Raw genomic sequence first — 115,343 nt, forward strand, 5'->3', positions numbered from 1 at the left:
AGATAAAGCCTTACTGAAAAGTGGCGGGAAGTTAGAAAGTATTATTTTTATTAAAGGGACTGATGATAAGTATTATACCGGCATATATAAACGCTTTGTGCTGTTAGATGAGAATGAACCTCAACTTATTGGTGTATTTAATGATATTTCTTTATTGAAAGATAAAGAAATGAACCTTGAAAGTACTTTGTTAGAGTTTCAAAAATTAATCGATTATGCGCCCGATATTTTGATTATTGTCGATAATAAATTGAAAATATTGAGGGTTAACAAGTTAGCTATGCAAGTCTCAGGGTATCAAGAACATGAGTTGCTAGGACATTTAATTACCACATTCATTCCGAAGATTGACGGTATCATTGGTGTTAACTCACTCGTCATTTTTGATAATGAAAATTGTAACCATCAGGAGTCTGAGGCTGAACAACAATTTTTTCAAACAAAGCTTGGACAAGATATACCGATTGAAATTAATCTTAGTCTAATTAATTATCAAGGTAAGGACATTTACCTGCTATCAATAAGGGATATCACTCAAAGGTTAGCCAATGAATCCGCTTTGCTAAAGGCAAAGTTGCAAGTAAATTTCGCTCAACAAAGTAAAAGTAATTTTTTAGCAAATATGAGTCATGAGATTAGAACGCCGATGAATGCAATCCTTGGATTTTCTAGTTTGGCTAATGAATTATCAACCGAAGGTACATTAACTAATTATCTGAATAAAATAGATACATCAGCAAAGTCGTTGTTAAAAATCATTAATGATATTTTGGATCTTTCCAAAATTGATGCAAGAAATCTTAGCATAGATATTTTGCCCTTTAATTTAGCAACTGAAGTTTTAGAAAAAGCATTGCGGGAAAATATCACCAAGGCAGAAGATAAACAACTTGAATTTTTGTGTGATTGCGATGTTAATTTACCTACTATGCTATTGGGTGATGCCTGCCGGATAAATCAGGTGCTTTATAATTTAATTTCGAATGCTATCAAGTTTACCGAAGCAGGTAATATTATTGTAGGCGTTTCTATCACTACACAAGATGAAAAAAGTGTCTCTGTGTTGTTTGAGGTTTCTGATACCGGCATCGGTATATCTGATAAAGATACTAAGAAATTATTCCAGGCGTTTGAACAAGTTGATACTTCTGCTACACGTGAGTTCGGTGGTGCTGGGCTTGGACTTGCGATTTGTAAACAGCTAGTAGATTTAATGGGCGGGGATATTGGTGTTTCATCAATGGAGGGACAAGGCAGCACATTTTGGTTTCAGCTGATCTTCCCTTTAAGTGAAAATGAGCCGTCGGAACATTTTAAACTACTCGATAATAGTAAAAAATCAGTGTTGATTCTAGATGCATCATCGGCAAATATGTCGTTAGTTTCACGTTATATCCGGGCATTTTCGGTTAATGAGGTGGTATCAACAACGACAGTAAAATATGCCAAGCAGTTAATTTTTCAAGATCAGAAACGTTTTGATCTAATTATTTTAGATGGTGATTCAAACAATTATCAAGACTTTGAATTGATAAATTTATTATCTTGGCTAAAACAAAATGGTGATATGAAGGTAGTAGCTATGCTGAATCACTCACAATTTAAAGGCATAGCACGCGAAGAATGTAGTGAGTTTTTATACAGCACCATCGAAAAGCCAATAACACCTCATCGTATAGCTTCTGCATGCCAAGGGCTATTAACACTTGATGAAATTGTCATTACCACTGACGTATTACTTGATAGCAGCCAATTCGATTTTAGCGGTGTTTCTTTATTATTGGTTGAAGACAATGAGCTTAACCAAGAGTTAGCGATTGCGGTATTTGAAAAGATTGGTGTGCACGTGACTTTAGCTAAAAATGGTAAAGAAGCGGTTAGCTATATAACCCAAAGTGGTGGCCATTTTGATATTGTTTTTATGGATATCCAAATGCCCGTCGTTGATGGCTTAAAGGCGACACAATTAATTAGAAAGTTTTCGATATACGATCAACTGCCAATAATAGCTATGACAGCACATGCGTTAAAAGGTGATAGAGAAAAATCATTAGCGGCTGGTATGAACGACCACATTACTAAGCCCATTCACACAAAAGAAGTCTACCAAAAGATAATCAGTTGGTTAAACTTGCAGCCAAAAGAAAATAAAACTGAAGATGTTAGTAAAATATCTAGCGGAATAGCACCTAACGAGTGGCCACAGTTAAGCAAAATCCCAATGTTAAAGTTAGCGAAAGTATTGCTTAGGCTTGATGATGATAAAGCTATAATTATTAAAATGCTCTATCGTTATTTTACCCAACAACCACAACAAGAAAAACGCCTAATTAGCGCACTGAAAAATTGCGAAGAGCAAGCTCAAATCGAATTACATACTTTTAAAAGTATTAATCAAAGTATTGGTTTCGATAGTGCTGCGGAACTTTGTCTTCAATTAGAAGCTAATTTCAAAAAATTTGGCTGTTACGAACCTGAAGTTATTGAGTTATTACATAACGATTTTGAGCAACTAATAAAGCAGTTAGCCTTGATAACATGGCAGTCACCTGTATTACCAGAGACTGTAACGGATAAAGAGTTAGAGCATTCACTGCTTGTGATTCAAGCATTATTAAATGAAAGAGATACTCAAGCTGTTGATGAATTGGAGAAACTTTTAGGTAAAGATAATCATCAACATAAAATCATACGAAAGTGTTATGACTTTGCCTCTGTATACCAGTTTGAAAAAGCAGCTGAAGTATTGAGTAAAATTCAGAGCAACTAGGGAGAAATGTTTTGAAACAGAGTAATACTGAAACGGTACTTGTCGTCGATGACCTACCTGAAAATGTAAATATTTTAACTAATATACTTAAAGCCGATTATCGAATAAAGGCTGCCATCGATGGTGAGTCAGCCATTAAAATAGCGAAAAAGGATCCCCCTGATCTGATTTTACTCGATATTATGATGCCGCGTATGGATGGATATCAAGTGTGCAAAGCTTTAAAAGCCGATCCTTTAACTCATAATATTCCGATAATCTTTGTTTCGGCTAGAAGTGAAGTCGAAGATGAAACGATAGGTTTTGAGTGTGGTGCGGTTGATTATATAACTAAACCTGTCAATGGTTCCTTAGTGCGTAAAAGGGTTCGAGCTCATATAAATTTGTATAACCAAACACGGCATTTACAAAGTGAAGTTAAACTACGGACAGTGGAGTTGGAAACGTCTCAATTAGATTTGGTTAATCGGTTAGGGCGGGCCGCGGAATTTAAAGATAATGAAACGGGTATGCATGTCAAAAGGATGAGCAAGTATTCAGCAATTATTGCCCTTGAAATGGGGCTGAATGAAAGTGACGCAACACTGATAGAGCAAGCTTCACCAATGCATGATATTGGTAAAATTGGCATTCCAGATCATATTTTATTAAAACCGGGTAAGTTTGAAGCTGACGAATGGGAAATAATGAAAACACATGTTGATATAGGCGTACAGATTTTAAAAAGTGGTAAGTCTTTATTATTAGATTGGGCCTGTATTATTGCACAAAATCACCATGAAAAATGGGATGGCAGTGGTTACCCACAAAGCCTTAAAGGTGAAGCTATTCCCTTGATTGGCAGAATTGTCGCTATTGCCGATGTTTTCGATGCTCTAACGTCAATTAGACCTTATAAAAAAGCTTGGCTCATTGATGATGCTGTTGAATTTATTAAACGAGAAAGTGGTAAGCATTTTGATCCGAACGTTGTTGATGCCTTTATTCGGTCATTAGCTAAAATCTTAATTGTTAAAGACCGTTACCAAGAGTCTCACCTTTTATAACTATTTAATATTTTTTGAGTTTTTAGTTGTCTTTGCTTATTTATTATCATTTCATGTTTGGATTTTTTATCTTCTAACCAAGCAATATAGATAAACACGAAGCAGATAATTGAGGTGATCATAAACATGGTTACACTCATAGCTCCTGACAGTGAACCTATTAGCAAGAAAAGTAGTACCATTGATATTGTAGATTTCATATTTAGAACTTTATATTTACTGTGTATTTTGATGGCAGAATGATAAAAGAGCATACGCGGGTTTATTTTTTTCAGTGTGCTATTAAGAACACTGAAAAATTTTAGACCACGAGAAACATAGTTAACTTCCAATCGGCATTAGAAAAATCACTCAACAAGGAATAGTTCATTCAAATTCTTGGGTTGGCTAAAATAGTAACCCTGATAATATTGAGGGTTTAACGTTTTGACCTGCTTAAATACTTCTTCATCACAAATGTACTCAGCGACAACTTGTATTTTCAAGCGATGGCATAGGTTAATAATTGATTCCACGAGTATGCAGTGTTTTTTGTTTTTACTTATGCTTTTTATCAAAGAGCCATCTATTTTTAAAATGTCTATCGGTAGTGCTAACAAATAATCAAAATTTGAATAACCGCTGCCAAAATCATCAATTGCTATTTTACAGCCTAATTCCTTTAATTGATGAATAAAGGTAAGGAAGCGGTTATTGTTAATATTGCATAATTCAGACTCTACCAGTTCAATAGTCATTAAATGACCCACTTGATATTCATTAATGAGTTGTACTAGTAGCCGTCGAGTTTGGCTATTATTAATATCGTCAGCAGATAGATTGATACTAAAATACTTTTTGTTGGCACTGAAATGTCGGATCGATTTTATAATGACCTGCTGTGATAGTTGGTGGTACAAGTTTGCTTGCTTTGCTATGTCCAGAAAATGATAAGGCGAGATATATTCTTGTTTTTCAGCATCAAAAATTCGCATTAAAACTTCGGTATATTTGATTCTTCCGGTTTCATCAACGATATCTTGGCCAAAAATACAAACATTGTTGGTATTGAGCGCCATTTTTATTTTTCGCCCCCACTCAATTGCATTGAGTATTTTTTCATAAACAAGATTTTCTTTTTTGTATGTAGATAAGCTTTTACCTTGCTCTAAACTATAAGACAAAGCCATCTTTGCATTGATTAGTGTATTATCTTCAGGAGTTGCTTTGGCTAAACCAATAACAATCGAGAATTTAAAGCTTGTTGAGTCTATGGTGATCTTTTGCTCTTCAAATAAAAATTGCAGTAAGTAGCAACAACTTTTTAAATCATCAAAAGAGCTATTACTTGGGCTAACGATAGCGAACATATTCTCTGCCAATCGATAAAACTCATATTGTTGGTGTACTTGAGTTCTAATAAAGTCAGCAACAGCTTTGAGCAGGTTATGATAAAACTCAATGGTGTAGGCGCTTTGAATTTTGTCCAATTCAGGAATTGTTAAAATGGCAACGTGGCTGTTTGTTAATCTTTCACTGTCATCAAGCAGTTTTATGCTATTGGGTAGTTGAGTTACTTTATCGGTAAATTGATTTGTGATGGTACTTTGCTGTTCATAAACCTGAGTAATGTCGAATCGAATACAGATATATTCAGTAATGTCTCCTCCTTGATTTAACACCGGCACTATCGAACAACGTGTGATAAATTCTTTTTGACATTTAGTGATGTTTTTTAGCACCCCTTGCCATATCTGACCTGAACTTACGGTTTTCCATAACTCTTCATGAATAGCTATTGGGGTTTGCGGATGCTTGATAAAAGCATGATTTTTTCCTAATAATTCTTCTTTTCTATACCCAGAAATACGACAAAAATTATCATTAACATAGGTTATATCACCATTGAGGTCAGCAATGGATACAATTGCACTGGCATCAAGTGCTTGGCCATATGCGGCAAGCTTTTGTGGATTAGCTATATCATGAAAAGGGCTAACCTTCTGGTAGTCATCAACCAGAGGGGATAGTAACTGTGTTGCTTGCATATAAACTCTCTTGGTAAAACAAGGTATTTAAAAGGGTAAATTTCATCCTACTTCAATATTAGCTAGCGTTCTGCATAACTGATTTAACGCTTATCATCGAAGCTTGTATTTACAGCATACAACGATAGCGAGTTGGTAAGTGTCGCCTTAAGAACATAGCTTTAATTATCGCAGTGCAAGTTTCTTAAAAATCTTGGCTGTTAAACTGTGTCAACGAGAATAAGCACACATTGGGGTAAATAATCACACATAATTAAAGCAAAATATTACCTATAATCGTCTTATAGTCTTTTGACATTGTTGCTATTTGGAGGGGATAAAATTGTTAATAACAGAATTAATACAGTGGCCTTGTGAGCTATCTACACAAACTAAACAGCAGTTGTTATCTATAGCAACAATGTCCAACAATATTCATAAGCTTGGTGTGCCTCCTGTTTCTTCACAGTTTGAAGGGGTAGCTTTTATTATTAAAGGTGTCGGTTATTTAACCATGTTGAGCCATGATTTTAAAAGCTCGCAAGGGATCATTGTTGGCCAAGGTGATTGGTTAGGGGCGGTAAGTGTTGGTGATTTTGATACGTCTATGATAAAAGCTGAAGAAATTGAGCCCATCCAACTTATCTATTTTGATCGGCAAAAAGTTGAGAGACTCGCACTTGATAATAACGAAATCTATAAATGGCTATTTGCTATTGCTAAGGCATTTAGTAAAAAATGGGCCAACCATTTCTCTTATCAAAGTTGTAATCGTTCTCTAAAGGTTCTTTACACCTTAACAGAGCTAGCTTCTTATTCGCTGTTGGTTGATAAGGAGGATCCTTGTATTAGAGCCACTCAGTATCAAATTGGTGAAATTAGCGGTGTTTCAAGATCTAGAGTATCTGAAATAATACAAAGCTATAAGCAATTGAATATTTTAAAAACAAGCCGAGAGTGCATTCATGTTAATCAGTACCAACACTTATATACTAAAGCAAAAGCATGTGGTTATAAGCCTATTTGTTAGTTATTGAGAGACCACTTTATTTCGGCCACTATTTTTAGCTTTATAAAGCATTTCATCTGAGCGTTTTATCGCATCATCAATGGACTCGTTAAGCTTTCGCTCCGCGACACCAATAGATAAGGTGTAGCCATTAGGTAGTATATCGATAGTTTCTGTCTGAATTTCAACCGCATGGCGAATGCGTTCAGCAAATATATGTAAAGATTGAAGGGTCTCTCCTGCAGTTAGAATGATGAATTCTTCACCACCAAAACGGTACACTAAATCAGTAACACGACTGGTTTCCATCATCAGTTTAGCCAGTGTTATCAATATCTCATCACCAACGCCATGGCCATAGTTATCATTAATTAATTTAAACTTATCGATATCCAAGGATAAAACCCCTAAATGGGTTATTTTTTGTCGGTCATGCAAATGAACTAAAGCACTGATGGTTTGTTTAAAGTGCGCTCTATTTAGTAAGTTAGTGAGAGGGTCATGATGAACGAGTGCTTGTATTTTATAATGATATTGGAGCAGTTTAGTTAGAATTATCATCAACCCCATGAGCACTAATATTGTTAGAGCAAATTCTTGTACTTCTTCATCAATTCCTTCCTTAATATTTTTTGCATCATAAAATAACAGCAGCTTTAAACCGGTACCTTCAATGGCATGAACACTATAAAAGAAATACTTGTTAGGTATGGTACTTAGGACTGTTAAGTCGACATCATTGATTTTCACTTGGCTTACTTTGACAGTGTTGATAGGTTTCATACCGACTTTATTTTCTATGTAATTTGTATCGGTAATTAGGTCAGGGAAGGCATCAAATTCTATGATTATTGGCGTAGGTTTATCATCATGTAAGGTAAAGGCAATGTTGTGTTCGCCAACAATAAACAATTTATCTGCTAATTTATCAAGTTGATGAGCTTCAATTCTTATTTTAAATTTAATAATAACGACAATATTTTGTAAACTATCACTATTAACACGATTTATTGTATAAAAATCAATGTCATTATTATTCGAATTGATTATCAATTCTCGTTTATAGTTAGAGTCACCAAGCTCAGCTAACCAATCGTAAAAATGCTTTTCTATACCAGTTGATGGTGATGAAATGAATTTCCCTTTGCCGTTTAGCACTATACCATTTTGGTCGGTGACCAAAACAATTTCTACTCCATACTGTTTGAATTGGCCCTGATTTAAGTTAATGAGCCAAGGCGATGTTATTATTTTGGCTTCTTCCCTATTGCTGAAACTAGGTACGTAATGGCTTAATAAATTCGAAAGTTGTTTAATCCGATTTGCCTCGAAAGTAGCACTTTTGGTTATTTTAATGGCAGCCTTACTGGCAATATTATCTAATACATTTACCTGTTTATTTATTTCGTTTCTGTATTCATCCACAAAATTTGCAGAGAAATAGATAAAAACGAAAATAACAAAGCTAAACCAGAGTAGATAACCTTGTTTGTTGGTCAATTTTGGCATTGCCAATGATGCTCCATTTTAGTGATGATTTATTCGCTATGATGTATATCCGTTATCATTCAAGATGCAGGTTCCAGAGTGCTTGAACGATTTCAATTCAAGGCGCTGTGATGGGTTTAAAATGACTTTAAGCGGCGTTTAATAATCAAAGTATAGAATAACTATGCTTGAATTATTTTCCTTGCCTAAAGTCCTTTTAATTCCTACTGAAATCTAGCACTTTGAATGGCAACGGGTATATAGACCTTTGAAAGAATAACCAATTAAAATATAGATCAATTTGTCGATAAAAACTTATGATCAAAGCTCATTAGCGGTAATTTCAGAAATCGGAGGGTATCAATATAGAAAAGGAAAATCATTATTACTTTTAATAATTGACCTGCTATAGATTGTCGGCGTGAGAGGAGCAATTTTCCATTCGGGTATCAGGAAGAAACTTGCCAATAACGGCTGGTGAAATATGGACTTGACTACCTTCACTGACAGTTTGTAATCCAGTGAATACAGTAACTCAAATTTAGCAGATGAAAAGTATCTTTTATGTGAGTGACGCTTGTAAATAAGTGATATATGAGAAGCTATCACTTATTTAAAAGGTCTCTTGAATACCAGCATATCCAGTAATTAAAACATGTTCAAGAAGTTGCTTTCAGAACCTGCAATGAGCAATAGCAGTCCCCAGACCCACAAATAAATAGTATTTATATTTTTTTTAATAGTATGCATAATTTCATTCCATATTGGTTGTTCGTTATTATGGAGTAATTGTATTAGTGATAAGCGAGTTAATATGTGTTAAATGGCCAACTGAATGTGTACTATTTTAACAATAGTAGCTAAGTGCCTTACGGCCTAACAACTCGTAGAATTGATGGTTAAGTGAAAAAATAATGATTCTATTTTCGACTAAGCCTTTACGAAATATAACAATAACCATTCAGCTATGTTAAATTACGCATTGGCAGCAATGATCATTTCCCACCAAGGCTTGACATGAATCTTAAAAAAATCTTCCATTACAGTACTTATTTGTTGGCATATCTTATCCTAGTTTTAGGTGCCGTAGTTTTAGTCGGTTGGTATACTCACAATGCGAATTTAATTCAAATAAGCCCTGCTTTTGTGCCAATGCAATACAATACCGCGTTAGGTTTTTTTCTCTCAGGACTGGCGTTAATTGCTTTGTGTCAGCAAAAGAAAGCTTGGCAACAGGGCATAGGATTAGCAGTTCTATGTATCGGATTTTTTACCTTAATTGAATATGTTTTCAAGCTTGATATAGGCATTGACCAAGTGTTTATGGCGCATTATATTGACCTGAATACCTCACAGCCCGGTAGAATGGCACCGAATACCGCAATTTGCTTTGCGCTAACGGGCTTCACTCTATTAATGTCATGTTTTGGTTGGCAAGATAGAAGATATGTTGCTTTAGTCGGTACCTTGGGCGCAGTTATTAGCTCTCTAGGGGTGGTAGCCTTTGGCGGTTATTTAATTGGCATTGACACGGCATACGGTTGGGGCGAGCTGACCAAAATGGCCGTACATACTGCCCTGGGTTTTATAGTGATAGGCTTATGCTTTTTTTGTTATTCCTTGGCACAGCATTTAATTTATTTTCAGAAAAAAATCCCACCTAACTGGTTATCTTGGACCTTAGCCATTTTTGGTTTAACCTTGTCACTGATGATTTGGCAAGCTATGTCTAGTTTCGAAGCACAGCAATTAGCAACTTTAGGTGATTCACATGGCCGCTCAGTTGCTGATAGTTTATTGGTATTTGGAATTTTTTCAACTTTAGCGGGGGTATTGGCCTTACGTACCAGCATTTTGAATAACTATTCCGAACTGAATGAGCAAGAACAATTTTCGCCGCATTTGGCACCTTGGACTGTGATTGTTTTAGGCATAATATTGGCCAGTTCAGTGCATCAACTATTACAAAATAATTTTAAGATAAATACCCGGTTAAAATTTGATGCCAGTGCGCAACAGTTTAGTCAAACCATTAGCCAAGGCTTAGCGTTATATGAAGATACCTTAACCAATATGCGCATCATTTACCGGGCGTCTGATGTTATTAATTATGATGAATTTAATGTTATTGCCGAGCATTATTTAGAAAAATCACCCGGCATACTATCGATGCAATGGTTACCCTATATTGATCGAAACGCCCGAACTGAATTTGAACGACAAGCCAGTGTTTTATATCAGCATGAAGTCTTCATTAAGTCGTTAGATAAACAAGGGCAACAACAACGCTCTAGCGAGCAAGATTACTACTTTCCTGTTTACTATTTACAACCCTATAGCCTTAATCAAGCAGCGTTGGCTTTGGATGTTGCCAGCAGCATGAGCGAACGGTCAGCTTTAATACGCGCAGTACAAACTGGCAATGTGAGTGCGACCAAACGTCTTGATTTAGTACAAAATCAAGATGGTGGTTTTGGCACTATATTAGCCGTGCCTATTCTGTTGTCAGGTACTAAACCGGGACAAAATCATGATATAACTCAGGTGCGTGGTTTTATCCTGCTGGTGCTTAATATTGCCCCCATGATGGAGGATTTAATTAAATTTTATCAAGGGCATGTCGGTTTGAATTTTTCTGTACAGGATAACTCAGCGCCGGTAAACGAGCGATTTTTATATCAATATAACGAAGTTGATTTAACGCCAGAACAACAGCAACAAGCTTTAACTCAGTCATATACTTTGTCATTTGCTGATCGTGACTGGCAAATTAACATTACCGCTGCCGACAGTAAACGATACCCTAATAGCTCGTTAGCGTCTTCCATTCCGCCTTTTACCATTATGATTGTTGCGCTTAGCTTAGCCATTATTTTGCGCCATGCCAGTAAACGTGAAAGTGAACGTAAAACAGCGTCGAAGGCTTTAGCTTTGGCTAAAGATACGGCAGAGCAGGCCACCCAGGCGAAGTCTGACTTTTTAGCTAATATGTCTCATGAAATACGCACACCGATGAATGCCATTATTGGTATGTCCCATTTGGCGATGCAAACGGGTTTAAATAACAAGCAACGCAACTACATTGACAAGGTGCATCGCTCGGCGGCGTCTTTATTAGGCATAATAAATGACATTTTAGATTTTTCAAAAATAGAGGCGGGCGAATTAACCACTGAAAATATAGACTTTCGTTTAGAAGATGTTTTTGATGATTTGGCTAATTTAGTCGGCTTAAAGGCAGAAGAAAAAGGCTTGGAATTAATGTATGACCTACCGCTAAATTTACCACGAGCTTTGGTTGGCGACCCTTTACGTTTAGGGCAAATATTGATTAATCTGGGTAATAATGCAGTTAAATTTACCGAAAAAGGCGAAGTAGTTATTGCGGTAAAAGTACTACAGCAAGATGACAAGATGTTAACGTTACAATTTACCGTCCGAGATACGGGTATCGGTATAGCCACTGAACATCAAGCCAGTTTATTTAAATCTTTTAGCCAGGCGGATTCTTCAACTTCAAGGAGATATGGCGGCTCTGGTTTAGGTTTAGCCATCAGCAAGAAATTGTCTGAGCTGATGGGTGGAGAAATATGGTTTAACAGTACCGAAGGTGTTGGCAGCGAGTTTCATTTTACCATTAAGTTAGGTATACAGTCAGCCGAACGGGAACAAAGTAGCCCATATTTTAGTGCCTTAGCAAAAAATACTGACAAATTAAAAACTATGCGCGCTTTGTTAGTGGATGATAATGCCAGCGCCCGGGAAATATTGTCTAACATTATCACAGGGTTTGGCTTGCAAGTGGAGCAAACTGATAATGGCGTAGATGCTTTAACTATGTTGCAACAAGCGGATAATACTCGGCCATTTGACTTAGTCTTTATGGACTGGAAAATGCCGACCTTAGATGGAGTTGCTACTATTAGCCAAATGCAAGAAAACACCAGTTTACAACATTTACCTACCGTGATTATGGTCACTGCGTTTGGTAAAGAGCAACTGAGCCAAGCGGCCAAAAACATTAACATCAGTAGTTATTTAACTAAACCTGTCACACCTTCAAATTTATTTAATGCTATTTTGAAGGCGACGGGGCAAGAGTTAGCAATAGAATCACGGCTAGCAAGTAAAAGTGAAAGTATTGAAGCCGCTATCAAGACACTGCAAGGTGCAAAAATATTGTTAGTAGAAGATAATGAAATTAACCAAGAATTGGCTAGTGAATTATTAAATAGCAATGGTATTGCCACGCGAGTAGCCAACAATGGTGCCGAAGCTCTACTGTGGCTGGAACAAGAGCACTTTGATGGCGTATTAATGGACTGCCAAATGCCAGTTATGGATGGTTATCAGGCGACAATAAAAATACGGGCTATGGAAAAATGGCAAAACTTACCTATTCTAGCCATGACCGCCAATGCCATGGCCGGCGATAGAGATAAAGTTCTGGCCGCGGGCATGAATGATCATATTGCTAAGCCGATAGAGGTGCATAAACTCTTTAGCACCATGGCACGTTGGATAACTCCGGCCCAGTTAGTTGACAGTCAAATTGCAGCCACTACTCAACATCAAGCAGTAAAACATCCTGAGTTAATCGGTATAAATGTTGAGGCTGGCTTGCGTACCTGTCAGGGCAATAGGTCGCTCTTTAAAAAATTATTGATTAAATTTTATCAACGAGAACAGCATTTTGTTGAAAATTTTCAGCAAGCCTTAGTCAGTGATGATAACAAGGCCGCTTCTCGTTATGCCCACACCTTAAAAGGTGTCGCTGGTAGTTTAGGTGCGGGTCAAGTGCAGTCTGCGGCAGCAACTTTAGAAATCGCCTGTCAAACATCTAATGAAATGACGGATGTGAATGTAGAGGTTGAGCACGTTGCTCAAGCGTTATCTCAGGTGTTAACAAGCATTGTTACTCTGCTTGAAAATGACACTGTTACTGAAGTTACTGCGGAAAATCATGCTAAGACACCCGCGAAAATTAAATTATCGTCAGCCGATATTGCTGTCAAAATTAAGCAATTAAATAGTCTATTAATGGATTGCGATACCGAAGCTTTAGACTTAGTAACCGAGTTGCAGCAATATGACTTGCCTGAAGACTTAGTCAAGGTCTTGTTAGGGGTTGCTAGCTACGTAGATGAATTTGATTTTGAGCAAGCGCAAATATTATTGGCTAAGCCAGTATAAGCCAACAGCACAGTAAAAATTAGCCCGCGTATTGACTTGAAACTCTGTAACGCAAACAAGGAAATAGTTATGAACCATCAAGAAGCGAAAGATTTATTGTTAACCCTCTTGCCCGAAGAACAATTAAACTTGATTAAAATTGAAGTGTTTCGGCTTTCTTGGCAGGGTAAGGGCTACAACATAATTGCTGAAGAAAGTGGTTATGATCATGATTATGTTAGAAAATCTGGTTCTAGTTTGTGGAAAGCATTAAGTGATACTTTAGCGACCAATGTGACAAAGCGTAATTTCAGACCCTTATTAGAAACACGGTTAACGGAAAGTTCTTTGCAACGACCGTATGCGCTAGAATACCCCGGTGGTGCTTTAGCTTTTAGCTCACCATTTTATCTCGAGCGTAGCGGCGAAGAAGCGCGGGCTTATAATGAAATTAAACAACCAGGCAGTGTGTTACGCATTAAAGGCCCCCGTAAAATGGGTAAAAGTTCATTAATGCTTAGGGTATTAGATCAAGCCGAAAGCGAAGATTACCAGGTAGTTAAAATTGATTTATTACAAGCTGACAGGAAAATATTGTCTGACTTAGACTTATTACTGCAATGGTTGTGTTTGCAAATGAGTACGCAGCTTAATATTGCCCCCGCTATGGACGATTATTGGAACCCATTGATGGGCAGTAAACTCAGTTGTAGTAATTATTTACAACAGCATATTTTAGCGCAACTGGACCGGCCATTAGTATTAGTTATTAATGAGTTAAATTTGCTTTTTGATCATCAAGAAGTGAGTCAAGATTTCCTGCCTTTATTACGTTCTTGGTTTGAGGAAGCGAAACACAACGTATTGATGCAAAAATTGCGGCAGGTATTAGTGTATTCCACCGAAGTGTACGTGCAACTTGACTTAAACTTATCACCTTTTAATGTTGGCTTAGCCATAGAGTTACAGGCCTTTGAAGATCAACAAATCGCCCAATTGGCAAAAAGTTATGGTTTTAACTGGCAGGCCGATGGTATGGCTGCAAATCCGGTCACCTATTTGCGTAGCACAGTTGCGGGTCACCCCTATTTAACACAACTCGCCTTATATACACTGGCCAGCAGTCAGGGCTTTATGGAGAGTCCGATGAATTCTCTGAAAGATATTATTAAGACCGCTGCCGAGCCAAAAGGCATTTATAATGAATTTCTACATCAACTATTGGCTGACTTAACGGCTAATTTGACCGCGGTAAGTGGCTTTAGAAAATTGCATGGCAGTAAGGGTGATGTCTTAAGCAGTATTGAAAGTTATCAATTAGAGCGCTTAGGTTTAGCCACCATAGTTAATGGTAAAACCTTAGCTTGCAATCAACTGGCGGCGAAATTTTTACTGAAGCAACTTTAGGCTATCTTTACCCCATGACAGTAACAAGCAATTATCAAGTAGGTGGCAGTATAGCGGCCGATTCTACCCGCTATATTCAACGAGAAGCGGATATAGCCTTGTTGTCTGCCCTGAAAAACAGAGAATTATGTTATGTCTTTAATTCTCGACAAATGGGTAAATCATCATTGTTGCTGAAAATAAAATCACAACTTCAGCAAGAAAATTATCGCTGCTGTTTTGTCGATATGAGTCGTATCGGTAGTGTTCATATCACGCTAGAGCAATGGTATGGCGGTATAGTAGCTGAGATCTGGCGTGGTTTTTCTTATGCCCCAGGTAATGCTGTTTTTCAATGGTGGAGCACATTAGGCGATATTTCAGCGGCGCAAAAACTGGCGGCGTTGCTCGATAAAATCATTGACGATAGTGAAGTAGGGCAAGAGTTTGTCATCTTTTTTGATGAAGTTGACAGCGTGTTAAGTTTACCTTTTTCTGCCGATGATTTTTTCTCGGTGATTCGTGCTTGTTATAATCAGCGCGCCAACCAAGCCAAAATGAAGCGCTTGCAGTTTGCGCTTTTTGGCGTGGCTTTACCCTCAGATTTAATGTCTGACCCACAGCGTTCACCCTTTAATATTGGCCGGGCCATTGCCTTACAAGGATTTAAATTTGAAAAGTCGCTAGCGCTCGCTACAGGGTTAAATGTTGACCATCTTGATAATAAGAAACTGTTAGCACAAGTTTTAGCGTGGAGCTTTGGTCAGCCGTTTTTAACACAGAAAATATGCCAGCTGATTGCCGACAATAAAGACAATAGGTTAAGGCTTAATGAGCAAGACTGGCTGGCTGAGTTATTGGCGGAAAAAATTATCGATGATTGGGTGCGCAAAGATAATCCCGAGCATTTACGCACCATCCGTGATCGTTTGTTGTTAGATGATAATCAAGCGACATTTAATCTAGATATTTATCAGCAATTATTGTCCAGTGCTGATGAGTCGCTGATGGTAGATGAAAATATCGACTACAGCCGTTTGTTATTAACGGGCTTAATTAATATAGAACAAGGGAAAATTACTGTTCGCGCTAAAGTCTATCGGCAAGTATTTAATATCCGTTGGTTAGAACAGGCTATCGCCAATCGCCGTCCCTACGGCGAGAAATTAACCTTGTGGCAACTTGGGGAAGATAGCCGTTGGTTATTGGCCGGTGACGAACTCAATAGCGCGAATCACTGGGCAAAAGGTAAACACTTACCTGAACTTGACCATAGTTTTATTGCCGCTAGTCAAAGTCAGGAAAACCAACAAGTACAGGCTTGGAATCAAAAGTTACAAGCTGAAATTCAACAACGGCAACAGGTTGAAGATAAATTAAAGCAAACTTTAGTGCTGCTTGAACAAGCAAAGGCCAAAGCAGAGCAAGCAAACTTGGCTAAAACTGACTTTCTCGCCCGGGTAAGTCATGAAGTAAGAACACCGATCAATAACATTCTTGGTCTCAGTTATTTGGCTCTACAGCCAGATAACGCCAAGCAACAGCAAGATTATTTGAGCAAAATTCACCATGCCAGTACTTATATGTTGGCTGTGGTTAACGATATTGTCGATATTGGCAAACTAGAGCGTAATGAGCTGGTACTTAATCAGCAAGCCTTTTTACTCACGGATGTCTTTGATAATATTAACGACTTGCTTGGTACTAGATTACGGGATAAAAATTTACACTTGCGCAGCAACATTGCTCAAACGCATTTTCCTATGCTTATGGGCGATGCCATGAGATTACAGCAATTATTAGTAAACTTAATTACCAATGCGATTAAACATACCGAGCAAGGCACTATTACTATTGCGGTTAATGCCAGCAATTCAGATAAAGAGCAGCTTAGTTTAACTTTTGTGGTCAACGATACCGGTAATGGCATATCCAACAAAGCCGTAGCGGGGCAGGTATCACAGCATGCTGATAGTGTTATACCGGTCGGCTTAGGCTTAAGCCTGTGTTGTCAACTGGCAGAGTTAATGGCTGATGAAGCCGACAGCAGTGCGGGCCTCAAGGTAAACAGCAGCCCAACAACAGGTTGTCAATTTAGCTTTACCTGCCGCTTTACTTTGGCGGCTGATGCCAAACAATGTATTGAGAAAATGCCCAACAGTGAGCCATTATCAGCTCAAGTTATAGATACTGTCGTCGGTGCGCAGTGTGCTAACAAACGCATTTTAGTCGTTGAAGATGATGATATTAATCAGCAAATTATGCAGGAGTTACTTAGGCCGTTAGCTTTATTAGTAGAGATTGCCGTTAACGGTCAACAAGCGCTTAAAGTGCTGACTGAGCAACGTTTTGATTTGGTGTTAATGGACATAGAAATGCCAATTATGGATGGCATCACCGCGATTAAACAAATACGTAAATTTGCCAGTAAAGCGCCAGAAGTCTATGAAAATTTGGTTAACTTGCCTGTCATTGCGATGACGGCGCATGCTTTAATTGACGATCAACGGCGCTTTATCGACTTAGGTTTTAATGAATATTTAGCTAAACCTATTGATCCCATCGTCCTAACTCAGCGAGTAAGCCATTGGTTAGCTCGAGCTGAGCAATCTCATCAACATAAGCTACCAGTGGTTAAAGAACGCATTATTTTAGTGGATAAACTAGCGGATAATTTACGCTTGATGTCGGCAAATTTAAAAAGTCACTACAGTATTCTCGCGACCACGAGTATAGAAAAAGCGCTAGTTATCGCGCAAAAGTCACCATTGCCAACGGCAATATTACTAAGCGAGTCTTTTTCCAAGCAACAAGATCCCCAATCATTGGTTTTATGTCGTCAGATTATACAGCTGTCGATATCTTTAAATATTCCTCTGGTGGCTATTGTAGAACAAGCATGCACGCCATCCTTAGATACTGGTGTCGATAAGTCAGTGTCTCCAGAGCAGTTACAATTATTATTGGCAATAGCATAATCATTTAGCAACAAAACTGAGCAACGAAGTTGAAAGTACACATTCGTCAGCTTAAAACACACATACCTTAACCCGTTTACTGGCTATGATAGCGATATCAAGTAAACGAATTGCTCGCGAATTGATTTGTTAACTCTCCCTTAGTGTTTTTTTGATAACACATTTTGCCGAGTACCCTTAGGGGACTCGGCTTTTTTTATTGTGCCGCTAAAATTGCCCCTTGGTAAATGCCAAGTACTCTGTTTACACACTTTTCCTTGCTCTTTGTACACATTCAAAAGTCTTTAGTTCTCGTAAACTTGTTAGCAAGTTAAAGCTAAATATTTCAGAAAACTTGATAACCCAACAACTAAACTAAAAAAAAGAAGGAACTTCCATGAAAATCAACACCGAAAAAACACTTTTTAACAAACGATTCAAACCAACGCTATTAGCAAGCATATCTGTTGCGGCTATGACCCTATTGCCAAGCCTGAGCGCGACAGCAGCAACTAAAGCTAATTTGATTCATGATGCTGAGCAAAATATTTTGCAGGAACAGTTCGGAGAAAAATGGGCCAAACAAGATGTAGGTTTGCAAAAGAAACTCGATGCGCTGTATAAGAAACACGGTAAACGACCCAATATTATCCATATCATGTGGGACGATACTAGCTTTGGCGAAGTCGGTATTAAAGCGTTCAATAAAATTCGTGGTTTTGATACCCCCAATATAAATAAGATGGGTGAAGAAGGTATTGTTTTTACTCGCATGTATAGTGAACCTTCATGTACGCCAACACGAGCAGCAGCCTTAACGGGTCGATTAGCCGTGCGAAGTGGTATGCATACAGTGTCTTTCCCGCCAGAAGGTGGTGGTTTGCCAGCGGAAGAAGTGACCATTGCTGAGGTGCTATCTGAAGCAGGTTATAGCACCTCATTTGTCGGTAAAGGTCATATGGGCGACATCGAAGAAAGTTATCTGCACAACCAAGGCTTTGATGAAGCACAGTTTTCTATGTATAACCAGTTCCCGCCCGCGATGTGGCATGCGACAGGTCAAGCGGCTAACGCAACAATAGGTTTGTTGCCTGATATGCATGAGAAAAAATATTTGGTCGATGCTACTTGGCGTCCAGATGGTTACATTATGGATATCCAAGGTAAAAAGGGTGGCCTAGCTCGCGAAACTTTATCAGCGGGTTATGACGTGGCTTTAGGGAATTATCGTAAGCTAATTGAAATGCATCAAGAAAATGCTTTAGGTTTTATTAAGCGCAAAGCTAAAGATGACAAACCATTTTATCTGGCTTACTGGCCCAATGTTTATGACCTAATGAGAGATGGGCAAGAAATAACCACAAGCAACAGTACCCCGTTTGCACAAAATATGGAGCGCTTAGATCGCCATGTTGGTGAAATATTAGCCGAGTTGAAAAAACAAGGTATCTCTGAAAACACCATTGTAGTTGCTATGGCTGATAATGGCCCGATGGAAGAGTTAGCTGGCGCAATGTACCAGAACGTTTTTAATGGTGGTAAAGGTAGTTATAAAGAAGGTGGTATCCGTGTTACAGCTTTTGCTCAATGGCCAGGCATGATTGAAAAAGGTCAATATGTTGGTGACATGATTACTGTTCATGATTTATTTACGACATTCGCCCGCATAGGTGATGCGATGGAGTATATCCCAACAGACAGAGTAATTGATGGTATTGACCAAACTGCGGTATTTCTAGCAGGTGATGGTAACAGTCGTCGTGATTATTATCATGTTTATACAGGCACAACACATGCTGCCACGATCAAGCAACAATACAAGCGTGTATGGGTTGGTGACCGTCCAGGATTAGTTAAAAATAATTTCTTCGACTTGTATCAAGACCCTCGTGAAATGCGTGGCATGATGGCGCAATTTCTTTGGGCTTGGGGACCTTTTGATATGATGAAACATCGTCATGAGAATATGAATGCGAAATATCCATTCACTCCGACTCGTCACGGTATTCCTTTTGAAGGTATTACCAACTTAAGACCTGAAAGTAAGGTTTTTCAAGAAACAGTGAGAAAATCATTTGCTAAAGTAGAATAGCGCTATTGATTAAAACGGGAATGAAAGGCGAGTTGAATAACTCGCATTTTTTCATTTATTGAAACGCTGAATTCTAAATAATACGAGAATGTAATTAAAGAGGTGATAAGTTGTCGCCTCTTATTATTATATGCCTTGAACAAGCTAATCAGCAAAACGACTCATTATAACCATTATTTATCGCTTCATTTTAATTACAACACACATTGGTAACACTTTTGTACACATCAATAAATACAGTGTTCGCTAAACTAGTCCGTAAGTTAACACTAAGGTGTTTAATAAAACTAAACGCAACAAACAAAAAATAATTGAATTTAATTATACCTTCGGTATATATGGAGATAACGATGAAAAACTTAATGAAGAGTTCGGTATTGGCTGTAACGCTACTTGTTTCAGCTAATGTCTTAGCTGACGTTTTAGTACTAAAAGATGGTCAAACCTTAAAAGGCACTTTAGTTTCTCGCGATGCTAATAATGTAGTATTTGATATTGCCGGCCAACAGTTAAGTTTTCCATCAGCCCAAGTTAAAAGTATCAGTTTTGGCGATGAGGTCACTGTGCCAACGGCCAATGCCAGTGCGAAGGCTAGTCAGGAGCAAGTCAGTGAAGAAGTAATAGCAGGGCAGGTCACAGTGCCCGCAGGTACTCGAGTCATGGTACAAATATCAAGCTCGATTGACAGTAAAAAACACGGCACAGGTCACAGATTTACAGCTCGTTTGGAAGCCGATTTAATGGCCAATAATATTGTGGTAGCGCCTCGTGGTAGTACCATCTATGGCGTAGTCGCCGCAGCTAAGCAGTCAGGACGAGCTAGAGGCAATTCAAGCTTAGAGCTGACCTTTACCGATATCATGATCAATAACCAGATGAAACCTATTCTAACTTCTGCTGTGAAAGCAGTTACCGAGAGCACAGGTAAAGCGACCGTGGGCAGAACAGCAAGGCTTGCCGCTGTCGGTGGTTTAGCTAATGGTTCTAAGGGCGCTAAAAATGCAGCTAAAGTTGGCCTTGGCGTTTCTTTACTTACCAGCGGAAACTCTATCAATATACCCGCAGGTACTTTATTAGAATTTCAATTAGCAGCGCCTTTAGCGAGCTAATTTAACGCATGCAATTCTCCAATGAGTAATATGCTCATTGGTAATTCAGCCTGTTTTCTTAAAGTAGCTGGCAGGCTATCAATAATGATTAATTCAATGGAAAAGCAATGAAAAAATTAATTTTAGTACTATTAAGTTCTTTTACTCTCTTGGCATGTTCTGCCGTACCTAAAGATATGAATATCGCAGCAGAAACGGACCCAAAGGTTAACCTTAGCGGCTACAAGACTTTTGCCTGGTTGGGTGATGCCACCATTATCTATGATGAAATAGGTCGCTGGGAAAGCCCAGGCTTTGATGCCGATAGCGAAGCCAAATTCAACATAGATCAAGAATTAAGAGCTAAGGGTTTTACAGAAAAATCAGACAGTCCCGATATGCTAATCACTTTTATCGCCGGCGTTGATATGGACAATATTGAATTGATTATAAACGAGGAAACTCAGCTCGAAACGTTAGAAAACATCCCTAAAGGAGCCTTAGTTGTCGCCATTTTTGATGCCAGCACTGGTCAGTCTATCTGGATTGGTATGGCCGAAGCAGATTTACAACAAGATGTCGGAAGCCAAGTAGCGAAAGAAAGATTGCATTTTGCCGTCAACGAAATGTTCAAGAAAATGAAAATATAAAACGATAAGTTAACAACAGACAATTAAATAACTTATTTATTACCTTATATACAACTAGGAAGCATGATGAAAAAAATAATTTTACCTTTAGTTTTATTGAGCAGCTCAGTATTTGCCACACAGTCATCAACCGATAATCAATCCGGTGAAATCGAATTATTATTGTCCGAAGCTGCGAGTAAATTAATTTACCTTAATAATGATTGTAATAAGCCTATAGATCCGCAGAAATTTAAAGAACTGGCAAAAATTAAGGCCTTTAGTGAAGGTCATATGTCCATCGAAGGTATTAGCTGGGAGAAAACCAAACGTAAAGCTAACAAAATGTATGGTGCTCTTAAAATAGAAGCACCATTAGGTGAGTATTGTCAGGAATTTCGAGAAGATATCCGAGGTCACTATAAATTTCTTAAAGACACTAGTGTTTAGAAATTAGACCTCAAGCCGCTAATCGAAAGATTAGCGGTTTTTTATGTTCTGGAGCTTTAATTTAACCAGGTAAAAAGCTTTGCCGTACACTAGCCAAATGACTTCTTATACTTTAAATCGTAAAACAAAACGGTCAGTTTTTCCTCTCACCGATGGCTCAAATACCATTTTACTGTAATCGTTATTAGCACTTTTAAGAAAATTAGCCTCAGTATCTAATACAAAGCTGACTTCATTAAATTCATCACGTACATCTTGATAATGACTTATAACCGTAAAAAGTTATCGGAATTTTCGTTATACTGCTCAGTGTAATTCTAGGCATACGCGTACAAGAGCCAATTGCTCAATCGCTTAAATATCACGAATTTATGGATAATCGAACATTTATTTATGTACCTAAATTTCTAAAGGTTTCTGCCAACCTAGCATTTCTTATATGTTTTCCTCCATGCGAGGACTGAACAAAGGAACAATTACGGAACGATATTAAAAGGGAAGTTAATTATGGTATCGCGTTACCTAGATTATTTCTGTAAGTGCTACTGTATATAGGAAGTGGTGCAGGGTACAGGTAAAACCCCAAGTGGACAATATTATAGTAAACGCATCAAAATCGTTGGAGAAATAGCTGCGCAGGAGGTATTTAAATATGCTGAAACAGGATTCGAGCAAGGCGGTCAATTACAAAAACATCAAGCCACACCAAAATATAAAGCTAATAACTTATGTTAATAACTTATGTTAATAATAAAGAGGTTATTTTCGGGTTAGTTTCTTTGTTTTATATTGGAATAAAGGCATTGTTATTGGCAAGTGTTAATCTAAAACATTCATCACAAGTGATAGATACCAAGCTTGTGAATAACAAAAGTAGCAGATTACTTTGCTACTTTTGTTCAGGTATCTTTAATAAAGTATCTCTAATCAGCTAGCAAAGAGATAAAAAAGCTCATCTCCAAGGCTTTTTCTCTTAAGCTTTTGAAACGACCAGATGCGCCGCCATGACCTGCGTCCATATCCGTTTTAAATAACAGTAAGTTATCATCAGTTTTAAATTCTCGTATTTTTGCTACCCACTTCATTGGTTCAAAGTACTGCACTTGAGAATCATGTAATCCTGTAGTTACAAGAATATTAGGGTATTGCTGAGCGCTGATATTATCAATAGGCGAATAAGCTAAAATATCCTTGTAAGCTTCTGCTTCGTTCGGATTGCCCCATTCGTCATATTCATTTGTGGTTAGTGGTATTGTTTCATCGAGCATAGTGGTTAACACATCTAAGAAGGGCACATGTGCGCCAATACCTAAATACAACTCGGGTGCTTGGTTAACTACAGCGCCCATTAACAAACCACCAGCACTGCCACCTGAGGCGAATATTTTATCTTTAGCGCCATAACCCAGCGTAACTAATGCTTTTGTTACATCAATAAAGTCATTAAAAGTATTTTGTTTATGCGCTTTTTTACCGGTTTCATACCACTCCCGACCTAACATTTCTGAACCACGAATATGGGCGATAACGTAAACAAAACCTCGGTCAAGTAAGCTTAACGTTTGACTGGAAAAATCTGGATCTATGGTGATACCATACGCGCCATAACCGTATTGTAATAGTGGGTTAGTGCCATCTTTTTTAAAGGTATCGTTGCGATAAACAATGGATACGGGCACTTCAACGCCATCACGCGCGGTAATAAATAACCGCTCTGATTGATAATCCTCTTTGTTAAAGTCACCTAATACTTTTTGCTGTTTAAGTAACTTGCGCTCACCGGTCGCTAAGTCAAATTCAAATAACGTTCCGGGTGTAGTTAAGCTTGAATAATATAATCTTGCGGTGGTGCTTTTTGGCTCTGGGTTATCACCAAGACAAGCAAAGTAGCAGGGATCATCAAAAGATAATGGATATTGATGACCTGCATTTTCTCCTTGGGTAGTATGAACAATAAAACGAATTTGGCCATGTTCTCGTTCGGTAACCACGATAAAGTTATGAAATAACTCAATACCTTCTAGTAGCACAGCTTTTCTATGTGGGATCACTTCTTGCCAGTTACTTATATCATCAATTTTATCAACAGCGACTTTCATTAGTCGAAAGTTTTTAGCTTGATAGTTAGTGACAATATAAAAGTATTCACCCATTTTATCAGCGTGATATTCGTGTTCTTCTTGATAAGGCAGTAGCTCAACAAATTCGCCGTCTGGCTTTTCGGCACTGAGCGCTAAGTAATGGGTTGATTCAGTGGCGTGTAAACAAATATAAATTTGCGATTCATCTCTGCTCTTGTCTAAACTCATGTAAAAACTGTGATCATCTTCTTCATAAACAAGGACATCATCAGCTTGTGGCGTGCCTAATTTGTGACGATATACTTGTGTACCTAGCAGGGTCTCTAGATCTTTTTTTACATAAAATACCGTTTTATTATCATTAGCCCAAACAATCTGTCCTTCAGTTTCAAGCAGAACATCTGATAAATAAGCGTCTTTTGGTTCAGGACCTGTGCTTAACTGACTGTTTAATTGACTTAAATCTTTAAAATTAATGGTATAAATACGGCGACTGTCAGTGTCTTCAGAGATTGACATTAACTCATCGTTTGAACTTATCGACAAATCCCCTAAGTCATAAAAATCGTGGTCTTTTGCTCGGTCATTTACATCCAACAACAGCGTTTTATGGTCACCCGTAAAACTGGTGGCTCGATAATAGTTTGAATACTCTTGTTCGCCAGTGATTTCGCTGTGGTACCAATATTTACCATCTTTTGCAGGTACGGTATTATCGTCTTTTACGATACGTGCTTTAAGCTCTTCAAACAGTAATTCCTGTAGCGGTTTTTGACCTGCCAACTTAGCATCAGCATAGTTATTTTCATCATTAAGGTGTGCCAATATCTCTTTATCGCTACGTTGGTCATCACGCATCCAATAATAATTATCAACACGGTGATGATCATGCATTTCCATATTATGAGGGATTTTTTTAGCGATTGGCGCGGCAATGATTTTTTCAGACTTCAGTGAAGGCGTAGGTAAAGATATTGGCACTAAGTGCTCCTAGGTAATATTTGATACTGATAACGGGAGAAAAATCTCGATGGCCAAGTTTATCGAGGTTTGAACAATTAAGTTAGTTAAATGTATAAAAAAGATTAAGACATAACGGTTAGGGTAGGGTTATCGTTGCTGATTAGGTGCTTTTAACCATGACCCATTGTAAAAATTTATATTTACTGGTTATAAAGAAGATTATATTTAGAACAAAACAATCAAATGACTACTATATTTATATACAGTCACCCTTTGATTCCTTCTTTCTACAATAAAGCAGGAGTAAATCCGCCTTTCACACGTCAACCAGTAGGCGGTTGATTTCCAACTCATTGATCTACCGATAACAATAAAGTAGTCTCTTAATACTATAAAAATATGGACGATGATTCGTTGCTTGTAGAAACAAGGGATTTGTCCTCCTAATAAACTGTTGAACTAAACCGCTTCGCGGGGAATGCCAGCTCCTGAATTATCTCTGCATTTCAGCCAAACTTAACTTGCTACATCAATCCTTTTTGGAGGCAAGTTATGACACCACTCAGACAAGATAAGGTAAACTGGATTGATAACGTTGAGCAAAATAGAGTAAGGAAGCTATTGAAAATTCAATTTATGGATAATCACCTTCCTACTGCTGTAATGACTCAAAAAACAAAAAACATATAGACTGTGCCTGACGGCTCAGTCCAACAGGACATTTATCTCTCATGCTTCGACAAGAGATAAATGCTTAATTGTTCAAGCGGGACAAAATACAGTTGGCTGTTTTCGTTCCTCAACATTTTAGCCAATATTTACTTAGCCTGTTATTTGGGCGTTATGTGTAAGTCAGGATTATGAGTCAAATTTTAACAGTAGTAGCCGGAATAATTAGTTTATTTTTAGGTTTATTCGTTTTGATAAAATTAATTATGCAAATTAAGAAAGGTAAAATACAACTATCTTCAAATTCTACTGCTGTGTATTGGGCGAGCAATAAAGTGAGTTTCATCCGCTTAACTATTGTTAATTTCACGATCACTTTGTTTTATTTTGGTATGTTTAGCTTTTGTTTAATTCAACTAGGTTTTCTTCAAAGTGTAGTGTAATTTTACACATAACAAGCTAATTAATATGGACAAAAAATAGTTGACTGTTTTAGTTCCTCAACATTTTAGCCAACAATTTTTTGCCCATCATTAGGGCGTTATATACATGTTTATGGATTCTACCTATGAGAAATAAAATATTATTACTAACATTACTTTGCTTGATCCAAGGCTGTACAGTTCTTGGAATGGTTATAGATAGTCAATTTCCGTCTAAAGATAATAATGATAAAAGTGAAAGTTTCTCTGAAATGGGTTTTAAAGCTGATATTGAGCTAGCAAAGTCAGTTATATATGATCAACCTCTACCGGGAAATGAACCTAAGATATTAACTGGTTGTAAATCGTTAAAAGGTAACAAACAAGTTGAGTGCTATGAAGTGTCAAGTCAACTTAATAAAAGCCTACGAGAGCATGCAAAGCAATAGTATATAACAAGGTAATTAAACGAAAAATTTACAGTTGGCTGTTTTTCGTTCCTCAAACATTATAGTCAGCAGCAATTTTCCGCTTATTGCGGCGTTATATTTTTGCACTTAATAACTTGAGAGGTGGGTAATGATATTAGACTACCGAAAAGCATCGGATTCTGATTTAGATATATGCGCAGATATCCGAGGTGCTACACGAGACAATCCAATAGATAAGGCTACATTAATCAAGTTCGGTGTAACTACTGAGATATGGTCTCCCAAGATGGAAAATGGTACTTATATTGGGGTGGTGGCAGAAGATAAGGGTGAAGTCATTGCTTATTGTTATGGGAATACTCAAACTGGCGAAGTTCTCGTTTTAGCAGTATTGCCCGAATATGAAGGACACGGAGTTGGAAAAAAATTACTCTTTATGGTTGTTAAGTGCCTTTTATCTCAAAGCTTAACTGAACTTTGGCTAGCCGCGGGGGCAAACTCAACTATTAGAGCTTACGGGTTCTATAGGCATGTTGGCTGGTCACCAACAGGAACATTTGATGACAATGGTGATGAGATTTTACGATACAAAAAAATATAACAAGAATTTAAAGCGAGACTACTAACAGTTTGCTCTGTTCCGCTTCGCTTCACAATTTTAACAAACTATTAACAGCCCCTTAAATGGGCGTTAGGTGCAAAAGGAAGTCACGCATGAGAAACCCATCAACTTTATTAGTTGTTAACAACCTTCAAGAATCACTTCAGTTTTATACAAATGCTTTAGGCCTAGATTTAGTCGAAGAGCATTCTGATTGCATAAAGCTAAAAGCTGGCGACCATGAAGTAATTATGTTTCAAGGGACAATGGATTCAATTCAATATTCACATGGTTATAATGCTAATTCTACGTTATTGTTCACGGTTGATGATTTAGATAGCAAAATTAATCAACTAAAATCGCAAGGTGTAATTTTTGTTCATGAAACACCAAACCAAAACCGGTGGGGGCGTTATTCAGCCTTTAAAGATCCATCAGGTATTGTTCATGAGCTATTCGAGCTTTGCACCTAACAAGCGCTTCAAATGGGGGGAGATCATTCAAAACAATGACGCATTTTTGCAAAGACACGCAAAAAGGTCACCACAATTTTTCCCCGTTTAAGCGGGCGTTATATTTTTTCGAGGTTTTAATGAAAGAGCATGGTTCTTATAAATTAGAAACTAATAAAAACACCGTCACTTTTAAAGCTTATGATTCTTGGAATTATGAAGCAGTTGTAGAATGGGGGAATGAATTTAAAAATATTGTAATTCAAATGAGAAATGAACCTTGGGCATGCTTAGTTGATCTAACTGATTGGGAGTTAGCTACACCTGACACAAGAAGTTATTTATCTGAATTATATTTATGGTTAAACCATCAGAATTTAAAATATTTAGCGGTTGTTTTTGGTCTTTCGATTCAAAAAGATGTACTTGAAATAACCTATAGATTACTTACTAATACAGAAAAAAAATATTGCGTTGATTTAGTTGAGGCACATAATTGGTTGAACAGTGTTGGATTTTAAAAATAAAACAAGACAATTAAACGGACAAAAACGCTTGGCTGTTTTTCTCCGTTCACATAATAGCCAACTATTACTTAGCCGCTTATTTTAACTATATAGGTATTACTAATGAAGACATACTGTAGACTATTTTTTGTTGTTATTCTGATGTTATTTCAAGGATGTTCTTCACAACAAATTTTGAAGTCACATTACGATTCAGCGGAGCAATTATTGGACGATGCCGTTCAATTAGGTATCCCTGGTATTTCAGTTTGCTATGGTTCTGTTGATAACTATCAATGCCTACAAAAAGGCATGATGGAATTGGAGTCAAAAACAAAAGTAACTAGCACAACTCAATTTAGAACGGCAAGTATCACCAAAACATTTACTCAGGCTTTATTATTTAAACTTGTCGAACTGGAATTGCTAGATATAACCAAGCGCTTTACTGATTACGTTCAAACCGACATAACTAAAAATATACCTCACATCGAACAAGTTAAAATTATTGACCTTATACGGCATCAAAGTGGCATATTTAACTTCACAAATACTGATGACTTTGAACTGCAGCTATTTACCCATATGGATTTGAATAGCGAAATTCTCTCACCTGACGATCTATTATTATATGTGATTAATGGCAAAAATAGCCCAAGCTTCTTACCCGGCGAAAGTACAGAGTATTCAAATACAGGATACATTCTTTTAGGAATTCTAATCGAAGAGATCACTGGGTTATCGTATGCACAAGCCTTGTCAAAATACATACTCATTCCATCGGGTATGGCTAATTCGAGTTTAGAGGGGAGATTAACTACATCAACATTGGCTGCTAATTATACTTACGCGAATGCCTGGGAAAGACTAACTCAAAGCCAAGTTGGGATTGGCAATGGTATTTTGAAGGACAGAGACTCTTTAAACGAAGCGAACCTTTACAATGTCAGCAACGAACGGAAATTCTTTAACGCTTGGGCCTGGTCGGCTGGAGCGTTAAGCAGTAGTGCAACGGATTTGGCCAAGTTTCTAGAAATGTATTTAGATGGCAGATATCAAACCGTAAATAACCCAGAAAAGATAGCACAATATAAAACGTATGGATGGATGGGTGGCACTACGGGTATCGATGTATTAATGATGTACGATGTAAAAGAAAAAAATATTTATGTCGTTATGTTAAATGCAACTAACGCGGTTATTAACAGCAATGATATTTATATTAAATTGCGCAAACTAGTTCATCAGTAAAGTAACCTATCAGCTAAAGCCCTCCTGCCTTAGTTGCATTTCTTTTGATATATTGGCGTTATGTTTATATGAGTGTGCACCTTCGATCAGAAGTCGTCTTGCACGGCTGTTACCAAAGTAGCAATAGAGCTATTTAAAAAACAAACACAGGCAGTTGATTAAAAGTATGCCTAACAAGAAAATTAATCAGGACAAATTACAGTTGGCTGTTGTACGTACCTCACACATTTTAACCAACTATAATTTACCGCTTAAAACGGCGTTAGGGCTACTGGGTAGAGTATGGAACATCATTCAAACAATTTAATCTCTCCGTTAACCGCTATTTGGCTGGGTTTTTCAGGGATTTTAGGAAGCTTGGTTTTATTCTCAGGAGACATGCTCTTCTATTATAACGGAGCGCAAACTAATATTATTTCCAATATGTCTATTGTTTCATCAGAGCGAATTATAATAAGCGGGATCTGTGCACTTATTTCGGCATGGCTGTATACATTAGCTTCAGGTCAAATATACTTTGCTTTTCAACCAGCGAAAAAATGGATCAGGTTAACGGTATTTCTTTCTTTTTTAGCTGTGATGATCTCTTTTGGTGTAGTCCACGCTGCTTATATCGCAATTGCTACATCGGCAAGAAATGCTGCTGAATTAGGTGTTACACCATACTCGCTTACCGGGTTGGCAGTTTCTGCCAATGGTGCTCTTCGCTTTCTGGCTTATATACCTTTTGGTATCTTCAGCATATTATTTGCTACTACCGTCTGGGCGAAAAACACTTATTATCCGCGATGGCTTATTCTATTTAGCCCTGTCATTCCATTTTTGTTAAATGATATAATTGTTAGCAATTTAGAAGGGGAAGTAAAAGCAATTGTTGGTGGTGGTTACTTAAACTTAATATTACTATTGTTTTTTTGTTGCTCAACGTTTGCTTTGTGGCTCAATAAGAAGAAAGCATAATATATGCTTGCAAGCGCAGCTTTAACAAGCATTTTAAGCAGGACTGCTAACCGTTTGCTCGGTTCCGCTTTGATTAACAATTTTAGAAAACTATTATCAGCCCCTTAAATGGGCGTTAGGTTCTTAAAAGGATTTGTACATGACTAAAAAATTAAAAAGTGGTTATCTATTCATACTTAGTGGTGTGCTATTTTTAATTGGGGGTGTATTAGATGACCAAATCTCTTTTTATGGCGTTGCACTTATGTTCATTATTCTAGGTTTGGTAACTCTTTCCAAAAAAAAAGATGATACGGAAAGTAAGTAATAATAATATCAATTTTATTTATAGTACTTTCACCTAACTATAAGCCAATCAAGCAGGACTAAAAACAGTTTGCTGTTTTCGTCCCTCAACATTTTAGAAAACTATTATCAGTCCCTTAAATGGGCGTTGGTTTAGATGAGTTTGACGATGTATCGAAATTTATTAAAAACAATAGTTCTCTTATTCTTTATTCCAGGTTGCGCTGAAAGAGTAATCGATATTAGTGATAAAGAAGGAAAAATTGTGGGTGGTTGTAATGCTGGTTTTGATTGGCATTTCTACGGCCTACAAGATTCTATTGATTATGTGTTATATGAATGCGCTAAAGATTCAATTGCTAAAGGTTACACAATATCAGATAAAAGATTGCTCACTATTGATTTTACACTACCAGATCCTCCAAAAGGTCAGTCGTGGAATAAAAAATTAGCGATGAGTCAATTTCATAGCGGTAAAATTACGGAAAGAAAATTAGGTTATATTCTTGCAGCAACAGAATTTCAATATATCAGAGTTATATGGGCTGCTGAAGCTGACTTAGCTAATGGAAAGATAACCGAGGCTGAATTTAATGAAATCGACAAAAATGCCAAGCTAAAATGGCTTGGTGAATAAAACACATAACGAGCTAATTAATAAGGACAAAAAACAGTTGGCTGTTTTCATTCCTCAACATTTTAGCCAACTATTTCTTGCCCATTATTAGGGCGTTATATTACCAAGGAGTTGGTTTGTCGTTTCGAGGTAAAAGCTTTTATATAGCTAGTTTCATTATCTGTGTAGTTTTCGCAATTATTGTGAAGGTAACGAGAACTGACGTATTTGGTATCAATAATGTTTTGGATACATTTCTAGCTTCTTCTCCGAGTTTTTTCTATTTATTCGGGATCATGTCTATCATTCCTGTAGTCCAGCCAAAGATTAATATTAAAACATTCAATAAGTCAGTTTTAATCCTTACTGCCGGCGCATTAACATATGAAATGGAGCAATATTGGACTTCAATGCATTTTGACCTAGGTGACATTACCGCAACGTTACTTGCTGCAATACTAATGCTTTCTTTACATCAAAATACGCGTGAGGCAATATAACAAGAAAATAAACAAGGACACGCAACAGTTGGCCGTTTCCGCTTCGCTACACATTTTAGCCAACTAAATTTTGCCCCTTAACGAGGGCGTTATGTGCCAGTGCCAATGAGATAATTGATGAACCTGCTTGTTAAAATAGCTGTTGCTGCTTTGTTTTTCGTGGTCGGCTCTTACTATTTATATTTCTATATTACTCCTAGTGTTACAGTAATAAATGAATCTGAGAATGTTATAACAGCGGCAAGTGTTAGCTTGCCCAAAAGTAATTTGAATTTTGGCTCTATTGATCTTAGGCAAGAAAATACTATCTACTACTCACTATCTCAAAGTGATGGTAGTTATAATTACTCATTCAACATAAACAGCAAAATAATAAGCGGCTCTTGTGGTTATATAACTAGCAATGAGCTTAATAAACGGTTTGTAATTACAGTAAGTAAAAGTAAGCTGGTAGTCTGTAGCCAATAAGCACATAACAAGCTGTTAAATCAGGATAAAAATACAGTTGGCTGTGTTTCGTTCCTCAACATTTTAGCAAACAATTTTTAGCCCCTTATTGGGGCGTTAGGTGTTTCTCTAGTTTGGAGTTCAAATGGGATTTAAATTTTGGTTCGTTAGAGCGTTAAAAGTATTTATTGGTGTAGCTACCTTACTCTTTATAGTGGAGTTACTTAAACAGCATTCAGTCCAAGAGGCATTAATTTTTGCTTGTACTTGGTCTCTAATCACAACAGCAATATTTATATGTTCAAGGCTATATCAATCACGTAAAGGCGTAGAATGTGCTTTGTGCAATGATATTCCAGACAAAAGTGATAAAAACACCTAATAAGGGTTTTCAAATCGGACTCGTTACAGCTTGCTCGGTTCCATTTCGTTTCACATTTTAGCAAGCTATTACTCAACGCTTAAAACGGCGTTTGCTACCCCACATTACTTCCAATTAAGGTGTTTGGTTTTAGATATGAAAAAAATATTAATATGTTTATCTTTCATGATTCCAAGTGTTGGGTTTTGTTGCCCATCATTAGAAGGAACCTGGTCATCCTCTATAGAAAAATTTGAGACCTTTAATAAACGATGGGCAAACATAGATAACAAAGCTTGGTCATTTATGGTTCAAACCCAAGGGCAAGAAGTTATTACGTTTAAGAGTAACGAACAAATGATTATTGCTACTCCTGCATTAGAACTCAAGATGGGTGATAGAAAGATAAAGCGCCCCTCTAAAGAAGAACGTATAAATATCGATGTTTTGGGATGTACGGATAAGAGTATTGTTTTGAAGTATGAAAGAAATGGCAAAGTGAAAATTTCACAATTTCATTTTGAAAACGATGACACTTTTTGGGAATACATGGGTGTTGCAGGTAGAAGTGGTAACAGTCATATAAGAGAGTATTACACTAAAACGAGATAAACGGAGTGGACTATACAGTTTGGCAGTTGATTATCGTTGTGATCTCATTTGCAATGGTATTATTAAGTGTTTTTTGTGTCATTTTTCCGCAGAAGCTAATCCTTGGAATGCCGCACCTCGTAAACTCAAAACTGGTAAAATATAGTGATATTACAATTAGGATGTTTTTGGGGATTTCATTAGTATTGTCAGCAGAGACTGCAATATTTCCATTAATATTTACTATTTTGGGTTACCTTTCAATGGTAGCAGCATTAGCGATAACGGTTTTGAGTACAAGTAAAGTGGAATTCATAATCAAATATATAACTGATATTTTACCTGTTTGGACTGTAAGGTTAGTTTGTGCGTTTAGTGTATTTCTATTTGCTTTTCTAATTCATAATATTGGATGTATTATCCATACAAGGTAATCAAGGCGAACTCGTAACAGTTTGTTCCGCTTCGCTACAAATTCTAGTCAACCTTTTTGCCCATTATTAGGGAGTTATCCTTACACGGTTAACTATGATGGCGTTAATCTAATTAAAAAAATGGAAATGATATTTGATATGAAAGTTAATTTTAAAACTTACCTTTTTAAGTACAGCTCACTGATATTAGTTATAGTGATTAACTTGTCTTCAGTTTCTAGCGTATATGCGGACATTATAACTAAAAAGATTGAAGAAATAGAAAACAAGCTTGGTGCCCGTATTGGTGCATCTATTTATGATGTCACAGACAATAAGTTTTGGAGTTATAAGGGGGATACTCGTTTTCCTTTACTGAGCACTTTTAAAACCTTAGCCTGTGCAAAGTTGCTTGCTGATGTAGAAAAAGGACTGCAATCATTTGAAACATCAAGTGTTATTACTACAAGTTCGCTTGTTAAATGGTCACCGGTAACTAAAAATCATGTTGGTGAAAAGTTCTCCTTAAAACAGGCATGTTCCGCAGCTATGATTATGAGTGATAATACCGCTACCAATATAGTGCTAACGGGCATTAAAGGGCCAAAGGCACTAACTCATTTTATGCGTTCTATTGGTGATGATGTCACTCGATTGGATAGAATTGAACCTTATTTAAATGAAGCACTTGATGGTGATAAAAGAGATACAACCACGCCAAATGCAATGGTGAAAAGTTTACATACTTTATTATTTGGGGACGCATTATCTCAAGCTTCAAAAGCTCAACTAAAACAATGGATGATAGATAATAAAGTGACTGGGAGTTTACTTCGTTCAGTACTTCCTGAAAATTGGTCTATTGCCGATCGTTCTGGGGCTGGAGGTAATGGTTCAAGAGCTATAACAGCAGTGATTTGGTCGGATAAACGTTCACCTCTAATTATAAGTATTTACTTAACTCAGACCGATGCATCGTTTGCTCTACGTAATAAAGCAATTGCTGATATAGGTAAGGAAATGTTCACTGTTTACAGTAAGTCAGGCTAACAAGCCATTTAAGCAAAACTTTTAACCGTGGGCTCGGTTCCGCTTCGCCTGACATTTTAGCCAACTATTTTAGCCAATTAGCTTAGCCGTTTAGCTTTGCGTTAGGCGTACATTCAAGTTAGGGATAATATGAATAAATTATTGAGCGTAATATTAGTAACATTTTTATCAGGAACAATTCATGCTTCAAATGGTGATGCTCCAGGTGGAAAAGAAGTTTTAATTAAATCAAATGATTTAAATGTCTTCGGCGTTTTGTATGACGAAAGCACCAATGAGGTAAAGAAAAGACCAGCATTAATATTCTTACACGGTTGGGCACCACAAAACGTTAGAGCGGGTGAAAGAGGTACATATACAGCTAAAAAGTTTTCTAAGTCGGGTTATGTAACCTTAGCGGTTACAATGAGAGGTTGGCCTGATACCGGGGGGGATGATTTATGTGGTTGGAAGCAACCTCAGGATATATCTTTGGTCGTCGATTGGCTTAAAAAACAAGCTAATGTTGATCCTAACAGAATTGGAATTGTAGGGCATTCACAGGGAGGGCAAGTAGCCCTATTAACGTCAGCTTTAAATAAATCCATAAAGAGTGTTGTTGCGTATTATCCAGTGACAGATATATCGTTATGGTCAAAAAAAACAGACTTACCTAAAGAGGCTGTTGATAGCTATATAAATGGTGTTTGCGCATATAAAGCAAGCCAAGAAGATCGTTCCCCCGTTTTTAAAGCAGAAAGAATCAATGCAAATGTATTATTGATGCACGGTGAAGATGATCAAAGAGTGCCTATTGAGCACAGTGAAATAATGTTAACTGCATTATTAAAGTTTAATAAAAAAGCGCAATTGCATAGAATAAAAAAAGGACATCATGGTGCCTATGGTCAAGCATGGGAAGGCTCTGAATTATTTATTTTAAATTACCTTAACCAACACTTGTGATAATAGTTCACCTAACAACACGCCCTGAGGTGGACAACAAGTTTAATTTAGCCACTTATTGCAAATTTTAACCGTGGCGAACCTCTTCGCTTTAGGGCCTCTAAATATTTTGACTCATCGTATGGTGTCTTTTGCTCAAGCGCTTATTGCTTCTTCCTACTATCCATTAAACATGATAACTTATTGTAAAGTTGGTGTTTTTAACAACCAGTACCTAACAAGGCAATCAAACGGACACTGATCTTACCCCGCTTTAACGTGGGCGTTATATGCCAATGTTAGCCACAATTAGTGGAAAATTGTAGACCTATTCGAGGATGATTTCATGTCAGAAAAATATGGTAATTTTGCAGATTTTTATCCTTTTTATTTAAGCCAACACACAAATAAAACGTGTAGAAGACTTCATTTTGTCGGCTCTTGCTTTATTATTTCACTCATTATTTATGTTGCAGTATATGGTAGTTATTCATTGCTTTGGTTTGTACCTGTTATTGGCTATGGTTTCGCTTGGGTTGGTCATTTTATATTTGAAAAGAATAGACCTGCCACTTTTATTTATCCTATTTACAGTTTGATAGGTGATTGGGTAATGTTTAAAGACATGATAATTGGCAGAATTAAATTTTAATGACCATGGTCTAATGCTCTGGTGAGTAAATCGCCTATAACATGCAAATTAATCTGGACAACTAACCGTTGGTTTTTGCTTCTGCGTCACTTATTTTAACTAACTGTTATTTTCCGGTTATAACGGCGTTAGGCTTTTCTTTCATTCAGGTATAAATGGATATTATGACGAATAAAAATACTAAATTAGAAAAAGTAGGGTTTGTATTAGTTTTAGTTATGGTTTTGTTACAGGGTTTTTATGGAACTTTTGCTTTCATTGAACCCGCTATGTTTTCTACCGTAAGAGGCACTGAACTTTTTTCGGGTATGGATGCTGATTGGGTGAAAATATATGGTTCACGAACTATTTTCATTACCTTGATTTTTGGCTATCTTTTATATACTCGAAATTATATTGTTTTAATGTGGGGCGCATTATTTGGGATTGTTATGCCCATTACAGATGGGCTACTTGCATATGAAGCTCAAGCACCTTTTAAGGTTGTTGCTAAGCATATTGCCACTATTGTGTACTTGTTAATTATATTCTTTGTTTTAAAAAAGGTTGTTGCTAACAAAGCCTAATAATAACTTTAAACGGGAAAAACACCGTTGGCAGTTTTCATTTTGATCAACATTTCAGCCAACTATTATTTGCCTCCTAATGAGCCGTTATACACATGGAGAGTGTGATGAAGTATTCACTTGTAGTTATATTATTACTTTTTATTTTTCGGTCTGATGCTAAATCAAATAATTATGAATTGAGCTTATCTATAGAAGATCATGAATGGAGTTTAATACAATATGGATACCAATCCGAGAATAAATCGGAGCTGATCAGAGGTACAAGATACACACTGCAATTTGATTATAATACTTTGCAAGTTTCAGGCAGGATTGACTGTAATTCATTCAGTTCACATTTTACTATAAGCAATAATAAGATATTTATTGAAGAATTTCCTATTACTGAAATGGCTTGTGGTTTATCTAGTTTAGAATATAACCAACAAATAATCTTTATACTCTCTGCTTTAAGCAATTTAAGCATATATAAAATTTCAAACGATAAACTTTTGCTGGAAAGTGTACGTGGTAAGCAACTTGTTTTTACTACTTCAGAGTAAAATGTATATAACAAACCGTTCAAGAGGGAGAATAGCGTATGGGAACTGTAACAAATATTACCAAGGCAAAGTTTTCCGTTGGTGATTTGATTCATCATCGACTTTTTGGATATCGTGGCGTTATTACCGATGTAGATCGGAACTTTCAACTGACGGACGATTGGTATGAGCAAGTTGCGAAGTCTCGACCTCCAAAAAATAAGCCTTGGTATAATGTGCTAGTTCATGGAAGTATACATTCAACTTACGTGGCAGAACAAAATTTAATGCCTGATGATATCTTGGAACCTATCAGCAACCCACAGCTAAAGCAGTTTTTTTCAACCTTAGAAAATGGTAGGTATATTCGCAATAAACCTATGAATTAACGTGGTAGTTACTAACAAGCCATTAAAATTAGGAGGTTTTAACTCTTATAAAGAATATATCGATAATGAAATGCAGCTGGCTAAATGTCCTTGGTAATGAAAATATAACCAGTCATTCAATGGACAAAAAACGTTTTGTTTTTATCCTGCGTCGCTAATTTTAGAAAACAATTCGTCCCATTATTAGGGCGTTAGAGCTACAAGGAATGTTAAGTGTTTAAATTATCTCGTAAAGATAGCGTCATTGTTATATTTGTTTGGGGCATGGCTCTGTTTATGTTATCAACCTCCATTTATGACTTATTGCTTACATCCTTTTCCTCTGGAGAAGTAATAAGAACTATCGGACTTGCCTTGTTGTTATTTGGCGTTGGCTTAACTCCTCAATTTTTTTCTAAACCTATATCTGAAGCGTTTAAAGAACTCGATCAGCTTTCCCCTATATTATTTACCCTTAAAACTCGATTTTATATAAATAACACTGGCTTGTCTCTTTTGCTGCTAGGGTGGGTAGTAAGTTTTGTTCTGTGGTTAATGTAGCGCTAACAAGCCACTTAAAGGACACTGATGATATGAATCCAGATTACTCAAAATATACGATTCTTGAACTTGAAGACATATTAATTAATATCGATAAACGTGCTTATTCTAAAAGATACCAACAAGCAAAAAGTGAATATAATAAAAAGCTAAGTGATCCGGTACAAGTGGAATTAGAAAAACAAACTGAGTCTATACAAAGTAAGAACAACAAAATATATGCTCAATTTGCTATTTCATTAGGAATAATGGTATTTTTTACTGCACGAATAATCGATGCTTTATATAGTGGTGTTAACTTGAATAATGCATTTCATTTATCAATTGTAGTTCCTCAATTACGTTTAGCCGAAGCGTTTTATGTCAACTTTCTTGGTTGCAAAAAAGGTAGGGATACAGGTAAATGGATAGATATTATCTTTTTTGGTCATCAACTAACGCTTCATCAAGAAACAGAAAAGATTAAAGCGCAATCCATCGACCATTTTGGTGTTATTTTAGTTAAAACAGAGTGGTTATCTCTCGCAAAAAAAATTGAAGTTGTGAATTATCCTTTTATTCTTTCGCCTAATGAAAAAATCAATGATGATAATAGTGAATCAGGTAAATTCATTATTAAGGATCCTGCAAGTAACATAATAGAGTTTAAATTCTATCAAAAATCATCGGTAGACTTGCTGTCGTAAAACTCATAAAAACACATTAAACGCAAAAATACACTAGGCTGTTTTAACTCGATTCAACATTTTAGCCCACTATATTTTGAGGCTTATATAAGTGTTATCACTCTTTTGGATATCGGAATATATGAATCTCGTCGTAACTACTTCACCTAGTAAGGAAGATCTTAACGCATTAAGTATTGGTATTGGCTCTTTTAATAAAGATTATCTACCGGATGACGTTGGCTTTGAAAAAGATACCAAATTTGCCGTCATTGCTAAAGACGACAATGGAAACGTCCTAGGAGGCATTAGAGCAACTGCATTCTGGAACTACTGCACTATTGAGTTGCTCTGGTTAGCTAAAGAAACTAGAGGTTTAGGGCTCGGTAGCAATTTAATTGCAGCAGCTGAAAAGTTTGCTAGAGATAAAGGTTTTGGCTACATGCGCGCTGAAACACTTAGCTTTCAAGCAAAACCTTTTTATGAAAAGCTAGGTTACACAGTCTTTGGAGTTTTAGCTGATTACCCAAAAGGTCATACAACATATTGTTTAGTAAAAGAGTTATAACAAGAACATCAAATGGCAAAATTATAGTTTTAGTTATTTACCTTAGGAGAACATTAAAATGGATGATTTAATAAATAATTTAGTAAAACGAAGTTGCCAAAATCAGTATACAAATGCGAGTGTGTTAACGGCTTTATTAGCTATAGTCCTTGTTATTCGAGAGCCTGATTATAGCTTGGATGTAATCATTCTTAGCTGTGCGGGAGTACTGGGTATAATAGGTTTTATAAATAGTTTAAAGTAGTTACACTGCTATCCGTTGGCTCGTTTCGCTACGCTGACAATATAACCAACAATATAGCCCGCTTAATTGGGGCGTTAGGTAAAATGGAGTTTACATGAAACAACTACTCATATTATCGATGTTTGCCTCATCAGTTTTCGCATCAAAATTTGACATCGATACTTATTCTACCTCGATAGATTTTGCTCAAGTTACCCATGTTCTGGCTACTCAGGAATCAACGGGTAATTGGTGTTTTGCTACTTCCGTTCGACACAATGATCAAGGTTGGCAGCATTACGCAGATAGGTGGGAGGTTCTAGATTTAGAGGGTAATCTACTCGGATACCGTTCGCTTGGTCACCCTCACGATAATGAGCAACCATTTATCCGCAGTCGGTGTAAAATAGAAATACCATTAGATATTTCTAAGGTAATAGTGAGGGCCAAATGTAATAAACATGGGTTTGGTGGTAAACCTTTCATCGTTACCCTCAAGGCTATTTAAGCTAGTGGCTTATTCGTTTTAGTCGTTCAATTAGTGAACTTTCACCTAAAAAGCTAGGACAAAAGAAGCTTTTGTCGCTCAACATTTTAGCAAACTAAAAAATCCCCCATAGTGTGGTTGTTATTTGGCAAAGGTAGTATGGATTAAATTTTTGAATATTGTGCTTTTAACCCTTATATCCTTTTCGGAATATGCTAACACTAAAATGAATTTGCAAATGTTACGTTGGTCTTAAAAAACCAAACCAACAGCTTGGTAGTTTGTTTGTGCACAGGATTACTTAGATAATTTGCAAAGGGCCGACTATGGTAATGCAGAGTTAAAAGCAGATGTGCTCAAATATGCAACAGTGCTTTAAATTATAATGAACCAATGGTGACTCCCGCCACTTAATCGCATCGACCAATGGCTTTGAGAACTCGCGAAATGGCTTATTTAACTAAGCCTCGCAGCCCTTAAACGTGTATAGTGCTGTCAATATTTATAACTAGATAGACAAATGATATGGTCAGCTACTACCTTCATACAATAAATGCCCGACAGGCGCTAGATGCCATCGCCAAAGGACTGTCCTGCGTCCGCCTTTCCACTGATCTGAATATTTCAGAGCAGGATTTTTCCTTAAGTGACCAAGGTCTAGTGCTAGACGAAGACAATCAACTTTCTCTTGCCGAACTCAAGAAAATCGTTAAGAAGACCCAGAGAATTTACCTGTGTAGCGATGGGGATATGGTTCCGCTTGAAGACCGCAGCTCAGGCTACTATAAGCTTGTTCCCACTGCGGGTGCACCGCTGCTAGAAATTAGCGGCGTCAAAATGCATATCTCTAAGGGAACCGACCCCTTTGTTAGTGCCTCTGATATGGCTTTACAAGCAGTGCGCAAGGGGGATAATGTACTGGACTGTTGCAGCGGGCTGGGCTATGCGGCTATTGCTGCCCACCGACTAGGCGCTAGCGAGGTGCTTACCATCGAACTGAGCCGAGAGGTAATGGGGCTGCGTGCGCAGAACCCTTGGTCAAATGATTTAGGAAAAGAGGGCATTGTGCAACGTCAGGGCAGTAGCTTTGAGTTGATAAAGACAATGCCGGTGACTTCCTTCGATTCTGTCATTCACGATCCACCACGGTTTTCCCTCGCCGGTGAGCTCTATAGCGAAGAATTTTACCGACAGATCTTCCGAGTACTGCGCCGAGACGGACGCCTTTTTCATTACACCGGCAATCCACATGTGGTAAAGAAGGGCAGTAGCTTCGTCGATGGTGTTATCCGCCGCCTTAAAGCAGCCGGTTTCAAAAATGTGCAAAAGGTTGAGCATCTGATGGGCGTCAAGGCGCAAAAATAATAGCCTGAAGAGGGTGGTGACAACGAACATTGTGCTGACTCTTATTGGCTAAAAGAATTCAAGGCCAAGTCGACTAGCCGAGGTTAGTGCTTAGCGTTTTGTAAGGCATTCTTTCTTGTGAAGGCTCCTCAATAAAGGCGCTGTAATTTATCGAACCGCCGTATAAAAGGCTTGTGTACCTGTTATCGCCGTTGGCTTTTGATCTTATGGCTCAGCCTAATTTAACACTAAGGTAGCTCATGACTAAAAATTTTCGAGAAAATAGATATTTAAATGAATCAGGCTCCAAAACGGGTAACTGGTACCTCAACCGATTTGAATATTTTCAGTTTCATGAATACCCCAAGTATAAGAAACACAAAATTATAGCTTTACTCTTTGGGCTGTTTTTATTCTATTTAAGCATCAAAGTACTAAGCGTAAGCTTTGTAGGAGCTTTGCCGGTTTTTTATTTATGTTATATAAATTTGTTAACCTTTAACCTATTACGTACCAAAATCTGTCGTTATAAAGGCTATTTTCTTTATCCCAGCAAATTTGTCAATTTCTTCAGATCTATCGCGGTTGAAGTCGATTTAAATGATTTCGATTCCGTCGCAACGGTAAGTAAAAAATAGTTTTTGTTAAAAGTAATAATAAACACTTCAAACAGAAATTACGGCGCTTTTACCTCACCTCTGGTTTTTTGACGCTAGGGTCCACAACAAATAGGCCTTTCAAACTTTCATGGTAAGGATCAAGGCATCATAAATGCGGTGATGTTTTTATTTTTTACCCTTAACCATGGTATTTTCTGTAAAGGTTGGGTATAAAAGAGTGTTAAATCGACATTAAATACAATTGGTTATTGTTTAGTACCATTTATCCTAATTATATTTGTCGCTTATAAAAGGGTTCTGTATTCTCGAAAATATCAGTATATTCCTACTGGAAGCTTATAAATATCAGGAGTCATCATGAATAATAAAATTATTGGTATAGTACTTATCATTGTCGGTGTTGCTTTAGCTATGTGGGGTTATAATATTTATGATTCAGCAGGCTCTCAATTAAGTCGTACCTTAAGTGGTGATACGCCTATTAATGCGTGGCTTGGAATGGTAGGTGGTGTCATTTCTGTTTTGATAGGTATCACAAGGTTAAAATGATTTTATATATTATAATCAATCTTATACAATAAATATAAGTAAGGCTGCCAATGGTTTTGGCATGTGTTAATTACTTAGTTTAAGCAAAGTGATTTTCCACTTTAACGGGTATAATTTAAAGGAGTTATCCATTATGGATGTGAATGAAATAACAACATTATTAGGCTGGTGCACTGTATTAAATATGGGGGTGTTAGCTGTTGCCGCAACGTTTCTGTACTTGTTTAAAGGTCTTGTAATTGATATTCATAGTAAGTTAACCGGTGTCAGTATTACGGAATTACCAACACTGTATTTCTCGTTTATGGCAAACTATAAACTAGGCATACTGCTTTTTAATTTTGTACCTTACATAGCCTTAAAAATCATGGTGTAGTAACAGATTTTGCTCGATAAGAGCAGCTAATAGCTGACACGCTACTACTCTGGTTAGGCTCTGTTTCAAATCTAAGATAATTAAAGCAAAGCCAACTTTTTGACAATTTAATTTACCTACAAGGAAGTATACGTTGTGAAATATTTAATTTTTGTCGCCGCTTTTATATTATCGGGCTGCAACGCTACACCAAACCCAAACCCAAACAGCCAAGCAAAGCCTACTGATATAGTGCAACTGATTGAAAAAACAAAAAGGCGTTATCCAGAGCCGGTTAGGGGCACTTTTCAAATCCCTATCAAGGCGTCAGGTTTTATAAACGGTGTGGTCTATTTAAATTCAGATGTTGACTATCGTGATCCTAAAAACATTACCGTAGTATTATTGCCTTCGACCGTTGAATCATTTGCTAAAGCTTATCATTCACCTGCAGATGCATTTTTTATTGATAAAACCATCCAAGTCACAGGCAAGGTTGTGCGAGTAAGAAAATATCTATATATCAACAATAAACGCACTAGAAAGTATTATTATCAAACTCACATACACGTATCATCGCTAGAGCAAGTTAAATTGTTGAGCAGCGCTAAATTAAGCAAGGTAAAGCCAAGTTAACCTTAAGTTAGGTAGGGCGTAAAATGACCTAGTATCACTAGGTTAGCACCGCAAAAACACCTCTCAATGAACGGCGCTCAATTATTAAGGTATGCTTGGCATGGAAAGCTCGTTAGTATTAGAGACACTATTTATTTTGTAAATCAAATCAAAGCCTGACATGGCGTTATTTTTCGGAAGTTATTTATGAATTTAGACAAATCAACAAAACGTATCGCCAAGCGCGTTAAAAAAGGCTTTCAAGGTTACCCACAAATTTCACTGACGTATTTTGGTGAATCTGCTAATTGTGCCAATGAAGTTGTGGTTGGTTATATTGAAGAAGAAGGCGCAGCAGTGCAAGAACAAACATTTACCAGTAAGAGTGATGCCAGAACAGATGAAACTATTCAAACCACATTGTTGAAGGTTATTGAGCGAGCAGACGCCAAAACCGTGGTAGCAATTGAAGGCGTGACGATACGTAAATAAAATTAACAAATCTACCTATATAATTGTTGATATGGATAGTGAGGTGGTTAAATTTGAGGTTAGCTAGTATAAAGAGTCACTTCTGGTCTTTTGGTCTACTCATTGGGGTGATAGTCGGCATGTTTTTGACTTCCATTATCGTCATATGGGAGTGGATGGAAAACCCTAGTGGCATATTTCATGGTGTCGATGGTACAAACTGGCACTTTATTTATGACACGGCAATAAGCTGGTTTATACCCACTTTTATTTATGTTGCGCTTATTGCCGCACTTGGGCATTTACTTTTGACTACCTTTAAATGGTATCGAAAGAGGTGATAAATAATCAGCAAAATCTAAACAATCAAACATTTTTCTTTATTTTATTTACTTCAGCTTGTTCACATTCCTTTCCTATTGTGTTGATTCTAACTCTTCAATAAAAGTACATTTTGGAGCAAGGTAAACTAGGTACTCACTATCATTCATTGTATAATGTTGCTTTAAGTAAGTGAGCGCTATGCGCTTACTTCAACAGCAGATATGGTGCCTTTGGCATCGAAAGCTAATCAAATAAGAGCTAAATAACGACATGAAACCTTATATTAATACCGCTGAATTAATTGCATCGCTAGAGTCAGAAATAAAATCACTTAGCGATACGATTGCTACATTACAGCTAGAGCCACAAAGCTTCAACGAGCAAGTTATTTTTAAGTATATTGATACCGCGAGCACGGGAAAAACCAAAGATTTTGTTCGTTCGTTAGGGGTTAAGTCAGAGCGAGGCTCATTATTTTCTTCTGGTGATGTCAGTAAACTCATTAAAAGTGGCGCTGACGATATTTCACCAGCATTACTTGAAATAGCCCGTGATGTCGTCCGAATGAAAAAAAACAAACGTTAAAATAAGCACTGTTTAGTCATTTTCACGTAGTCATATCAATGTCACAAAGGTAGGAATTAACGCTTGGTCATTATTACCAAGATTACAATGCCACCGTGTTTAACAATTCAGCTACCGATAGGTTTAACTCAATGAACAAAAAAATCACCTCCTTATTATCAGGTCTGATTTTTGCTGCGTTAAGTGTAAATACCGCACACGCGCAATCAGATAATTTTTCAGCTCAACAATTAACGCAAGTAAGTGAAATAAAGCAGCAAGCCCTTGATAGCGATCTTGCTTGGGATTTAGTTGAATCGTTAACAACCGAAGTTGGCCCAAGAATGCCAGGCACTCCAGGCGATAAAGCCGCGGTCGCTTGGGCAGTAGCAAAATTTAAACACTTGGGTTTTGACAAGGTGTGGACTGAGCCAGCCACTTTCCCCAAATGGATACGCTACTCTGAATCAGCGGCGATTATTAGTCCCGCGCCACAACCTATGCACATTACGGCATTAGGTAATAGCATCAGTACACCAAAAAATGGTATTGAAGCACAAGTGATTGAATTTGATTCGCTAGCTGAGCTAGAAAATGCTCCTAACAATGCTGCACAAGGTAAAATCGTCTTTATTAACTATAAAATGGACCGTCATCGCGATGGTAATGGTTATGGCCCAGCAGTTCAGGCGCGTAGAAGTGGCGCTGTTGTTGCTGCACAAAAAGGTGCTGTTGGTTATGTGATGCGTTCCGTGAGTACGGCTTATCATCGTTTTGCTCATACTGGCGGTAGTCATTATAAAGAAGGGGTGACTAAAATTGTTTCGTCAGCTATTTCCAATGCGGATGCTGATCAGTTACATCGCTTAGTGGCGTTAGGAAAACCAGTTACTATCAATATCAATGTCCAAGCCAAATCAATGGGTGAGGGTACTTCTTATAATGTCATTGGTGAAATGACCGGCACAGAATTTCCGGACCAGTATGTACTTATTGGTGGACATTTAGACTCTTGGGATCTAGGGACTGGCGCTTTAGATGATGGCGCAGGTGTGGCTATAACCATGGCCGCAGCTAAAATAGCAACATCAAAAGGTAAACCAAAACGTAGTATCCGTGTGGTATTATTTGCTGCTGAAGAGTTTGGTTTATGGGGTTCAAAAGCTTATGTTAAAGCCAACCAACAAACTATCTCAAACATAGTTGCCGCAGCAGAGTCAGACTTTGGTGCCGATAAAATTTGGGCATTCGACTCCAATGTACACGCGAGTGCTTTACCATTGGTCAGTGAGATTGCGGCAATGATGGCATCTCTAGGTGTCGAGCATTTAGCTAAAAATAACGCGCGTGGCGGTCCAGATTTAATTCCATTTCGTCAGTTTAATATTCCGGCCTTTGGTTTATCCCAAGATGGCACAGACTACTTTGATTACCATCATACTGCTGATGATACCTTAGATAAAATTGACCCGAAAAAATTACGTCAAAACGTAGCTAGCTATGCGGTATTTGCTTATATGGCCGCTAATGCTAAAACACGAATTCTTGGTAAGTAGTTAAGCTTAATCTAAAAGTATGCCACGAAGAGTTCTTATATTATTGAAAAGCACAGGGCAATAGTTCTGTGCTTTTTCTCTGACCCTCATTATCTACTCGTTAAAGAAAAGTTCTTTGTTAAGTCCGTAGGTAGCGCAACTATAATCTCTAGTTATGAAAAATAGTGCTTAATAACCTGAAATCTGGATAAGCAGCACTTACTCAATCCCCCCATTCAATTACTTGAGTCATCGTTACTTTGGTTGTTTGGGCATGAAAATATATAGGATTTTATCAACTTGTCGCTGTATTGTAAGTTATTGATTATTAGACGATGACGGCTGGTGTCGTTCATTTGTCGTGGTAAATATCTAGTAAGTTTGTCGCTTACTGTTCCATAATAATTTCGTTGTTTGTAAGGCTCTAGAGGGAATCAATTTGTTTATTTCAACCAATAAACTTAAAACAGTACGTAGAGAAAAGGGCTGGTCGCAAGAAGTATTGGCTAAAGCTTCTGGCTTGTCAGTCAGAACTATTCAACGGATTGAGGCCAATGGTAAAGCGTCGGCTGAATCAACTTTAGCGATCGCGTCTGTTTTTGATTTATCTCCTCAAGCACTGCAAGCAACTTCTGATGAAATAGAAGTTAATTGGACGAGGAAAATGATCATGAAAAATATATTTGCTTTGTTAGTTATATCTGGTGCTATTGCCATGTTAATAATACTGGGGGCAAGTGCAAAATTCTATTTAGATGTAGCTTCTGCTATCTATTTAGTGCTCTTTTTATACGCGGCAACCATTATTACTTTTGGTACCCATGGCATGTTTAAGTCATTAACTGGGCTTAAGTACTTATTTACTGAAGAAATGGTCGGCGGCGCGCAAGCACAATACTTAGCTACCCTGTATGCTAGTCAGGTTAAATTTTTGTATGGCGGAGCTTTAATCGCTTTAATGATAGGTACAATTGCAATTCTTGGTAACATTGATACTTATGATAACGTTACCTATCAAACCGCTTTTGCAGTTAATTTAGTGGTGTTATTTTACGCGGCAGTATTAAGTGAAGGTGTCTTTAGGCCATTAAGTATTAAATTAGCCACTTGCGATATGAAAGAATAAACCTATACCCAAGCAACCTCAAGATGCTTGGGTCTAAGTAGGCGAGGGTAACTCAGTCAATCAGCTTGCTCTCGTCAACACTAGCCAGCTTTAATCAATAAATGGCAGAACTTGTCAACCTAGTGCGGCTCTGCTTTGTTTTATCTGTTATTCTATATTGTTGTTAATAACTATTATCTTTTAATCCATTGCTTAGGTCTTTCTATATATATGAATCGAACACTTCTGCCGACACTTGTCGGGGTTTTCACCAGTTTATTTGCCATTTGGGCGTTACATACTTTTTTAATCGTTGACGATTGTTTAGATAATGGTGGCTCATTTGACTACGCTAGTGCTAAGTGCTTACTTGAAAGCGGTCAAGTATATGATTCAAACCTCGCCACAATAGCAGTTGTACTTTATTTTGTTGTTGGCTTTGTTGTTTCATTTATCGTTTCAAACTTGATAAGAAAAGTTTTTAAAATAAAAGCTAAGTCATAGTCATAGTCAAAGGCAACATGACATATTTCAGGGCTTTAATGTTTACTTAATAGAAATTCATTTTAATCAATCAACAGACATAAATTATTACAATTTCAGTACTATATTTTATTACTGTTTACCTATCAAATAGAGTCCCTAACGTAAGGTTTTGAGCACAGCTCAAACGCTATAATAATTAAAGGACTCAGTAAATGTCAAAAGTCACATTAACGGCCATAGTACCACTACTTTTATTGGCCTTTATTTCACTACCCAACTACGCTAAGTCGGTGACAAATAACGAATATCAAGCCGTTGTTGATACCGCCTATAATTACTTTAATGCCGCGGCTAATGGCGACCAGCAGCTATTAGCTAAAGCATTTGACTTGGAATTTGGTCATGTAAAAATGATTACAACGAACAAAGACACTGGCGAAGAAAGTATTAGAACCCTTACGTTACAAGAGTTTGCGGGGTTCTTTAAAAAAGCCACAGAAGACACCTGGCATGGCAATATTCTATCAGTAGATATAGTCGATGATAAAATGGCTATGGTAAAGTTAGATTTTAAAACCTCTAAATCACATTACATTGACTATTTGGTTATGTATAAGCGTGATAATAACTGGCGTATTATCAACAAAACCTTTGTTGCTAAATAAAGTCGCTAAGTAAAAGCGTATTTTCATAATCTTATATCTTAGGAGATTAAATGTTCCCTATTGAGGTTTTCCTGACTTATACACTGGCATGTTTACTTTTAGTGATATCACCAGGGCCCGATAATATACTGGCGATAGGAAGAGGGCTTAGCCAGGGGAAGTTAGCGGCTTGCATCTCTGGAAGTGCATCTGGGGTGGGAATTTTATTTCACGTATTGACCGCAACTTTTGGACTAACCGTGTTAATTCAAACCTCAGCAATGGCTTTTATGGTGGTTAAACTAATAGGCGCCGCTTACCTCATTTGGTTAGGCATGAAAGTGCTCAGGTCACGTAGTTTAATAAATCTAACTCCAACCAGTAAACAGCCGCTCAAAACAATCTTCTGCACCGGTTTTTTATCCGCGGCGTTAAACCCTAAGCCAGGTATGTTTGTGCTGGCTTTTATTCCTCAGTTTGTTAATCCAGAATTAGGCTCGGTATCCACACAAATGATTGCTTATGGGTTTTGGTTTGCCCTGTTAACAGGTATAGGTTTTTCTTTAATGGGCATTTTTTCATCTAAACTTACCGCTTACTTACAAAATAAACCTAAAGTCATCAATGGTTTAAATCTTGGTGCGGGTTTAACCTTTATAACCTCGGGTTTAGCGGTTGCAGCATTAAAGCAGCGTTAGTAAGTTTACAAAATAAAATATGGCTAAAGTTACCTTACAGGGACATATTATCGTCTCAGATTCGGAGCCAACTAGGGTGAAAAAGGCACTCAGCACTCATCTATACCCAAGCTACTTTAAGATGCTCGTTTCAGGACAGCAGAGCAATTCATAATCAAAGCGCGTATTTTATTAATGGCTAATCCCTTAATTACCTACGCAAAGATGAACATAATTTTCTCAAACGTCCCCGAAGGGCGGGTTTAGAAACGTTATAGCTATCGTTATTGATTTCGACAAGGTCGCTGCATGGATGCAGCTTATTAGAGAATGCAGGAGCATATTCTCCTGAATAACCATTCTCTTCAATCAATGTCTTGCCTACAGACGTTTCTAATTCCAGCTGAATCCTGCATATTGAGGTCACTATAGGTATTAATAGCCCTAAAGCTAGCCTGTGAGTACTCCGCAGTTCCTTTGATTACCAAAGCAGACAATTTTTACAAAATATAATGAATAGATCTCGGGTCTATTAAACTAGAGCCAATTATTTTTAGGAATTTATTTTGTTACGCAGTTTTGTCATTCAAGCCTTTATTTTTTTAATTGCCTTTCAACTCATCTCTTTTTTACGTGAAACGAGCATGTTATCAACGGATACGCCGTTGGCAGAAATTGCTAAAGTTAATCAAGGCGTTGATTTAAATAACGTGCCTACCTTAATGGGCGAGACAGTCTCGTTAAATGCACAAGGTAAAACGACGATTTTGTATTTCTTCGCACCATGGTGTCAGGTTTGTCATGCGAGCATAGCTAACTTACAAGCCTTGTATCAAAAAAATGAACAGCTTGAGGTTATCGCCATTGCGATGGACTATACCAGTAACAACGAAGTCACGGCTTTTACCCGTCAACACCAATTAACTTTTCCCATTGCCTTAGGAAATGAAGCAATAAAACAATTTTTTGAAATCAGTGGTTATCCCAGTTATTACGTTTTAAATGAAGAAAATGTGATTATTGGTAAATCTATGGGATATTCTTCAGAGCTAGGGCTTTATTTACGCTCATTATAATAATCTTTTAGCGCATCTATATAGTGATCTGCCAGTTGTTTGTGTACACTGTATTACTCAATTATTCATTGGTGTTATGCCAAGTATATAAGTCAAACAAGCTAAGAAATAATTATTATGCAAATTACTGACAATTTTGACAGCGGTAACATCCGCGTTATCGATGCATCTGATGCAAGCAATATTCAATTAGAAATCAAAAAAGACAACCAGTCTGATTTTTACCAATGGTTTCACTTTAAATTGCAAACCGACTTAAGCGCTAATGGCGATCGTATAGAGCACGTTATGCATTTAAACAATGCTGGTAAATCTGCTTATACCGAAGGCTGGGAAGATTACCAAGCGGTTGCTTCTTATGATCGTGAACATTGGTTCCGCGTACCAACGCAATATGATGGTGAAAAGCTTACTATTACTTTAACGCCTGAATATGACTCCGTATATTTCGCTTATTTTGCGCCATATAGTTATGAACGTCATCAAGACTTAATCCATAACGCGCAAATGCACCTTGATTGTCAGTTACAAGTATTAGGTCAAACCGTTGATGGTCGTGACATGACGTTACTAAAAATCGGTGAAGAAGGTGAGGGCAAACGTAATATTTGGATCACTGCTCGTCAACACCCAGGCGAAACCATGGCTGAATGGTTTGTCGAAGGCATGTTAGACCGTTTACTTGATGAAGATGACGGCGTTGCCCGTGCTTTATTAAACAAAGCGGTGTTCTATATTGTGCCTAATATGAATCCAGATGGCAGTGCCCGTGGTAATTTACGTACCAATGCTGTTGGCGCCAACCTTAACCGTGAATGGTTAGAGCCAACGATGGAACGTAGCCCAGAAGTTTTCCTTGTGCGTGAAAAAATGCTGGAAGTCGGTGTTGATATGTTCCTAGACGTGCATGGCGACGAAGCCTTACCAGTAAACTTTGTCGCTGGCTGTGAAGGTGTTGTTAATTACGATGCCCGCCATAAAGCACTTGAAGATAAATTTAAAGCATTCATGGTAGCTCTCACGCCAGAGTTTCAAGATGAGCGCGGTTATGATAAAGATGAACCAGGTAAAGCATTGCCAACGGTAGGCACTAACTGGGTTGGTAATCAATTTAAGTGTTTAGCTTATACCATTGAAATGCCATTTAAAGATAATGATCTGTTACCTGATTACAGCGTAGGTTGGTCGGATGAACGCAGTAGTTTGTTAGGTCGCGATTTCTTAACAGGCGTGTACCACATGGTAGACGACTTACGTTAGTCATAAACATTTATCTTATTGCTGTATAGCCCAATTAATGCGTTTAATGTACTCATTGACATGCGTCAACTCCGTGCATTTCCTGTTAATTGAACTTTACAGCTTTAAGCTAAACGCTATTTAAAATGTTTACTATAAAAACAATAACGATAACAAAAATAAAAACAGTAGGAGTTAACTGTGCAAGAACTTGTCAATAGTATCAATGCCATCATTTGGAGCCCCGCGCTTATATACTTGTGCTTAGGTACCGGTTTATTTTTCTCAATAATCACCCGCTTTGTCCAAGTACGTCAATTTAAAGAAATGATTCGTTTGTTGCTTTCGGGTAAAAGCTCAGAGAAGGGCATTTCATCCTTTCAAGCACTAGCCGTGTCTTTATCGGGTCGTGTTGGTACCGGTAATATTGCTGGTGTTGCCGCTGCCATTGGTTTTGGTGGTCCCGGTGCGGTTTTTTGGATGTGGGTTGTGGCCTTTTTTGGTGCAGCTACCGCTTACATTGAATCAACTAACGCGCAAATTTATAAAGAAGAAGAAGACGGTGTCTACCGTGGTGGTCCAGCGTATTATATTGAAAAAGCCATGGGGCAAAAATGGTATGCGTGGATATTTGCCATTTCAACTATCGTCGCCTGTGGTGTGTTATTACCTGTTGTTCAGTCCAATGGTATTGGTGATGCATTAGTTAATGTCTTTGGCAACGGCGGTACAGTCACTTCATTTATGGGTGAGATAGCCTTAACTAAAGTGTATGCGGCGACCTTTATTGTTTTAATCCTAGGTTTTATTATTTTTGGTGGTGTTAAACGTATCGCCAACTTTACTCAAGTTGTTGTGCCCTTTATGGCGTTAGCATATATCATTATTGCTTGTGTGATTATTGGTATGCACATTGATATTTTACCGAGTGTTTTCATGTCAATAATCACCGATGCCTTCACGCCTATGGCGGGGTTTGGTGCTGCTATTGGTTGGGGCGTTAAACGTGGTGTTTATTCAAATGAAGCTGGTCAAGGTACAGGACCTCATGCTGCTGCAGCTGCAGAAGTTGAGCATCCAGCACAGCAAGGTTTAGTACAAGCCTTCTCGGTTTATATTGATACCTTATTTGTTTGTACCGCGACCGCTTTGATGATTTTAATTACTCAGTCTTACAATGTTATACCTGAAGGCAGCAGTACTTTTATCGTGCAACACCTCGCGGCCGATGTAGTAATTAGCGGCCCGGCATTCACTCAAATTGCTGTTGATAGCGTGTTAACCGGTTTCGGTAAACCTTTTATCGCCATAGCGTTATTTTTCTTTGCTTTTACTACCATACTGGCTTATTACTTTATTGCCGAAAACAATGTTTCGTACATCAACAGAACCATTAAAATCCCAGCATTAAGATTTGTGTTAAAGGTCATTCTTATGTCAGCGGTATTCTATGGCACAGTCGCACAACCAAGTGCTGCTTGGGGCATGGGTGATATTGGTGTTGGTTTGATGGCATGGCTTAATATCATTGGTATTCTTATTATCTTCTTTATGGCAAAACCTGCGATAAAAGCACTGAAAGATTATGAAGAACAACAAAAAGCCGGTGTGACCAAGTTTACTTTTGACCCTAAAAAATTAGGCATTACTAATGCTGATTTCTGGGAAGAACGCTTTGCTAAAGAGAATCCGCAAGTGAGTAAAGCGGTTAACGAAGATGCTACTACCGACAACAACGGAACTAACAAAGATACTACCGGTTAAATCATAGTGTTAATGTAAGTCGTTTGTCTAAAACGTCATACTAAAAAGCCGCTCATTTTATTGAGCGGCTTTTTTATGTTTATTGAATGATGACGTTGGTATTCGCATTCAATACTGTCAGCTTAAGGTTGTTCGGTTTAACTGAGCCGGGCCGATGACTTTAGGCAATTAGATTTTTATGAATAACGTAGGGGTAACTTTTAATTAACCTCAACTCTGGATAATGAATGTTAATTTTATTAAGTACTTATTTATTATCAATCACATAGCATAAACACCTTTGCTATAAGTTTATTTATTCGTCTCAATATTGATAGTTTTGGTGAAAACAAGGCGGTATTACGTACCAATAACTGGTTATTGGTAGGAATACCAACGCTGATATCGCCTAAAATAGCTTTTTGAGTAACTTTGCTTATCCAGAGTTGAGGTTAATTAGTAATCTTGCCCGAGTTGAGAGCGATATTCGACTGGAGAAACGCCGGTGTGTTTTTTAAAGGCACGGGCAAAAGTGCTTGGTGAACTGTAACCCAATTGGTAGGTGATTTCGGTAATTGAAGTGGTTTTTATCGCCAGTTTTTGTTTTGCTAACATTAGGCGTACTGAGGTAAGCAGCGTTAAGAATGATTGCTTCTCAACACTCAACTTGCGCTGTAAGGTGCGTTTACTCATGTGAAGCTTAAAAGCTAAAGTTTCTTCGGTTGGGCAACCTAAAGGCAGTAGTTCATTAATTATTTTGATGACTTGTGCGCTAGTGCCACCGTTTTCCAATGAGGCTAGATGCTTGTTAATAACCATTTCATTCATTTCAACCAATTCAGCATCGTGCGTAGGCAGCGTCTCGATTAGCAGTTCCTTAGAGAAGGAAATACCATTAACTGCTTGGCTGCCAAAAACGGGGCATTGAAAATACTCTTCATAGGCTTGGTTATGGTCATCAATAGCAAAAGTAAAATAAACGCCCGTAGCAGGAATGTTTTTCCCCGCCGCCAAACGAAACATTTTTAGGAAAAAACCAATGCCTAGTTCAATAGCACAATGATGGGTTTTTATTTTATCATCAGCTGACAGACGTTTTTGGTATTGTATTAACAATTCCTTGCCGTTTTCACCATCACGTTCAATTAACTCAATTTGCATGGCGGTACTGATTAGTTGACTGCTGGCAATAAAGCGTCTTAAACCCTGTTCTAAATTTGCACTGGCAAGCCAAGCCAACCCTATACTTTTTAAATAGGCTGGCTGAAATAGGGATGCAGCCACCAAACCCAATTCATTATTCTTTGTCTCTTCTACCGCCAATTTCCATAAAACGGCCATTTTCTCCATAGCAACACGGTTTTGACCATCAAGAGTGATATCAATGTCTGCTTTGCTAAAAACAGCTTCGGCATTTACATCATAAATAGCCAGTACTTGGCCGATTAGTCGAGGAATAGTGGCAAGGGTTGTTTGACTCATAAATTCTCTATGCGGTACTCAGTATTGATTTGATGGTTGGCGTTTGTTGCTTATTTTTTATCGTATTTTCTTTATTCACAGGCTATATGACTAGAATGTCCTATTTGGCACAGTAATTGGCACAATATGTATAGCTAGAGTCGCTGAATTCTATCATTATAGTGCCGCAAATAATTCATTTATCTAGGTTAGTTATGTTATTTAAAGTATACAAAAATATTCCCGCGTTTATGAGCGCTTTAGTGGCGACTTTATTGCTAAGTGGTTGTATGAATATTACCGATCAACAACAGTCTGGTTTTTTAAAAAACTATGAAGATTTTGAAGATGTTTACGATCCAGACTACACCAAGGTATATCGTAGTGAAAATTTCACTATCGACATGTTGGCAGATATGGAGAGAATTAACCTAGTCCCTTTTGAAATGTGGGTAACTCCAGGACCTGAAGCCAATTTTACCCCTGAAGATTTAGCCGAACTTTCTCAGTACTTTCATCAACAAATGAGCGATAGGTTAATTGCCAACAACTACAAAATAGTCAAGCTCATTGGCCCGCGCACTATCACCATTCAAGGTGCCTTTTCTGGCGTTAAATTTGATGACCCTGAATTAATGCCACTAGATTTTATTCCATTTCGTTTGGTCATTAACGCAGGTAACTTTGCCTATTTACAAATAACCGATAAAAGTGATGTTACCACTAAGGTTTCCGTTGAAATCGAATTTTTAAAAGGTATACGTCGAGAAAGAATTCTTGCCGCAATCAGTACCAAGTATGTTGATACAACCATTGCTAATTCAGGTGCAGATAACATGAAAGTCGTTAAAGAGCTATTGGATATGTGGGCAGAAAAATTTGTTGACCGTTTAGTAGAGATACGCGCCGATAAATATGAAAAAAATTAAAACCACTAAAGCTTCATGTTAATTCATTTTCAAAAAGTCAGTATCAGTTCACTTACTTAAAAAATATAAGCCCATAGGCCAAGGAAGTATGCGATATGAAAACCTCCCCCTCAACTCGCTTGATGTTTTGCAGTGTCATCATTGTGTTAGTTAACCTGTCTGCGTGTCAGCAAGAGCAAGTGATTGTCGATGAAGAACCCTTATTACGCCCCGTTCGCACCACCATAATAACTTCAGCGAATGTTGCCCGTTCATTGGAATTCCCTGCGGTTGTTGATGTCGTGAGTAAAGCCGACTTATCCTTTAAATTATCTGGGGAGTTAGCTAAATTTTATGTAAAGCAAGGTGATAAAGTATCAAAAGGCGATGTCTTAGTGAAACTTGATGATACCGACCTAAAACTGAGTTTAATTACCACGCAAGCTAATTTTGACAAAGCTGAAGCAGACTTTAACAGAGCAAAGAAATTAATTAAAACTAAGTTTATTTCTCAGTCCGAATTTGATCAGCTAAAAGCTAATGCCTCTGCCACTAGTGCGCAATTACAAACGGCTAAAAACAATCTGGCATATACCGAAATTAAGGCTTCATTTAATGGCATGATCGCTAAAGTCTACAAAGATCTTTATCAAGAAATTACTGCGAAAGAGCCAATCCTTCGCTTGCATGATCTTAGTAAAGTGGTACTTAAAGTAAATATTCCTGAAAGTATCATGATGCATTTAAGAAAAGATGCTGTATTAGGTAAAGTGACTGCAACGTTTAGTGCTTTACAAGGTTATGAATTTCCACTTGAATTTTCGGAAGTTTCCACCATTGCTGATGAATATACCAAAACCTATGAAGTGCTTTTCACCATGCCAGCACCGAAAGAATTTGTCATTTTGCCCGGCATGACTGCCAAGGTAAAAGCGGACATAAAAATCAATTCCCCCGTTGAACCTGATAAAGCCGTTGATTTTTACTTGCCAAGCAATACCGTATTAAGTGATAGAAATAATCATTATGTCTTTACTATTATTGCCGTTAAACCCGGTGTAGGTAAAGTGCAAAAGAAAACCATCATTATCGGAGATTTTACCCATAAAGGTATCGAAGTTTATAGTGGCTTAAAAAAGGGCGATGTCTTAGTTAACGCAGGCATGAGTAAGATAACTGACGGCATGTTAGTTAAATACTAAGGTAGCTTTTAAGGATTTTAAAATGAATATCACTCGATTAGCGATTACCAATAACCGCACAACCTTCATGCTACTGTTAGTTATTATGTTTTTTGGCGTGAATGCTTATAAAAGCATGCCAAAAGATTACGATCCTGGTTTTATCATTCGTACCGCACAAGTTATTACCCAGTTTCCCGGTGCTAGCCCTGAGCGTATAGAGTTATTAATTACCGACAAATTAGAACGTGTCATTCAAGAAATACCTGAATTAGACTACGTTAAAAGCGAATCGCGCACCGGTATTTCCATCATTAGTGTCATGATCAAAGAAAGTTATCGTGATTTACGCCCGATTTGGGACAATTTGCGCCGTAAAATTAATGCCGCGCAAAGTGAACTGCCCCCAGAAAGTTTTCCTTCTATTGTTAATGATGAATTCGGTGATGTTTATGGTATCGTGATCGGCCTGACGGCTGAAGGCTATAGCTACCGCGAGATGAAAGAAATCGCTGATCAAGCTAAAGATGCCATGCTAAGGCTGTCAGAATCGGCGAAAGTTGATGTATTTGGTGAGCAGCAAGAACATGTTTTTCTTGAGTACGATAACGCCCACCTTGCACATTTAGGTATTTCACCCAGTCAATTAAGTGAACAATTATCGAACCGAAATATTGTAATTTCGGGTGGTAGTATCATCTTAGCGGATCAAACAATATCGTTAGAGCCCAGTGGTAACTTTGAAAATATCGAAGAAATTAAAAGAGCGATTATTCAGATCCCTGGTAGCGAACGGTTATTATATTTAAGCGATTTGGTCACCGTTAAGCGCAGTTATGTTGACCCGATGAAAAGTAAAGTCAGTCTTTCTGGCCATGAAGGCTTATCGCTAGCCATTGCTATGCGCCAAGGTGGTAACAACATCTTACTTGGCCAGCAAGTGAATGAACTTATCGCTACTCTTAATAAAACCTATCCTATCGACGTTAATTTTGAGGCGGTGTCTTTTTTACCTATTGATGTAGAAAAGAAAGTCGATGATTTCTCTAATAACTTAATCCAAGCAGTCATTATCGTAACGTTAGTGATGTTATTTAGCTTAGGATTTAGAACGGGGTTAATCGTTGCCGTGTTAATACCAGTCAGTATGGTCTTTGGCATTTTAATCATGTCATTCTTTAACATAGGTATTGATCAAATATCATTAGCCGCATTGATCATTGCCTTAGGTATGCTGGTAGATAACGGTATCGTTATGTCTGAAAGCATTATGGTGTCGATGGAAAAAGGCAAAAAGGCCATTGATGCTGCGGTTGTTTCGGCCAATGAATTGAAAGTCCCTTTATTGACATCTTCTTTAACCACCGCGGCTGCTTTCTTACCGATATTTTTGGCGGAGTCTGCGACCGGTGAGTACACTGCATCACTCTTTAAAGTGGTCAGCATTACCTTAATGTGCTCGTGGGTTTTATCCATGACCTTAATACCTATGCTGTGTGTTCAATTTATGAAGGTGAAAAAGACCACCAACCTGTTTGATAGTGCTTTTTTTGTTGGCTATCGCGCTATTTTACATAACTTACTACGTTTTCGTTGGTTAACCTTATTAGTGACCTTAGGCCTTTTCATTACGGCTGTATGGGGATTGTCATTTATTCCTAAGTTATTTTTCCCACCCTCAGACCGTGCTTTTTTCAAAATGGAACTGGAGATGCCTATTGGTACTTCTTTGCTCGCGACAGAGCGGGTAACTAAGCAGGTCGAAGGATTTATTCGTGATGAGCTGCAAATTAACCAAGATAAAGACACCGGGGTAACTAACTGGGTTACTTATATTGGTAATGGCGGGCCAAGATTCTTACTAACCCATAACCCTAAACCGACTAGCAGTAATTATGCCTTGATGGTGATTAATTTAACCAGTAATGAACTACTGGATGAAGTCATGGGCAAGCTTGAACGTTATAGTTTTGATAATTTCCCCGATTTATTGGTTAAGCTGCGTAAAATTGAAAATGGCGCACCCATCGAAAACCCAGTGGAAATCAGAATCAACGGCAGTGATTCAGTAGAATTATTCAAGATTGTTGATCAAGTTAAGCAGCGTATGGCCCAAGTGAAAGGTGTAAAATCAATTAGTGATAATTGGGGTATGCCGATTAAAAAGCTGCAAGTTAATATTGACCAAACCCGTGCCCGTCGTGCCGGTGTATCGAGTAAAGATATTGCTATGTCACTACAAACAGGTCTGTCGGGTTTAGAGTTAAGCCAATATAGGGAAGGGGATATTGTTATCCCAATTACTATGCGCTCAAAAGCAGGCGATCGCCAAGATTTGCAGAAATTACAGGCACTGGCAGTATATTCTCAGGCAACAGGGGCATCAGTGCCCCTGACACAAGTTGCCGATATTAACGTGGTATGGCAGTCGGCAAAGATTCTTCGACGTGATCGTTTAAAAACGGTCACTATCGGTGGGCAAATAGATAACAGCATTACCGCTAACCAAGCTTTTACTGAATTACAGCCATGGCTTGAAGCACAGCAAAAAAACTGGCCGTTAACGTATAGCTACGAATTTGGTGGTGAATTTGAAACGTCTGGCAAAGCGAATAAGTCAATTGGTGATAAGTTACCCATTGCTGGTTTTATCATTTTGTTATTGCTTATTGCGCAGTTTAACTCAGTTAGAAAAGCTTTTATCATCTTGTTGACCATACCTCTTGGCCTTATCGGTGTTACCAGTGGTTTGTTAGTGGGTCAATCGTTCTTCGGTTTTATGACCTTACTGGGTATTATTTCGCTAGCCGGTATCGTTATTAACAACGCAATTGTCTTGTTAGAGCGCATTCAAATAGAACTTGATGCGACACCCGATGAGCCCGGTCAAGCAATTATACATGCCGCGCAACAAAGGCTAAGACCCATAGTGTTAACGACAACAACCACTATCTTTGGTTTAATTCCGTTATACCTTGGCGGTGGTGCATTCTGGGAGCCAATGGCTATTGCGATTATTGGCGGTTTATTGTTCTCCACCGTGTTTACTTTAGGCTTTATCCCGGTGGTTTATGCAGTATTGTTTTCAATTAAAACGCCGTCAAAGCCGATTCATAGTTAATACCATTCCGCATAAAGAAGTGCCCACTTAGAATGACATGGGCGACATTAGAACAAATAAAATATGTGAAGATATAGTTATTCTACATTAAACAAATTTTGTGAAGTTATCATGGTGTCCATGCATTCCCGAAGGGCGAGTTTTAAAGGCTTACATGCTACATTATTGATTTTGATAAGGGAATAACCATTCTCTGCAATCAATGCCTTGCCTCTAAGCCTTTAAATTCTCGCTAAGTGATCACTTTCTTATACGGATTGGTATAACACTGTTATTTGTGAGTGATTTACTCACACCTAGAGTGCGTTATAAACATACTCTGTGTAGTGAAATCGCAAAATAGGTCAGGTATACTAAGTAGAGTTCTGGTGAATGTCCTCAGCTTATCCTCATAATTGAAGATTCAAGCGGTAGGCATTTCCAGTTATCGTTTTATATCATTGCATGAGTAATTAAATGGCCGTTATTAATTGTCCGGGTTGTTCGAAAAAAATATCTGATAAAGCAAAAACCTGTAATCATTGTAACCTTGATTTATCTGAACTGGACTCTGAGAAGATTGCAGGTATTAACCACGTTAATTTAATTAATAAAACCCAACGTCTAATGAATTACTCTTTTATCGCCATGTTGTTATTTTGTGGCGGTTTTCTCTTTATGTTTTGGGATGATGTTCAGCCAGGCGGTTGGCAGCATACTCTAGCCATGGTCAGCACCTTTATCGGCTTTGTTATGTATATTATCATTCGCGGTATGTTGCTCTTTACCAAGCGCAAAGCTAGCTAGTCTATTACGACAAAACTACTTAATCAATTACTATTAAAACTACTTATATCTCGGAATTCTGATGGATTTACTTAACACCATAGACGCCATGTCAAACGACATGTATCTTCGCCTGAACTGTGCCGCCGAAACAGGCAAGTGGCCTGAAGGTACGGTTGTGGACAAAGCACAACGCGCTACTGCCTTACAATTAAGTATGGCTTATCAAGCAAGGCATTTTGATAATGATCAAATGCTGACCATTGGTGCAGATGGCCATATAGTCGAAAAAAACAAACGCCAACTCAAGGCGGAATTTTCTGGTGCTAAGCCGGAAGACGTAATAAAAAGTTGCACTAAACCGACCCAAGCGGATATCGCATATTTCAGTAACAACGAACTATAAATAAACGTTATTAGTCACGTGTAATACCCCCAATTGAATATAATCAAATTGAAGCCAACGACATTATGATTTTCTCAACCCTATTTAAAAAAAAAGTAAACTGGAAAAATAAAGACGTTACCTTACGCATCACGGCTATTAATACCGAATTATCACCCGATAACACTGAACAACGAGTCATTTTAACGGATATTATCAAAGATGATGTCAGTGATTTAGTCCGTCGTGCAGCCTTAATTAGAGTCGCCTCTTTTGACTGTTATCTAGCAGCCAGTCATGAAAACTCACAAAATAAAGTAAAGCAATTTGCCGCCAAACAAGTCCATGACATACTAGCTACGGATCACAAACTAGTCTTATCGGTTGAACTCAAACAAGGTTTACTTGCTAGAAACGCGCAAAACTCGATATTCGGCACCGCCTTATTAGAAGCTTGGCTAGCACATGAGCAAGACAGCGATATGATGATAGCGCTGTATCAACAAATTAGTGCCCGTAAAACCTCAACGCATTTGTTAGCACATAGTTTTAGCCAAAAGCAGCAGCCTGATTTTCAACGTTACTTACTTGACCAAGTTGTTGATGCCAAAGTTTTAGAAAAGCTGAGCAAAAAAGCGTGTAATGAAAGCATTGCTCAGCACATTCAAGAGAAACTTGTCGCTATGCAAGCAGCGATTGAAAAACCGCAAAAATTAAGCAAACAGCTGCAACTTATTTTAGCGAAATTACAAGCGCTAAAAGACGTTTCAGATTATGGCGACTATAAAAAGCGTAAAGCGATATTGATTCAACAATGGCAATCACTTGAAGCGGAATTCGAGGTGTTTAACGCTGATGAACTAACGGCTTTAAATGATAAGTACCAGAGTATAATGACTCATTTGGACAAGTTATTTATTGCCAAGGCTGAAAACTATCAACAGCAAATAATTGCCGACAAGTTAGCGCATGATAAACAACAAGATAAAAAAGAATTTACCGGGCAATTAAACTTAATCACCCAAGCATTAACAACGGCAGTATTTTCAAGTGATATTGTTGATGAAGCACACTTTAAAGGGCTGTTAGATCAGCTGACCAAAGACATTAACGCGTCAGTATTGAACGCTAATGAGCAACAGGCCTTTATCAACCAAGTTCAGCAATTAGCTCAGCGTCTAACTCAAATCCCAGTGATAGCGGAATCGGTGAGCCAGGCAACGAATTTAATCTCAAAAATTTCACAACTTACCTTGCCTAAATCATTAGTAGAGCTAAATACCCGCCAACAAACCTATAATGATTGGTTAAAAGCATGGCGTGTTATTGAACAAAAAACTTCCGGTATTCTTCCTGAATCAATTGTACAGGCGCAAAAACAAATTGTCAGTACTTGGCAAGTTGGTTTAAAGTCATTACAAAGTCAGCAAAAAGATTTGTTTTTTCAACATAAGAAAAAAATACAAGATATAAAGCGCCTTCTAAACCATGGTAAATACAAAGTTTGTTTTGGTTTATTCAAAGGTGTTAAAGACAGTATTGAGCAGTTATCGCCACATCAACAGCAACAATTGCAGCGAGACTTTGAACAAATTAGCGAAAAAATGATTGAGCTTAGTGACTGGGAACATTATATAGCCACGCCACGTAAACAAAATTTATTAAAAGCCGTGCAAGCGTTGGTCAATACTCCACTTGATAACCCTAATGAGCAAGCGGGAAAAGTTAAAGAGTACCGCAGTACGTGGAACTCTTTAGGTCATGCGGATGAAGATATTGATAAACAGTTAAACGAAGAGTTTAATCAGCTTTGTGAGCAAGCTTTTGCGCCATGTCGTTTATTCTACGCTGAGCAAGATAAAATACGTGAACAACATTTAGCGCAACGCCAACAAATATTGAAAAAAGCAGAACTTCTTGTCGTTGAATTAAGTGAGACACAGGCGAGCCAAACTGTCGATTTTAAGAAAGTAGACGGTAAGTTGAATACCTTACAACAGTTATGGAATAACGCGGGTGATGTTGACCGTAACCAGTATAAAAAATTACAACAGCAATTTAAAGATGCGATATCACCGATAAAATTGGCGATAAGTGACTTTCATGCCGCTAACGCTACAGAGAAAAAAGCACTGATAGTTACAGCGCAAACGCTACTTGTTAGTGAAGATGTGCTTGTTGCCATTGAATCAGCTAAAAAACTACAACAAACGTGGCGTTGTGTTGGCTTTGCTGGCAATCATCAAGAAAGTCAACTGTGGCAACAATTCCGTCAAGTAAACGATGAGTTATTTGCTAAAAGAAAAGCATTAAAATCAGAGCAACAAGCGGCATTATCAAATCAGCAACAGGCCTTCGAACAACAACTGACGGTAATCACTGAATCATTTAGCGTAATAAGTGAGCAAAATGATAACCAAGCACTGCAAGAAATTTTACAACAAGCAGAAGTGTTACATAACGATGTGATTGCCTGTAAACCTGTAATTAGAGCCTTGGTGGTAGGTGTTGAACAAATAATTAAACAAGTTCAGCTGTTAATGCAAAGTAACCTGCAAGTGAAAGAACAACAAGCTTGGTCAAAGTTATTTGTATTAATGTCACGTCAAGCCACTCATAGCCATGATGTTGAAGTCTTAAAAACCTCTGCTGATTTTAGTGACCTAAGCAGTTTTTGGCAAAAGCGTTTCCAAGAGCATGTGAAGTTAACGAAGCAAGCTGAAGAGTCTAGCCGTTTTGATAAGACCTTAGAAATTGAAATAGTGGCCAAAAGTGATTCGCCAGTAGAGTTAGCAGCCCAACGCATGAAGGTTCAAGTACAGTTGATGCAACAACACATGCAATCGGGCAGTGAGATAGATCTCAGTAAGCTATTGGTTGATTGGTTGATGTTAGGGTCGCTGAGCGAAGGTGACTTACCGCTAATTGAACGTTTAAAAGTAATTTATTGTTATTAGTTTTTCTGAATCATCGTAGCAAAATAAGAAATCAGTTTATCTTTAGCGAGTGAAGTAGACTGATTTTTTATTTACAATAAGGTAACAAACTGTCTATCGCTGGCAGTAATTTTTCATATTTTTACGTGTTATTATGCGAACAAGTAATTCGTTAATTTATTTATGGCTAAATACTGCCAATAAATAAGCTGTTTATCATGAGACGTGATTTGAAAAGTAAGAAGGGCTTTACCCTGATAGAGCTTGTTGTTGTTATTGTCATCTTAGGTATACTCGCGGTAACGGCTGCGCCTAAATTTATTGACTTAACTAGCGACGCGAAGGCGGCTACACTCGAAACTATCGGTGGCTCGATGGCAAGTGGCTTACAGCTAATTCATGCTCGCGCGATTATTGAAGATGAACATATTGGCACCGGCGTTATTCAAATAAATGGCGTTGATATTCCGTTATATAATGGCTATCCGGCAGTAGATGGTACGGACAGTTTTCCTGAGACTAATGCCCAACTCAAAGCTTGGTTAGAGTTGGATATCGTTGATCGAAATACCGCTAATGAAAATCGCGATGCGGCGGAATTTTTTTCAGATAAAGCAAGTACGCTAAATCAAATCTATATTTTCTATACCGAAGATTACGACCGAAAAAGCGTCCGTTTGAAATGCTTAGTTCGTTACATAAACCCTGTAACGAAAACTCCTCAAAAACCAACCATCACAGTGCTTACCGCTGTTTGCTAAAACGATGATACGTTAAGCAACAGCCATATCTGCTATTGCGTTAATCATCTATTTTTCATAGATAATACTTACCTTTTACTCACATTATCACTTGCTTCTACTCCTCTTTAATACCGGTAAGAATCACCAGCTAAAATCTATTTAAGTACTTCCTTTCTACGCGGTTAGCGCTTATTCTAAGCAATCATTTATAAAATAATAATATTTTTAGCGATGACATCTAGCCCTATATTAAGTTATTGACCACCTTAGTAAAGTCGGTACTTAACGCTAAAATTTACCCAGGGGAAATAACATGAAAATTATCACGGCATTAGCGTGTAGCTTTTTACTGTCATCATGTGTTTATTATAGCGTACAACGCGATTTTGGTGGTGACCCATCTGCGCCTTGTACTAAGGGCTCATCCAAAGAAAATGCAAAGTGTAAGGCGCAGATAAAGGCGCTCAATAAAGAAATCTACACAGGCTCAATGAATTAGCCCAGTGTTTAACACCACTCATCACTGACACCAATAGATAGGACATTTTATGAAATTTTGTTTTTCAGCGTTACTGGCATGTTTATTAGCACTACCCACTATGGTTAACGCGCAAGGAGATAAATTTAATTATCAACAATTTACCCAAGATTACTTTGCCGCATGGACCAATGTACAAAAACCTAAAGCCACACAGCAAGACTTAGACCATTATCTGTCGTTTTTAACCGATGATATTGGCTACCAACATTTACCTTATGCCAATGATGATAGCCGAACCCCTGATGGCAAGGCAATGATGCGCAAAGGCATGAGTTATTATTTAGGTATTCACACAGAATACCAAGCCAAGTTGATTAATAGCTCTTTTGCTCAAAATGTTATAACCATAGAATTTCACACCCAGGCAAAAGGTATTCACCCTGATAACGGCCAAGAAATTGTTATCGATAACACCGTCTTTGAAGTATTGGAAATAGAAAACGGTAAAATATCAGTCATTCGCCATTACATTAACTAAACCCGCTTTATCGAGAGAGCAACGAAGATGATCAGAGCAGTTCAAACAACGGATGCCGAAGCCATCTGTGCTATTTATAATTATTACATTACTGATACCGTTATTACTTTTGAAGAGGAAGTTTTAACCGTAATCGAGATGCATCAAAGGATCACTAGCGTACTTGATGCTGATTTACCTTGGCTTGTGGTTGAGGATGAAACAGGGCAAGTGGTTGGCTACGCTTATGCCGCTAAATGGCGAGAACGTTTTTCTTATCGATTCTCTGTAGAGGTTACCGCGTATTTATCGCCTGAGCGTGGCGGTAAAGGCCTTGGTACTCAGCTTTATCAACAATTATTCATTATCTTAAAAGCTCAAGGCATGCATAGCGCTATTGGGGGTATTACCTTACCTAATGCTGCCAGTGTTGCCTTGCATGAAAAATTCAATATGGAAAAGGTCGCTCACTTTAAAGACGTTGGTTTGAAGTTTAACCGTTGGTTAGACGTGGGTTACTGGCAAGTTACCCTTTAGTTAACCTCAACTGTGGATAAGCAAAGTTACCCACAAAGCTATTTTAGGCGATATCAGCGTTGGTCTTCCTACCAATAACCCGTTATTGGGTAGGTATTACCGCCTTGTTATCACCACATCTATCGCCAAAGTAAAGAGCGCGAACAAGTTCCCGCCTACTGGCAATAACCGTAGGCGGGATTTTAATCGCGCAAAAACTAAAGTTAACATTCATTCTGCAGAGCTGAGGTTAGTTAATAAAACCTATATAGGAATTTCTTGGCTTTAACCGCAATCAGTTAACAATTTATTTACAGAGGTAACAGGTTAGTAGCCTCACTGTCAGCAAAGCCATACAGTACGGCACTTTTTTGTTGATGTTATGTACCTGCCAATAGCGGGAAATCAACGTAATTCACTTACATTTTTTAGGTGTTTGTGATTTAGTACAGGTAACTATAATAAGTACTTTAAGGCCTTTCTCATCATGTCGAAAACCATGTTATCAAGCAAATTGCTACTTTCAACGGTAGCTCTCAGTGTTTTACTCGCACTGCCAAGTAGCTATAGCCAAGCAGCTGAAGCCAATAGCACAACACTAGAAACCGCCGTCGTAGCGCCAGCCAAATGGTCGGTAAATGCTCCTCAAGGTGAATTCACCACAGCAAAAATAGATGTTCGTTCTGGTACATGGATGAATGTTGATTTAAGCCCTGATGGTAAAACTATCGTCTTTGACTTATTAGGTGATATTTACACTATGCCGGCCTCTGGCGGTGAAGCTAAGGCGTTAATGACTGACATCGCTTGGCAAATGCAACCACGCTTTAGCCCTGATGGTAAATACATTGCCTTTACCTCTGATGAAGACGGTGGCGATAACTTATGGATCATGAAAGCAGACGGCACTGATGCTAAAGCGGTAACCACTGAAACTTTTCGTTTATTAAATAGCCCTGCATGGTCGCCAGATGGTAACTACCTTGTTGGCCGTAAACACTACACTGGTTCTCGTTCTTTAGGCGCGGGAGAAGTATGGATGTATCATAAGTCGGGCGGTAATGGCGTAATGCTAACCAAACGACCTAATGAACAAAAAGATTTAGGCGAGCCCGCATTCTCACATGACGGTAAGTATGTCTATTTCTCACAAGATGCAACGCCAGGCAAAACCTTTCATTATTCAAAAGACTCTGAAAAAGGCATTTATAAAATTAAACGTCTTGAACTTGAAACCGGCGAAATCAAAGTGGTTGTTTCAGGTAAGGGTGGCGCGATCAGACCAACGCTTTCACCTGACGGTAAGTTCTTAGCCTTTATCAGCCGTGATGACTTTCAATCAAATTTATATTTGTACAACCTTAAAAGTGGTGAACAAACCAAAATTTATGATGGTTTAGAGCGCGACATGCAAGAGACTTGGGCGATACATGGCGTATACCCAACAATGGCATGGACACCTGACAGTGACGGTTTAGTTTTCTGGGCCGGGGGTAAAATTAATAAGTTATCGCTAGACTCAAAAAAAACCACCGTCATTGATTTCCATGTAAAAACGGAAAAGAAAATTCAAACTGCGTTGCGCTTCTCACAAGACTTAGATTTAAAGTCGTTTGACACCAAAATGTTACGTGACGTTAAAGTATCACCAAACGGCAAAGTAGCTGTGTTTGAATCAATGGGGCACATCTACCGCAAAAGTTTACCCAATGGTAAACCTAAGCGTATCACCAAACAAAAAAGTCAATTTGAATTAAACCCAAGCTTTTCACGTGACGGTAAAAAAATTGTCTACGTAAGCTGGGATGATAAAAACTTAGGCCAAGTACGTGTTGTCTCTAGTCGAGGTGGTAAAGGTAAAGTTATTACCCGTGAGCCGGGTAAATACGTTGAACCTAGCTTCTCACCTGATGGTAAAACCGTAGTTTTTCGTAAAATCAGTGGTGGTTATATTACCGATCCGATTTGGGGCTTAAACCCAGGCATTTACAAGGTATCAGCAAAAGGTGGTAAGGCTAAACTTGTCACTGAAAGTGGGGTGCAGCCACATTTTGGTGCCCGTAACGATCGTGTTTATGTGACCCGTGACGGTAAAACACCAAACTTATCTCGCATTGATCTTGATGGTCAGCACGATACCAAATTATACCAAGGTAAATTCGCTTCAGAATACCGCGTCTCACCTGATGGTAAATCACTCGCCTTTGCCGAACGTTTTAAAGTTTTCGTTACGCCCTTTGTAGAACGAGGTGAGGTCATTGATATTGGCCCTAAATCGAAAAACTTACCGGTAGAGCAATTATCAGTACGTGCCGGTGAAGGTATAAACTGGAATGGTAAATCAAACGAGATCTACTGGAGCCTTGGTCCAAACTTATACCAAGCATCTGTAAAAGGACTGTTTGAAATTACAGGTAAAGCAGCAGAAAAGTCAGATGACAATGCCGTAATTGAAGAAGAAGGAAAAGCCGAAGTAAAATCTAAAGCAAAAGTTACAAATTTAAGTTACCAGCAAAAAGTTGACATCCCATCAGGTCGTGTTGCCTTTGTTGGTGGTACAGTTATCACCATGGAAGGCGAGCTAGTCATTGAAAATGGTGTGGTGTTAGTAGAAGGCAATAAAATCAAGGCAGTTGGCGTTAATGGACAAGTAAAAATTCCAAGTGATACTTTCATTATTGATATTACCGGGAAAACAGTTATGCCAGGTTTAATCGATGCCCATGCTCATGGCTCACAAGGCACTAGTGAAATAATTCCACAGCAAAACTGGAAAAACTACGCGGGATTATCATTAGGTGTTACCACCATTCATGATCCATCTAACGATACCACTGAATTTTTTGCCGCTAGCGAAATGCAAAAAGCCGGTAAAATAGTCGCGGCACGTTTATTCTCCACCGGTGCTATTTTATATGGCGCCACTATCCCAGGTTATACCTCACACGTTGATAGCCTTGACGATGCTAAGTTCCACGTTGAACGTTTAAAAGCAGCAGGGGCTTTTAGTGTTAAAAGTTACAACCAACCACGTCGTAATCAACGCCAACAGTTTATTCAAGCCGCACGTGAATTAGAAATGATGGTTGTGCCTGAAGGTGGCTCGTTACTGCAACATAACCTAACTATGGTAGTTGATGGTCATACAACGTTAGAGCATTCAATCGCAACTGCTAAAATTTATGATGATATCAAACAATTATGGTCACAATCTGATATGGCCTACACACCAACGATGGGCGTTTCGTATGGCGGTATCTCCGGTGAACACTATTGGTACGATACCACTAATGTTTGGGAACACCCGCGTTTAAGTAAATATGTACCAAGTGAGTTTTTAGACCCGCGCTCAATGCGCCGTACAAAAGCGCCATTACATCATTACAACCATTTTAATGTCGCGAAAGTAGCCAAGGAAATGCAAGACTTAGGTGTTGAAGTTAACGCCGGTGGTCATGGTCAACGTGAGGGTTTAGCAATGCACTGGGAAATGTGGATGATGGCGCAAGGCGGTATGACACCGCTACAAGCTATTCGTACCGCCACTATTTCACCAGCACGTACTTTAGGTTTAGACAAAGATATTGGCTCATTAACCGTTGGTAAGTTAGCGGATATCATCGTTGTTGATGGTGACGTTACTAAAGATATTCGTTTAAGTGATAAAGTAACTCATACCATGATAAATGGCCGTTTATACAACGCTGAAACCATGAATGAGATTGGTAACTACGATAACAAACGTGAAAAATTCTACTTTGAAGAGAAGTAGTTTAATTAGGTTTAGTTTAGTTATGTAGAGAGTACCGTTAATACTTCCACCTAACCGATAGAGTAAAACCAAAGCCAGTAAGTAAACCTTACTGGCTTTTTATCTTTAGTAGATACCGTTTTTTGTCTAGTTATGGCAAGATCACACACTAACAAAGAGCAAACATCAAGTAAGAAAACTTTAAAAGGAAATTAACGAATGCGAAAGAGCTTACAAGCAAAGATAATTGCCGTGTGTGATAAAAAGATTGCCCAGAAGGGCACTACTGTCGGTTTATCATTTTATGCCTTTTTTGCCAACAAAAATGATGATCCGGAGTTATTAATGGAAGCGGCAACGTGGTGGATCATGACCCATAAACTAGATCACTTTGAAAAAGCAGTTAAAATTAAAACCATGGTAATGGCTGAGTAGTAAAATTATCTACCTTAACAATTTAAAAAGATGGGGCATCTAAATGCTCATAGGATTACCGTGCAGACACTTTCTCAAATCATAAATTCCGTTGACTTTGATGGCACTATCGAAATGTCGTATTCGCTGTATCAAAGCAGCCGTAAGCGGCATTACCCGCTTATATCTGATATAAAACTTGTTGGCGATGGGCATGAAGTACGTCGTATGACCGCATGGATAAGTCAACACTTTCCAGTTATACGGCTAACCCAGGAGGTTTTCTATGATAACGCGGAAGACTATAACAGAGCGGCAATAGAAGAAAGGGGCGAAGCTGCATTATCTGCTTATGGTAAATTTCGTTACGATGAGTTTTGGCGAATTTCCAGTGCACTTTCTACAGCGGTAGGTTTTAGTAACTTGTTTGATGTTGATCATGCAAAAAGCATCAAAGAAAATGGCATTGCCGCAATTGAACCAGATAACCTGAACCTCATGCTGTTTAGAGCGAATAAGAAAAAAAGTGCTAAGTCACATCCTCGTTATTCTTGGGCACGGCAAGAAGAAGTTATTTGGTCATCAATCAAAGCGGTCACTGAACTAACCAGTGATGATGAACGTGTGGTAGAACTTTTAGTACAGCAATTAAAAAGTTTGTATTAACACTTCAACTAACCCGATATTATGCTTTATGGTGCATACCGTGACACAGGAAAAAACATGAAGATGGCAGAGAAGCTGAAATTGGTTTATCAACCAGTGAGTGTTGGTTGCTAATATAAGCTTTTCACTTTAGCTTTAACTATAGCTTTAATAGAAAGTGGTATTGTATGAGTTCTCAGCAAAATCAGTTAAATCAGCGAAGGCAGTTAAGACCATTGACGAACGAAAATACTGGTCTGATTGTCGTTGATGTGCAAGGAAATCTTGCCCATAGGGTACATGACAGTGCCAGTTTGATTGCCAATTGCGCAACGTTAATTAAAGGCGCGCAAGCACTGGGCTTACCTATTATTTGGTTAGAACAGAACCCCGAGAAACTTGGGGCAACGGTGAGTGAATTATCGACCTTGCTCAGTGCACAATCGCCAATCATAAAATTTAGCTTTAACGCTGGCGCAGAGCCGAAATTCATCTCCGCAATTAATCAGGCAGTTACTCATGCTAACACTAATGAAAATAGTGTTGCTGCTAAAGGAACGGCAAACATCGATTCCAAGATAGATAACTGGCTTATGTGTGATATCGAAGCGCATATTTGTGTCTATCAAACAGCACAGCATTTACAACAATCTGGCTTTAATGTTCAGTTAGTACAAGATTGTATTTCCTCGCGCACCCTTGCCAACAAAACCCTAGCAATAAACAAACTCTCTCAAAGTGGCGCTGAACTTACCGGTTTAGAAATGTGTTTGTACGAGCTAGTAAAAGATTGTCGAGAGCCAGCGTTTAAAGATATTTTAGCGCTCATCAGGTAGTCATTAGGCAATATGAGCAGAAGTAATGCGCAGAGAGTAAACACATAACACCATGATTAATACTTTCATCACAAGCTTATGAAGGCGTTCATCCATAATATACCCAAGCTACTTCAAGATACTCGTTTCAGGACGACTGAGCGATTCATAATCAAGGCGGGTATTCTATTAATGGTTATTCCCTTAATTTCATACGCAACGATGAATATGATTTTCTCATCCGTCCCCGTAGGGCTGGTTTAGAAACGTTTTATCCTTCGTGATTGATTTCGACAAGGGAATAACCATTCTCTTCAATCAATGCCTAGCCTAAAGACGTTTTTAATTCCAGCTGAATCCTGCATCTTGAGGTTGTTTGGGTATATAACCCCGTAACCTTGTGGTCCGCGACTAAAAGTTTATTTTTTAACTACAACAGGCCGGGCGACTATCTTGCATTAGGATATCTAGTTTTACCTGCGCTTGTTTTTGGTGTTCAATATCAATTACTTCAATCATTTCACACTCATCTCTAATCATTTCAGCAATGAGACTCGGATAATGACGGCAATCTTCCGGTCTGTCTTGATAAATGCTACAGGTATATAGGTTAGGCGCGAGTGGGGTCTTCTTGGGCGCGATTTCAAGAAACGGACAACGTTCAAGGGGTAAACCTGACTTAGGGTCGAACCATATCTGGTTATTTTTCACATAGTCGAAGATCTCCGGATTAAATATCTCCCAAAGGTCTATTTCATCTTGTGTTGCTGCAAGATCGCCACCGCCGTATTTAATACAACATTTCCCACATTGATTACAGTCTTTCATAGTATTGGCATAGCTCGCTAATTATTAAGGTCTAAGCAAACCTATTGTATCACTGATGAGAGTGAGACTGGTGAATGGGACTTATTTTGCAATAAAGTGACTTTTTATTGAGTATTTATAAAATATCTCACAGACAGCCCATTCAACAGTCGACTATTTATCACGTTACGTTATACTGCCGCGCTTAAACCAAGTATTTCATTTTAGCGGAGAACATTATGCACGATCTTTATTACAAAGGACGTATCCACACCAGACATAACCATGTAACCACAGGTTATAATAATAAGCGTGCCGTTAAGCTTGGTAGTGAAAAACATCCATTAACGTTAGTTGTTAATAGTGAAGAAAGAAAAGTAGCTGTCGCTTTGATAGTAAGCGAAAATGATTTATTTGCTGAAATCACCGTTGATAGTGCAGTTGAAGAAAATATTCTTGAACTTGATGGTTTTTTAAACAAGCCAACCACCACTCGTTTTGATAAAACGCCAAACCGTAATGATCCTTGTTCATGTGGTAGTGGTAAAAAATATAAAAAGTGTTGTGGATAGCAACGTTTTATCCGCGCTATCTAAACGAATACTGCTCACGATTTGTCAGCAGTATTCGTTAATTTTTAAAGTAATGAGAAGTAAACTTCGCATTAACTAAAAGCTTTAATCTAACTGTTTGCCATATACAGCGGGTCGGTCGACAAACCCATAAAAAAGTATCGGTGCCAAAGGAACTGCCTGATAATGGATTATTGCCCACATAGGTTAATACTTCTGCATTGGTGATGTTTTTACCAAACAGCGTAATATTCCAATTTTCACCCTCAAGTGCAATACGCATATCGACCTTGTTATAAGCGTCAATTTCATAAAGCGGATTTAAGTTAACATCAACATTTTGTTTTCCGCTGCCCAATAAGTGACGGCAATCTCCATAGTGAATTTCTCATTACCATCAATCAATGGATAGCCGCTAATATGCACAATGAACTCTGTGCTAGAAACTAACCCCAAGAACGTTGCGCAGAAAGCTATCTGAGCAGGGCACAAGTTTTACCAGCATAGTGAAAGAGCTACGTTGTAGCGCCGCTAAAAAATTAATAACCGAAACGCAATTGACAATTGAAGCGCATATTTGCGTATACCTGACGGCACTTAATCTAACAAAACCTGCCTTCGTTTAAGTACGGTTTAGTCAACTTTAGTTGCTCGCTTATTTTTTAGGTGGGCCATGCGGTGCTAAAACAAGCAACAGTGAGTAAAGTCTGTCTACTAATCGACCAATACCATGGGTTTGTTTTTTGGCTGTGAGCAGTGAGGGTCAGTAGTATTGTTATCCCAATGTATCGAAAAGCATCGTTGACACTTTTATTTCTAATTGATTAATTTTTATCATAAAAGCGTGTTTTTTAAACGTTATTGTCAAATCTGCCTTGATGTTTAAATTTGTTACATTAATTAAGTCATTAATCACGCTTAAAGGTAGCATTCTGCCTCACTTTAGATTAAATTTGCTTCCCTAAATTTACTACAGTTAACAAGAGCGCCTTATGTTAGAAAATACTCTCCCTCAACTCGAACAACTGGTTTCAGATATTATTGAAAAAAATAACCAACTTAAAAGCCAAGTAGCCGAACTAGAGCAGCAAAAATCAGTACTTATTGATGAAAATGAAACTTTGCAACTTGAAGCGCTTGACGGTGAAGAAAAACAAAAGCAGACCAACGATGTTTTAACAAACCTTTTAGGTAAGTTACAAAGCGCATAAGAGGTTGATTAATGATTACAGAAGACTCTAAAGGCATCAGCGTGGTAATTATGGGCAGGCAACATCAGTTTACTTGCTCAGCTGAACAGGCAGAGGATTTAAATCAAGCCGCTAGTAACCTCGCGGATATGTGTGAAAAAATTAAACACAGTGCCGGTAACGCTAATAGCGAACGTGCTTTGTTGGTAGCCTCAATTAACTTAAGTTATTCGTTGTTAATGGCGAATAATAAAATTGATCGTTATCACCTAGGGCAAGATGCTTTAATTTCCACATTAAAAAGCGCTTTATAAATACTTCATTATTTCAATATCGTGCTTTTTATAGGCCAACACTTATAGAAAGCGACGATACTAGTGCCTTTATGTTTGGGTACTTTATATAGACCCTATATAGAGTTACTTTAATTGATGGATGGCGCTGACAATTTTAGGGAAACCCTCTTTATGGCTTTTACTAGCATTGAATTTAAAGGGACAAGCTTTACCCTGTCTGTTTTACAGTTAAAATCAGTTAAGTTAGCCGATGTTCGTGCTGATTTAACAAAAAAGATCGCCCAAGCACCTGATTTCTTTCACCTGGTACCACTGGTGGTGAGTATCGAAAAAATTAACGATTCTCTTGATTATCAGGCGGTTAAATTGTTAGTTGAAGAACTCAATTTTACCTTCGTTGGATTTACCGGCACCGTTGATAAAGCACAACGTCAGCTTATTCGTGAGTTAGGCTTTTCATTTATTAATACTGCAAAAGCTTTAACTGGAAAAGCTTTAACTGGAAAAGCTTTAACTTCAAAAGCTAATGTCGCCAAAAATACGGGTGAAAAAAGCATGTTCACTGATAAAGCGACTGTGGCAACACAAACGCCAATAGCAGCGCCAGATAGCGGTGCACAAAAAGTTAGCACGCCGCAAGTCGCTTTATTTACCGACAAAATACACCGAGGTCCTATTCGTTCAGGTCAGCAAGTTTACGCTAAGGGTCAAAATCTAGTGGTTATTGGCTCTGTTTCTGCCGGTGCTGAAGTTATTGCCGATGGTAATATCCATGTATACGGCTCATTACGCGGCCGCGCTATTGCTGGTGCCCAAGGTCATCATCAAGCAAAAATATATTGCCAAAATCTTCAGGCTGAATTGGTCTCAATTAATGGTAACTATTGGCTGAGTGAGTCAATGGAAGAACACTGGGACTCTCCCGCCTATATTAATTTGACAGACAGCGAGTTGACGTCGTCAAAACTTATTTAATTTTTAACTTATTAAGGATATTCGGTCTATGGCACGGATAATAGTTGTAACATCAGGTAAGGGCGGAGTTGGCAAAACGACCTCAAGCGCTGCCATTGGTCTTGGTTTAGCGTTGAAAGGTAATAAAGTTGTGTTAATCGATTTTGATATCGGCTTACGAAACCTTGATTTGATCATGGGTTGTGAACGACGCGTCGTTTATGATTTTGTTAATGTAATTAATGGTGAGGCGACGTTAAATCAGGCATTGATCAAAGATAAACGCGTTAGTAGCTTATCGGTATTACCTGCGTCGCAGACTCGCGACAAAGATGCGCTAACTAAAGAAAATGTCGGTAAAGTGCTAGAAGAGCTTGGTAAAACCTTTGACTTTATTATTTGTGACTCACCTGCAGGTATTGAAGCTGGTGCGATGATGGCATTGTATTATGCTGATGAAGCGATAGTAACCACAAATCCTGAAGTTTCTTCGGTACGTGATTCTGATCGAATTCTAGGCATGTTAGCTAGTCGCTCTCGCAGAGCAGAGCTTGGCTTAGAGCCAATCAAAGAACACTTATTATTAACCCGTTATTCTCCTAAGCGCGTGGCAGATGGTGAAATGCTCAGTGTTGAGGACGTGGAAGATATACTTTCTATACCTCTGTTGGGCGTTATTCCAGAATCACAAGCGGTACTAAAAGCCTCTAATGCCGGTGAGCCGGTAATTTTAGATACCGAAAGCGATGCTGGACAGGCTTACCAAGATGTAATTGACCGTCTATTGGGCGATACTGTTGATTTTAGATTCTTACAAACCGAAAAGAAAAGTATTTTTAGTCGAATATTTGGAGGGTAACATGGCATTACTGGATTATTTTTTACGGAAGAAAGACAAGCCGGCAACGACGGCTTCAAAAGCGAAAGAACGCCTGCAAATTATCGTGGCTCATGAACGTAATAGTCGCAATAAACAGCCTGATTATCTGCCGCAATTAACTGAAGATATTCTTGCGGTTTTACGCAAGTACATTAAAGTGTCTGATGAGAGTTTTTCAATAAACCTTGATAATAAAGACGGTAATTTGAACGTCTTAGAACTCAATATTGAATTACATGATGAGCAAGGTAAAGGCTAAGCTTTATTAGAATGAATGAAGGCGATAAGTTATTGAGGTAATTTAATTCAATGACTTAGTCCGTTGCTCTATTATGAAGATGAGAGCCCCAAACTCACTAGCTTTAAAGGCTTGAGTTTGGGGTTTTCGTGTTTTGAAACAAGTAAGCTGGGGCTAGGTTAATTCGCCCCGTAAACTCACTTGCATTTGTTTGCACATCTCATCGTAGCTTAAGCCTTTACTTAATAGATAATGCAGCTTAGTTAACGTAGCCTCTAGGGTCATATCATGACCACTAATAACGCCGGCTTCACTTAAGGCATTGCCGGTAGCATAACCCGACATATTAACGGTGCCTCTAATACATTGGCTACAGTTAACAACCACTATTCCGTCTGCTCTTGCTTGTGTTAAACAAGCGAGTAGGGCTTTATCTTGCGGCGCGTTACCAACACCATAACTACGTAAAATTAGCGCTTTTACCGGTTGTTTAATCACATTTTCGATGACGTCACTACTAATGCCTGGGTATAAGTGTACTACGCCAATAGGTTGCGGCGTGATGGTTGATAATTGTAGCGGCGCAATCTCTTGCTCAGCATCAGCTAACTTACCGGCACCTAACTGTATATTAATGCCTGCTTCTAACAATACCGGCATGTTAGGCGAATCGAAGGCATTAAAACCATCGGCATAGGCTTTGATACAACGGTTACCACGAAAAAGTTTGTTATTAAAAAATAAACTTACTTCACTGATAGGGTAATTAGCGGCAATGTATAAAGCGTTAAGTACATTCACTTGTCCGTCAGAGCGAAGTTGACTTAAAGGAATTTGCGAGCCAGTAACAATAACAGGTTTGCTCAAATTCTCGAACATAAAAGATAATGCAGAGCTGGTATAGGCCATGGTATCAGTGCCGTGTAAAACAACAAACCCATCATAGTCATCATAATTTGCTTTAATATCATCAGCGATCCGTTGCCAATCACGGGGAGTCATGTTTGATGAATCAATTAAAGGCTGATATTCACTGATGGTAAATTCAGGCATTTCACTACGATGAAATTCAGGCAGGGCATTGATAGATTCAGTCAAATGACCTTTTGCAGGAATAAAGCCTTGAGTGCTTTGCATCATACCTATAGTGCCACCGGTATAGGCGACGTAAATTCTTTTTTTCGTCATGATTGTAAATGCTTTAAGTGATTAGTTATTCGAGCGATATTATATCTTAGCAAACGGTAAAATTACTAGCGGACTTAGTCGTTGATGGTGTAAATTGATGAAAAAAATTGCTTAGTGACTAATACCAAGTTGATTAAGTTCTTTCCCACTCAGCGAGAGTTAAAGGGTTTAGAGGCCAGGCATTGATTGAAGAGAATGGTTATTCCCTTGTCAAAATCAATAACGCCGCATATGAACCCTTTAAACTCGCCCTGTGGGAGCTTACTCAATGACCACTAACATCGTTAAATTTATGTGGTTTAGAATGACTAGACCTAAACAAATTTGCCTGGTTATTGAACATTAAGTACAGCTCTGAGCTGGGAAGAAATTTAATCAAATTGGTATAATAGCTCCTTGTTTCAACATAGAACCGTGGCAAGTTAACGGTGCTTTTGTCGGTGTGGCTAACAAAAGCCTAGGTTAAAAACAGACCTAGAACAGAAAAGGCACAGACAAGGCACAGACAAAAAAAGAGGCCGTTATTTGCATAACGACCTCTTTAGATTCATGCTTTCGCATGGGTTTTTACTTTAATAATTTACTCGCTTAGTTCCCGCTACAAGCAACACATAAAGTGTAACGACCTTGTGGGTCGTTGAACTGATTCATTTGGCTTAACTCAGCTTTTAGCATCGTCATTAAGGTGGATAACGGTGCATTGTTTACTGCATTGGTTGTTACATCAATGGCTATTTTCTCGTCCATTGAAGTAAATAAGCCAATCAGACTGGCTGAATTACCCAATAGTTGCTGCATGATTTTATTGCGTGAAGATTGCTCTTTTTCAATCAATAAAGTGTCATATTGTTCAAGTTTTGCCAGGCTTGCCGCGGCTACTACAGCGTCAGTTAAATTACCAAGTTCATCAACTAAACCAAGCTCTTTAGCTTTTTTACCTGACCAAACACGGCCTTGGGCGATAGCATCTACTTCCTCAACGGTCATACCACGATTGTCAGCAACCAACTGAATAAACTCTTGGTAACCTTTGTTAATTGATAACTGGAATAATTTAGCCATACCAGGCGTTAGCGCTTGGGTAGGGCCGAAACCTGCGATGTCGGTTGTACCAACGCCGTCAGTATGAATACCCATCTTACTTAATGAATCTTCAAAGGTCATCATCATACCAAAGATACCAATTGAGCCAGTGATAGTGGCAGGTGAAGCGTAAATTTTATCGGCGGGAGCTGAAATCCAGTAACCACCTGAAGCGGCATACGTGCCCATTGAAGCGACAACCGGCTTACCGGCTTTTTTCAATAATTCTACTTCTTGACGAATGATTTCCGAAGCATAAGCACTACCACCTGGGCTATCTACACGAAGTACAACGGCTTTAACATCATCATTGAAACGCGCTTTACGCAATAATTTAGCTGTGCTGTCGCCGCCAATAGTTCCAGGTTTTTGTGTGCCGTCTAAAATAGTTCCTTTAGCGACAATGATAGCCACTTTATCGCTAGCCGACTCAGTCAATTCTGCGCTGGCATCTAAAGTGGAACTGGTTGCTGTCATATAGGCTTGGTAACCAATATGGCTATAGCTATCACCTTTTTTGTTCTTACCCACTAAATCAATGAGCTCAGAACGCATTTCTTGGCGAGACTTTAATTGATCAACCCAGTTGTTGTTTAGAGCATATTTGGCAAAACTACTGCCAGATGCACTGAACTTACTGACTAGCGTATCGATGTTTTCATCAAAGTTATCTATGCCAAAACCACGACGGGCAGCAACATCTTCTTTATATTGCATCCATAAGTCATTTAACCAAAGTTTGTTGGCTTCTTTTGCTGCGTCAGACATGTCATCACGAATAAACGGTTCAACCGCAGATTTAAACGTTCCTACGCGAAAAATATGTTGATTAATGGCTAACTTATCCAAGGCAGACTTAAAGTACATTTTATAACGGCCATAACCTTCAAGTAACATAAAACCTTGTGGGTTTAACCAAATGTTGTCAGCGGTGCTTGCTAGGTAGTACTGGGTTTGTGAAAATTGATCACCAAGGGCAATAATTTGCTTGCCTGAGCTTTTAAAGTCTTCCAGTGCTGCGGCAATATCTTGTAGTTTAGTTAAACCGGCGCGTTGTAAGCCTTGCAGTTGTAAAACTAATATTTCTACCCGATCATCTTTTTTTGCTTTACCAATAACATCAATGATATCGCTCAGTAATACTTCTGGCTTATCATCACTTTGCTCCATGGCTTCACTTAAAAAAGCTTCCACCGGGTCTACTTCACGCTTTTGCTCGACCACTTCACCGACTAGGTTTAGTACTAGCGCTGTTTTATCTGGTACGTGAATTTGTTCCTCACCACTTAATAACACACCAACGAAGGCGAATAACAGCATAAAAAATACTAGGTTGACCACTATTGAGCGTGTAGCTGTTAATATCCGCCAAAGTGAAGAAAAGAACCTTTTTATAATGCCTGGATTATTGTTCATATGATTATCTTAGCTTGCTTTAATTAAAAATCTTAAGGTTATACTACCTTAATGTTTACCAAAACTTAACAATTGCCCTCGCTACTTTGTAACTTTTTATGCCAGTGTTGAATCGACAGCATATTTATCAAACAATATTGATTAAAATGAAAGTGTTTAGTCGGTATAACGTTCTTATAATTAACCCTTTATTTAAAAAGACCGCCTTCATGCGACATTTACCACATTACTACCAATGCTTTTTAGCTCAACTTAAAAATTTCGATGGTATTCCGGCTTTACTCTTAAGGCTGTACCTTGCACCGGTATTTATCATGGCGGGATTTAGCAAAACTCAATTACTCAATGAAGATGTCAGCGGATTTAGTGCCATTATGGCTGATCCCAATATTATTGCCTGGTTTGGCAACAGTGACTGGGGCTTAGGTTTTCCGTTTCCGGCTTTACTTGCCAATTTGGTTATTTTAGTTGAGTTTTTTGGTGGTTGGTTATTATTAGTGGGCGCGTTAACACGGTTAATCAGCATTCCATTGATGTTTACTATGATAGTAGCGGCTACTTCGGTTCATGCGGACAATGGCTGGTTTGCTATCACACCCACAAACAGTGATATTAGCCCGGCAAGAGTTGCCACTTGGTTAGGTGTTGAAAGTGCTAAGGCGAGTTTAGAGAACAGTGAACAAACAGCAATACGACTAGAAAAAATGAAAGAGCTGTTAAATGAGAATGGTAATACTGATTGGTTATATGAAAAGGGTAATATCGTGGTATTAAATAACGGTATCGAATTTTCGACAACGTACTTTATCATGTTACTCGCGTTATTCTTTATCGGTGCAGGGCGTTATACCAGCGTTGACCACTTTGTCGCACAACGTTTTCTGATAGAGAAAAAGCATTTCAACTAAAAAGTGTTTTTCCGGTGAAGACATAAAAAAGCTGAACAGCGTTTAAGTTGTTCAGCTTTTTTTTATTGATTGTTTATCACAACTACTCGTTGCTTTTGGTCTTTTTATTCTTGAACAGCGCTAATGAATCACCAAAGTGATAAATAGCCAAACCAAACAACACCATAAATGCGCCCGCAATCAGTTTATCATTGATCAGCTCGCCATTTAACAGTGCGCCTAAACTCAAGGCGATTACTGGGGTGACTAAGGTGATCAAGGTTACTGTGCTAGCTGATAGCTTTTGCAACACAGTAAAGTAAGCATAGAAACCAATCAATGAACCAAAGACACCTAGATAAAGTGTTGCCCAAATAGATCTGGCTTGCCACAGATCAATCGGTAGAGTGCCGTCCAACACTAACCAACTCACTAAAAACATCGGTGTGGCAAAGGTTAACGCACCTACCGTAGTGGCTAACGGGTGTATTGCTAATGTCACACTCTTTACCAATACGCCACTTAAACTAAAGAAAAACACCGCCAATAAAATATAGATGCCGCCATACATACTGTCATCAGTAAAACTGATCTTATCAGAGCAAACGACAGCCAAGCCGATAAGTGAAATCAACATAGAAAATTTACGTATGCCGCTGATATTTGGCTCGGCTAAAATGTGCTTGGCTAATAGCGCTGAAATTACTGGGGATAAGCCAAATACTAAGGAAATTATACCTGAGGTTAAATAGGGCGCAGCAAGGTATGTACATAACATACCGCCAAAAATACCAGATGCCGAGTAGCTGTATAATTTCAATGCCTGTTTGTGCCAAGGAATACTAATTTTTCGAATTTTAATCACAAGGGCTCCAAGCACTAAAGCGATAAGCATTCTTAGCAATACCGCTAAACTTGGATTAATGGACTCCGCACTCCATACGATACCTAATGGGGTGGTTGACCATATTAAAAGTACCGCCAAATAGGCAATTGACACTGACATTTTACTTTTCCTTCATTTGATTAATAACTCAAATATTGTTGAATAACTCACATGTTTATTAAGCTAAGGCAGACAGTTGCGGATTTTAAGAGTAGGGGGGATATAAACAAAAAAGCCGCAAGAGATGATTTCTGCGGCTTAAAGATGAATGAATAATTACTGATTAACTATTATTTTTTAAATGCTCCGCAGTGGGGGGCCAATTTAACAGGCGCTTTACTTGCCAAAGTCGATTGACCACAAGCAGGCTGAAAATAGCCAGAGCTTTTAGGTTTCGAATATTGGTCATGGTCAGTAAATTGTTTTGCATACTATTTCTTATAAAGAGTCTTATAGTGAATCTAATCGTTAGTACTATCGTTAATCGGGACAAGTTATCTTGTGCTGAATTTACCGTTAGTGTAATTACTTAACGATTGTGGCTTTAGCGCAAAACTAAGTCAACAAGAAATACGGTCAATTGCTATATTTAATTTATTTCGCTCATTATGGCCTTATTTAGTTAAGATAAGCGTGCACAACGATAAAATTATCGATAAACTTTAATGATACACCTTGTTAGAAGAATCTTATGAACGCCATTGAATTATTATTACAACGTCAATCTACGCCATTATTGACTGAGCCCGCGCCGAGCGAGGCAGATTTAACCACGTTACTTGCTGCAGGTATGCGAGTACCTGATCATGGTGGTTTAAAACCATGGCATTTTCATGTTATTACCGGTAATGGTTTGCAACGATTAAGTGAACTTTACGTTGAAGCGACTACCATAGAGATGGCTATTAACGCTGGCCTAATTGAAGGTACTAGCATTGATGAACACGCCTCAAATGAAAAAATGGCCAAAGTCGCTAAAATGCCATTTAGAGCACCGATGATTATTGTTATTTCTACTCACTATGTTGAACATAATAAGGTACCTGAGCAAGAGCAACTAATTGCAGCAGGTTGTGCTGCTCAAGCAATGCAAATGGCAGCATTTTCATTGGGCTATGGTGCTATGTGGCGTACTGGTAATTTAGCTTATAATGAAACGGTAAAGCAAGGCTTAGATATCACTGAGGGTAATGAAATCGCCGGATTTTTATATATAGGTACCCCGAAAAAAGAACTCAATGTAAAACCCGCAAAAGACAATCAAGACAAGGTTACCTATTGGCAGTAACTACTTGTTTGTAACTAGGTGTTAGTAATGATAGATTTAACTTATGATCAGACATAAAAAAAGCGACCTTAGGTCGCTTTTTTTGTATCTAACACACTTTTTTTAGTAACATTTACGTTTTAAATGAATCGTTAGAATGCAGCGTTATTAGGTGTTCTTGGGAATGGAATTACGTCACGAACGTTTTGCATACCTGTCGCATAAGCAACTAAACGCTCAAAACCTAAACCAAAACCTGCGTGAGGCACAGTACCATAACGACGTAAATCGCGATACCAACCGTAATCAGCAATATCTAAGCCCATCTCTTCTAAACGGCTATCTAATACGTCAAGACGTTCTTCACGTTGGCTACCACCAATGATTTCGCCAATGCCCGGTGCTAGGATATCCATTGCAGCAACCGTTTTGCCATCGTCATTTAAACGCATGTAGAAAGACTTAATATCTTTCGGGTAGTTTTGCAAAATTACCGGGCCGTTAAAATGTTCTTCAGCGAGGTAACGCTCATGTTCAGAGTTTAAATCTACGCCCCAAGCGACTGGGTTTTCAAATTTCTTACCGCAGTTTTCTAAAATAGTGATAGCGTCAGTGTAATCAAGACGAACAAAGTCAGTATTAATAACAGAATTTAAACGATCAAGAACTGTCTTATCGACACGCTGTTGAAAGAAGGCCATGTCATCGGCACGTTCGTCTAATACCGCTTTTAAGACATACTTAAGCATTTCTTCGGCTAAGTCAGCTGCATCAGACAAATTGGCAAAAGCAATTTCAGGCTCAATCATCCAAAACTCAGCTAAGTGACGGGTAGTGTTAGAGTTTTCTGCTCTAAACGTAGGTCCAAAAGTATAGACTTTTGATAACGCGTTACAATAAGTTTCTACGTTTAACTGCCCAGATACCGTTAGGAAGGTCTCTTTACCAAAGAAGTCTTGGTTGTAATCAACTTTGCCTTCATCGTTACGTGGTAAGTTTTCCATATCTAACGTACTTACACGGAACATCTCACCCGCACCTTCACAATCACTTCCGGTGATAAGTGGTGTACTGATCCAGAAGTAACCTTTGTTGTGCAAAAATCTATGGATAGCTTGAGCTAAACAGTTACGTACACGAGTTACCGCTCCGCCTATATTAGTACGGGGACGTAAATGTGCTTGTTCACGTAGAAACTCAATGCTGTGACGCTTAGCTGCCATTGGGTAAGTATCAGGGTCTTCAACAAAGCCTAATACTTCTACTTCAGTTGCTTGAATTTCGAATGCTTGTCCTTTACCAGGAGATTCAACCAAAATACCCGTTACTTTAACAGAGCAGCCAGTGGTCAATTTAAGAACTTCGCTGTCATAATTGTCGAGTTTATTAGGCACTATGGCTTGAATAGCATCAAAACATGAACCGTCATGTATTGCTAAAAATGAAATACCAGCTTTCGAATCACGACGTGTTCGAATCCAGCCGTGGACGGTAATGCTTTCATTAACAGGGAAGTTTCCTGCTAATACATCAGTAATTGCTATAACCGACATTTAATGACCTCTTATTCTTATGAAATTGATTGAAAATTGCATTAATAGCGAGTGATTAGTTTCTCATAATCCACATAAAGTGGCGGAGAATTTTAATCGCATTGCTATTATGCTAAAAATGGGGTGATATGTTACCGTGACAAGGTATAAATGCAATGCTTAATTGCACTGAATAATAACAAATAATGCTAGTTACTACGAAAAGTTGAATAAATGGATGAAAACAACACCATACACAAGCCAAAGAATGTAGAAAATGATCAACAAAGTAAAGGTGATCGAATAATGGACCGCAGAAAAACGACTGACTTTTGGAATTACACCCAGGTGATATTAGCGTTGTTAAGTTGGTTAGTATTTTTGGTTGCTTTAGTGATGTCGTATTATGCGGCGCCCGATAAAGATTATGGGGTTTTACGTTATTATGATATTGAAATTCGCCAATTCTGGCTGACTCCGTTAACCGGTTATCTCTATATATTGTTATGGCTCAGCTCACTGGGCAGCTATTTAGCGTTGATGATAGAAAAGTACCGTAGTCGCCGCCGTAGTGATAATTCAAATTTCACTTTGATTTTTTTACTCATCATTAACCTGACTTGGTTAGTTTATATATTAGTTAAGGCAGTGTAATGAGCATTAAAGCAAAATAGACAAGGGTGATAACGGCCACCTTCGATAATACTCGTCATCTTCTCTTACAGCCGTCATCTTCGAAGGGTTTTATCGACGATCCTTCAAATTGCACATTGATTACCGACCGGACACCTCAAGAATGATGACCTAAGGTTCTTGCGCGCCCGGTATCACTGAAGGTATTATTTGCTCAATACTAGGTTAGACAAAAACCAGTGAGTATTCTTAATTACTTATATTAGATGAATAGTTGCTTAAAGCGATACTATTCATCATTGTTGTACATTAAAGCTATGCATTAAAATTATTTAGAAAAACAGTTATCTTCATCTAATACCGTTGCTATCGCATTAACTAAAGCCACTAGTTGCTCGGTGGTAATGATAAGTGGTGGGATGATATATATTAATGTGCCAAAGGGTCTGATCCAAACCCCTAATTCAACAAAACGCTTTTGTATCTGAGCAACGTTAACGTTTTGTTTGCACTCGATTGCGCCAATACTGCCTAAAACACGGGCATCGACAACTCTTGAGTGGTTTTTCAAGGGGGTTAACAGTTTATTAAGGGTTGCTTCAATTCCTTGTACTTGTGCTTGCCAGTCATTTTCTAATAACAATTCAATACTAGCATTAGCAACAGCGCAGGCTAGGGCATTGCCCATAAAAGTAGGGCCATGCATAAAGCAACTTGCGACGCCCTCACTAATAGTTTCAGCAATATGCGTGGTACATAAGGTTGCAGCTAGGGTGATATAGCCCCCCGTAAGGGTTTTACCTAAACAGATAATATCTGGACTGATATCGGCCCATTCACAAGCAAATAGTTTCCCTGTTCTACCAAAACCTGTCGCTATTTCATCAACAATAAGTAAAACATCATACTCATTACACAATACCCGGCACGCTTTTAAGTATTCCGGGTGGTAAAAACGCATTCCACCGGTGCCTTGCACGATAGGCTCGATAATAAAGGCGGCAATTTCTGTATGATGATTAGCAAATAAAGCGCTGAGTTCAGTTACATCATCAGCAGACCATTGCTCACCAAATTTTATGGTAGGGGCTGGGGCAAAGTAATGCTGCATTAATACTTGCTCGAATATTTGATGCATGCCGGTAACGGGATCACAAACTGACATCGCGGCGAAAGTATCACCGTGATAACCATTCTTAACGGTGAGCAATTTAGTTTTTGTTAACCTAGTCTGCTTTTTTTCAGCAACAGCATGTTGATATTGCAGTGCCATTTTAATTGCTACTTCAACACTGACCGAGCCTGAGTCAGACAGAAACACCTTGTCTAATCCGTCGGGCGTTAAGGCAATTAGTTTTTCACATAAGTTAATCGCACTTTGATGTGTTAACCCGCCAAACATCACATGAGACATTTTACTGGCTTGCTCTTGAAGCGCGGCGTTTAGTTTAGGATGATTATAACCATGTAACACCGACCACCATGATGACATACCATCGATGAGTTGTTCGCCACTGGCTAAATTGATATGCACGCCTTGTGCACTCTCAACTAAATAGCTAGGTAATGGCTCAGACATAGACGTATATGGGTGCCAAACGTGCTCTTTATCAAAGCGCAGCAGTGAGTTTTGTTCAGATGGGGTGATGTTTGTTTGTTTTTTGTTCATTTGTTAACTAAAGGTCTTATTAATCGTTGACATCATGCATAGGGTGGCTAGACTACCCGTTAAGTTAACCAGATGCAATTGAGTTTAAATATGTCCGAAGCAGTATCCACATTAAAGGTAACACCACAAGCAGCACCACAATTACCACCTCAAACACAGTCGTTAAATTCTATTATTCGTCATAACTGGAATTTAAAAGAAGTGAATAAATTATTCGCTATGCCTTTTAGTGACTTAATGTTTAAAGCACAAACCGTGCATAGAGAAAACTTTAATCCGAATGAAGTACAAGTGAGTACCTTGTTATCGATTAAAACTGGTGCTTGTCCAGAAGATTGTAAATACTGTTCACAAAGTGCACGTAATAAAACTAACTTAGAAAAAGAGAGCTTATTAGCCGTTGAAAAAGTATTAGAAGCGGCACAACGGGCCAAAGATATGGGTTCAACACGTTTTTGTATGGGCGCTGCATGGCGTAATCCGAAAGAACGCGACATGCCTTACGTACTTGAGATGGTCAAAAGTGTTAAAGAATTAGGTATGGAAACCTGTATGACTTTAGGAATGTTATCTGTTGAGCAAGCAGACAGACTTAATGATGCCGGTTTAGATTACTACAACCATAACCTTGATACGTCTCCTGAACATTATAATCAAATTATTACCACCCGAACGTTTCAAGATAGACTTGATACTTTAAGTAATGTTCGCAGCGCCGGTATGAAAGTTTGTAGTGGTGGTATTGTTGGTTTAGGTGAAAAAGCGGTTGATCGCTCCTCACTATTAATACAACTAGCAAACCTAAGCCCACAACCAGAAAGTGTCCCAATTAACATGTTAGTGAAAGTTGAAGGTACCCCTTTAGCTGATATTGATGATTTAGATAGTTTTGATTTTATCCGTTGTATTGCGGTAGCGCGTATCATGATGCCAAAAAGTCACGTGAGATTATCTGCAGGGCGTACGGCGATGAATGAGCAAATGCAAGCGATGTGTTTCCTCGCCGGCGCTAACTCAATATTTTATGGTTGTAAGTTATTGACTGCAGAAAACCCTGAAACTAACCAAGATATTGCCTTATTCGAAAAACTTGGCATTAACACTGAAACGGTTTCTGGTGATACAGAACACGCTGACAACATAGTTAAAACAGCGATTATTGATCAACAACACAGTGATTTATTTTACAACGCATCAGCTTAATTTTATAGAAAGTTAACGAACAAAAGGTTGCAGCGCTAACGGGTAAATCTTTAGCGCTTGGCCGTCTGTTCATGGCTAAGATTTGAGCGGCTAGGTAATTATTCATTTATGACTTTTGATTTTATACGCCACGATGTTAATGAGCAGAAAGCTAAATCTCGATATCGTCAATTGGTTTGTAATAGTGTTGCAAGCCAAGGTAAACAAATCGTTATCAACGGCAAGTCGTACCTCAATTTCTCTTCTAATGATTATTTAGGCTTAAATAATCATTTTGAGATAAATAAAGCGATGCAAGAAGGGGTTGATAAATTTGGTGTTTGCGCCAGTAGCTCTAGCTTAGTTACCGGTTATCATTATGCACACCAAGCATTAGAAGATGATATTTGTCAGTGGTTAAATAAGCCGAAATGTCTGTTATTTTCTAGTGGTTTTGCCGCGAACTTAGCATTGTTTCAGGCGTTAGGTAAAAATGAACAAAGTCATTTTTATTTAGATAAACTCAGTCATGCCTCTATGATTGATGGTGCGTATCATAGTAAAGCCAAAGTTAAGCGCTTTAATCATAATAATATTGAACACCTCACTAAATTACTTAGCAACTCGGGGGAAAACGCGACATATTCTCCTAACAAACTGATTGCCTCGGAAGGGGTATTTAGTATGGATGGTTGCCAGGCTAAAGTTTCTGAGCTGGCGCAATTAGCGAAATCTGAACAGGCCTGGCTTTATTTGGATGATGCCCACAGCATTGGTGTTATTGGTGATGAAGGTCAGGGCAGTAATACCTTTGCCGACATCGATATTACCATGGCAACTTTGGGTAAAGCGATGGCCACCAGTGGTGCATTTTTAACCTGTAGTGAAGAGCTACATGAATATTTAGTCAATTTTTCTCGTCATTACATTTACTCGACCGCAATTTCTCCGGCGATAGCTTGGGCAACAAGAAAGAGCATTGAGCTGGTAAAACGGGAGCATTGGCGCCGAGAAAAAGTTACAGAATTAAGCGCTTTGTTTAGTGAGTTACTCGACCCTGAAGTCGAATTAGTTGCTACTACCTCTTCAATTCATGCCATAATAATTGGCGATGAGAAAAAGGCACTGTTGGTCAGTGACAAACTTAAAGAACAAGGTATTTGGCTAACCGCAATTAGACCACCAACCGTAGCTGTTAATAGCTCAAGGTTACGTGTTACTATCTGTGCACATCATAATACCAATGATATCAAATATTTGGCAGAAAGCATTAATAAGGCTATAGCTTAATGGCTCAAACAGAACAAGAAAATGCAAACCGCGTAAACATTGCTAAAAGTTTTGGCTCTGCGAGCAAATCTTACGATGTTTCAGCAAGATTACAGCGCTATTCAGGTAAACATTTAATGCCTTGGTTACCTAATCGTAATGATCTGACTGTGTTAGATTTAGGCTCAGGCACGGGATTTTTCACTGACTTATTAGCAAGCTCTTACCAGCAAGTTATAGGTTTAGATATTTCAACTGAGATGCTTAACTTTGCTAAAGAACACCGTAATAAGGATATTTTGTGGCTAGAAGCCGATGCACATAAAATACCGCTTAAAGATAACAGTATAGATTTCATTTATTCAAATTTAGTCATTCAATGGTTTGATCCCCTAGAGCAAGCCATTAGTGAAATGTTAAGAGTGTTAAAACCTGGTGGTTTACTTATTTTTACCACCTTAGTAGATGGCACCTTGCATGAACTGAAATCATCCTGGAAACAAGTTGATGATGATCAACATGTCATCGACTTTAAAACCGTTAGCGAATTAAATACCCTATTTGATAATGAGAACGGGAAATTGCTAGAGCAAAAGTGCCAAGATATCATTCTGGAATATCAGAACGTGATTCATTTAGCGCGGGAATTAAAAGGCTTAGGTGCAAATCACTTAGCACAGAAAAAAAACAGAGGCCTGTCCGGTAAGGATAAGTGGTTTAAAATGACCGAACATTATCAAGACTTTCTTGAGCCAAGTGGTATTTATCCGGCAACGTACCGTTTGTTTTCTGGTTTAGTGGTTAAGTTGAATAACTAACACCATATTTTATAACCGCCTTAGCCCTACTTAGACCTAGCTGTAACTTAACTTTAACTAATTTTTAAATGAGTTTATTTTAGTTCGACTTTAATTAAAATTTTTGTGAAAGTGAACGTCTAGGGGCTGATAATAATTATCGGTAGCAGAATAAGCGAAACTCAGTGCCAGTTAACAACCGCTAGGGTTTAACGAAACTCAATTCAAAATCCATGTAAGAAATATTTATGAAAGAATTTTTTATCACCGCAACAGATACAGATGCCGGTAAAACTTTTGTCAGTTGCGCATTAATTAAAGCGTTAACTCAAAACTTCACTAAAGGTTTCACTAAAGATATATGTGAAGGGTTAACGGAAGAGAAAGCTCCAGTACAAAAAGTTGCGGCGTTTAAACCTATTGCTGCCGGTTGTGAATTAGTAAATGGACAACTTATCAATGAAGATGCAAAATTACTAAGTGATTTTGCTAATTGTGGCCAAAGTATAACTGATATCAATCCCATTGCTTTTGCCGAGCCAATTGCTCCGCACATCGCGGCTAAAAAACAAAATAAACACATTACCCTTACTGAAGTTAGTGATCATTACCAACAAGTGAAATCACTTAATGCCGACTTTACTTTAGTTGAAGGTGCTGGAGGATGGCGCTTACCCCTGGGTCATACATCACTTTTACCTGCAGAAATGAAAGCTAGTTTTACCGGTAACAGCAAAGCTGTTAGCCAAAAACCAAGTTATCATTTTTTATCAGATTTTGTAAAACTCGCAGACCTAACGGTTATTTTAATTGTTAACATGAAGTTGGGTTGTTTGAATCACGCGTTATTAACGTATGAAGCCATTATAGCCGACGGCGTAAATTGCGTTGCTTGGATTGCAAATTCGGCATCAAGCGAGCAGATGAATAACTTAGCCGAAAATATTGCTGAGTTAGAGCAAATTTTACCTATAGCAAAGATTGCCCAGTTTGATTTTTTTGCAAGTATAGACGAAGAGGGTAAAGAAATTACTTTCGATGAAAAGATTAACTTAGCTGCACAGAAAATAGATTTAGCACCATTACTCGATTAACATTGTCACTGTTTTAAATAAACCAACAATTTAAATTCCTATCTCATTTAAAATTTAGCCGTTGGTTGGCTGTAAATTCAGTTTAAATAAAAAGTAAAACTTAAACTCATAGTTACGGCCAAGGTAAATTACTTTGCTTTAGCTCAGTAAGTAATTTAATAAAACAAAAAACTATTCTCTTTAGAAATACTTGTTTAACAAGCAAGGTGCAGTGTGAACTTATTCTGCAAAACCAAAACCAAAACCAAAACCAAAACCAAAACCAAAACCAAAACTATTTTTCTAATTCCGCAAAACATGCACTGGCAATAAAACCCGAACGTGTTTTGTAATCTGAAGACTGACTGACCTTATTATCAATTTGAGCAATCAATAATTCAGGTAGGGTGACATTTATTTTATGACTTTTACCAAGGTAGGGCGTTATATCAATATTTATTATTGCCCAAAATGCCTGACTAAAGGTATGTGGATTTTCCAACATATAACTTTTACGATGGCTGTCTAAACCCTTAGCATTGGGAACCTTTTCACCATACTCAGCCAAAATAGCGAGATGGGATTTTATCGATTTTGTTATATCGTCCATCCCTAAATCTATGGTTTTTGCTGCAATAGCACAGCCAGGAAGATCAGGCACCGACACCTTAAAATCCATTGTTTTATCATCTTGAGTAAATACCACAGCGTACTTCATTTTTAACTCCTAACATCACTAAAACGGGATTATAACAACTATAACTCCAATAACTCACCGTGGCAAATTTATGGTAACCCTGACAACCCTTGAATAAACACCATTACAACCCCAGTAACTCCTTATACCCTTGATAATTATAACTCCGACAACTCTAAAATCCTTTTGTATGTGACTGTTTACTATAACTGGAGGCTTTTGGATTGGCTGAACAGTATTTTGTAATTAACAAATCAAGGTAATTGTCAGTTAGTTAAGCCAAGTATTATTTTAAAATAACACCGTTATATAAAACCTATTTAACTATGTGGCTAGAGTTATATTTTGTTATGGATCATCAAGAATTTGATCTCTATAATGAAAGTCAAATACAGTTAATTTTGACAGAAATAAGAGCTAAAGTTGGCTAATCAACGTTTAGTTAAATCCCTTGCCTTCGATAGTCATAAGACAAGGTTAAGTGAGTTTTTGTTTATAGATTAGGGAATGATATGAAAGAACTTCTTAACGGCAATCCAGAATTATTAATCACCGTTGTCGGTATAGGCGGCTGCGGTTGTAATACCGTTAATATGCTCCATGAAAATAATTTATCTGGGCAAGTTAACCTTGTTGCGGTGAATACCGACCTTGCAGCACTAAATAGTATTAACGTCGAAAATAAAATTTTGATCGGTGAAAATTTAACAAAGGGCTATGGTGCTGGCTCTGATCCTGTGGTCGGCTATCAAGCCGCGCTTGAAAGTGAAGCCATGCTTCGAAGCGCGATAATAGACAGTGATATTGTTATTATTACCGCAGGATTTGGCGGTGGTACAGGTACAGGCGCAAGTCCTCTACTTGCTAAAATAGCCCGTGAGCTGAATATTAACTGTTTAGCCATTGTTACATTACCCTTTGAATCAGAAGGGCAATTGCGTATGGATTATGCCTTACAAGGCATTGCTGATATCAAAGAGCCAATTCACGCTTACATCACCCTATCAAATGATCTTCTACTGGCAGGTCTTGGTGAAAGTGTCGGTTTATTCTCTGCCTTTAATCAAAGTAATGAAGTACTGAAAAACCTATTGATTGCTTTAGTACAGATGTTGAATGAAACGGGTTATGTCAATGTCGACAAGAATGACTTCTCAACGATACTCTCTTTTGAAGGGGAGTCGATCTTAGGGGTTGGCAAAGCTAATTCAGAAGAGCAAGCTTTTGATGCCCTCGACCAAGCGTTGAATAATCCTCTGGTTTCTATCGCTAATATTGATAGCGCACAAGGTATTATTTTTCAGTTGTTTTGTAAATCAGAGCCAAAATTATCAACTTACAATGGTTTAATTGAACACATTCGAGCCAAAGTGAAAAATAAATCTGTGCTTATCGTACCTGGCGTGACCCTTGATAGTAATTTGTCTTGTGAAATTGAGATACTTATCATTGGCTCAGGAATCAGTAGTAAAAGTTCACCGCCAATTCATCAAAACGATGCAATTGAAGTAGCGGGGCAAGAATTATCCCGACAAAAATCAATGCCAACAGAGCCAGAATATATCGATGATGAGCTCAGCTTTATTAATCAAGGTGAAAGTTTGACCGATATACCGGCAATAACGCGCAAATTAATGGCAATCAATCGAGATTAACGAAACATTGCTTTACATGATAATGGTACTTATTTAACCTCAACTCTGGATAATGAATGTTAACTTTTTTAAGTACTTATTTATTATCAATCACATAGCATAAACACCTATACTATAAGTTTATTTATTCGTCTCAATATTGATAGTTTTGGTGAAAACAAGGCGGTATTACGTACCCAATAACTGGTTATTGGTAGGAATACCAACGCTGATATCGCCGTAAAATAGCTTTTTGAGTAACTTTGCTTATCCAGAGTTGAGGTTATTTACAGTTAGCGGTCCAGATATGTTGTAGGACGGCTGACTAAGAAATTATCAGCGGTAATGAATGAAAGATAAAAATTTACTCAGTGCAGAGACCTTAATTGATCTCATCGAAAATAAACGCTTTGGCGTTGAATACCAACCCATCATTAGTTGTAATAGCAACGAGACTTATGCTTATGAATCGCTGTCAAGATTTTATACAAAAGATAACCACCCCATAAAGCCAGACCTTGTTTATGAGTCACTGCATAATAGCCCATTGAGCTTGTTTCAAGTTGAATATCAACAGAAAAAACTGCAATTATCCTATGCGGTTAATGGCCATGATATTTTTGTAAATTTAGATCAAGACTCTTATTTTTCAAGCGGTATCATTGATCAAAGCAATCCTTTCTTAAAGTTGTTTAAAGAGTTTCACAAAGCTAAAGTAGTGGTTGAATTGATTGAAAATTCGGAGATTAATGATGCAATCATGAGTTTAGCTATGATCGACAACCTAGCTAAAAGCAATATTCCTACCGCTATAGACGATGTATGTAACCCACAATCTATGATATCCACGTCAGTCATTCAGCTAGTGGATTATATAAAGCTTGATAAGTTTGTGCTTAAAAATAAAAACAATCGTAATTTTATGTTGTTGGTTAACTCAATAATCGATTACGCGCACAATACCAATAAGAAAGTGATATTAGAAGGGGTAGAAACAGCTGAAGATTTACGTCTAGCTCAACAACTACATTGTGATTTTGTACAATGCTTTCATTATCGAGACTGCTTCAAGCACGTAAGTTAATGATGTGTCGGTAATTAAATAAAGTCATATCCGGTCATTAATTCTTATATAATCTCTTTTAATTACAGTACCTACCTGAGAGTTAACATGAACCTTAATATGAAAAAACACATGAAAAAATCTATTAGAACCCTTTGTAGCTTAGTTGTCTTGGTTAGCGCTTCAGCTTTTGCGAGTGACTTAAAAGTGGGTGATAACGCGCCAAACTTCAGCCTACAAGCCACCACCGGTGATTTTTACCAGTTAAGTGACTATCAAGGTAAGCAGGCTGTGGTTTTAGCTTGGTACCCAATGGCAAACACTCGAGGCTGTACTATTGAATGTAAGTCGTTAACAGAGCAAGGCCACCTTATTCGTGAGTATGATGTTAGCTATGTTATGGCCAGTGTTGACCCACTTGATGATAATCGTGCATTTGCCAAGAAAACAGGCGCCGATTTCCCCATGTTGAGCGATCCTACTAAGCAAGCGGCTAAAGCTTATCAAGTACTGAATATGTTTAATGTGGCTAGTCGTGTCACTTTCTATATATCAAAAGAAGGCAAGATACTGAAAATAGATGACGATGTTACCCCTAAAAGTGCCGCACAAGATATTGCTAATAATTTATCTGTATTAGGTATTGCGAAAAAATAATGGCAAAACCGAATAAAAAAGGGCCCAGTAAAACGGTCGATATATTTTGCAAGAGCTGTAATTTCTTGCTGTTTAAGTATCGAAAAGCAGGTAAGGGCGCTTTAATAAAGTGCTTTAAAGAGCGTATCAATCAAGACTTTACCGAAACGCCATGTACATGTCCTCAATGCAATAGGGTATTTGCTCGCGACTGCCTAATTCGTGGCACTCCCGCTTTTAAAATGATCGGTGGCAAAGTGTGGTGTAAATAACTTGTTAACTATATGTTTATAGATGTGTTTAATTAGTAACTAAAAACAATTAAACACATTTATACAACAACTTATAGCAGTTATAAGCTTATTGCTCGTTATCATACCCTCAAATAATTTATATTAGGATTTGACCATTGGATATCGAACAAGCAAGAGTTAAAGCGATCTGTAATCATATGACTACTATCAGCATTGATAACAAACCTTTTGTGCCATTAATTAAAGTAAAACGCAGTGAAGCATTGCTTGCCGGTCAAATTAGAGTGATGTTATCTAAAAGGCGTTCTAATCGTATCCATTACTTTATGCAAATGTATTCGAGTAAAATTACTTTGGTTAATGATGACTAGCTTCAGTAAAAAAAATCGCTAAGTGAATCAGGTAAAGCCCATCATTTGTATAAACGTTGGGCTTTTTTATCAGTGATATAGACTCACTATTCTCGTCTTTTTGTACCAGGTAAAGTCAATTTAAGCATACTAAAGCGCTATATTTGTATGTTCTGTGTTGAAGGATTCAAATTAAGCCCGATAGGCCTGCCATGATAGCAAGCCCTTTAAATATAACACTACCACGGGTTACGCGTTACCTGTGATAGTATTCTTATTTGATGGTAATAATAAATAATCAGTCTTATAACAACTAAATTCACAGTAACTACCTTCCTCGTATTATTTAAATAATATTGACGACAAACTATCTAAATTTTATTAAATAATGAAACAACTCGACCTTAATTCTTTAACTGTGTTTATAGTACTGTTTCAAGCGGGATCAACTAAAAAAGCCGCCTTAAAGCTTAATCGTTCACAATCTTATGTCTCTAAAGTGTTGTCAAAATTACGAGATGATCTTGGCGATCCGCTCTTTATACGCACAGCCACAGGATTTGTGCCAACCAGTTATGCAAGTAACATTGCTCCGAAGGTAAAAGAAGCCCTTGCTCTGATGCATACCGCCTTTGATCCCGAGGTTTTTAACCCTTTAGCTCTTGATAAAGTAATCATTCATCTAGCGGCACCATTTATTATTCCCATTGGTAAAAAATTGATCACTACTATCAGGCAGCAAACTCCTGCGGTTATTGAATTGCGACAATGGAATTTGCAAACTGAAGCTTTAATTATTGAAGAACAGGTTGATATAGGTGTGCACGCCCTTAAAGATCGGCCTCAAAGCCTATACCAAAAGAAGATAATGTCTGTAAGTGGACAATTCATTGGTAATAGACAAGGTGAATTTGTCAAAACTATATTCGATAATTACAATGAACATCGTGGTTTGTACTTGCAGATAGAGGCCGAACTTAAACCAGGTATCATCATCGATAATCAATATTTGTCGAGCCAATTAATGGATGAACACTTCACCTATGCTCTTGTCAATGAACAGGAGAAGAAGAATACACCGACGGATATAGCGATAATAAGCAAAGCAGCCCGAAGAAACTCACCTAAGATACAGTGGCTCATGGAGTTATGTACGCCTATAATTAGGTCACAATAGTAAAGTCACAATAGTAAAGTCAAAATAGTAAAGTCAAAATAACAGCCAAGTCAGCTAATATAGAGGCTGCATATTAAATTCAGCCAGTAAATCTCCCCCTTTGGTTATTACCTGCTAGACAGAGGTAAATCATCAACTACATAGATTTTTAGTCAATTTTTCAATGATTTCATCATTCTCACCATTGAGGTAAATATCTAGAGCACCACCTAAAAACACCACGAAACCAAAAAAACCGATACCTGTCGCGGAAGAAATAACCCCATAGATCATACCTGCAGAGCCTAGGGTTACCCTAGTATAAGCCAAGACATCATTGGTTCTTTCACCGCCGTAGTATAAACTTTTTTCTTGCATTGCTATTATTTTCGATGCTTCATTGTCACAGCTTTCGTTGGCTAATACATTGAAAGAGAGGACTGTTGTTAGTAAAACACTAGTTATTAATTTTTTAATTATTTTGTTCACAATGATTTTGCTAATTAGATGTCAGGTTATAATTCTTGTGAAGGCGAATTGAAAATTCTCCGTCAGCTCATTTAATAGCTATATCATGCCTAAACTGGAAACGTTTTATGGAATAACGTTTATTCCAAAAGCATTGAGCCAAGATAGCAACGACAGTATCTCGCTCAAATAGCGAGATTAGCTAATGATGTTATTGACCACTTTGTTCTCATGTCTCTATAACCGCAATAATGGCAATGCGGACTATTGGCTGTGATAAATTCATACCAAAATTAAGACCATATTATGGTAGAAATTAGCGTTGTAAGCTGCTTTTCACCAACTCTAATCTTCTAGTTGGTAAGTTACTAATTCAAAATGTTGGATGATTTTCGCTTTAAGGCGACTACGTCGGACTCGTATCCGGTTGTGATCGTTACTTACGGGTAGCGAATATCCAACGGCTCAATGTTATGCTAGCCAAACTAAAGAGCAGGGCAGAGTTAATAGCTTTCAATATTTAAATGGCAGGAAAATAATTATGATGCAAGGCCCGAAATTAAAAGTGGTCATAGCAGGCGCTGGCAGTATTGGTTGTTACGTGGGTGGCATGCTCGCCAAGGGCGGTGCGGATGTGCACTTTTTTGCACGTCGACGTATCCACGATGATATTAGCAAAAACGGATTACACTTGACTGACTGGACTGGGGGTAACTTCAGGGTAGATGTGTCGCAATTTAATAGCAGTTTAAGTGCTGATGTTTTTAACGGTGCTGACCTTATTCTGATTTGTGTTAAAAGCAAAGATACCCATCATATGACACACATCATTAAAGACAGTGGTAATGACAAGGCGGTCATCTTTAGTTTTCAAAACGGTGTGGGCAACAGCCAAAAGATTAAACAAATTCTAAATACACAAACTGTTCTGCCGGTGATGGTACCTTTTAATGTGGTCTATCAAAGTGGCGGGCATTTTCACTGTGGCACCGAAGGCAGCCTATATTGCCAGCAAGATCCAGCTGCGCTTGCTCTACAAAAACTGGCGAAAAATGCACAACTTAATTTCGAATTGAAAGACAACATGACCAGTATTTTGTGGGGAAAGCTATTGTTAAATCTCAACAATCCTATCAATGCTTTATCTGACTTACCTCTCAAACAACAGTTGGAAACCACCGGATTTCGTCGCATCTATAAAAAAAGTTTGCAAGAAGGTTTAGCTGTTTTGAAAGCGGCCAACATCACACCCGGCAAGGTGGCTGCTGTGCCGATATATTTAATTCCCTTTGTGCTGTCATTGCCTGATTTTATGTTTAAACGTGTCGCCCAAAAAATGCTGGCCATGGACCCCAAAGCCCGCTCTAGCATGTGGGAAGATTTACAAAATAATCGTCCTGTAGAGGTGGACTATATAAATGGCGAAATCGTAAAGTTGGGCAAAAAATTTAACATCAGCACAAGTTTAAATGAACGACTGATTGAATTAGTTAAAAAAGCACAAGACAAAGGTCATGGTAGTCCTCGTTTGTCGGCGACAAATATTATGCATGATAACTAAGGACCTTAAAGCATAATTTTTTAAGGACGAATACTTCCCGAAATCTAGACCACATAATGCTGTCTGGCAGGTTTGCAGCTAACTGACCGGCTAAACCATCACTCTGGCTATTGACGCCCGCACCAGCATCTTGCTGAATCACCAATGATTAATAACTTAAGTTCATTACCTTTGCCACAGCACCCTGAACGAATACCAGGTGGCTCTGGTAGTTGTAATGTAGTGAGCTTATCATTGACGGTGATACCAGAACCACCGTGATTAACTATGAAAAATTGAAATTCACGCAACTTTTCTTAGGTGGTTGTTTCAGGAGCATGTTGTAAATATTCACATTGTTATCAACGCAATAGCGACTACACTAAAGTGATAGTTAAAAACTGGAGAATTGTCATGGGAGAGGTTAATAATAAATTTGTTGCTCGCCAAGCTATTTTTGACCAAAGCAAGAGCACTTATGCTTATGAACTTTTATATCGTGATAGTTTAGAAAATTTTTATAGTTGCTCACAACCAGAACAGGCCACTTCTCAACTTATTTTACATAATCACATCTATGGTGACCTAAATAGTCTTTGCTCACAAAAAAAGGCATTTATCAATTTTGATGAAAAATCTTTATTAGCAGAGCTACCATTAGTATTAGATAGAAACGTAGTAGTTTTGGAATTATTGGAAACAATTAATGTTACGCCTGATGTCATTAAAATAGTGTCTTCTTTATATAAAAAAGGCTATACATTAGCATTAGATGATTATGATTTCTCCCCGAAGTGGGAGCAGCTTTTCCCATATATTTCCATTATTAAGGTTGATAGAGAAGACATTTCATTTGAGCAAATAGTAGCCTTAAAAAACAGCCAATTTATCGAAGATAAAAACATAAAAATTGTTGTCGAACGAATTGAAACTCATGAACAGTATAATGAGCTAATCAAAATAGGTATTGATTATTTTCAAGGTTATTTTTTTCACAAACCAGAAATGAATATCGGCCATTTCATTAAGCCTATTAAGTTTAATTTACTCCTGCTATTTGCCGAAGCTTTTCAGATAGATATGAACTTTGATACTTTAGCTAGAGTCATTTCTCAGGATGTAAGTTTGGTGAATGGGATTCTAAAATTAGTCAATTTGGAAACAGAAATAAATCGAGTAGAAATAACTTCTATAAAGCAAGCCGTTACTTACTTGGGATCTGATAAAATAAAACAATTTATAGCTATTGTTGCTATGTCAAATTTATCATCTGATTGCAACAGTGAACTGCTAAGAGAGTCATTAGTACGTGGTAAAATGATGGAATACGTATCTTTTTCTCCAGCCTTTATAAAAATAAGAGGATTAGCCTTTCTTACTGGTGTTATGAGCCACATAGGGGCAATTCTCAATTGCCCAATTGAAAAAATAATTATGGCTTTACCATTAGCAGAAGAAATAAAAACGGCCTTGGTGAGCAATAGAGGATTATTATCTGATGCACTTGAAATAGCAAAACATTATGAATTTTCAGAAAACAATGACGAAACCTGTCCCATCATGGCTAGGCATGATATATCAGAAGAAGCATTACTCATGAACTATCATGATGCACTCAAATGGTGTTGTGCAACTTGCCCATAGCTATCATCATCTGGTGGAATATAAAAACCCTTATGATAACAAGGCGAAAGCTGATATTACCTATATTAATTTACTCATTTATTTGGAACGAAAAGTAAGATTAAACCAGCAAAACCATTATGTCTGCTTATGCTTCGATAGTGTACTCATTTAGCGTTTTTTTGGCTCATAAATATAGTCTTCTTTGTGGTACTTTCCGCGCTTAATATCTCATTTTAAAAAATTAGTGAACTCCAAATAAAGTATCTCTTTTGTTAAGGACTTTTTGGTGTGCAAAGGAGAAGTTAGCTATCGGTTGTTCTTAAGGTCAACAGCTAGTTAAAAGGAATCCTTCCTGACTACATTGTATTGGCTAACACTTACCACATTATTGATCTTTTTTTTAAATAAAAAAACAGTCTCTATAGGACTGTTTTGGCTCCAGCCGTTGACATAATCACCTGGAAAATAATATATTTTCTGCCTTCTGTGATTGAAACAAAAAAGGCTAAAAATATAAGATTAAATTAATTATTTAATTATCTTTAGATTAGCTAAAGTATACATTTGATACATTATTACTAATTAGTAAAGATGCTTTTGTTGAAATACCTTTTAATATTTCTATATCTGATAATTGCCACTCTGTTTTATCCCCGGTGCGCTCACAACAAATGATTCCTAAGGGAGAATAATCTTTCATAAAAGTAACGTCTAATAAAGAATGGATATCATGTACATCAAAATACCCAACATTAAAACATTTAGATATTTCATTATTTTTAGCATCTGAAGCAACTAGAAGTTCATTTTTTATTATATGTGAAAAGTAATCAGCATAAGTATTGGCTGATAATTGCTCGCCCAATGATCCTTTACCCAATTCATCAACACACATTAATGAAACCATCTCGGAATGGTCAGGACTAAACAACCAAATACCCACTCGGTCACATGTTGGAATTGCAGACTTAACAGTAAGACAAATGTTTAAAAACTTATCATTTAAAGAAGTGTTTGGGTTACTTAGATAAGAGGAAAGCTGTGATAACATATCCATTTGCTTCAATCCTTGAAAGTCATTAGTTGCTACTCAACCTTAGTTCACGATTGATAATATGCCAAGCCGCTTTAAAGCAATTAGACTCTCAAATATGAGCTATGCCATATAGATAACTCGTTAGTTAAGTTTGCCTATTTCTTCAGCTGCTTGGTTTGCCCAAACACTATACGCTAGCTTCGATGGGTGAATGCCATCTTTGGCTAACAACTCTGGCTTAAAAGATGAGTTAAATGATAGTACCGAACAATGACTATTACCTTTTACAACTCTTGCCATTAACTCATTAAGCCTTTTAGCACGTAAACCTAACCACCACCTAAGAGGGTTAGGTATTGCAGTGAATAGATGCATTGGCGGCACACTAGCCAATAATATTTCAGGTGCACCAAACTTAGTGTTTAATAGTTCTACTATGGTGCTTAAATTAGTGACCCAATGATTTGATCGTGTTAAGTGAATAACATCATTAACGCCAACAGAAACTAAAACATAATCAAGTCGCTGTGCTGGTAGCAACCTAAGCTCGTTTATAAGATCTACCGAAGTATTGCCAGTGTTAGCAATCAAGCGCCAATTAACACGATGCTGTCTGGCAAGTTTTGCCGCTAACTGACCGGCTAAACCATCACTCTGGCTATTTACACCAACACCTGCAGCAGCGGAATCACCAATAATTAATAACTTAAGTTCATTACCTTTGCCACAGCACCCTGAACGATTACCAAGTGGCTCTGGTAGTTGTAATGTAGTTAGTCGTAACCATAAGGCCTGCGTTAACAATAAAGGCATTATTAACGCTGTAGTGGCGTAATAAGAGGTTAGTGTTAGCTTTGCTGATAACTTCAAGAAAATTTCCTCATGATACCTTTAGCTGCTGACCCTGGTTCTGCTCAATGTACACCTAAGCTAACTCAAGAAATCTGAAATAATAACAAAGTATCTGCGTACGCTGGTTAATAATATCTTTAGGCATGTTTTTGTTGTGTATTACATTAAGCCAAATTGTAACGAGTACTAGTGGGATTCTATCTCAGAACGCTAATTGATAACACATAAGTGACTTTATTTACCCTTGATATTCGAAATAATTATAGTCTTTTTTGGCTGAGAGCGGACATATAATAAATTCCAAATTTACTTATTATTAATCAGGTAAATTAATTTACCATTTTATTATTAGTGATCTAATTTTAGTAACTAGTACTAACTAATTGAATAGTACGAATTTTTATTCGTTATTTACGTTGCAATTTCTGATGGGTTAATATTTAATCAAAACAGAGAATAAATATCCAATCATTGAATCTAAAAAAAGGACTTACTTATGAAAAATATCATCATAATGACGATAAATGCCTCAATAGCTATTTATTTTGCTATAGCTGGTTATGCAACAGCCACTGAATCTGGCTCTGGTGGCTTAGCAGGATTTGAAGTTAAAACTCAATTCCAAGGAGAAAAACTTAAAAGTATTGTGCAAGAAATGGTTGCTCCGCCAAATTTTCCGCTCCATACACAGGTAGTTACCGAGAATAAAATTGTTAAAGTTCGCCTTGTGATTGAAGAAAAAGAAGTGGAAGTGAGTCCTGGCGAGTTCATGTGGCAAATGACCTTTAATGGCACAGCGCCAGGTCCTATGATTGTTGCACATGAAGGCGATTACATTGAATTAACATTAGTTAACCCTGCTTCAAATATGTTATTACATAATATTGATTTACATGCATTTTCGGGGGCTATGGGTGGGGGACTGCTGACTGAAGTGTCTCCAGGTCAAGAGGTAACAGTTCGTTTTAAAGCGACTAAAGCCGGAACGTTCGTTTATCACTGCGCACCAGGAGGGGTAATGATACCTTGGCATGTAGTATCCGGAATGAATGGTGCTATCACTATTCTCCCCAAAGATGGATTAAAAGATAAAGACGGAAATCAAATCACCTATGACAAAGCCTACTATATTGGCGGTCAAGACTTCTATTTGCCAAAAGATGATAAAGGAAATTATAAACGTTATTCATCACCAGTTATGGGTATGGCAGATATGTTAGCAACAATGAAAACACTAACACCTAGCCACTTACCTTTTAATGGCGTTGTTGGCGCAATGACTGGGCCCAATGCTCTCAAAGCTAAAGTTGGTGAAACAATAATGATTGTACATTCACAAGCTAATCGCCAAGCCTATCCTCATTTAATTGGTGGGCATGGCAACTATGTTTGGGAAACCGGTTCTTTTAATGATGCTCCAGCAACGAACCAAGAAACATGGTCCATTGCCGCTGGTGCGGCGGGCGCAGCAATATACACTTTTGTACAACCAGGCATATATGCCTATGTTAGCCATAACTTAATTGAAGCGATCTTAATGGGAAGTATTGCTCATATACAAGTTAGTGGCAAATGGAATAATGATTTACAAGAACAACTCGTAGCTCCCACCGCGATCAAGTAATTAATGGTAATATTTGCTATTTCAGACTGTTTAGGGAAAAAAGCAGCATGACTGCTATAGAACAAACTGAGGAAGCTTCTGCGGGTGATAAAAGTAAGAAAGTCCTTCATGACATTGGTTATGCCATTATAGCCAATGTGGCATTGAAGGCGGAGTAGTGGAAGGGCCAAAGCTAAGCCCTATTTATGAAAAACAGATTGAACGAAGTAGTTCCACAGTAAGTAAACATTTTTAAAGGGCTGCAAGTAACCTTATCCAGCCACCCAGAGACCCAGCTACTACGTAGGGAGCCTGAACTGGATACGCCTTCTAGCCGTAGTAATTTTATTAATTTCAATAAAAAATCGATTATGGTAGAGTTAAAATTACCAAACAATATACGGTAAAAACCAACCTTGGTATTTATATGTCCGTGAAGCAGCGGGAAAAAGGCAGTGTAAAAGTAGGCTAACCAACTAAAAAAATAATAAAATTAGGAGTACACTATGTTAGAAACAAAAGCAGTTAAAGTAGTAGAAGACGTAGCAGAAGCCGTAGCAGCATTACCAATGCAGATGAACGATGAGATTGTCGCATTGGCCTTAGTGGATACCGAGATCAAAAAGCAACACGACATAGAGGTTAACGCATCCCATAAAGCACTGTGGGATAAAGTACATGAAGTGCATCCTGAACTTGATAGAAACACTAATTATACGCTTGATTGTAAATTTGCCGAGCAGGGTGTTGTCATGTTGAGTGAGGCTGAGGATTGAGGTCACAAGAATAAAATAGGCCGTATACTTGACCGTGTATTTAAAGATATTAACTAGTTCAGGCGTGACAAGTGTCACAAAATAAGTGTCACAAAATAAGTGTCACAAAAATAGTAAAAGTACACCAAAGGGCGGGACAAACGGCAAAATAAGGCTGTTTATCCTGCCTTTTTTTATGGCTAAAATGCTCTATAGCAACGTGATCTAACGCAATTAGAGCGGCCATTAACACTGTTTATTAACAAAAGACGGCGTTCTATTAGCTGTGAGTTATTTACCAAATCTGAGATCAATAGCGCTATTAAAAAGCAACTAAAAGAACTATGTGTTGATGCTTCATTTGAGCAGCTTGTTTATGATGGCGGCTATTTTAACTGGTAATCAAGTCATAGCTAAAAATTTATCAAGTATTTAGCATAGGCATGAAGAGTGTTTGCCGGTTCTTTTAACTTAATACTTTGTTAGGTTAGCAATGCTTTAGCTAATCTTGTGTTGATGTTGATCTTGTAAACAGCAGTGGTGAAGTGAGTTGACCAGTCAAGTTATCCACTCACACAAACTGTAAAATGTGCAACCTGTGCATAAATCAATCAGTCAAAAATAATTCGCCGACTGTTATACATGTATTAGACACAGCCAACAATCAGTAATATCTTCATATATCCATCAATCACCAGATACAAAAAATCCCGGTAAAACAGAGTTTTAATACTAAAAAATATGGTCGGAGTTGCTGATTATGGTAATGGCTTCGGCTTGGTCGTTTCCGAGTGTGATGAGGGAAATTACCGCCAGATCCAGGTTGAGCCAATAGATAATTTGAATACTCGGCTGCACCTTGTCTAGCAGACGAACCGGACATCCAGCATGTACGTTGCGTTAAAACAAGCTACGGGTAATTGAAACCAATCATAAAAACCTGGGTTAAAGTAAAGGCATTATTAAAGCTGTAGTGGTGTAATAATAGGTTTGTGTTAGCTTTGCTGATAACTAGTAATCTTCTTCGCTCTCGTACACTCCCAGGCATCTACGGGGTACATCTTATCCCAAGCACTCATTAGTTGGCGCTGTATTTACTCATGCTATATCGCTTGTAAGCGCCTTCCATGTACAGGTAAGTTCGAGCTGTTTTACCCCTAGCAATTTCAGGCGGCTCTGCTTTACGATTGTCTATTTTCATGGCGCAACTACCAAAGTCACTTTTCACGGAAGGTAACATAGTGAAGTTGTAGTTACTTCTTAGGGCGTTTACAGCGCCAATGGCAGGGTAAGGGTTAAACATGTCGGCTTGCATGTAACGGTACTCAGTATTTACTTTCTCAGCGCACTCAACATGTTCCCATTCTATCTTTTTAGTGCGTGTGACATATTTTTGGTGACGTTACTAGCCCCCTAGAGACTATGAGCATAGGCAAGGCGGGGGCATTTATATATAGATGTTTGATTGGTCGTGTACGGTGATTTGTTAAACCAACTTTTATGATTTTTTAGTGACAGGTTATTTTACAGTTTTAACTAACTGTAATTTGTACGAATTAGCATCACATTGAAATGGTGGCATTTTGCCTAATTGGTATGCTATATGCGTAAGTTTATTCGATCTAAATTGTTCTTAAAATCAACTTCATTCTTTGACTGAAATAATTAATAAGGAACATCTAATGAAAATTAATTTTTTGAAATTTTCGGTAGTAGGACTAATGTTATCTGTTAGTAGTTTTGCTAATTCCGGTCTTATAAATCCATCTTTTGAAGATGGATTAACTGGTTGGAATGTAAATAGTATTGGAACATCCTTTGGGTATGGACCACAATCGGCACTTGCCACTGACGGTAGTAAATCTATGAGAATGTATTCAGTCACTAGCTGCGCTAATAAGGGTTGCGGGGGGTTCTCATTCAGCAGTGGAGATTATATCGGTTTATCGCAGTCATTGGACTTTACTGGCATTACTGAAATCCTGTTTGACGGCACTCTTACAGGCAGTGGGCAATCATCATACCAAAGCTTTATTAGGGCGGCTGCTTATATTGGAAGCACGCTCGTATGGAGTGAGACCAGTCTAGGTCAATATCTAAACATAGGAATTGACACCACTTTATTCTCTGGCTTACAAGTGCTCGAGTTTCGCGTTGAGGCAATAGGAGCTGGTGTTGATTCCCAATCAGACCATATATATTTAGATAATATTCGAACAAATGAAGTAATCGCAGTTCCCGATCCAGCAACGGAACTTCTATTTGTACCAGCCCTATTAGGTTTGATGGTTTTACGTCGTAAGGCTAAAAACTCAATAGCTTAAATATATAGGGTCAGATTAAAATCATAGAGCCCGACGGCATAACTAATAATATATGATGGTAACTAGTAAGTTTCTAAGTGTTCATTTCCGCATTACCTACTTTCATGAGTTAAGTTCACAGCACCCGTCAGTCTGTAATGGTCTAATGACTGAAGACGCTTAGATGACTTGTAACTCTTAACTATAACAATGTTGAAGCTTCGAATTTAGAAGGACATAAATTATCTTTGTAGAGTGACAAGTGTTTTATATATGGAATAAGAAGTTAGAGATATATAACAGATCTGTCTAAGGTTATTTTGATAACAATTCTTTAGTTACCTATGAGTTACCCAGATACAAAAAAGCCACTTGGATAGTTATGATAACTTTCGCTAAGTGGCTTTTTTGATTTACTTAATATGGTCGGAGTAGCAAGATTCGAACTTGCGACCTCACGTCCCCCAGACGCGCGCGCTACCAAGCTGCGCTATACCCCGACAAGGTAAACTCTTGGGCTTCACGAGTTTACCTACTGTATTTTAATGATTTATCAACGTATTGCAATGACAATTAGCGTAATAGTTGCTTGATTGTGTTTAATCGGCTAACTATTGCGCAACTTCACTCAGCTTTACTGATGTAAAGGCCTTTACTGTTTATCCTGCTGGGTAAACTTCTTAATAAACTGCACACCATCAATCATTAGTGGGAAGTCAGCATTGACTGTTATTGGTGATGCAAATTGACGAGAGTAACTTTGAAAGTTGCCGTTTTGATCAATAAATACAGATTTATCTTTATTGAAGACAATAATGCCTTTATCAGTTGTATTAGCAATGACTCTGTCTTTATTTAAGGTAACTAAGTTACTGCCATTACCAGGGTCAGTCACATTACAAGCTAACCATTGACTCATGAGGGTTGGCTGTAAGTCCATATTACTGGTGTTAAAGGTAATATCCTTATCGCTTGCCTTAGTGGTGTCAGGGTATATAAACAGGGCCGGTTTAGTGTTTAAACGCGTTTCATCATTTTGGTTACCGATAGAGCTAATCCAAATAATATCTTTTTCAGGTTTTTGTTTTTGCGCGAGTAGTAAAGCATCAATAAACAATTCAAATTGATATTGATTATTATTTTTCACCGCTTGTTTTGCATTGATAGCAGCGCTATTTTTAAAGTAAATAATATGCAAACCAGGGCTTTTATTATTTAACTTTTCGGCAAATAAGAGACTGGAAACGTCCATCAATTCTGTTTTAGTCATGAATAGCGATTCAAACCAACGTGGCTCAACTAAAACATCGTTTTCTTCTTCGACATTATTAGCCTTAGCTGGTTTAGAAAACTCATCAGAAATAACCGTTAAGCTCGTTGTCAGGGCTTGTTGGTCAATGCGTTGGAACAAGAGCGGCTTTACACCTTGCTTTAAAATATCTTGTTGATAAATACTCGGCAGTGAATAAAGCATATTAAACCAGGCATTATCTTTAAGGCCAGTATCAATATTATTGGTTAAAAGTAAGCTGTTAGCACTTGCACGACCGATGAACTGTTTCAATTGAGTAATAGAAACTTGTTTCTCAGTTAGAATTACAAAGGTTGAATTAGTGGGTGGTTTACTTGTACTTGCTGATGCATTAGCACAGAGGTTAGCATCAAAAGTAGGGTAATTAGGAATAGCCTGACTAAACGATAATGGGCTATTTTTACGTTCAATATAATCTTCAATATTGAATAAGCCATATTTGGTTAACAGCGTTTTTGCCGTGGCTGGATAAGACAAAGGTAATACGGTGTCTTGGCGTAAAATATCATAGTCAAGATTTGCATCCGCCCAAATATGAGTAACATGACTAAAGAAGAATGATAAAACCAAAGTAAAAATAACAAAGCGGGCAAAGACTGTTTTCTGTAATTGCTTTAGGTGCTTCCAAGCGTAATTACTTACCGTAAACTCAAACGCTAAAATAACAATAGCTATCGCACCACTGATAGTAAAAAACAGGCTATTATCTTTGGCTATATCTTGTAGCAAACTTATAATTTGTGTACTTGATGAGGCGTTTAGGTGATAACCCAAGCGACTATAGATAAAGGCATCTAACACCAACAACAATAAACCCGCGGTAAAGATGATAGAGCCACTGGTTCTAATAAACTTGGTGTGCGGTAGTATCAGTGTTAAAGGAAATAACACTAAAACAAAACTCATAAAAGTTAGGAAGGCAATATGACTCACCCAAGTTGTGACTAAATAAACCTGACCTAATAATGTTGTTGGCGCAGCATCACTAAATAAATAGTAAGAGGAAAGGGCGATTGCTGCTAAAATATTGAAAAATGTGAACCAATGGCTCCAACTGATCAAATGTAATAGTTTTTTGCTGTAGCTTTTTGTATCAAATGAAACCATTGATAATAATTCTTCTTTTGCAGGTGAAATTAATTAAAAGAGTTTATACCGATTTTTTTAATGCGCGAGTAAAGTTGTCGACCACAGCACTACGTTTACTTTCAGGTACTTGGCTAAGCACGTGAGTTACCGCATTACCTAGACACATTAGGCCTAAATCTGGGGTTGCTTCTTCTTTAATAAGGACATCTAATAAATCTTGGATAATTTTTTCTACACGTTCGTTCGAATATTTAGATACAATAGGCATAATAAGTGTTTTCGTTAAGGGTAAATTTAATTTCTTTAGTTTATCAAATGCCTGCACCATTTAATATATAACAGTAAAAGAAACCGTCGTTACAGCACAATACATCAACATTAATTAACATCAGTCACCGAACATAAAATCCTATGAGCTTAATAATTCAGAACATTGCACTACATTTTTTGTCTAAGAAAGAAGATACCGGTGAGGTAGTCTTGCGCCTAGGGCCAGAAAATATAGATTTCAGCCAAGAAAACACCAAAACAACCAACTTTGTTGATGGTTTACACGCCATTTATAATGCCAAAGGCAATAAAGCCTACGGTAGTTTTTCATCCATGCCGAGTGAAGGTGATTCCGCGCGCTTTGTAGATTTAATGGAAAGCTATTTAACGGAACAACAAAATTTTTATGATTTTAGTACCCAAGCTGGCAATGTATTAAAAAATGAAATCGAAAAATATGACATAGAAGAGACCGGCTATTTTGTTATTTGCCATTATGAATACATGGGTGGTAGGTACTTATTCGTAGCGGTTATACCAGTTTCAGAGCATTACAGTGTTGACGGTGAGTTAAATATTTCCGCGGCACAGCACCTTGATACCAATAAAATACAACTCGCGGCACGTATTGATTTATTCGACTATAAAGAAAATGGGCAAGGCAATCGCTATATCTCATTTATAAAAGGTAGAGCGGGTCGTAAGGTATCAGACTTCTTTTTAGACTTCTTAGGTTGTGAAGAAGGTTTAAACGCCAAAGAACAGACCCAAACACTGGTACAAGCGGTAGAAGACTACGTTACGGTTAATCAACTAGATCCGGCTGAAAAGCAAAAAACACGTAAAGATTTACTCAGTTACTGTAAAGAGCAAAAAGCGAGCTCTCAAGATGTATCACTTCAGGAAGTGGGTAAAGTTATTGAAAGTGCGGGTGCAGAGCAAGACTTTTATCAGTTCTGCCAAACGCAATCGTATCCAATTGAAGATTCGTTTCCACATGAGCAAGCCGTGGTTAACAAAATCACTAAATATTCGGGTTATGGTAATGGTATAAGCTTGAGTTTTGAGCGTAGTCATTTTGGTCAAGACGTGGTGTATAATCCTCATAATGACTCATTGACCATCTTTAAAGTACCACCTAATTTGAAAGAACAATTACTGGCGCTGCTTGAAGGTGAAAAGGTCGAGGGCGGATCAATCCCAGAAGAGTAAAATACAGTTAACTCTTGGTAACGCGTGACCGTAATGGTATCGCGTTACCATTTAAGTAAAAGATTTAACTAACTTTAAATATTTATAAAACAGTCACTTGAAATAAGTTCTAGTAAAATGGCTGTCATCATCAAAAAATTGGAAAATGAACATGATAAATGAAGACAAAGCATCAAATGATAGCTTAAGTAACACCTTAACCATCGCTCGACCTGATGATTGGCACGTTCATTTACGTGATGGTGTGGTATTAAAAAACACGGTAGCGGACATTAGTCGTTACATTGGCCGCGCGATCGTAATGCCCAATTTAGTACCTCCTATTACGAGTGCTGAGTTAGCAAAAAGTTATCATCAGCGCATTTTGGCGGAGGTGCCAAACGCACACTTCAAACCACTCATGACTTTATATTTAACAGATAAAACCACAGCTCAAGATATTATTGATGCGAAAGAGTCTGGTGTGGTTTATGCAGCAAAATTGTATCCTGCAGGTGCAACAACCAACTCTTCATCTGGTGTAACTGATGTTGCCAACTTAACAGAAGTATTTGCTGCCATGCAATCGGTGGCAATGCCGCTATTAGTGCACGGCGAAGTCACAAACGCTGATATTGATATTTTCGATAGAGAGCAAGTTTTCATTGATACTATTTTACAGCCATTAGTGGCTAACTACCCTAAGCTTAAAATAGTGTTAGAGCATATCACTACTAAAAATGCGGTAGATTTTGTTAGTGCTGCCGGTGACAACGTTGCCGCGACTATTACCGCGCATCATTTATTGTATAACCGTAACCACATGTTAGTGGGCGGTATCAAACCACATTATTATTGTTTACCTATTTTAAAACGTAATATTCACCAACAAGCATTAAGAGCTGCAGCAACTAGCGGCAATAAAAAGTTCTTCCTAGGTACTGATTCAGCGCCACATGCACAACATGCTAAAGAGTCAGCTTGTGGTTGTGCCGGTGTTTACTCTTCTTTTGCTGCCATTGAGTTATATGCAGAAGTTTTTGAACAAGAAAATGCACTGGACAAATTAGAAGCCTTTGCCAGCTTTAATGGCGCAAACTTTTATCAATTACCTATCAACACTGATAAAATCACCCTGGTTAAAAAATCATGGCAAGTACCCGCAACAATGACTTTTGGAGAAGATGTTGTAGTACCAGTACGGGCTAATGAAGATATTTTGTGGACAGTAGAAGACTAACTCTTCGTCATTGTGAGCCTTAGCTTAAATTTATTTAAGCTAAGTGAAGTTCAATACAAGAGTTAACCTGTATAAAAGTAGAGAGCTAAAAGTAAAGTTTAATTAAGGAAAAAAATGCAATTATTTGTAGATGATCTTACCGTTATTGATTTTTCATACCTGTGTAAACAACGCGGAATCGTAGGTGAGAGTTGGATTGTTGACGTATTGCTCGATGGATCGTTAAACGACCAGAGCATGGTGCTTGATTTTGCCGTAGTAAAAAAGCAAATCAAGGCTATTATTGATGATGCCGTTGACCATAAACTGTTATTACCTGCGCAAGAGCAAGCAATAACCTTGGCAGAGTCAACGCATAACGAAGGTCATCAAACCATCGACTTTATTAGCGATGTGGCAAATTACTATTTACAATCTCCAGCCTGTGCTTTTGCCTCTATAGACTGTTTAAGTATTACAGTAGCTGCGGTAACGACACATCTAACGGCTATTATTTTGGCGCAATTGCCAGATAATGTGCAAGGATTGTCACTAGTACTGCGCCCTGAAGTTATTTCAACAGATTATTATCATTATACTCATGGCTTGAAGTTACACGATGGCAATTGTCAGCGTATTGCTCATGGTCACCGCTCTAAAATTAAAGTTTATGTTGATGATAAAAGAGATAATCAGTTAGAGGCTGAGTGGTGTCAGCGCTGGAAAGATATCTACATTGCCAGTGAAGCCGATAGAATTTCACGTGATGATATTGAGTTATCTGCTTATGCAATAAGTAATTTGACGCCCGATCATCAATACTTTAGTTACCATGCACCACAAGGTCGATTCGATATCGCCGTAGATAGTAAGGTACTTGATGTGGTTGATTGTGATTCAACCGTGGAGCTGCTAGCCGACTTTATTTTAAGACAAATAAAAGCGGGTCATCCTGAACTGGCTAATAATACAGTGCAAGTTGTGGCTTACGAAGGTGTCGCTAAAGGGGCAATTGTTCATGGTTAGTACCCTAAATCCTTTAACGAAATTATTACTTGCCGCGGCTTTGCTATCGAGTTTTACCACAAGTTTTGCGAGTAACACGCAACAAAAACTGGTTAGCCAAAGTAGTGACATCGCTTTATCTGGTGAAGTTAAGCAGGGCGGATTGATGGTGGGTAAAACCTCACCGCAAAACACCGTTACCTTAAACGGTAAAAGCATTGCCGTTACAAGTAGCGGTGATTACGCTTTTGGTTTCTCTCGTGATGATAAACAAAGCTATCAATTAGTGATAACTTCGGTTAATGGTGATCGGGTAACAAAAACCTTAACACCCGAAAAACGTGAGTATAATATTCAACGTATTGAAGGCATTAAAAAAAGCATCATGCAGCCAAATCCTAAATCGGTTGCGCGAGCACAACAAGATAGCAAACAAGTAAAAGCGGCTCGTAAGATTTCTAGCGAGCTAAGTTATTTTGCTCAAGGTTTTATTGCACCAATCAAAGGCACCATTACTGGCGTTTATGGTAGTCAGCGTGTTTATAATGGCGTACCTAAAAATCCACATTATGGCTTAGATTACGCAGGTAAAACGGGCGATCCGGTAAAAGCTCCCGCTTCAGGTACGGTATTACTTTGGGTACCCGATATGTTTTACTCTGGTGGCACCATGATTATTGATCATGGCCAAGGTGTTAGCTCTACCTTTTTACATTTAAGTAATTCATATGTAAAACAAGGTGATAAAGTAAAACAAGGGCAGGTAGTTGCGGCGGTAGGTAAAAGCGGCAGAGCAACCGGCCCGCATTTAGACTGGCGTATAAACTGGTTCAAGGTAAAAATTGATCCCGCGCTAGTGCTAAAAATACAACCTCTTCATTAATTAAACTTATTAAAGTCTCCTAAGGTCACACTATGGCAGAACACGGCTATTCGCTGCTCCGCATTATTATTATCGACAGTTTTTGGCAGGGTCAAGTTAACGAACTCGATCTAACTGGCCACACTCAACTTGAAGGTACCAACGGTGCAGGCAAAACCTCATTAATGCGATTGTTGCCACTTTTTTATGGCATGCGACCGAGTGACATTGTCAGTAAGGTTGATCAAGCAAAAAACTTTGCCGACTTTTACTTACCCCGTGAATCCAGTATTTTAGTGTATGAATACCAACGGCCCTTTGGCCAAAAGTGCCAGGTATTAGCCACCAGTGATGGTCGAGGTGTGCACTTTAAATTTATTGATGCAC

108 protein-coding genes, 1 tRNA gene and 1 pseudogene (2 of these 110 cut by a window edge) are annotated in these 115,343 nt (G+C 38.0%); 91 read left to right on the forward strand and 19 right to left on the reverse strand.

The features are described from left to right. Positions 1 to 2,770, forward strand: partial view of a response regulator gene (locus F580_RS0112290; protein WP_019028031.1) — the 3' portion only. Its footprint begins 293 nt before the window's first position; the window shows 2,770 of its 3,063 coding nt (coding positions 294-3,063); its start codon lies off the left edge, out of view; its stop codon occupies positions 2,768 to 2,770. An 11-nt stretch (positions 2,771 to 2,781) separates the two neighbouring features. Beyond that, complete coding sequence (locus tag F580_RS0112295; protein ID WP_019028032.1) at positions 2,782 to 3,816, forward strand: HD-GYP domain-containing protein; 1,035 nt, start codon at positions 2,782 to 2,784, stop codon at positions 3,814 to 3,816. Between the two features lie 347 nt (positions 3,817 to 4,163). On the opposite strand, the gene F580_RS0112310 is transcribed toward F580_RS0112295, so the two are convergent. Continuing rightward, positions 4,164 to 5,843: a bifunctional diguanylate cyclase/phosphodiesterase gene (locus tag F580_RS0112310; RefSeq protein WP_019028035.1), complete on the reverse strand. Its 1,680-nt coding sequence runs from the start codon at positions 5,841 to 5,843 to the stop codon at positions 4,164 to 4,166. A 322-nt stretch (positions 5,844 to 6,165) separates the two neighbouring features. Here F580_RS0112310 and F580_RS0112315 point away from each other — a divergent pair, with 322 nt between their 5' ends. Then, positions 6,166 to 6,852, forward strand: coding sequence for a Crp/Fnr family transcriptional regulator (locus tag F580_RS0112315; RefSeq protein ID WP_019028036.1), 687 nt, complete (start codon positions 6,166 to 6,168; stop codon positions 6,850 to 6,852). Here the strand turns inward: F580_RS0112315 and F580_RS0112320 are convergent, their stop codons facing one another. Further along, complete coding sequence (locus F580_RS0112320) at positions 6,853 to 8,340, reverse strand: GGDEF domain-containing protein (protein ID WP_019028037.1); 1,488 nt, start codon at positions 8,338 to 8,340, stop codon at positions 6,853 to 6,855. It abuts the gene before it with no gap. 996 nt (positions 8,341 to 9,336) lie between these two features. Here F580_RS0112320 and F580_RS25545 point away from each other — a divergent pair. The 8 genes from F580_RS25545 (at position 9,337) to F580_RS26365 (ending at position 22,828) form a co-directional block, all read left to right on the forward strand. After that, on the forward strand, positions 9,337 to 13,512 hold the full coding sequence (locus F580_RS25545) for a response regulator (RefSeq protein ID WP_019028038.1): 4,176 nt from the start codon (positions 9,337 to 9,339) through the stop codon (positions 13,510 to 13,512). A 69-nt stretch (positions 13,513 to 13,581) separates the two neighbouring features. Beyond that, entirely contained in the window at positions 13,582 to 14,898 is a 1,317-nt protein-coding gene (locus tag F580_RS24500) for an AAA-like domain-containing protein (protein WP_019028039.1), read from the forward strand. Positions 14,899 to 14,912: 14 nt separating this feature from the next. Then, positions 14,913 to 17,855, forward strand: coding sequence for an AAA-like domain-containing protein (locus tag F580_RS25550; protein WP_157443099.1), 2,943 nt, complete (start codon positions 14,913 to 14,915; stop codon positions 17,853 to 17,855). A gap of 376 nt (positions 17,856 to 18,231) precedes the next feature. Then, on the forward strand, positions 18,232 to 19,926 hold the full coding sequence (locus F580_RS0112340; protein WP_019028041.1) for a sulfatase-like hydrolase/transferase: 1,695 nt from the start codon (positions 18,232 to 18,234) through the stop codon (positions 19,924 to 19,926). Positions 19,927 to 20,276: 350 nt separating this feature from the next. Further along, complete coding sequence (locus F580_RS0112345) at positions 20,277 to 21,035, forward strand: hypothetical protein (protein ID WP_019028042.1); 759 nt, start codon at positions 20,277 to 20,279, stop codon at positions 21,033 to 21,035. Positions 21,036 to 21,142: 107 nt separating this feature from the next. Next, positions 21,143 to 21,664 (forward strand): DUF4136 domain-containing protein, encoded by a 522-nt coding sequence (locus F580_RS0112350; RefSeq protein WP_019028043.1) that lies wholly within the window; start codon positions 21,143 to 21,145, stop codon positions 21,662 to 21,664. Positions 21,665 to 21,730: 66 nt separating this feature from the next. Beyond that, a complete protein-coding gene (locus F580_RS0112355; protein WP_019028044.1) occupies positions 21,731 to 22,093 on the forward strand; it encodes a hypothetical protein in 363 nt (120 codons plus the stop codon). Positions 22,094 to 22,654: 561 nt separating this feature from the next. Beyond that, complete coding sequence (locus F580_RS26365) at positions 22,655 to 22,828, forward strand: hypothetical protein (protein ID WP_019028045.1); 174 nt, start codon at positions 22,655 to 22,657, stop codon at positions 22,826 to 22,828. A 188-nt stretch (positions 22,829 to 23,016) separates the two neighbouring features. Here F580_RS26365 and F580_RS0112370 read toward each other — a convergent pair whose 3' ends face one another. Then, positions 23,017 to 25,155 carry a S9 family peptidase gene (locus tag F580_RS0112370; protein WP_019028047.1) on the reverse strand — a complete coding sequence of 713 codons (2,139 nt, stop codon included), beginning with the start codon at positions 25,153 to 25,155 and terminating at the stop codon, positions 23,017 to 23,019. A 1,219-nt stretch (positions 25,156 to 26,374) separates the two neighbouring features. Between F580_RS0112370 and F580_RS0112385 the strand changes: the two genes are divergently transcribed. From F580_RS0112385 to F580_RS0112580, 37 genes are all read left to right on the forward strand, one after another. Continuing rightward, positions 26,375 to 26,677 (forward strand): hypothetical protein, encoded by a 303-nt coding sequence (locus F580_RS0112385; RefSeq protein ID WP_019028050.1) that lies wholly within the window; start codon positions 26,375 to 26,377, stop codon positions 26,675 to 26,677. A gap of 130 nt (positions 26,678 to 26,807) precedes the next feature. Then, positions 26,808 to 27,260, forward strand: coding sequence for a GNAT family N-acetyltransferase (locus F580_RS0112390; RefSeq protein ID WP_019028051.1), 453 nt, complete (start codon positions 26,808 to 26,810; stop codon positions 27,258 to 27,260). Between the two features lie 113 nt (positions 27,261 to 27,373). Further along, a complete protein-coding gene (locus F580_RS0112395; protein ID WP_019028052.1) occupies positions 27,374 to 27,733 on the forward strand; it encodes a VOC family protein in 360 nt (119 codons plus the stop codon). A 119-nt stretch (positions 27,734 to 27,852) separates the two neighbouring features. Then, a complete protein-coding gene (locus F580_RS0112400; RefSeq protein WP_019028053.1) occupies positions 27,853 to 28,233 on the forward strand; it encodes a hypothetical protein in 381 nt (126 codons plus the stop codon). Positions 28,234 to 28,341: 108 nt separating this feature from the next. Beyond that, positions 28,342 to 29,469: a serine hydrolase domain-containing protein gene (locus F580_RS0112405; RefSeq protein WP_019028054.1), complete on the forward strand. Its 1,128-nt coding sequence runs from the start codon at positions 28,342 to 28,344 to the stop codon at positions 29,467 to 29,469. 282 nt (positions 29,470 to 29,751) lie between these two features. Then, complete coding sequence (locus F580_RS0112410; protein ID WP_019028055.1) at positions 29,752 to 30,429, forward strand: DUF6796 family protein; 678 nt, start codon at positions 29,752 to 29,754, stop codon at positions 30,427 to 30,429. 139 nt (positions 30,430 to 30,568) lie between these two features. Then, positions 30,569 to 30,736 (forward strand): hypothetical protein, encoded by a 168-nt coding sequence (locus tag F580_RS26370; RefSeq protein WP_019028056.1) that lies wholly within the window; start codon positions 30,569 to 30,571, stop codon positions 30,734 to 30,736. A 135-nt stretch (positions 30,737 to 30,871) separates the two neighbouring features. After that, positions 30,872 to 31,351: a hypothetical protein gene (locus F580_RS0112420; protein ID WP_169338310.1), complete on the forward strand. Its 480-nt coding sequence runs from the start codon at positions 30,872 to 30,874 to the stop codon at positions 31,349 to 31,351. Positions 31,352 to 31,467: 116 nt separating this feature from the next. Continuing rightward, on the forward strand, positions 31,468 to 31,830 hold the full coding sequence (locus tag F580_RS0112425) for a hypothetical protein (RefSeq protein ID WP_019028058.1): 363 nt from the start codon (positions 31,468 to 31,470) through the stop codon (positions 31,828 to 31,830). A gap of 592 nt (positions 31,831 to 32,422) precedes the next feature. After that, positions 32,423 to 32,659: a hypothetical protein gene (locus F580_RS0112435; protein WP_019028060.1), complete on the forward strand. Its 237-nt coding sequence runs from the start codon at positions 32,423 to 32,425 to the stop codon at positions 32,657 to 32,659. A 135-nt stretch (positions 32,660 to 32,794) separates the two neighbouring features. Beyond that, positions 32,795 to 33,250 (forward strand): hypothetical protein, encoded by a 456-nt coding sequence (locus tag F580_RS0112440; protein ID WP_019028061.1) that lies wholly within the window; start codon positions 32,795 to 32,797, stop codon positions 33,248 to 33,250. Between the two features lie 551 nt (positions 33,251 to 33,801). Next, the gene (gene bla, locus F580_RS0112450) at positions 33,802 to 34,692 is read left to right on the forward strand and encodes a class A beta-lactamase (protein ID WP_083926989.1); all 891 of its coding nucleotides are present in this window, start codon (positions 33,802 to 33,804) and stop codon (positions 34,690 to 34,692) included. 129 nt (positions 34,693 to 34,821) lie between these two features. Continuing rightward, positions 34,822 to 35,637, forward strand: coding sequence for an alpha/beta hydrolase family protein (locus F580_RS0112455; protein WP_019028064.1), 816 nt, complete (start codon positions 34,822 to 34,824; stop codon positions 35,635 to 35,637). A 325-nt stretch (positions 35,638 to 35,962) separates the two neighbouring features. Then, on the forward strand, positions 35,963 to 36,268 hold the full coding sequence (locus tag F580_RS0112460; protein ID WP_019028065.1) for an Mpo1-like protein: 306 nt from the start codon (positions 35,963 to 35,965) through the stop codon (positions 36,266 to 36,268). Positions 36,269 to 36,432: 164 nt separating this feature from the next. Next, the gene (locus F580_RS0112465; protein WP_157443101.1) at positions 36,433 to 36,834 is read left to right on the forward strand and encodes a DUF4267 domain-containing protein; all 402 of its coding nucleotides are present in this window, start codon (positions 36,433 to 36,435) and stop codon (positions 36,832 to 36,834) included. A gap of 107 nt (positions 36,835 to 36,941) precedes the next feature. Then, positions 36,942 to 37,379, forward strand: coding sequence for an META domain-containing protein (locus F580_RS0112470; RefSeq protein WP_019028067.1), 438 nt, complete (start codon positions 36,942 to 36,944; stop codon positions 37,377 to 37,379). A gap of 38 nt (positions 37,380 to 37,417) precedes the next feature. Beyond that, the gene (gene hspQ / locus F580_RS0112475) at positions 37,418 to 37,747 is read left to right on the forward strand and encodes a heat shock protein HspQ (RefSeq protein ID WP_019028068.1); all 330 of its coding nucleotides are present in this window, start codon (positions 37,418 to 37,420) and stop codon (positions 37,745 to 37,747) included. Positions 37,748 to 37,960: 213 nt separating this feature from the next. Beyond that, positions 37,961 to 38,287: a hypothetical protein gene (locus tag F580_RS0112480; RefSeq protein ID WP_019028069.1), complete on the forward strand. Its 327-nt coding sequence runs from the start codon at positions 37,961 to 37,963 to the stop codon at positions 38,285 to 38,287. A gap of 32 nt (positions 38,288 to 38,319) precedes the next feature. After that, positions 38,320 to 38,973 (forward strand): VOC family protein, encoded by a 654-nt coding sequence (locus F580_RS25555; RefSeq protein ID WP_157443102.1) that lies wholly within the window; start codon positions 38,320 to 38,322, stop codon positions 38,971 to 38,973. A 91-nt stretch (positions 38,974 to 39,064) separates the two neighbouring features. Then, positions 39,065 to 39,520, forward strand: a complete 456-nt coding sequence (locus F580_RS0112490; protein ID WP_245560624.1) for a GNAT family N-acetyltransferase — start codon at positions 39,065 to 39,067, stop codon at positions 39,518 to 39,520. Between the two features lie 58 nt (positions 39,521 to 39,578). Continuing rightward, positions 39,579 to 39,764, forward strand: coding sequence for a hypothetical protein (locus F580_RS0112495; RefSeq protein WP_019028072.1), 186 nt, complete (start codon positions 39,579 to 39,581; stop codon positions 39,762 to 39,764). A gap of 94 nt (positions 39,765 to 39,858) precedes the next feature. After that, positions 39,859 to 40,251 carry a hypothetical protein gene (locus F580_RS0112500; RefSeq protein WP_019028073.1) on the forward strand — a complete coding sequence of 131 codons (393 nt, stop codon included), beginning with the start codon at positions 39,859 to 39,861 and terminating at the stop codon, positions 40,249 to 40,251. 504 nt (positions 40,252 to 40,755) lie between these two features. Next, on the forward strand, positions 40,756 to 41,595 hold the full coding sequence (locus F580_RS0112505; protein WP_019028074.1) for a class I SAM-dependent methyltransferase: 840 nt from the start codon (positions 40,756 to 40,758) through the stop codon (positions 41,593 to 41,595). A gap of 956 nt (positions 41,596 to 42,551) precedes the next feature. Next, positions 42,552 to 42,743, forward strand: a complete 192-nt coding sequence (locus tag F580_RS0112515; protein WP_019028076.1) for a DUF3185 family protein — start codon at positions 42,552 to 42,554, stop codon at positions 42,741 to 42,743. Positions 42,744 to 42,876: 133 nt separating this feature from the next. Next, positions 42,877 to 43,119 (forward strand): DUF6868 family protein, encoded by a 243-nt coding sequence (locus F580_RS0112520; RefSeq protein ID WP_019028077.1) that lies wholly within the window; start codon positions 42,877 to 42,879, stop codon positions 43,117 to 43,119. A 135-nt stretch (positions 43,120 to 43,254) separates the two neighbouring features. Further along, positions 43,255 to 43,734 carry a hypothetical protein gene (locus tag F580_RS0112525; RefSeq protein WP_019028078.1) on the forward strand — a complete coding sequence of 160 codons (480 nt, stop codon included), beginning with the start codon at positions 43,255 to 43,257 and terminating at the stop codon, positions 43,732 to 43,734. 186 nt (positions 43,735 to 43,920) lie between these two features. Continuing rightward, on the forward strand, positions 43,921 to 44,205 hold the full coding sequence (locus F580_RS0112530; RefSeq protein ID WP_019028079.1) for a hypothetical protein: 285 nt from the start codon (positions 43,921 to 43,923) through the stop codon (positions 44,203 to 44,205). Between the two features lie 53 nt (positions 44,206 to 44,258). Then, complete coding sequence (locus F580_RS0112535) at positions 44,259 to 44,525, forward strand: hypothetical protein (RefSeq protein ID WP_019028080.1); 267 nt, start codon at positions 44,259 to 44,261, stop codon at positions 44,523 to 44,525. A 253-nt stretch (positions 44,526 to 44,778) separates the two neighbouring features. Then, positions 44,779 to 45,093: a hypothetical protein gene (locus tag F580_RS0112540; protein ID WP_019028081.1), complete on the forward strand. Its 315-nt coding sequence runs from the start codon at positions 44,779 to 44,781 to the stop codon at positions 45,091 to 45,093. 131 nt (positions 45,094 to 45,224) lie between these two features. After that, positions 45,225 to 46,628: a M20/M25/M40 family metallo-hydrolase gene (locus F580_RS0112545; protein ID WP_019028082.1), complete on the forward strand. Its 1,404-nt coding sequence runs from the start codon at positions 45,225 to 45,227 to the stop codon at positions 46,626 to 46,628. A 418-nt stretch (positions 46,629 to 47,046) separates the two neighbouring features. Next, on the forward strand, positions 47,047 to 47,733 hold the full coding sequence (locus tag F580_RS0112550; RefSeq protein ID WP_019028083.1) for a helix-turn-helix domain-containing protein: 687 nt from the start codon (positions 47,047 to 47,049) through the stop codon (positions 47,731 to 47,733). 210 nt (positions 47,734 to 47,943) lie between these two features. Next, complete coding sequence (locus F580_RS0112555; protein ID WP_019028084.1) at positions 47,944 to 48,216, forward strand: hypothetical protein; 273 nt, start codon at positions 47,944 to 47,946, stop codon at positions 48,214 to 48,216. 194 nt (positions 48,217 to 48,410) lie between these two features. Then, positions 48,411 to 48,863: a nuclear transport factor 2 family protein gene (locus F580_RS0112560; RefSeq protein WP_019028085.1), complete on the forward strand. Its 453-nt coding sequence runs from the start codon at positions 48,411 to 48,413 to the stop codon at positions 48,861 to 48,863. A 50-nt stretch (positions 48,864 to 48,913) separates the two neighbouring features. Beyond that, positions 48,914 to 49,540: a LysE family translocator gene (locus F580_RS0112565; RefSeq protein WP_019028086.1), complete on the forward strand. Its 627-nt coding sequence runs from the start codon at positions 48,914 to 48,916 to the stop codon at positions 49,538 to 49,540. A gap of 545 nt (positions 49,541 to 50,085) precedes the next feature. After that, on the forward strand, positions 50,086 to 50,595 hold the full coding sequence (locus F580_RS0112570) for a TlpA disulfide reductase family protein (RefSeq protein WP_019028087.1): 510 nt from the start codon (positions 50,086 to 50,088) through the stop codon (positions 50,593 to 50,595). A gap of 117 nt (positions 50,596 to 50,712) precedes the next feature. Then, positions 50,713 to 51,855: a M14 family metallopeptidase gene (locus F580_RS0112575; RefSeq protein WP_019028088.1), complete on the forward strand. Its 1,143-nt coding sequence runs from the start codon at positions 50,713 to 50,715 to the stop codon at positions 51,853 to 51,855. A gap of 180 nt (positions 51,856 to 52,035) precedes the next feature. Continuing rightward, complete coding sequence (locus F580_RS0112580; RefSeq protein WP_019028089.1) at positions 52,036 to 53,598, forward strand: alanine/glycine:cation symporter family protein; 1,563 nt, start codon at positions 52,036 to 52,038, stop codon at positions 53,596 to 53,598. Positions 53,599 to 54,033: 435 nt separating this feature from the next. On the opposite strand, the gene F580_RS0112585 is transcribed toward F580_RS0112580, so the two are convergent. After that, positions 54,034 to 55,059, reverse strand: a complete 1,026-nt coding sequence (locus F580_RS0112585) for an AraC family transcriptional regulator (protein ID WP_019028090.1) — start codon at positions 55,057 to 55,059, stop codon at positions 54,034 to 54,036. Positions 55,060 to 55,253: 194 nt separating this feature from the next. On the opposite strand from F580_RS0112585, the gene F580_RS0112590 reads away from it, so the two are divergent. The 14 genes from F580_RS0112590 (at position 55,254) to F580_RS0112655 (ending at position 72,237) form a co-directional block, all read left to right on the forward strand. Beyond that, positions 55,254 to 55,967 (forward strand): DUF3313 domain-containing protein, encoded by a 714-nt coding sequence (locus F580_RS0112590; protein ID WP_019028091.1) that lies wholly within the window; start codon positions 55,254 to 55,256, stop codon positions 55,965 to 55,967. A gap of 95 nt (positions 55,968 to 56,062) precedes the next feature. Continuing rightward, entirely contained in the window at positions 56,063 to 57,148 is a 1,086-nt protein-coding gene (locus F580_RS0112595; protein ID WP_019028092.1) for an efflux RND transporter periplasmic adaptor subunit, read from the forward strand. 22 nt (positions 57,149 to 57,170) lie between these two features. Further along, on the forward strand, positions 57,171 to 60,248 hold the full coding sequence (locus tag F580_RS0112600; protein ID WP_019028093.1) for an efflux RND transporter permease subunit: 3,078 nt from the start codon (positions 57,171 to 57,173) through the stop codon (positions 60,246 to 60,248). A 456-nt stretch (positions 60,249 to 60,704) separates the two neighbouring features. Next, a complete protein-coding gene (locus tag F580_RS0112605) occupies positions 60,705 to 61,034 on the forward strand; it encodes a hypothetical protein (protein WP_019028094.1) in 330 nt (109 codons plus the stop codon). A 61-nt stretch (positions 61,035 to 61,095) separates the two neighbouring features. Beyond that, positions 61,096 to 61,419, forward strand: coding sequence for a YeaC family protein (locus tag F580_RS0112610; RefSeq protein ID WP_019028095.1), 324 nt, complete (start codon positions 61,096 to 61,098; stop codon positions 61,417 to 61,419). A 65-nt stretch (positions 61,420 to 61,484) separates the two neighbouring features. After that, positions 61,485 to 64,355 carry a DUF349 domain-containing protein gene (locus F580_RS0112615; protein ID WP_019028096.1) on the forward strand — a complete coding sequence of 957 codons (2,871 nt, stop codon included), beginning with the start codon at positions 61,485 to 61,487 and terminating at the stop codon, positions 64,353 to 64,355. A 197-nt stretch (positions 64,356 to 64,552) separates the two neighbouring features. Continuing rightward, positions 64,553 to 65,095 (forward strand): pilus assembly FimT family protein, encoded by a 543-nt coding sequence (locus F580_RS27120; RefSeq protein WP_019028097.1) that lies wholly within the window; start codon positions 64,553 to 64,555, stop codon positions 65,093 to 65,095. A gap of 295 nt (positions 65,096 to 65,390) precedes the next feature. Then, a complete protein-coding gene (locus tag F580_RS0112625) occupies positions 65,391 to 65,576 on the forward strand; it encodes a hypothetical protein (RefSeq protein ID WP_019028098.1) in 186 nt (61 codons plus the stop codon). 49 nt (positions 65,577 to 65,625) lie between these two features. Beyond that, on the forward strand, positions 65,626 to 66,096 hold the full coding sequence (locus F580_RS0112630; protein ID WP_019028099.1) for a nuclear transport factor 2 family protein: 471 nt from the start codon (positions 65,626 to 65,628) through the stop codon (positions 66,094 to 66,096). Positions 66,097 to 66,123: 27 nt separating this feature from the next. After that, positions 66,124 to 66,612: an arsinothricin resistance N-acetyltransferase ArsN1 family B gene (locus tag F580_RS0112635; protein ID WP_019028100.1), complete on the forward strand. Its 489-nt coding sequence runs from the start codon at positions 66,124 to 66,126 to the stop codon at positions 66,610 to 66,612. A 466-nt stretch (positions 66,613 to 67,078) separates the two neighbouring features. Beyond that, a complete protein-coding gene (locus tag F580_RS0112640) occupies positions 67,079 to 70,363 on the forward strand; it encodes an amidohydrolase family protein (RefSeq protein ID WP_019028101.1) in 3,285 nt (1,094 codons plus the stop codon). A 198-nt stretch (positions 70,364 to 70,561) separates the two neighbouring features. Continuing rightward, positions 70,562 to 70,777, forward strand: coding sequence for a DUF6500 family protein (locus F580_RS0112645; RefSeq protein ID WP_019028102.1), 216 nt, complete (start codon positions 70,562 to 70,564; stop codon positions 70,775 to 70,777). 60 nt (positions 70,778 to 70,837) lie between these two features. After that, positions 70,838 to 71,422 (forward strand): hypothetical protein, encoded by a 585-nt coding sequence (locus F580_RS0112650; RefSeq protein WP_019028103.1) that lies wholly within the window; start codon positions 70,838 to 70,840, stop codon positions 71,420 to 71,422. Between the two features lie 167 nt (positions 71,423 to 71,589). After that, entirely contained in the window at positions 71,590 to 72,237 is a 648-nt protein-coding gene (locus F580_RS0112655) for an isochorismatase family protein (RefSeq protein WP_019028104.1), read from the forward strand. Between the two features lie 405 nt (positions 72,238 to 72,642). Here F580_RS0112655 and F580_RS0112660 read toward each other — a convergent pair whose 3' ends face one another. Beyond that, on the reverse strand, positions 72,643 to 73,044 hold the full coding sequence (locus tag F580_RS0112660; RefSeq protein ID WP_019028105.1) for a YkgJ family cysteine cluster protein: 402 nt from the start codon (positions 73,042 to 73,044) through the stop codon (positions 72,643 to 72,645). Positions 73,045 to 73,262: 218 nt separating this feature from the next. Between F580_RS0112660 and F580_RS0112665 the strand changes: the two genes are divergently transcribed. Beyond that, positions 73,263 to 73,595 (forward strand): PBPRA1643 family SWIM/SEC-C metal-binding motif protein, encoded by a 333-nt coding sequence (locus F580_RS0112665; protein ID WP_019028106.1) that lies wholly within the window; start codon positions 73,263 to 73,265, stop codon positions 73,593 to 73,595. A 58-nt stretch (positions 73,596 to 73,653) separates the two neighbouring features. On the opposite strand, the gene F580_RS0112670 is transcribed toward F580_RS0112665, so the two are convergent. Beyond that, positions 73,654 to 73,953, reverse strand: a complete 300-nt coding sequence (locus tag F580_RS0112670; protein ID WP_019028107.1) for a hypothetical protein — start codon at positions 73,951 to 73,953, stop codon at positions 73,654 to 73,656. A 634-nt stretch (positions 73,954 to 74,587) separates the two neighbouring features. Between F580_RS0112670 and F580_RS0112680 the strand changes: the two genes are divergently transcribed. The 5 genes from F580_RS0112680 to minE all read left to right on the forward strand — a co-directional run bounded on the left by F580_RS0112680 (position 74,588) and on the right by minE (position 77,174). After that, on the forward strand, positions 74,588 to 74,806 hold the full coding sequence (locus F580_RS0112680; RefSeq protein WP_019028109.1) for a hypothetical protein: 219 nt from the start codon (positions 74,588 to 74,590) through the stop codon (positions 74,804 to 74,806). Between the two features lie 11 nt (positions 74,807 to 74,817). Beyond that, the gene (locus F580_RS0112685) at positions 74,818 to 75,099 is read left to right on the forward strand and encodes a cell division protein ZapA (RefSeq protein ID WP_019028110.1); all 282 of its coding nucleotides are present in this window, start codon (positions 74,818 to 74,820) and stop codon (positions 75,097 to 75,099) included. Between the two features lie 153 nt (positions 75,100 to 75,252). Beyond that, positions 75,253 to 76,056, forward strand: coding sequence for a septum site-determining protein MinC (gene minC, locus F580_RS0112690; RefSeq protein WP_019028111.1), 804 nt, complete (start codon positions 75,253 to 75,255; stop codon positions 76,054 to 76,056). A gap of 28 nt (positions 76,057 to 76,084) precedes the next feature. Further along, positions 76,085 to 76,894 (forward strand): septum site-determining protein MinD, encoded by an 810-nt coding sequence (gene minD, locus F580_RS0112695; protein ID WP_019028112.1) that lies wholly within the window; start codon positions 76,085 to 76,087, stop codon positions 76,892 to 76,894. Between the two features lies 1 nt (position 76,895). Then, positions 76,896 to 77,174 carry a cell division topological specificity factor MinE gene (minE, locus tag F580_RS0112700; RefSeq protein WP_019028113.1) on the forward strand — a complete coding sequence of 93 codons (279 nt, stop codon included), beginning with the start codon at positions 76,896 to 76,898 and terminating at the stop codon, positions 77,172 to 77,174. 153 nt (positions 77,175 to 77,327) lie between these two features. Here minE and ansA read toward each other — a convergent pair whose 3' ends face one another. After that, positions 77,328 to 78,341 carry an asparaginase gene (gene ansA / locus F580_RS0112705; protein WP_019028114.1) on the reverse strand — a complete coding sequence of 338 codons (1,014 nt, stop codon included), beginning with the start codon at positions 78,339 to 78,341 and terminating at the stop codon, positions 77,328 to 77,330. A 588-nt stretch (positions 78,342 to 78,929) separates the two neighbouring features. Next, positions 78,930 to 80,840, reverse strand: coding sequence for a signal peptide peptidase SppA (sppA, locus tag F580_RS0112710; RefSeq protein WP_019028115.1), 1,911 nt, complete (start codon positions 80,838 to 80,840; stop codon positions 78,930 to 78,932). Between the two features lie 209 nt (positions 80,841 to 81,049). Between sppA and F580_RS0112715 the strand changes: the two genes are divergently transcribed. Next, positions 81,050 to 81,748, forward strand: coding sequence for an HvfX family Cu-binding RiPP maturation protein (locus F580_RS0112715; RefSeq protein ID WP_026301421.1), 699 nt, complete (start codon positions 81,050 to 81,052; stop codon positions 81,746 to 81,748). Positions 81,749 to 81,830: 82 nt separating this feature from the next. On the opposite strand, the gene F580_RS0112720 is transcribed toward F580_RS0112715, so the two are convergent. Then, positions 81,831 to 82,733: a DMT family transporter gene (locus F580_RS0112720; RefSeq protein WP_019028117.1), complete on the reverse strand. Its 903-nt coding sequence runs from the start codon at positions 82,731 to 82,733 to the stop codon at positions 81,831 to 81,833. 571 nt (positions 82,734 to 83,304) lie between these two features. Between F580_RS0112720 and F580_RS0112730 the strand changes: the two genes are divergently transcribed. Beyond that, a complete protein-coding gene (locus F580_RS0112730; RefSeq protein WP_019028119.1) occupies positions 83,305 to 83,901 on the forward strand; it encodes a nitroreductase family protein in 597 nt (198 codons plus the stop codon). A gap of 131 nt (positions 83,902 to 84,032) precedes the next feature. On the opposite strand, the gene asnS is transcribed toward F580_RS0112730, so the two are convergent. Beyond that, positions 84,033 to 85,433, reverse strand: coding sequence for an asparagine--tRNA ligase (gene asnS / locus F580_RS0112735; RefSeq protein WP_019028120.1), 1,401 nt, complete (start codon positions 85,431 to 85,433; stop codon positions 84,033 to 84,035). Between the two features lie 213 nt (positions 85,434 to 85,646). On the opposite strand from asnS, the gene F580_RS0112740 reads away from it, so the two are divergent. After that, entirely contained in the window at positions 85,647 to 86,066 is a 420-nt protein-coding gene (locus F580_RS0112740; RefSeq protein WP_019028121.1) for a hypothetical protein, read from the forward strand. Positions 86,067 to 86,373: 307 nt separating this feature from the next. Here the strand turns inward: F580_RS0112740 and bioA are convergent, their stop codons facing one another. Further along, positions 86,374 to 87,714, reverse strand: coding sequence for an adenosylmethionine--8-amino-7-oxononanoate transaminase (gene bioA, locus F580_RS0112745; RefSeq protein ID WP_019028122.1), 1,341 nt, complete (start codon positions 87,712 to 87,714; stop codon positions 86,374 to 86,376). Positions 87,715 to 87,786: 72 nt separating this feature from the next. On the opposite strand from bioA, the gene bioB reads away from it, so the two are divergent. The 4 genes from bioB to bioD all read left to right on the forward strand — a co-directional run bounded on the left by bioB (position 87,787) and on the right by bioD (position 92,056). Further along, positions 87,787 to 88,917: a biotin synthase BioB gene (gene bioB / locus F580_RS0112750; RefSeq protein WP_019028123.1), complete on the forward strand. Its 1,131-nt coding sequence runs from the start codon at positions 87,787 to 87,789 to the stop codon at positions 88,915 to 88,917. 108 nt (positions 88,918 to 89,025) lie between these two features. Next, on the forward strand, positions 89,026 to 90,186 hold the full coding sequence (locus F580_RS0112755; RefSeq protein WP_019028124.1) for an aminotransferase class I/II-fold pyridoxal phosphate-dependent enzyme: 1,161 nt from the start codon (positions 89,026 to 89,028) through the stop codon (positions 90,184 to 90,186). Beyond that, positions 90,186 to 90,983, forward strand: coding sequence for a malonyl-ACP O-methyltransferase BioC (bioC, locus tag F580_RS0112760; protein ID WP_019028125.1), 798 nt, complete (start codon positions 90,186 to 90,188; stop codon positions 90,981 to 90,983). The genes F580_RS0112755 and bioC overlap by 1 nt, the downstream gene beginning before the upstream one ends. Before the next feature lie 227 nt (positions 90,984 to 91,210). Continuing rightward, positions 91,211 to 92,056 (forward strand): dethiobiotin synthase, encoded by an 846-nt coding sequence (gene bioD, locus F580_RS0112765; RefSeq protein ID WP_019028126.1) that lies wholly within the window; start codon positions 91,211 to 91,213, stop codon positions 92,054 to 92,056. Positions 92,057 to 92,330: 274 nt separating this feature from the next. Here bioD and F580_RS0112770 read toward each other — a convergent pair whose 3' ends face one another. Continuing rightward, entirely contained in the window at positions 92,331 to 92,753 is a 423-nt protein-coding gene (locus tag F580_RS0112770) for a type II toxin-antitoxin system HicB family antitoxin (RefSeq protein WP_019028127.1), read from the reverse strand. A 491-nt stretch (positions 92,754 to 93,244) separates the two neighbouring features. Here F580_RS0112770 and F580_RS0112775 point away from each other — a divergent pair, with 491 nt between their 5' ends. From F580_RS0112775 to F580_RS0112800, 6 genes are all read left to right on the forward strand, one after another. Continuing rightward, positions 93,245 to 94,387 carry a cell division protein FtsZ gene (locus F580_RS0112775; protein ID WP_019028128.1) on the forward strand — a complete coding sequence of 381 codons (1,143 nt, stop codon included), beginning with the start codon at positions 93,245 to 93,247 and terminating at the stop codon, positions 94,385 to 94,387. 328 nt (positions 94,388 to 94,715) lie between these two features. Next, positions 94,716 to 95,450 carry an EAL domain-containing protein gene (locus F580_RS0112780; protein ID WP_019028129.1) on the forward strand — a complete coding sequence of 245 codons (735 nt, stop codon included), beginning with the start codon at positions 94,716 to 94,718 and terminating at the stop codon, positions 95,448 to 95,450. Positions 95,451 to 95,561: 111 nt separating this feature from the next. After that, the gene (locus F580_RS0112785) at positions 95,562 to 96,086 is read left to right on the forward strand and encodes a peroxiredoxin family protein (RefSeq protein ID WP_026301423.1); all 525 of its coding nucleotides are present in this window, start codon (positions 95,562 to 95,564) and stop codon (positions 96,084 to 96,086) included. Beyond that, positions 96,086 to 96,337, forward strand: a complete 252-nt coding sequence (locus F580_RS26915; RefSeq protein ID WP_019028131.1) for a hypothetical protein — start codon at positions 96,086 to 96,088, stop codon at positions 96,335 to 96,337. Before F580_RS0112785 ends, F580_RS26915 begins: the two co-directional genes overlap by 1 nt. A gap of 137 nt (positions 96,338 to 96,474) precedes the next feature. Further along, positions 96,475 to 96,690 carry a hypothetical protein gene (locus F580_RS0112795; RefSeq protein WP_019028132.1) on the forward strand — a complete coding sequence of 72 codons (216 nt, stop codon included), beginning with the start codon at positions 96,475 to 96,477 and terminating at the stop codon, positions 96,688 to 96,690. Positions 96,691 to 97,057: 367 nt separating this feature from the next. Beyond that, complete coding sequence (locus F580_RS0112800) at positions 97,058 to 97,846, forward strand: LysR family transcriptional regulator (RefSeq protein WP_019028133.1); 789 nt, start codon at positions 97,058 to 97,060, stop codon at positions 97,844 to 97,846. A 132-nt stretch (positions 97,847 to 97,978) separates the two neighbouring features. Here F580_RS0112800 and F580_RS0112805 read toward each other — a convergent pair whose 3' ends face one another. Next, a complete protein-coding gene (locus F580_RS0112805; RefSeq protein WP_019028134.1) occupies positions 97,979 to 98,314 on the reverse strand; it encodes a hypothetical protein in 336 nt (111 codons plus the stop codon). Between the two features lie 520 nt (positions 98,315 to 98,834). Between F580_RS0112805 and F580_RS0112810 the strand changes: the two genes are divergently transcribed. Both F580_RS0112810 and F580_RS24515 read left to right on the forward strand, forming a co-directional pair. Beyond that, positions 98,835 to 99,854, forward strand: coding sequence for a 2-dehydropantoate 2-reductase (locus F580_RS0112810; protein WP_019028135.1), 1,020 nt, complete (start codon positions 98,835 to 98,837; stop codon positions 99,852 to 99,854). Between the two features lie 393 nt (positions 99,855 to 100,247). Next, positions 100,248 to 101,477, forward strand: a complete 1,230-nt coding sequence (locus F580_RS24515; RefSeq protein ID WP_019028137.1) for an EAL and HDOD domain-containing protein — start codon at positions 100,248 to 100,250, stop codon at positions 101,475 to 101,477. Positions 101,478 to 102,006: 529 nt separating this feature from the next. Here the strand turns inward: F580_RS24515 and F580_RS0112830 are convergent. Next, positions 102,007 to 102,516: a GAF domain-containing protein gene (locus F580_RS0112830; protein ID WP_019028138.1), complete on the reverse strand. Its 510-nt coding sequence runs from the start codon at positions 102,514 to 102,516 to the stop codon at positions 102,007 to 102,009. 120 nt (positions 102,517 to 102,636) lie between these two features. After that, positions 102,637 to 103,365: an SGNH/GDSL hydrolase family protein gene (locus F580_RS0112835; RefSeq protein ID WP_019028139.1), complete on the reverse strand. Its 729-nt coding sequence runs from the start codon at positions 103,363 to 103,365 to the stop codon at positions 102,637 to 102,639. Positions 103,366 to 103,843: 478 nt separating this feature from the next. On the opposite strand from F580_RS0112835, the gene nirK reads away from it, so the two are divergent. Both nirK and F580_RS0112850 read left to right on the forward strand, forming a co-directional pair. Further along, complete coding sequence (gene nirK, locus F580_RS0112840) at positions 103,844 to 104,971, forward strand: copper-containing nitrite reductase (RefSeq protein ID WP_019028140.1); 1,128 nt, start codon at positions 103,844 to 103,846, stop codon at positions 104,969 to 104,971. Between the two features lie 485 nt (positions 104,972 to 105,456). Further along, positions 105,457 to 105,726, forward strand: a complete 270-nt coding sequence (locus tag F580_RS0112850) for a hypothetical protein (RefSeq protein ID WP_019028142.1) — start codon at positions 105,457 to 105,459, stop codon at positions 105,724 to 105,726. Between the two features lie 974 nt (positions 105,727 to 106,700). On the opposite strand, the pseudogene F580_RS27220 reads toward F580_RS0112850, so the two are convergent. After that, positions 106,701 to 107,098, reverse strand: a pseudogene (locus F580_RS27220) (endonuclease); the annotation flags it as partial. 289 nt (positions 107,099 to 107,387) lie between these two features. Between F580_RS27220 and F580_RS0112860 the strand changes: the two are divergent. Next, positions 107,388 to 108,029 carry a hypothetical protein gene (locus tag F580_RS0112860; protein WP_019028144.1) on the forward strand — a complete coding sequence of 214 codons (642 nt, stop codon included), beginning with the start codon at positions 107,388 to 107,390 and terminating at the stop codon, positions 108,027 to 108,029. Between the two features lie 402 nt (positions 108,030 to 108,431). Here the strand turns inward: F580_RS0112860 and F580_RS0112865 are convergent. The 3 genes from F580_RS0112865 to F580_RS0112875 form a co-directional block, all read right to left on the reverse strand. Beyond that, positions 108,432 to 108,508, reverse strand: a tRNA-Pro gene (locus F580_RS0112865). A 152-nt stretch (positions 108,509 to 108,660) separates the two neighbouring features. After that, on the reverse strand, positions 108,661 to 110,427 hold the full coding sequence (locus tag F580_RS0112870; protein ID WP_019028145.1) for a DUF3413 domain-containing protein: 1,767 nt from the start codon (positions 110,425 to 110,427) through the stop codon (positions 108,661 to 108,663). A gap of 43 nt (positions 110,428 to 110,470) precedes the next feature. Beyond that, positions 110,471 to 110,677 carry a YejL family protein gene (locus F580_RS0112875; RefSeq protein ID WP_026301424.1) on the reverse strand — a complete coding sequence of 69 codons (207 nt, stop codon included), beginning with the start codon at positions 110,675 to 110,677 and terminating at the stop codon, positions 110,471 to 110,473. 143 nt (positions 110,678 to 110,820) lie between these two features. Here F580_RS0112875 and yejK point away from each other — a divergent pair, with 143 nt between their 5' ends. The 5 genes from yejK to F580_RS0112900 all read left to right on the forward strand — a co-directional run. Next, positions 110,821 to 111,891 carry a nucleoid-associated protein YejK gene (gene yejK / locus F580_RS0112880; RefSeq protein WP_019028147.1) on the forward strand — a complete coding sequence of 357 codons (1,071 nt, stop codon included), beginning with the start codon at positions 110,821 to 110,823 and terminating at the stop codon, positions 111,889 to 111,891. A gap of 151 nt (positions 111,892 to 112,042) precedes the next feature. After that, positions 112,043 to 113,110, forward strand: a complete 1,068-nt coding sequence (gene pyrC / locus F580_RS0112885) for a dihydroorotase (protein ID WP_019028148.1) — start codon at positions 112,043 to 112,045, stop codon at positions 113,108 to 113,110. Positions 113,111 to 113,224: 114 nt separating this feature from the next. Beyond that, the gene (locus F580_RS0112890; RefSeq protein WP_019028149.1) at positions 113,225 to 114,115 is read left to right on the forward strand and encodes a 6-carboxytetrahydropterin synthase; all 891 of its coding nucleotides are present in this window, start codon (positions 113,225 to 113,227) and stop codon (positions 114,113 to 114,115) included. Beyond that, the gene (locus F580_RS0112895) at positions 114,108 to 114,977 is read left to right on the forward strand and encodes a M23 family metallopeptidase (protein ID WP_019028150.1); all 870 of its coding nucleotides are present in this window, start codon (positions 114,108 to 114,110) and stop codon (positions 114,975 to 114,977) included. Before F580_RS0112890 ends, F580_RS0112895 begins: the two co-directional genes overlap by 8 nt. A 32-nt stretch (positions 114,978 to 115,009) precedes the next feature. Further along, positions 115,010 to 115,343, forward strand: partial view of an ATP-binding protein gene (locus F580_RS0112900; protein WP_019028151.1) — the start only. It continues 3,482 nt past the right edge of the window; the window shows 334 of its 3,816 coding nt (coding positions 1-334); the start codon lies at positions 115,010 to 115,012; its stop codon lies off the right edge, out of view.

The sequence above is a fragment of the Colwellia piezophila ATCC BAA-637 genome, assembly GCF_000378625.1.
GTDB lineage: Bacteria > Pseudomonadota > Gammaproteobacteria > Enterobacterales > Alteromonadaceae > Colwellia > Colwellia piezophila.

Coding starts and splice junctions, on each gene's coding strand:
- F580_RS0112515 (WP_019028076.1), top strand. CDS start 42,552: ATGAATAATAAAATTATTGGTATAGTACTTATCATTGTCGGTGTTGCT.
- F580_RS0112385 (WP_019028050.1), top strand. CDS start 26,375: ATGAGAAATAAAATATTATTACTAACATTACTTTGCTTGATCCAAGGC.
- F580_RS26915 (WP_019028131.1), top strand. CDS start 96,086: ATGGCAAAACCGAATAAAAAAGGGCCCAGTAAAACGGTCGATATATTT.
- F580_RS0112755 (WP_019028124.1), top strand. CDS start 89,026: ATGACTTTTGATTTTATACGCCACGATGTTAATGAGCAGAAAGCTAAA.
- F580_RS0112410 (WP_019028055.1), top strand. CDS start 29,752: ATGGAACATCATTCAAACAATTTAATCTCTCCGTTAACCGCTATTTGG.
- F580_RS0112435 (WP_019028060.1), top strand. CDS start 32,423: ATGGGATTTAAATTTTGGTTCGTTAGAGCGTTAAAAGTATTTATTGGT.
- F580_RS0112715 (WP_026301421.1), top strand. CDS start 81,050: ATGCGACATTTACCACATTACTACCAATGCTTTTTAGCTCAACTTAAA.
- F580_RS0112345 (WP_019028042.1), top strand. CDS start 20,277: ATGAAAAACTTAATGAAGAGTTCGGTATTGGCTGTAACGCTACTTGTT.
- F580_RS27120 (WP_019028097.1), top strand. CDS start 64,553: ATGAGACGTGATTTGAAAAGTAAGAAGGGCTTTACCCTGATAGAGCTT.
- bioD (WP_019028126.1), top strand. CDS start 91,211: ATGAAAGAATTTTTTATCACCGCAACAGATACAGATGCCGGTAAAACT.
- F580_RS0112685 (WP_019028110.1), top strand. CDS start 74,818: ATGATTACAGAAGACTCTAAAGGCATCAGCGTGGTAATTATGGGCAGG.
- F580_RS0112595 (WP_019028092.1), top strand. CDS start 56,063: ATGAAAACCTCCCCCTCAACTCGCTTGATGTTTTGCAGTGTCATCATT.
- F580_RS24515 (WP_019028137.1), top strand. CDS start 100,248: ATGGGAGAGGTTAATAATAAATTTGTTGCTCGCCAAGCTATTTTTGAC.
- F580_RS0112310 (WP_019028035.1), bottom strand. CDS start 5,843: ATGCAAGCAACACAGTTACTATCCCCTCTGGTTGATGACTACCAGAAG.
- bioC (WP_019028125.1), top strand. CDS start 90,186: ATGGCTCAAACAGAACAAGAAAATGCAAACCGCGTAAACATTGCTAAA.
- F580_RS0112665 (WP_019028106.1), top strand. CDS start 73,263: ATGCACGATCTTTATTACAAAGGACGTATCCACACCAGACATAACCAT.
- F580_RS0112770 (WP_019028127.1), bottom strand. CDS start 92,753: ATGAAGTACGCTGTGGTATTTACTCAAGATGATAAAACAATGGATTTT.
- F580_RS0112720 (WP_019028117.1), bottom strand. CDS start 82,733: ATGTCAGTGTCAATTGCCTATTTGGCGGTACTTTTAATATGGTCAACC.
- sppA (WP_019028115.1), bottom strand. CDS start 80,840: ATGAACAATAATCCAGGCATTATAAAAAGGTTCTTTTCTTCACTTTGG.
- F580_RS0112630 (WP_019028099.1), top strand. CDS start 65,626: ATGAAATTTTGTTTTTCAGCGTTACTGGCATGTTTATTAGCACTACCC.
- F580_RS0112355 (WP_019028044.1), top strand. CDS start 21,731: ATGAAAAAAATAATTTTACCTTTAGTTTTATTGAGCAGCTCAGTATTT.
- F580_RS0112615 (WP_019028096.1), top strand. CDS start 61,485: ATGATTTTCTCAACCCTATTTAAAAAAAAAGTAAACTGGAAAAATAAA.
- F580_RS0112605 (WP_019028094.1), top strand. CDS start 60,705: ATGGCCGTTATTAATTGTCCGGGTTGTTCGAAAAAAATATCTGATAAA.
- ansA (WP_019028114.1), bottom strand. CDS start 78,341: ATGACGAAAAAAAGAATTTACGTCGCCTATACCGGTGGCACTATAGGT.
- F580_RS0112420 (WP_169338310.1), top strand. CDS start 30,872: ATGAGTTTGACGATGTATCGAAATTTATTAAAAACAATAGTTCTCTTA.
- bioB (WP_019028123.1), top strand. CDS start 87,787: ATGCAATTGAGTTTAAATATGTCCGAAGCAGTATCCACATTAAAGGTA.
- F580_RS0112465 (WP_157443101.1), top strand. CDS start 36,433: ATGACGAATAAAAATACTAAATTAGAAAAAGTAGGGTTTGTATTAGTT.
- F580_RS0112500 (WP_019028073.1), top strand. CDS start 39,859: ATGAAACAACTACTCATATTATCGATGTTTGCCTCATCAGTTTTCGCA.
- F580_RS0112470 (WP_019028067.1), top strand. CDS start 36,942: ATGAAGTATTCACTTGTAGTTATATTATTACTTTTTATTTTTCGGTCT.
- F580_RS0112640 (WP_019028101.1), top strand. CDS start 67,079: ATGTCGAAAACCATGTTATCAAGCAAATTGCTACTTTCAACGGTAGCT.
- F580_RS26370 (WP_019028056.1), top strand. CDS start 30,569: ATGACTAAAAAATTAAAAAGTGGTTATCTATTCATACTTAGTGGTGTG.
- F580_RS24500 (WP_019028039.1), top strand. CDS start 13,582: ATGAACCATCAAGAAGCGAAAGATTTATTGTTAACCCTCTTGCCCGAA.
- F580_RS0112555 (WP_019028084.1), top strand. CDS start 47,944: ATGAATCGAACACTTCTGCCGACACTTGTCGGGGTTTTCACCAGTTTA.
- F580_RS0112850 (WP_019028142.1), top strand. CDS start 105,457: ATGTTAGAAACAAAAGCAGTTAAAGTAGTAGAAGACGTAGCAGAAGCC.
- F580_RS0112405 (WP_019028054.1), top strand. CDS start 28,342: ATGAAGACATACTGTAGACTATTTTTTGTTGTTATTCTGATGTTATTT.
- F580_RS0112540 (WP_019028081.1), top strand. CDS start 44,779: ATGAAACCTTATATTAATACCGCTGAATTAATTGCATCGCTAGAGTCA.
- F580_RS0112635 (WP_019028100.1), top strand. CDS start 66,124: ATGATCAGAGCAGTTCAAACAACGGATGCCGAAGCCATCTGTGCTATT.
- F580_RS0112520 (WP_019028077.1), top strand. CDS start 42,877: ATGGATGTGAATGAAATAACAACATTATTAGGCTGGTGCACTGTATTA.
- asnS (WP_019028120.1), bottom strand. CDS start 85,433: ATGTCGGTTATAGCAATTACTGATGTATTAGCAGGAAACTTCCCTGTT.
- F580_RS0112505 (WP_019028074.1), top strand. CDS start 40,756: ATGGTCAGCTACTACCTTCATACAATAAATGCCCGACAGGCGCTAGAT.
- F580_RS0112860 (WP_019028144.1), top strand. CDS start 107,388: ATGAAAATTAATTTTTTGAAATTTTCGGTAGTAGGACTAATGTTATCT.
- F580_RS0112565 (WP_019028086.1), top strand. CDS start 48,914: ATGTTCCCTATTGAGGTTTTCCTGACTTATACACTGGCATGTTTACTT.
- F580_RS0112395 (WP_019028052.1), top strand. CDS start 27,374: ATGAGAAACCCATCAACTTTATTAGTTGTTAACAACCTTCAAGAATCA.
- F580_RS0112775 (WP_019028128.1), top strand. CDS start 93,245: ATGAAAGAACTTCTTAACGGCAATCCAGAATTATTAATCACCGTTGTC.
- F580_RS0112560 (WP_019028085.1), top strand. CDS start 48,411: ATGTCAAAAGTCACATTAACGGCCATAGTACCACTACTTTTATTGGCC.
- F580_RS0112875 (WP_026301424.1), bottom strand. CDS start 110,677: ATGCCTATTGTATCTAAATATTCGAACGAACGTGTAGAAAAAATTATC.
- F580_RS0112780 (WP_019028129.1), top strand. CDS start 94,716: ATGAAAGATAAAAATTTACTCAGTGCAGAGACCTTAATTGATCTCATC.
- pyrC (WP_019028148.1), top strand. CDS start 112,043: ATGATAAATGAAGACAAAGCATCAAATGATAGCTTAAGTAACACCTTA.
- F580_RS0112625 (WP_019028098.1), top strand. CDS start 65,391: ATGAAAATTATCACGGCATTAGCGTGTAGCTTTTTACTGTCATCATGT.
- F580_RS0112545 (WP_019028082.1), top strand. CDS start 45,225: ATGAACAAAAAAATCACCTCCTTATTATCAGGTCTGATTTTTGCTGCG.
- F580_RS0112575 (WP_019028088.1), top strand. CDS start 50,713: ATGCAAATTACTGACAATTTTGACAGCGGTAACATCCGCGTTATCGAT.
- F580_RS0112350 (WP_019028043.1), top strand. CDS start 21,143: ATGAAAAAATTAATTTTAGTACTATTAAGTTCTTTTACTCTCTTGGCA.
- F580_RS0112655 (WP_019028104.1), top strand. CDS start 71,590: ATGAGTTCTCAGCAAAATCAGTTAAATCAGCGAAGGCAGTTAAGACCA.
- F580_RS0112590 (WP_019028091.1), top strand. CDS start 55,254: ATGTTATTTAAAGTATACAAAAATATTCCCGCGTTTATGAGCGCTTTA.
- F580_RS0112340 (WP_019028041.1), top strand. CDS start 18,232: ATGAAAATCAACACCGAAAAAACACTTTTTAACAAACGATTCAAACCA.
- F580_RS0112810 (WP_019028135.1), top strand. CDS start 98,835: ATGATGCAAGGCCCGAAATTAAAAGTGGTCATAGCAGGCGCTGGCAGT.
- F580_RS0112895 (WP_019028150.1), top strand. CDS start 114,108: ATGGTTAGTACCCTAAATCCTTTAACGAAATTATTACTTGCCGCGGCT.
- F580_RS0112400 (WP_019028053.1), top strand. CDS start 27,853: ATGAAAGAGCATGGTTCTTATAAATTAGAAACTAATAAAAACACCGTC.
- F580_RS0112610 (WP_019028095.1), top strand. CDS start 61,096: ATGGATTTACTTAACACCATAGACGCCATGTCAAACGACATGTATCTT.
- F580_RS0112830 (WP_019028138.1), bottom strand. CDS start 102,516: ATGGATATGTTATCACAGCTTTCCTCTTATCTAAGTAACCCAAACACT.
- F580_RS0112600 (WP_019028093.1), top strand. CDS start 57,171: ATGAATATCACTCGATTAGCGATTACCAATAACCGCACAACCTTCATG.
- F580_RS0112320 (WP_019028037.1), bottom strand. CDS start 8,340: ATGCCAAAATTGACCAACAAACAAGGTTATCTACTCTGGTTTAGCTTT.
- bla (WP_083926989.1), top strand. CDS start 33,802: ATGAAAGTTAATTTTAAAACTTACCTTTTTAAGTACAGCTCACTGATA.
- F580_RS0112730 (WP_019028119.1), top strand. CDS start 83,305: ATGAACGCCATTGAATTATTATTACAACGTCAATCTACGCCATTATTG.
- F580_RS0112870 (WP_019028145.1), bottom strand. CDS start 110,427: ATGGTTTCATTTGATACAAAAAGCTACAGCAAAAAACTATTACATTTG.
- yejK (WP_019028147.1), top strand. CDS start 110,821: ATGAGCTTAATAATTCAGAACATTGCACTACATTTTTTGTCTAAGAAA.
- F580_RS0112495 (WP_019028072.1), top strand. CDS start 39,579: ATGGATGATTTAATAAATAATTTAGTAAAACGAAGTTGCCAAAATCAG.
- F580_RS0112740 (WP_019028121.1), top strand. CDS start 85,647: ATGGATGAAAACAACACCATACACAAGCCAAAGAATGTAGAAAATGAT.
- nirK (WP_019028140.1), top strand. CDS start 103,844: ATGAAAAATATCATCATAATGACGATAAATGCCTCAATAGCTATTTAT.
- bioA (WP_019028122.1), bottom strand. CDS start 87,714: ATGAACAAAAAACAAACAAACATCACCCCATCTGAACAAAACTCACTG.
- F580_RS25555 (WP_157443102.1), top strand. CDS start 38,320: ATGAATCCAGATTACTCAAAATATACGATTCTTGAACTTGAAGACATA.
- F580_RS0112585 (WP_019028090.1), bottom strand. CDS start 55,059: ATGAGTCAAACAACCCTTGCCACTATTCCTCGACTAATCGGCCAAGTA.
- F580_RS0112800 (WP_019028133.1), top strand. CDS start 97,058: ATGAAACAACTCGACCTTAATTCTTTAACTGTGTTTATAGTACTGTTT.
- F580_RS0112680 (WP_019028109.1), top strand. CDS start 74,588: ATGTTAGAAAATACTCTCCCTCAACTCGAACAACTGGTTTCAGATATT.
- minC (WP_019028111.1), top strand. CDS start 75,253: ATGGCTTTTACTAGCATTGAATTTAAAGGGACAAGCTTTACCCTGTCT.
- F580_RS25545 (WP_019028038.1), top strand. CDS start 9,337: ATGAATCTTAAAAAAATCTTCCATTACAGTACTTATTTGTTGGCATAT.
- F580_RS25550 (WP_157443099.1), top strand. CDS start 14,913: ATGACAGTAACAAGCAATTATCAAGTAGGTGGCAGTATAGCGGCCGAT.
- F580_RS0112530 (WP_019028079.1), top strand. CDS start 43,921: ATGAATTTAGACAAATCAACAAAACGTATCGCCAAGCGCGTTAAAAAA.
- F580_RS0112785 (WP_026301423.1), top strand. CDS start 95,562: ATGAAAAAATCTATTAGAACCCTTTGTAGCTTAGTTGTCTTGGTTAGC.
- F580_RS0112455 (WP_019028064.1), top strand. CDS start 34,822: ATGAATAAATTATTGAGCGTAATATTAGTAACATTTTTATCAGGAACA.
- F580_RS0112460 (WP_019028065.1), top strand. CDS start 35,963: ATGTCAGAAAAATATGGTAATTTTGCAGATTTTTATCCTTTTTATTTA.
- minD (WP_019028112.1), top strand. CDS start 76,085: ATGGCACGGATAATAGTTGTAACATCAGGTAAGGGCGGAGTTGGCAAA.
- minE (WP_019028113.1), top strand. CDS start 76,896: ATGGCATTACTGGATTATTTTTTACGGAAGAAAGACAAGCCGGCAACG.
- F580_RS0112660 (WP_019028105.1), bottom strand. CDS start 73,044: ATGAAAGACTGTAATCAATGTGGGAAATGTTGTATTAAATACGGCGGT.
- F580_RS0112890 (WP_019028149.1), top strand. CDS start 113,225: ATGCAATTATTTGTAGATGATCTTACCGTTATTGATTTTTCATACCTG.
- F580_RS0112645 (WP_019028102.1), top strand. CDS start 70,562: ATGCGAAAGAGCTTACAAGCAAAGATAATTGCCGTGTGTGATAAAAAG.
- F580_RS0112440 (WP_019028061.1), top strand. CDS start 32,795: ATGAAAAAAATATTAATATGTTTATCTTTCATGATTCCAAGTGTTGGG.
- hspQ (WP_019028068.1), top strand. CDS start 37,418: ATGGGAACTGTAACAAATATTACCAAGGCAAAGTTTTCCGTTGGTGAT.
- F580_RS0112390 (WP_019028051.1), top strand. CDS start 26,808: ATGATATTAGACTACCGAAAAGCATCGGATTCTGATTTAGATATATGC.